At 50.1% G+C, this 115,343-nt stretch carries 99 protein-coding genes, 5 tRNA genes and 1 pseudogene; 61 read left to right on the forward strand and 44 right to left on the reverse strand.

Annotation, left to right across the window (positions count from 1 at the left end; translation table 11 throughout):
- Positions 1-146 precede the first annotated feature (146 nt).
- On the reverse strand, positions 147-902 hold the full coding sequence (locus tag NDI52_RS09190) for a ZIP family zinc transporter (RefSeq protein WP_190770483.1): 756 nt from the start codon (positions 900-902) through the stop codon (positions 147-149).
- A gap of 426 nt (positions 903-1,328) precedes the next feature.
- On the opposite strand from NDI52_RS09190, the gene NDI52_RS09195 reads away from it, so the two are divergent.
- The 3 genes from NDI52_RS09195 to NDI52_RS09205 are packed head-to-tail and all read left to right on the forward strand — an operon-like array spanning position 1,329 to position 6,218.
- Positions 1,329-2,612 carry a hydroxymethylglutaryl-CoA reductase gene (locus tag NDI52_RS09195; RefSeq protein WP_190770484.1) on the forward strand — a complete coding sequence of 428 codons (1,284 nt, stop codon included), beginning with the start codon at positions 1,329-1,331 and terminating at the stop codon, positions 2,610-2,612.
- A 39-nt stretch (positions 2,613-2,651) separates the two neighbouring features.
- Positions 2,652-3,572 (forward strand): UbiA family prenyltransferase, encoded by a 921-nt coding sequence (locus NDI52_RS09200; RefSeq protein WP_190770485.1) that lies wholly within the window; start codon positions 2,652-2,654, stop codon positions 3,570-3,572.
- Positions 3,573-3,611: 39 nt separating this feature from the next.
- Positions 3,612-6,218 (forward strand): PEP/pyruvate-binding domain-containing protein, encoded by a 2,607-nt coding sequence (locus tag NDI52_RS09205; protein WP_190770486.1) that lies wholly within the window; start codon positions 3,612-3,614, stop codon positions 6,216-6,218.
- A gap of 616 nt (positions 6,219-6,834) precedes the next feature.
- Here the strand turns inward: NDI52_RS09205 and NDI52_RS09210 are convergent.
- Positions 6,835-7,158 (reverse strand): hypothetical protein, encoded by a 324-nt coding sequence (locus NDI52_RS09210; RefSeq protein WP_190770487.1) that lies wholly within the window; start codon positions 7,156-7,158, stop codon positions 6,835-6,837.
- A 1,091-nt stretch (positions 7,159-8,249) separates the two neighbouring features.
- Between NDI52_RS09210 and NDI52_RS09215 the strand changes: the two genes are divergently transcribed.
- The 6 genes from NDI52_RS09215 (at position 8,250) to NDI52_RS09240 (ending at position 15,445) form a co-directional block, all read left to right on the forward strand.
- Positions 8,250-9,185, forward strand: a complete 936-nt coding sequence (locus NDI52_RS09215) for an ABC transporter permease subunit (protein ID WP_190770488.1) — start codon at positions 8,250-8,252, stop codon at positions 9,183-9,185.
- Positions 9,186-9,187: 2 nt separating this feature from the next.
- Entirely contained in the window at positions 9,188-9,988 is an 801-nt protein-coding gene (locus NDI52_RS09220) for an ABC transporter permease subunit (RefSeq protein ID WP_190770489.1), read from the forward strand.
- A gap of 10 nt (positions 9,989-9,998) precedes the next feature.
- Positions 9,999-11,069, forward strand: coding sequence for an ABC transporter ATP-binding protein (locus NDI52_RS09225; RefSeq protein ID WP_190770490.1), 1,071 nt, complete (start codon positions 9,999-10,001; stop codon positions 11,067-11,069).
- A 40-nt stretch (positions 11,070-11,109) separates the two neighbouring features.
- Positions 11,110-12,366 carry an ABC transporter substrate-binding protein gene (locus NDI52_RS09230; protein ID WP_190770491.1) on the forward strand — a complete coding sequence of 419 codons (1,257 nt, stop codon included), beginning with the start codon at positions 11,110-11,112 and terminating at the stop codon, positions 12,364-12,366.
- Between the two features lie 55 nt (positions 12,367-12,421).
- The gene (locus tag NDI52_RS09235; RefSeq protein WP_190770492.1) at positions 12,422-13,255 is read left to right on the forward strand and encodes a radical SAM protein; all 834 of its coding nucleotides are present in this window, start codon (positions 12,422-12,424) and stop codon (positions 13,253-13,255) included.
- 288 nt (positions 13,256-13,543) lie between these two features.
- Positions 13,544-15,445 carry a GAF domain-containing protein gene (locus NDI52_RS09240; protein WP_190770493.1) on the forward strand — a complete coding sequence of 634 codons (1,902 nt, stop codon included), beginning with the start codon at positions 13,544-13,546 and terminating at the stop codon, positions 15,443-15,445.
- Between the two features lie 347 nt (positions 15,446-15,792).
- Here the strand turns inward: NDI52_RS09240 and NDI52_RS09245 are convergent, their stop codons facing one another.
- Positions 15,793-16,389, reverse strand: coding sequence for a class II aldolase/adducin family protein (locus tag NDI52_RS09245; RefSeq protein ID WP_347280083.1), 597 nt, complete (start codon positions 16,387-16,389; stop codon positions 15,793-15,795).
- 280 nt (positions 16,390-16,669) lie between these two features.
- Here NDI52_RS09245 and NDI52_RS09250 point away from each other — a divergent pair, with 280 nt between their 5' ends.
- The gene (locus NDI52_RS09250; protein WP_199308044.1) at positions 16,670-17,392 is read left to right on the forward strand and encodes a hypothetical protein; all 723 of its coding nucleotides are present in this window, start codon (positions 16,670-16,672) and stop codon (positions 17,390-17,392) included.
- Between the two features lie 356 nt (positions 17,393-17,748).
- The gene (locus NDI52_RS09255; RefSeq protein WP_190770494.1) at positions 17,749-18,330 is read left to right on the forward strand and encodes a cytochrome b/b6 domain-containing protein; all 582 of its coding nucleotides are present in this window, start codon (positions 17,749-17,751) and stop codon (positions 18,328-18,330) included.
- Positions 18,331-18,701: 371 nt separating this feature from the next.
- Here NDI52_RS09255 and NDI52_RS09260 read toward each other — a convergent pair whose 3' ends face one another.
- From NDI52_RS09260 to NDI52_RS09285, 6 genes are all read right to left on the reverse strand, one after another.
- Complete coding sequence (locus tag NDI52_RS09260) at positions 18,702-18,989, reverse strand: hypothetical protein (protein ID WP_348256388.1); 288 nt, start codon at positions 18,987-18,989, stop codon at positions 18,702-18,704.
- A 363-nt stretch (positions 18,990-19,352) separates the two neighbouring features.
- A complete protein-coding gene (locus NDI52_RS09265; protein ID WP_190770496.1) occupies positions 19,353-19,925 on the reverse strand; it encodes a hypothetical protein in 573 nt (190 codons plus the stop codon).
- Positions 19,926-20,145: 220 nt separating this feature from the next.
- Entirely contained in the window at positions 20,146-20,388 is a 243-nt protein-coding gene (locus tag NDI52_RS09270; protein WP_190770502.1) for a hypothetical protein, read from the reverse strand.
- A gap of 306 nt (positions 20,389-20,694) precedes the next feature.
- Positions 20,695-21,777: a 3-isopropylmalate dehydrogenase gene (leuB, locus tag NDI52_RS09275; protein WP_190770497.1), complete on the reverse strand. Its 1,083-nt coding sequence runs from the start codon at positions 21,775-21,777 to the stop codon at positions 20,695-20,697.
- A gap of 368 nt (positions 21,778-22,145) precedes the next feature.
- Entirely contained in the window at positions 22,146-22,448 is a 303-nt protein-coding gene (locus NDI52_RS09280; protein WP_190770498.1) for a hypothetical protein, read from the reverse strand.
- A gap of 103 nt (positions 22,449-22,551) precedes the next feature.
- Entirely contained in the window at positions 22,552-23,145 is a 594-nt protein-coding gene (locus NDI52_RS09285; protein ID WP_190770499.1) for a metal-binding protein, read from the reverse strand.
- A 262-nt stretch (positions 23,146-23,407) separates the two neighbouring features.
- Here NDI52_RS09285 and NDI52_RS09290 point away from each other — a divergent pair.
- The 5 genes from NDI52_RS09290 (at position 23,408) to NDI52_RS09310 (ending at position 24,489) form a co-directional block, all read left to right on the forward strand.
- Positions 23,408-23,480, forward strand: a tRNA-Val gene (locus NDI52_RS09290).
- Between the two features lie 313 nt (positions 23,481-23,793).
- Positions 23,794-23,866 (forward strand) — tRNA-Val (locus NDI52_RS09295).
- 134 nt (positions 23,867-24,000) lie between these two features.
- Positions 24,001-24,073 (forward strand) — tRNA-Val (locus NDI52_RS09300).
- A gap of 135 nt (positions 24,074-24,208) precedes the next feature.
- A tRNA-Val gene (locus tag NDI52_RS09305) sits at positions 24,209-24,281 on the forward strand.
- Between the two features lie 135 nt (positions 24,282-24,416).
- Positions 24,417-24,489, forward strand: a tRNA-Val gene (locus NDI52_RS09310).
- Positions 24,490-24,849: 360 nt separating this feature from the next.
- Here the strand turns inward: NDI52_RS09310 and NDI52_RS09315 are convergent.
- A complete protein-coding gene (locus tag NDI52_RS09315) occupies positions 24,850-25,158 on the reverse strand; it encodes a hypothetical protein (RefSeq protein WP_190773412.1) in 309 nt (102 codons plus the stop codon).
- A gap of 157 nt (positions 25,159-25,315) precedes the next feature.
- Between NDI52_RS09315 and NDI52_RS09320 the strand changes: the two genes are divergently transcribed.
- Entirely contained in the window at positions 25,316-26,221 is a 906-nt protein-coding gene (locus NDI52_RS09320) for a LysR family transcriptional regulator (RefSeq protein ID WP_242035976.1), read from the forward strand.
- 206 nt (positions 26,222-26,427) lie between these two features.
- Here the strand turns inward: NDI52_RS09320 and NDI52_RS09325 are convergent, their stop codons facing one another.
- The 5 genes from NDI52_RS09325 to NDI52_RS09345 form a co-directional block, all read right to left on the reverse strand.
- The gene (locus NDI52_RS09325) at positions 26,428-27,258 is read right to left on the reverse strand and encodes a protein-glutamate O-methyltransferase CheR (protein WP_190773411.1); all 831 of its coding nucleotides are present in this window, start codon (positions 27,256-27,258) and stop codon (positions 26,428-26,430) included.
- A 4-nt stretch (positions 27,259-27,262) separates the two neighbouring features.
- A complete protein-coding gene (locus NDI52_RS09330; protein WP_190773410.1) occupies positions 27,263-28,330 on the reverse strand; it encodes a chemotaxis response regulator protein-glutamate methylesterase in 1,068 nt (355 codons plus the stop codon).
- Positions 28,331-28,533: 203 nt separating this feature from the next.
- Positions 28,534-30,093, reverse strand: coding sequence for a methyl-accepting chemotaxis protein (locus tag NDI52_RS09335; RefSeq protein WP_190773409.1), 1,560 nt, complete (start codon positions 30,091-30,093; stop codon positions 28,534-28,536).
- Entirely contained in the window at positions 30,093-30,542 is a 450-nt protein-coding gene (locus NDI52_RS09340; RefSeq protein ID WP_190773408.1) for a chemotaxis protein CheW, read from the reverse strand. The genes NDI52_RS09335 and NDI52_RS09340 overlap by 1 nt, the downstream gene beginning before the upstream one ends.
- Before the next feature lie 4 nt (positions 30,543-30,546).
- Positions 30,547-32,712 (reverse strand): chemotaxis protein CheA, encoded by a 2,166-nt coding sequence (locus tag NDI52_RS09345; RefSeq protein WP_190773407.1) that lies wholly within the window; start codon positions 32,710-32,712, stop codon positions 30,547-30,549.
- A 417-nt stretch (positions 32,713-33,129) separates the two neighbouring features.
- On the opposite strand from NDI52_RS09345, the gene NDI52_RS09350 reads away from it, so the two are divergent.
- The 4 genes from NDI52_RS09350 to NDI52_RS09365 all read left to right on the forward strand — a co-directional run bounded on the left by NDI52_RS09350 (position 33,130) and on the right by NDI52_RS09365 (position 37,965).
- Positions 33,130-33,504 (forward strand): response regulator, encoded by a 375-nt coding sequence (locus tag NDI52_RS09350; RefSeq protein WP_190773406.1) that lies wholly within the window; start codon positions 33,130-33,132, stop codon positions 33,502-33,504.
- 14 nt (positions 33,505-33,518) lie between these two features.
- Positions 33,519-34,142, forward strand: a complete 624-nt coding sequence (locus tag NDI52_RS09355; RefSeq protein WP_190773405.1) for a chemotaxis protein CheC — start codon at positions 33,519-33,521, stop codon at positions 34,140-34,142.
- 19 nt (positions 34,143-34,161) lie between these two features.
- Positions 34,162-37,023 carry a PAS domain S-box protein gene (locus tag NDI52_RS09360; protein WP_190773404.1) on the forward strand — a complete coding sequence of 954 codons (2,862 nt, stop codon included), beginning with the start codon at positions 34,162-34,164 and terminating at the stop codon, positions 37,021-37,023.
- Between the two features lie 588 nt (positions 37,024-37,611).
- Complete coding sequence (locus NDI52_RS09365; protein ID WP_190773403.1) at positions 37,612-37,965, forward strand: hypothetical protein; 354 nt, start codon at positions 37,612-37,614, stop codon at positions 37,963-37,965.
- A gap of 238 nt (positions 37,966-38,203) precedes the next feature.
- On the opposite strand, the gene NDI52_RS09370 is transcribed toward NDI52_RS09365, so the two are convergent.
- The 6 genes from NDI52_RS09370 to NDI52_RS09395 form a co-directional block, all read right to left on the reverse strand.
- Positions 38,204-39,574 (reverse strand): MATE family efflux transporter, encoded by a 1,371-nt coding sequence (locus NDI52_RS09370; RefSeq protein WP_199308045.1) that lies wholly within the window; start codon positions 39,572-39,574, stop codon positions 38,204-38,206.
- A gap of 434 nt (positions 39,575-40,008) precedes the next feature.
- Entirely contained in the window at positions 40,009-40,362 is a 354-nt protein-coding gene (locus NDI52_RS09375; RefSeq protein ID WP_190773401.1) for a hypothetical protein, read from the reverse strand.
- A 352-nt stretch (positions 40,363-40,714) separates the two neighbouring features.
- Positions 40,715-41,035 (reverse strand): hypothetical protein, encoded by a 321-nt coding sequence (locus NDI52_RS09380; RefSeq protein WP_190773400.1) that lies wholly within the window; start codon positions 41,033-41,035, stop codon positions 40,715-40,717.
- A gap of 432 nt (positions 41,036-41,467) precedes the next feature.
- Positions 41,468-41,896 (reverse strand): biopolymer transporter ExbD, encoded by a 429-nt coding sequence (locus NDI52_RS09385; protein ID WP_190773399.1) that lies wholly within the window; start codon positions 41,894-41,896, stop codon positions 41,468-41,470.
- A gap of 22 nt (positions 41,897-41,918) precedes the next feature.
- Positions 41,919-42,326 (reverse strand): biopolymer transporter ExbD, encoded by a 408-nt coding sequence (locus NDI52_RS09390; RefSeq protein ID WP_190773398.1) that lies wholly within the window; start codon positions 42,324-42,326, stop codon positions 41,919-41,921.
- A gap of 14 nt (positions 42,327-42,340) precedes the next feature.
- A complete protein-coding gene (locus tag NDI52_RS09395) occupies positions 42,341-43,039 on the reverse strand; it encodes a MotA/TolQ/ExbB proton channel family protein (RefSeq protein ID WP_190773397.1) in 699 nt (232 codons plus the stop codon).
- A gap of 71 nt (positions 43,040-43,110) precedes the next feature.
- Between NDI52_RS09395 and NDI52_RS09400 the strand changes: the two genes are divergently transcribed.
- On the forward strand, positions 43,111-43,323 hold the full coding sequence (locus NDI52_RS09400; RefSeq protein WP_190773396.1) for a hypothetical protein: 213 nt from the start codon (positions 43,111-43,113) through the stop codon (positions 43,321-43,323).
- A 148-nt stretch (positions 43,324-43,471) separates the two neighbouring features.
- Entirely contained in the window at positions 43,472-43,924 is a 453-nt protein-coding gene (locus NDI52_RS09405; RefSeq protein ID WP_190773395.1) for a peptidoglycan-binding protein, read from the forward strand.
- Positions 43,925-44,089: 165 nt separating this feature from the next.
- On the opposite strand, the gene NDI52_RS09410 is transcribed toward NDI52_RS09405, so the two are convergent.
- A complete protein-coding gene (locus NDI52_RS09410) occupies positions 44,090-44,935 on the reverse strand; it encodes an alpha/beta fold hydrolase (protein WP_190773394.1) in 846 nt (281 codons plus the stop codon).
- 289 nt (positions 44,936-45,224) lie between these two features.
- Here NDI52_RS09410 and NDI52_RS09415 point away from each other — a divergent pair, with 289 nt between their 5' ends.
- From NDI52_RS09415 to NDI52_RS09425, 3 genes are all read left to right on the forward strand, one after another.
- Complete coding sequence (locus NDI52_RS09415; RefSeq protein WP_190773393.1) at positions 45,225-45,422, forward strand: hypothetical protein; 198 nt, start codon at positions 45,225-45,227, stop codon at positions 45,420-45,422.
- 221 nt (positions 45,423-45,643) lie between these two features.
- Complete coding sequence (gene argJ / locus NDI52_RS09420) at positions 45,644-46,885, forward strand: bifunctional ornithine acetyltransferase/N-acetylglutamate synthase (protein WP_190773392.1); 1,242 nt, start codon at positions 45,644-45,646, stop codon at positions 46,883-46,885.
- A 223-nt stretch (positions 46,886-47,108) separates the two neighbouring features.
- Entirely contained in the window at positions 47,109-47,909 is an 801-nt protein-coding gene (locus tag NDI52_RS09425) for a glycosyl hydrolase 108 family protein (protein ID WP_190773391.1), read from the forward strand.
- A gap of 375 nt (positions 47,910-48,284) precedes the next feature.
- Here NDI52_RS09425 and NDI52_RS09430 read toward each other — a convergent pair whose 3' ends face one another.
- The 9 genes from NDI52_RS09430 to NDI52_RS09470 all read right to left on the reverse strand — a co-directional run bounded on the left by NDI52_RS09430 (position 48,285) and on the right by NDI52_RS09470 (position 59,087).
- Complete coding sequence (locus tag NDI52_RS09430) at positions 48,285-49,613, reverse strand: NAD(P)-binding domain-containing protein (RefSeq protein WP_347280084.1); 1,329 nt, start codon at positions 49,611-49,613, stop codon at positions 48,285-48,287.
- Between the two features lie 80 nt (positions 49,614-49,693).
- Positions 49,694-50,473: an SDR family NAD(P)-dependent oxidoreductase gene (locus NDI52_RS09435; protein ID WP_190774195.1), complete on the reverse strand. Its 780-nt coding sequence runs from the start codon at positions 50,471-50,473 to the stop codon at positions 49,694-49,696.
- Positions 50,470-51,726, reverse strand: coding sequence for an alpha/beta hydrolase (locus NDI52_RS09440; RefSeq protein WP_190774196.1), 1,257 nt, complete (start codon positions 51,724-51,726; stop codon positions 50,470-50,472). The genes NDI52_RS09435 and NDI52_RS09440 overlap by 4 nt, the downstream gene beginning before the upstream one ends.
- A 357-nt stretch (positions 51,727-52,083) precedes the next feature.
- Positions 52,084-54,060, reverse strand: coding sequence for a hypothetical protein (locus NDI52_RS09445; RefSeq protein WP_190774197.1), 1,977 nt, complete (start codon positions 54,058-54,060; stop codon positions 52,084-52,086).
- Positions 54,061-54,456: 396 nt separating this feature from the next.
- A complete protein-coding gene (locus NDI52_RS09450; protein ID WP_190774198.1) occupies positions 54,457-54,768 on the reverse strand; it encodes a hypothetical protein in 312 nt (103 codons plus the stop codon).
- A 7-nt stretch (positions 54,769-54,775) separates the two neighbouring features.
- Positions 54,776-55,459, reverse strand: a complete 684-nt coding sequence (locus NDI52_RS09455; protein WP_190774199.1) for a glutathione S-transferase family protein — start codon at positions 55,457-55,459, stop codon at positions 54,776-54,778.
- Between the two features lie 455 nt (positions 55,460-55,914).
- Positions 55,915-56,259, reverse strand: coding sequence for a DUF805 domain-containing protein (locus NDI52_RS09460; RefSeq protein WP_190774200.1), 345 nt, complete (start codon positions 56,257-56,259; stop codon positions 55,915-55,917).
- A 173-nt stretch (positions 56,260-56,432) separates the two neighbouring features.
- Complete coding sequence (locus tag NDI52_RS09465) at positions 56,433-57,095, reverse strand: hypothetical protein (RefSeq protein ID WP_190774201.1); 663 nt, start codon at positions 57,093-57,095, stop codon at positions 56,433-56,435.
- A gap of 249 nt (positions 57,096-57,344) precedes the next feature.
- Complete coding sequence (locus NDI52_RS09470; protein WP_190774202.1) at positions 57,345-59,087, reverse strand: ABC-F family ATP-binding cassette domain-containing protein; 1,743 nt, start codon at positions 59,085-59,087, stop codon at positions 57,345-57,347.
- 428 nt (positions 59,088-59,515) lie between these two features.
- Here NDI52_RS09470 and NDI52_RS09475 point away from each other — a divergent pair, with 428 nt between their 5' ends.
- The 3 genes and pseudogenes from NDI52_RS09475 to NDI52_RS09485 all read left to right on the forward strand — a co-directional run.
- Positions 59,516-60,946 carry a hypothetical protein gene (locus NDI52_RS09475; protein WP_190774203.1) on the forward strand — a complete coding sequence of 477 codons (1,431 nt, stop codon included), beginning with the start codon at positions 59,516-59,518 and terminating at the stop codon, positions 60,944-60,946.
- 246 nt (positions 60,947-61,192) lie between these two features.
- Complete coding sequence (locus NDI52_RS09480; protein WP_190774204.1) at positions 61,193-62,416, forward strand: ISAzo13 family transposase; 1,224 nt, start codon at positions 61,193-61,195, stop codon at positions 62,414-62,416.
- A 192-nt stretch (positions 62,417-62,608) separates the two neighbouring features.
- Positions 62,609-62,965: pseudogene (locus tag NDI52_RS09485) on the forward strand (GNAT family N-acetyltransferase); the annotation flags it as partial.
- 218 nt (positions 62,966-63,183) lie between these two features.
- Here NDI52_RS09485 and NDI52_RS09490 read toward each other — a convergent pair.
- Positions 63,184-63,792: a sporulation/spore germination protein gene (locus NDI52_RS09490; protein WP_190774206.1), complete on the reverse strand. Its 609-nt coding sequence runs from the start codon at positions 63,790-63,792 to the stop codon at positions 63,184-63,186.
- Positions 63,793-63,962: 170 nt separating this feature from the next.
- On the opposite strand from NDI52_RS09490, the gene NDI52_RS09495 reads away from it, so the two are divergent.
- From NDI52_RS09495 to NDI52_RS09505, 3 genes are read left to right on the forward strand one after another with little or no spacing between them, the layout of a single operon-like run.
- Complete coding sequence (locus NDI52_RS09495; RefSeq protein WP_190774248.1) at positions 63,963-64,988, forward strand: aspartate carbamoyltransferase catalytic subunit; 1,026 nt, start codon at positions 63,963-63,965, stop codon at positions 64,986-64,988.
- Positions 64,978-65,418, forward strand: coding sequence for a hypothetical protein (locus tag NDI52_RS09500; protein WP_242035978.1), 441 nt, complete (start codon positions 64,978-64,980; stop codon positions 65,416-65,418). The genes NDI52_RS09495 and NDI52_RS09500 overlap by 11 nt, the downstream gene beginning before the upstream one ends.
- 34 nt (positions 65,419-65,452) lie before the next feature.
- The gene (locus NDI52_RS09505) at positions 65,453-65,950 is read left to right on the forward strand and encodes a molybdenum cofactor biosynthesis protein MoaE (RefSeq protein ID WP_190774207.1); all 498 of its coding nucleotides are present in this window, start codon (positions 65,453-65,455) and stop codon (positions 65,948-65,950) included.
- Between the two features lie 16 nt (positions 65,951-65,966).
- On the opposite strand, the gene NDI52_RS09510 is transcribed toward NDI52_RS09505, so the two are convergent.
- Positions 65,967-66,350, reverse strand: coding sequence for a PIN domain-containing protein (locus NDI52_RS09510; RefSeq protein WP_190774208.1), 384 nt, complete (start codon positions 66,348-66,350; stop codon positions 65,967-65,969).
- Entirely contained in the window at positions 66,340-66,567 is a 228-nt protein-coding gene (locus NDI52_RS09515) for a hypothetical protein (protein ID WP_199308047.1), read from the reverse strand. The genes NDI52_RS09510 and NDI52_RS09515 overlap by 11 nt, the downstream gene beginning before the upstream one ends.
- 116 nt (positions 66,568-66,683) lie before the next feature.
- Here NDI52_RS09515 and NDI52_RS09520 point away from each other — a divergent pair, with 116 nt between their 5' ends.
- Positions 66,684-69,260: a COR domain-containing protein gene (locus tag NDI52_RS09520; RefSeq protein ID WP_348256389.1), complete on the forward strand. Its 2,577-nt coding sequence runs from the start codon at positions 66,684-66,686 to the stop codon at positions 69,258-69,260.
- 292 nt (positions 69,261-69,552) lie between these two features.
- A complete protein-coding gene (locus NDI52_RS09525) occupies positions 69,553-70,131 on the forward strand; it encodes a hypothetical protein (RefSeq protein WP_348256390.1) in 579 nt (192 codons plus the stop codon).
- Positions 70,132-70,134: 3 nt separating this feature from the next.
- On the opposite strand, the gene NDI52_RS09530 is transcribed toward NDI52_RS09525, so the two are convergent.
- Positions 70,135-70,374, reverse strand: coding sequence for a hypothetical protein (locus NDI52_RS09530; protein WP_190774210.1), 240 nt, complete (start codon positions 70,372-70,374; stop codon positions 70,135-70,137).
- On the opposite strand from NDI52_RS09530, the gene NDI52_RS09535 reads away from it, so the two are divergent.
- On the forward strand, positions 70,351-71,328 hold the full coding sequence (locus NDI52_RS09535) for a hypothetical protein (RefSeq protein WP_190789538.1): 978 nt from the start codon (positions 70,351-70,353) through the stop codon (positions 71,326-71,328). The genes NDI52_RS09530 and NDI52_RS09535 overlap by 24 nt on opposite strands.
- A gap of 280 nt (positions 71,329-71,608) precedes the next feature.
- Here the strand turns inward: NDI52_RS09535 and NDI52_RS09540 are convergent, their stop codons facing one another.
- Positions 71,609-73,087, reverse strand: a complete 1,479-nt coding sequence (locus tag NDI52_RS09540) for an amidohydrolase family protein (protein ID WP_190774212.1) — start codon at positions 73,085-73,087, stop codon at positions 71,609-71,611.
- Between the two features lie 188 nt (positions 73,088-73,275).
- On the opposite strand from NDI52_RS09540, the gene NDI52_RS09545 reads away from it, so the two are divergent.
- From NDI52_RS09545 to NDI52_RS09560, 4 genes are all read left to right on the forward strand, one after another.
- Positions 73,276-74,076, forward strand: coding sequence for an aspartyl/asparaginyl beta-hydroxylase domain-containing protein (locus NDI52_RS09545; protein WP_190774213.1), 801 nt, complete (start codon positions 73,276-73,278; stop codon positions 74,074-74,076).
- Between the two features lie 7 nt (positions 74,077-74,083).
- Positions 74,084-75,127, forward strand: a complete 1,044-nt coding sequence (locus NDI52_RS09550; protein WP_190774214.1) for a nitrilase-related carbon-nitrogen hydrolase — start codon at positions 74,084-74,086, stop codon at positions 75,125-75,127.
- 46 nt (positions 75,128-75,173) lie between these two features.
- Positions 75,174-76,583: an aldehyde dehydrogenase family protein gene (locus NDI52_RS09555; protein ID WP_190774215.1), complete on the forward strand. Its 1,410-nt coding sequence runs from the start codon at positions 75,174-75,176 to the stop codon at positions 76,581-76,583.
- 99 nt (positions 76,584-76,682) lie between these two features.
- A complete protein-coding gene (locus tag NDI52_RS09560) occupies positions 76,683-77,129 on the forward strand; it encodes a DUF3598 family protein (protein ID WP_190774216.1) in 447 nt (148 codons plus the stop codon).
- A gap of 30 nt (positions 77,130-77,159) precedes the next feature.
- Here NDI52_RS09560 and NDI52_RS09565 read toward each other — a convergent pair whose 3' ends face one another.
- Positions 77,160-78,047: a DUF4437 domain-containing protein gene (locus NDI52_RS09565; RefSeq protein ID WP_190774217.1), complete on the reverse strand. Its 888-nt coding sequence runs from the start codon at positions 78,045-78,047 to the stop codon at positions 77,160-77,162.
- Between the two features lie 281 nt (positions 78,048-78,328).
- On the opposite strand from NDI52_RS09565, the gene NDI52_RS09570 reads away from it, so the two are divergent.
- Complete coding sequence (locus NDI52_RS09570; RefSeq protein ID WP_190774219.1) at positions 78,329-79,342, forward strand: zinc-binding dehydrogenase; 1,014 nt, start codon at positions 78,329-78,331, stop codon at positions 79,340-79,342.
- An 80-nt stretch (positions 79,343-79,422) separates the two neighbouring features.
- Here the strand turns inward: NDI52_RS09570 and NDI52_RS09575 are convergent, their stop codons facing one another.
- Positions 79,423-80,763: a leucine-rich repeat-containing protein kinase family protein gene (locus NDI52_RS09575; RefSeq protein ID WP_242045972.1), complete on the reverse strand. Its 1,341-nt coding sequence runs from the start codon at positions 80,761-80,763 to the stop codon at positions 79,423-79,425.
- A gap of 386 nt (positions 80,764-81,149) precedes the next feature.
- On the opposite strand from NDI52_RS09575, the gene NDI52_RS09580 reads away from it, so the two are divergent.
- Positions 81,150-82,637, forward strand: a complete 1,488-nt coding sequence (locus NDI52_RS09580; RefSeq protein ID WP_190774220.1) for an alpha-amylase — start codon at positions 81,150-81,152, stop codon at positions 82,635-82,637.
- A 142-nt stretch (positions 82,638-82,779) separates the two neighbouring features.
- On the opposite strand, the gene fahA is transcribed toward NDI52_RS09580, so the two are convergent.
- Together fahA and NDI52_RS09590 are read right to left on the reverse strand one after the other, a co-directional pair.
- The gene (fahA, locus tag NDI52_RS09585; RefSeq protein ID WP_190774221.1) at positions 82,780-84,108 is read right to left on the reverse strand and encodes a fumarylacetoacetase; all 1,329 of its coding nucleotides are present in this window, start codon (positions 84,106-84,108) and stop codon (positions 82,780-82,782) included.
- 29 nt (positions 84,109-84,137) lie between these two features.
- Entirely contained in the window at positions 84,138-85,094 is a 957-nt protein-coding gene (locus tag NDI52_RS09590) for a hypothetical protein (protein ID WP_190774222.1), read from the reverse strand.
- A gap of 335 nt (positions 85,095-85,429) precedes the next feature.
- Between NDI52_RS09590 and hppD the strand changes: the two genes are divergently transcribed.
- The 11 genes from hppD to NDI52_RS09645 all read left to right on the forward strand — a co-directional run bounded on the left by hppD (position 85,430) and on the right by NDI52_RS09645 (position 99,283).
- Positions 85,430-86,521 carry a 4-hydroxyphenylpyruvate dioxygenase gene (hppD, locus tag NDI52_RS09595; RefSeq protein WP_190774223.1) on the forward strand — a complete coding sequence of 364 codons (1,092 nt, stop codon included), beginning with the start codon at positions 85,430-85,432 and terminating at the stop codon, positions 86,519-86,521.
- A gap of 10 nt (positions 86,522-86,531) precedes the next feature.
- Entirely contained in the window at positions 86,532-87,692 is a 1,161-nt protein-coding gene (locus NDI52_RS09600) for a homogentisate 1,2-dioxygenase (RefSeq protein ID WP_190774224.1), read from the forward strand.
- A gap of 217 nt (positions 87,693-87,909) precedes the next feature.
- Entirely contained in the window at positions 87,910-88,833 is a 924-nt protein-coding gene (locus tag NDI52_RS09605; RefSeq protein WP_190774225.1) for a hypothetical protein, read from the forward strand.
- A gap of 278 nt (positions 88,834-89,111) precedes the next feature.
- Complete coding sequence (locus NDI52_RS09610) at positions 89,112-90,002, forward strand: geranylgeranylglycerol-phosphate geranylgeranyltransferase (protein ID WP_190774226.1); 891 nt, start codon at positions 89,112-89,114, stop codon at positions 90,000-90,002.
- A gap of 122 nt (positions 90,003-90,124) precedes the next feature.
- Positions 90,125-92,170 carry an AMP-binding protein gene (locus tag NDI52_RS09615; protein ID WP_190774227.1) on the forward strand — a complete coding sequence of 682 codons (2,046 nt, stop codon included), beginning with the start codon at positions 90,125-90,127 and terminating at the stop codon, positions 92,168-92,170.
- A 26-nt stretch (positions 92,171-92,196) separates the two neighbouring features.
- Positions 92,197-93,399 (forward strand): hypothetical protein, encoded by a 1,203-nt coding sequence (locus NDI52_RS09620; protein WP_190774228.1) that lies wholly within the window; start codon positions 92,197-92,199, stop codon positions 93,397-93,399.
- 146 nt (positions 93,400-93,545) lie between these two features.
- Positions 93,546-94,532, forward strand: coding sequence for a D-glycerate dehydrogenase (locus tag NDI52_RS09625; RefSeq protein WP_190774229.1), 987 nt, complete (start codon positions 93,546-93,548; stop codon positions 94,530-94,532).
- A 51-nt stretch (positions 94,533-94,583) separates the two neighbouring features.
- Positions 94,584-95,747, forward strand: a complete 1,164-nt coding sequence (locus NDI52_RS09630; RefSeq protein WP_190774230.1) for a pyridoxal phosphate-dependent aminotransferase — start codon at positions 94,584-94,586, stop codon at positions 95,745-95,747.
- Complete coding sequence (locus NDI52_RS09635; protein ID WP_190774231.1) at positions 95,744-96,226, forward strand: hypothetical protein; 483 nt, start codon at positions 95,744-95,746, stop codon at positions 96,224-96,226. Before NDI52_RS09630 ends, NDI52_RS09635 begins: the two co-directional genes overlap by 4 nt.
- A gap of 175 nt (positions 96,227-96,401) precedes the next feature.
- Positions 96,402-98,060 (forward strand): ATP-dependent DNA ligase, encoded by a 1,659-nt coding sequence (locus NDI52_RS09640; protein ID WP_190774232.1) that lies wholly within the window; start codon positions 96,402-96,404, stop codon positions 98,058-98,060.
- A gap of 716 nt (positions 98,061-98,776) precedes the next feature.
- Positions 98,777-99,283 (forward strand): ureidoglycolate lyase, encoded by a 507-nt coding sequence (locus tag NDI52_RS09645; protein ID WP_190774233.1) that lies wholly within the window; start codon positions 98,777-98,779, stop codon positions 99,281-99,283.
- A 177-nt stretch (positions 99,284-99,460) separates the two neighbouring features.
- Here the strand turns inward: NDI52_RS09645 and NDI52_RS09650 are convergent, their stop codons facing one another.
- Complete coding sequence (locus NDI52_RS09650; protein ID WP_190774234.1) at positions 99,461-99,886, reverse strand: gamma-glutamylcyclotransferase family protein; 426 nt, start codon at positions 99,884-99,886, stop codon at positions 99,461-99,463.
- Between the two features lie 328 nt (positions 99,887-100,214).
- Here NDI52_RS09650 and NDI52_RS09655 point away from each other — a divergent pair, with 328 nt between their 5' ends.
- From NDI52_RS09655 to NDI52_RS09695, 9 genes are all read left to right on the forward strand, one after another.
- The gene (locus tag NDI52_RS09655; RefSeq protein ID WP_190774235.1) at positions 100,215-101,678 is read left to right on the forward strand and encodes a hypothetical protein; all 1,464 of its coding nucleotides are present in this window, start codon (positions 100,215-100,217) and stop codon (positions 101,676-101,678) included.
- A 192-nt stretch (positions 101,679-101,870) separates the two neighbouring features.
- A complete protein-coding gene (locus NDI52_RS09660; RefSeq protein WP_190774236.1) occupies positions 101,871-102,926 on the forward strand; it encodes a caspase family protein in 1,056 nt (351 codons plus the stop codon).
- A 315-nt stretch (positions 102,927-103,241) separates the two neighbouring features.
- Positions 103,242-104,243 (forward strand): hypothetical protein, encoded by a 1,002-nt coding sequence (locus NDI52_RS09665; RefSeq protein WP_190774237.1) that lies wholly within the window; start codon positions 103,242-103,244, stop codon positions 104,241-104,243.
- Entirely contained in the window at positions 104,240-105,223 is a 984-nt protein-coding gene (locus NDI52_RS09670) for a MoxR family ATPase (RefSeq protein WP_190774238.1), read from the forward strand. Before NDI52_RS09665 ends, NDI52_RS09670 begins: the two co-directional genes overlap by 4 nt.
- Positions 105,220-106,311, forward strand: a complete 1,092-nt coding sequence (locus NDI52_RS09675; protein WP_190774239.1) for a VWA containing CoxE family protein — start codon at positions 105,220-105,222, stop codon at positions 106,309-106,311. Before NDI52_RS09670 ends, NDI52_RS09675 begins: the two co-directional genes overlap by 4 nt.
- 119 nt (positions 106,312-106,430) lie before the next feature.
- On the forward strand, positions 106,431-108,749 hold the full coding sequence (locus tag NDI52_RS09680; RefSeq protein ID WP_242035986.1) for a formylglycine-generating enzyme family protein: 2,319 nt from the start codon (positions 106,431-106,433) through the stop codon (positions 108,747-108,749).
- A gap of 56 nt (positions 108,750-108,805) precedes the next feature.
- Entirely contained in the window at positions 108,806-109,609 is an 804-nt protein-coding gene (locus NDI52_RS09685) for a formylglycine-generating enzyme family protein (protein WP_190774240.1), read from the forward strand.
- A gap of 115 nt (positions 109,610-109,724) precedes the next feature.
- Positions 109,725-110,648, forward strand: coding sequence for a nucleoside hydrolase (locus tag NDI52_RS09690; RefSeq protein WP_190774241.1), 924 nt, complete (start codon positions 109,725-109,727; stop codon positions 110,646-110,648).
- Between the two features lie 71 nt (positions 110,649-110,719).
- The gene (locus NDI52_RS09695) at positions 110,720-111,445 is read left to right on the forward strand and encodes a glycerophosphodiester phosphodiesterase (RefSeq protein ID WP_190774242.1); all 726 of its coding nucleotides are present in this window, start codon (positions 110,720-110,722) and stop codon (positions 111,443-111,445) included.
- Positions 111,446-111,518: 73 nt separating this feature from the next.
- Here the strand turns inward: NDI52_RS09695 and NDI52_RS09700 are convergent, their stop codons facing one another.
- From NDI52_RS09700 to NDI52_RS09710, 3 genes are all read right to left on the reverse strand, one after another.
- Positions 111,519-112,850 carry a glutamine synthetase family protein gene (locus NDI52_RS09700; protein ID WP_190774243.1) on the reverse strand — a complete coding sequence of 444 codons (1,332 nt, stop codon included), beginning with the start codon at positions 112,848-112,850 and terminating at the stop codon, positions 111,519-111,521.
- A gap of 280 nt (positions 112,851-113,130) precedes the next feature.
- Entirely contained in the window at positions 113,131-113,748 is a 618-nt protein-coding gene (locus tag NDI52_RS09705) for a pyridoxamine 5'-phosphate oxidase family protein (protein WP_190774244.1), read from the reverse strand.
- Between the two features lie 201 nt (positions 113,749-113,949).
- Positions 113,950-114,810, reverse strand: coding sequence for a cyanophycinase (locus tag NDI52_RS09710; RefSeq protein ID WP_190774245.1), 861 nt, complete (start codon positions 114,808-114,810; stop codon positions 113,950-113,952).
- Between the last annotated feature and the right edge of the window lie 533 nt (positions 114,811-115,343).

The following is a 115,343-nucleotide window of genomic DNA, read 5'->3' on the forward strand; positions in this document are numbered from 1 at the left end:
CTTCAAAGCTGAGAGTTCGTGCCCGAAGGGCACGAACTCTCAGCTTTGAAGCCCGAAAATAGCCCGCCGAAGGTGGGCTATTTTCGGGTTGGATTCCAAAATGAGAATTGCTGCCACATATTTGAGAAACCCAATTTAATCCCCGATCAGCCACCTAGCTTGCTCAAGGCAAATGCAGCCAGAAAACCGCATACGGTGATCAAACCTGTAAACTCATGAGCTTTTTCAAAGGCTTCGGGCATCATCGTATCGGCAATCATTGCCAGGATGCCACCAGCAGCGATCGCAATCGTGGCTGCAATAACTTCTGCTGAAAAATGGCTGAAGACAGCATCCCCCAACAATGCGGCAAGTCCTGACAGAATTGCAATACTGCCCCAAACACCGAAGACGTACTTCAGCGATCGCCCGGCCCGCTTCATCCCTGCTGCACTGGACAGCCCTTCGGGCACATTGGAGAGAAAAACTGCTGCTACCGTTACCCAACTGACCACGCCCCCCTCAATCATGCTGATGCCAATGGCAATCGATTCAGGAATACCGTCGAGAAGGGCGCCTACGGCGATCGCCAGACCACTTCCCTCTTGCTCATCCTCCTGGGCTTGGTGGCCGCCTGAACGCTTGCGGTGCTTTGCCCCGCGCTGCTCCAGGTAAAGGTTTACTGCGGTGTAAATTGCTGCCCCTAAGAGGAACCCGATCGCTGTGGAGTCAAAGCCACCCCGGCTAAAGGCTTCATCCATCAGCTCAAAGGCCAGAGCCGAGATTAATACCCCGGCACCGAAGGCCATAATAGCCGCAATCACTCGTTGGGAAATTCTAGTGTAATACCCTACGGCTGCACCCAGTAGTAGCGCTGATCCGGCCAAGAGCCCCCACAAACCTGCTTGTAACCAAAGTGGCATAACTGTCTTTCCTGCCCATTCACTGATGAGTTGCCTGAAATGGTGCGATCGCAACCCCACTTTGAGTGAATCGCCTTTGCTAGAAAAAACACACTGCCTCAAGCATTAATTCACTTAACCTCAGTTCGGGATAAGCTGAAGTGCCCATTTTGGCGTGCGCAAAGCACACGCCAAAATGAGCGTTTTCGAGTGCCGCGCAGCGCGCGGCACTCGAAAATGCCCTTAACCCGAACTCAGGTTCACTTAGGGCCTACAAATTTTGGTTTTGTTATGGGCAGATACTTTGTGAACTTGTGCAAAGCGCCTGCTGTCAAACCCTAGGTACAGTGTTCAGTTTGAGGAATTGGTACCTGACCCGACCGTATTTCAGTTTGAAGGGAATACCTTAGACATATCTCCTCTCAAACTTTTGTCCTACGCTCGGTTATGTCTACTCACTACCGTCAGGCTGCCCATTATTTAGATGAATTGCTGAAAGTTGGTAACTTTGAGCAACTCGAAGAACGTTTGCAACCCCGAGTTGCAGAAGTCACATCCCGAATACCCGGGGGGGCTCGCATGACTCCCGAGGCGATCGCTAAGCGTTGGCAGGTTTTGAATGCATCAGCGGAGGTGCAGGGGGCGATCGCTGACCCCATCACGATTGGCCACATGGACTGCTATCGCCGCCATATTGAAAATTTCATTGGCACCGTCAAAATCCCTGTTGGTATTGCAGGGCCTTTGCAGGTAAATGGGCTCTATGCGCAGGGGAGTTATTACATTCCTCTCGCTACAACGGAAGCAGCGTTGGTGGCTTCCTACAATCGAGGGGCGCAACTGATGACAGCAGCAGGCGGTTGCTCGTCGCTGTTACTGACAGAAGGGGTGACCCGTGCGCCAGGCTTTGCGTTTCGCAGCTTATCAGAAGCCGGGAAGTTTATGATGTGGGCGATCGCCCAACAACCTACCTTTAAGCAAATTGCTGAGTCCACTACCCGCCACGGCGAACTGGTCGATATACGTTTGACGGTGGAAGGCAACCACGTTTACCTGGAATTCCAGTTCACCACGGGTGATGCGGCCGGGCAAAATATGGTGACGATCGCCACGGAAGCCATCTGTCATTACATCCATGAAAATACTCCCATTCAACCCCAATACAGCTTTGTAGAGGCCAATTTATCTGGAGATAAGAAGGCCAGTGCCCAATCATTCCTATCGGTGCGGGGCAAAAAGGTAACGGCAGAGGTGTTGTTGCCTGGAGCCCTGGTGGAGAAGCACCTGCATACGACGCCTCGGGCGATGGAAAATTATTGGCGGATGTCAGCGATCGGTGGTACTCTTACAGGCACCATTGGGGTGCAGGGGCACTACGCCAACGGTCTGGCGGCGTTGTATCTGGCCTGTGGTCAAGATGTGGCCTGTGTGGCGGAGTCGGCAATTGGGGTGACTCGGTTTGAGGTAACGGCAGCCGACGACCTGTATGCCTGTGTAACCGTGCCTAATTTGATTGTGGGAACGGTTGGCGGTGGCACCAGTCTTCCCAGCCAACAGGCTTGTTTACAATTGATGGGCCTGGCAGGTAGTGGTCATGCCCGCGCCTTTGCAGAAGTGTGTGCAGGCTTGTTGCTGGCTGGGGAACTGTCCATTATTGGTGCGCTGGCTTCGGGAGAGTTTACCCGAGCCCACCAACGGTTAGCCCGTGGACGTGAGCCTGAACAGGAATAGGCATATAAAAAGTATTACATTGCAGGATTGACTGCTCCTATGGCTGAGTCGTCACGCTGGTGGATTTATTTACAAGAGCGATTTCCACCTTTCAAAAATGGATTATTAATTGCGGTGTTTGCAGCTTCAGCGGTTGGGTATACCGCGTTGCTTTTACCGAGCTCTAACACGTCTTTTTCTCTTACAAGCTCTATCCTGATTGCGTTTGTCGTTCTATTTCTATTCTTTTTTCAATTACGGGTTTGCGATGAGTTTAAAGATTATGCCGATGATCTACGGTATCGTCCTTATCGTGCAGTACCTCGGGGTTTGGTGAGTTTACAGGAATTGGGGGTGGCGGCGATCGCTGCAGCGGTCATCCAGTTTGGTTTCGCGATAACGTTGGGGCGATCGCTCGTATTTCTGCTGCTCCTGGTGTGGGGCTACATGCTGCTCATGCGGCAAGAGTTTTTTGTCCCGCACTGGTTGAAAGTACATCCGGTCATCTACATGCTGTCACACATGGTCATTATGCCCTTGATGGCGTTGTTCGCCAGTGCGTGCTATTGGGTGCCGGACAAAATTACACCGTCGTTAGCGTTGGGTGGTTTTTGGGCAGTCAGCTTTTTTAATGGATTGGTAATTGAGCTGGGCCGAAAAATCCGTGCGCCCCAGGATGAGGAAAAGGGAGTCGAGACTTATACGGCCTTGTGGGGAAGGTCTGCGGCGGTATTGGCATGGTTGGGGGCGATGGCAGGAATGGCGATCGCCACTCTAGGAGCTGCCTGGCCCATTCAAGAACTACCGTTGGTGGCATTGGCTTTGTTGTTCTTGTTAACGGCAGCGATGGTCGTGAGTTGGCGGTTTTTGAGTTACCCCGTGAAGGCCTGGGCAAAGGGATTTGAGCTGCTTGCAGGGGTGGGGACGTTAGTCGTGTATGCCGGTTTGGGAATCGTCCCCTGGGTGTTGAGCGTTCGATAATGCTCGTTTGCTGAACTCTATCTTTTAAGTTGAATGGGTATGAAAAATACTATCCCGGGTCTTGATTCTTCAGCATTGATACTTTCGTCTCATCAAGCTTCTGAGGCATTATCCCAATTGGGAGGAAAAGCCCGATCGCTCGCCCTTCTTTCCCAAGCAAACTTGCCTATTCCTGAATGGTTTGTTGTCACAACAGCAGCGTTTGAAGCGTGTTTAACAGAGGCACAAGTATGGGGGCAGGGCGATCGCTCTAAAGTACCGGCTCAGGTAAATTGGCCCGTAGCGATACGGGCAGAGTTGGTAGGAGCATTGGGGCACTTATGCCCCAATGGGGAATTAGTGGCGGTACGTTCATCTGCTCTAGATGAGGATGGATTGGCTCATTCCTTTGCTGGGCAATTGGAGAGTTTCCTAAACGTTGAGCTGGAGGATGTGCCGGAGAAAATTGTGGAGGTGTGGCGTTCGGGGTTTAGCGATCGCCTTCTAGCCTACCGACTGGAGCATGGTTTATCAGAGGTACCACAACCTCCCGCAGTGCTGGTACAGCGGATGGTACAGGCCGAGTGCGCCGGGGTAGCGTTTAGTGCAGATCCGGTGACGGGACGGCGAGGGGTGGCGCTGGTGTCGGCAGTGCGTGGTCTGGGGGATGCTCTGGTGTCCGGGGAGGCTGATGCGGAAACCTGGCAGGTGAGCCGTGATGGAGAAATTCTTTCCCATCAGGCATTAGTGGATGAGCGGGTGTTGACAGCAGAGCAAGCCCAGGCGATCGCAGCCCTTGCCCGTCATACGGCCCAGCATTTTGGCCGTCCTCAGGATGTTGAGTGGGCGATTGATGGCAGCGGTCAACTCTGGCTCCTGCAGTCACGCCCGATCACGACCCTGGCACAGATGGCAGATCCGGATGGCCCACTCCAAATTTGGGATAACAGCAATATTGCCGAGAGCTACGGCGGTATTACGACGCCACTGACATTTTCTTTTGCTCGTCGTGCCTATGAAGCGGTATACCGCGAATTTTGCCGACTGATGCGGGTGCCTGAGGGAGCGATCGCCCGTCATGACACCACGTTTCGTTGTATGTTGGGCCTGGTGCGGGGTCGCATCTATTACAACCTGTTGAATTGGTACCGAGTTTTGGCGCTGCTCCCTGGCTTCCGGGTGAATCGGCGGTTTATGGAGCAGATGATGGGGGTGCGGGAGGAACTTCCGGCAGATGTGTTGCGATCGCTCGAATCCAGCACTTTCCGCGACAAAGTACAGGACAGCATACGGCTCCTCAACACCTTGATGGGTCTGGTGAGCAATTATCGTACTCTACCCCGCCAGATTCAGCAGTTCTACCACCGCCTAAACGACGCCCTGGAGCTACCCCCCAACACCCTTGCCCAATGGCGTCTGGATGAATTAATTGCCTACTACCAGACCCTTGAACAAAAGCTCCTCACCCGCTGGGATGCACCTCTGGTGAATGACTTTTTCGCCATGATTTTCTACGGTGTGCTGCGAAAGCTAACGGTTGCCTGGTGTGGCGATACAGCAGGTACCCTACAGAATGACTTGGTGAGCGGCGAAGGCGGTATGATTAGCGCCGAGCCCGCCCAACGGGTGCGCCAAATGGCAGATCTGGCCGCCCTTCATCCCAACTTTGTCGAAACTCTGCTGTGTGGCTCCCAATTCCAAATTGAGCAAGCCATGACAACTCTACCCGGCTTCCAATCAGCCTATAAGGAATATCTGGAGAAATTTGGCGATCGCTGTCTGGAGGAACTCAAACTCGAAAGCCCTACCCTCCACGACGATCCCCTCATGCTTCTCCGTTCTATCGGCCACCTGGCCCGCCATACCTCTCACTCCTCTGCGCCCCTGCGCCCTCGTCCCCCTGTCTCCCTCCGCGAACAAGCTGAAATTCTCGTTCATCAACATCTGCGCTCCCGCCCCCTCCGACGACGCCTTTTTAATTGGGTGTTGCGAAATGCTCGGGATCGGGTGCGCGATCGCGAAAACCTTCGGTTCGAGCGCACCCGAGTGTTTGGTCGCGTTCGCCGTATCTTTGTAGAAATAGGTCAGCGTCTCTTCGCCCTGGATGTCCTTGATCACCCCCGCGACATCTTCTACCTCAACCTGGAGGAAATTCTCGGCTACAACGACGGTACTGCCACCTGCACCGACCTGAAGGGGATGGTCGCCCTCCGCAAAGCCGAGTTTGACCGTTATCATCAAATGCCATCAGCGGGCGATCGCTTTACGACCTACGGCCCCGTTCACCCGCTGCCCCTGACCCCGTTCACTCAGCCAACCAGCCAGCCAGCTACCTCCTCACTTACTTACCAGGGCCTCGGCTGTTGCCCCGGTATTGTTCGTGCTCCTGTTCAGGTCATCACCGATCCTAAAAATGCGGTGCTACAACCCGGCCGTATTCTGGTCGCCGAACGAACGGATCCGGGCTGGATTCTGCTGTTTCCTGGAGCAGCTGGGTTGCTGGTAGAGCGAGGTAGCCTATTGTCACACTCGGCTATTGTGTCTCGGGAAATGGGAATTCCGGCGATCGTATCGATTCCTGGTTTGATCCAATGGCTGAAGGATGGAGATTGGGTTGAGATGGATGGCAGCACAGGGCACATTAAACGGATTGATGAGCCTGCTTAATTCCCTTTAAGTGACAGGCATCATCCAACATCCAACCCAGATTTTTTCGTTGTAAAGGCTTCGCTTCTACAACGAAAAAATCTGGGTTTTAGAGTTTTTTCTAGTACTGCGCTTGAAGTGAGTTGAGCCGCGTACAAAAATTCCCATAGGGAAGTAGGGCTCAACCCAGAGCGATATCTGGAGCAACCCGCATTCTCTATGGGAAGAGGTGAACATCAGGCATTCTGCTAGGAACTACCGCATAGAAAATAATTATTCCGCACAAGATATAGAATTCTGTTCAGGAGCACTAAAGCCTCCTCCAGGCTTCGGGTTAAGGGCTTTTTCGAGTGCCGCGCGAAGCGCGGCACTCGAAAAAGCCCATTATTGCGTGCGCGTCGCGCACGCAATAATGGGCGGTTCGGCTTATCTCGAACTGACGTTAAAAAAGTCCTTGATACACGATTAAGTGATTGAATTTTGAGTATTTCAATTGCTAAGTTCGCTTTATCAAGCTCAGCTATTTTGCTGCGAAAAACCCAGGATCTTGCCCTTATCCCTCTAGGATAAGTCAGAATTCCTGGGTTCCTAAGTCCGCTTTAAGTGTGTGTTAATCAGCGGATGGGTGCTTGAAAAACTATCGCTGATCGGTATCTGAAACCAGTTTTTCAGCGTGCAGAAGAGATTCTAAATCCTTCTTAGACCACGACTGCATTGGGTAAGCAACGGCTGTAATTTCTGATAGCTTGATGAGCCAAACAGTCCGTGCATAGGGGCTTTCATCTCGTGCATCAGCTTCGCTGACATGTAGATAAACCACTTCAACGAACTCTTCATCGAGATGAATGGGAATTCCTACGAATCCTGTTTCCCGTGTACGAATGCGAATTTCATTACCATTTTGCAGAGATTCGGATAGCCGTTGGTACAACAGATTTGGAATTGATTTCAGTCCCATCATGTGCGTTCCTGTAGAGAAGGGTTTAAATTCTGACGAAAGGCCGGTTCTATTCAGTTGTATATACGACAGGCCCCTTTTCAGAAAGAGTTCCCATAACCCACTCTTTCCCATCAGAAATCCTCGAAGTTGTCTAGAAGGCGTTAGGCAGTCCGGATTTTTTGATGCAAAGGGTATCGAGAGCCTGGAAACGGATGAGCTTGCTTAAGTAGAAGCGGTTAACGGGGTAGACCTTGTATTCTACATGTCATCCCCCCCATGATAGAAGAATTACCGATCAGGTTCATAGGGTGGTATAAATTTTATTCAAGTATTTTTATAACCTTTCCGGTTGGATAAGGTCTGAAAGATAGGAGGACTTTGTCTAACGCCCCTATTTTAGGCCAGCAATTCTCGGTATGGGCATCAAAGCCAAGAGTTCACACCCGTAGGGCGTGAACTCTTGGCTTTGATGCTCGAAAACCGCGCGCCTTTGGCGTGCGGTTTTCGGGCCTAATTTCAAAATGAGAATTGCTGATTTTAGGCTTCACTCACTAGGAAAATACCAGATGATTGTATTCAGTCTGGGTTGGCAAAAGGGGTGTTTAGTGCTTAACTTCACGCGTTACCGCAATAGGATCGAACACAGCAATAACTCATGGGTCAGACTATTAGTTAAACCCTTATCTTGCACCTTTGCAAAACCAAAACTCAGAACCCCTATTTTTTCGTCGTACAGTCACGAAAAATAGAGGTTTTGAGTTCTGATGCAAGGTTTGAGTAAAACGATTGATTTTGTGTGAGTGGGCGTAAAAACAGGAACTTTAGACACGTAGCCTGAGCTGAGCTGAACAATTGTTTTTGCAGCGGTTGATATTTTAAAAGCCTACTGCTCAGCTACAACATCTTCTAATCTGATGAGGTACGAGGAATATAGCCCACTAGCCCATATTCCTCGTACCTCATCAGGCCGGAAAGGGTGATATGCAGCACTGTGTGAGTTGATTAAGTACAGAAGGGAGTGTGTGGTGCCACGTGCCATACACTCCCTTCTGTACTTAATCAACTTGGATACCGCTATAAGTGCTATCGTAAATCGGCAGTTTCCTGGAGGGATGGCCGTACCTGCAATGATCCCGATATTTCGTCAGCCACAGGAGAATCATTGGCTGAGTGCGCTATTGCAGCGATCGCAGCCCTATCTACTCCTCCTTCCGGCTCTAAGCATCATAGGCGTTCTGTTTGGGGGTGGCCTCATCCTGGCTCTGCTTCAGAGCTTGGGGTTCTTTACCCTACTAGGGCCGGGAGAATTGAGCCTGGACGCTTATCAGGCCGCTTTCTCTAACTCCGAATTTTGGCAATCGCTCCTGCAAAGCTTTTACATTGCGATCGTGGCGACTGCACTTTCCACCTTGCTCAGCATTGCCCTGGCGCTACTGTTGCGCTCTGCCGGGCGGTGGGCAACCCTGGCCTGCCAAATTACGCTACCGATCCCCCATTTGGTTGGAGTCGTTGGAATTTTGCTGCTGCTAGCCCCTAGTGGTTTACTGGCCCGTATTTTTCTCGGGCTGGGGTGGATTCAGTCAGATCAAGACTTTCCGCTGCTGGTCAACGATGGAGCCAGTATGGGCGTCCTCATTCATTTTCTCTGGAAGGAAATTCCCTTCATTACGCTAATACTGCTGGCGGTGCTACGCGGACTTAACCCAGCCTATGAACAGCAAGCTCGGGCTTTGGGTGCAACTCCCTGGCAATGCTTCTGGAACATCACATTGCCGCTGATGAAACCGGGGATTTTGTCGGCCAGCCTCATCGTCTTTGGCTTCATATTTTCCTCGTTTGAAGTGCCCTTTTTGCTGGGAGCCATCCAGTCGCGCACCCTGCCTGTATATGTCTATCGGGCCTTCACCGATACCGATTTAGCGCGGCGGCCTGAGGCGATCGCCCTTGGCCTCACCCTCTCGGCTATCTCCATTGCTGTGATTGCCCTATACCTGTGGGTTACAACCGCATCGCGTGCCGCCATTGCCCCTAAACTCCCCAACCGTTGAGTATGCCTCTATCCGTTCGTCAGCCTTTACTGCTGCTTGTGATTCTGGCTCTGCTGCTGCCCTTTTTGCCCCTGCTGTTCTGGTCGGTGGCGAAGGGCTGGTTCTTTCCGCAGATTGTGCCTCAGCAATGGACACTGGAGCACTGGCAGCAGATTTTCGCCACCAGTTCCCGTGTTGGTCAGGGGATTGTGCAAAGCTTGGCGATCGCCCTCATCACGACTCTCCTGGCTCTGCTGGTGGGCCTCCCTGCAGGTCGCGCTATGGGCCTTATGGAGTTTCCCGGTAAACCTATTCTGAAATTGTTTTTATTGACCCCCATTATCGTCTCTCCCCTGGCTACGCTGATGGGCATTCAGTTCGTGTTGATTCGTTTAGGGCTGAGCGGAACTTTGCTGGGGGTTGTGCTGGTGCATCTGATGCCCACAATTCCCTATATGACCCTGGTGCTGTCCAGTGTCTTTGCCAATTTTGATGTGGGCTATGAAATTCAGGCGCGATCGCTCGGCGCTTCCCCCTTCAAGGTCTTCTCCCAGGTCACCCTCCCGCTGATTGCGCCGGGCATCGCGGTAGGGGCGCTATTCGCCTTTCTGATTTCCTGGAATGAATTTCTAATGACTTTTTTTGTGGGAGCAGGGAAAGTTTTTACCCTCCCAATGGTACTGTTCACCTTGCTACAAGGGGGCAACAATGGGTTGATCGCGGCCGTAGCTATTACGTCCGTGATTCCAGGTTTTATATTTCTAGTTGTAGCGAGTAAAACGTTGCAGAACGATGCGACTTTGGGTGGTTTAGGAAGCGTTTGAAACGAGAAGAATGAGTCATCTAGTTCTGCAAAATCTGACGAAGTACTTTCATACGATTGCTGCCGTGCGCGATCTCTGGTTAGAGGTTCGCTCGGGGGAAGTTCTGTCGTTATTGGGGCCATCGGGGTGTGGCAAATCCACCACCTTGCAAATGGTGGCGGGGGTGTTGCGGCCAGACTCTGGCGTCATTCAGTTGGATGGCAAGACGCTCAATGCCATTCCCCCGGAAAAGCGTGACGTGGCGCTGGTGCTGCAACGGGGCCTGCTGTTTCCTCACCTGACCGTTGGGGAAAACGTGGCGTTTGGTTTGAAAATGCGGGGGATAGGCCGAGCTGAGCGCGATGCACAGGCGGCGGAGATGTTGCGACAGGTGCAGTTGGAGGGATTTGGCGATCGCAAATCCTCCGAGCTTTCTGGTGGGCAGGCTCAGCGGGTTGCCCTAGCTCGTTCCCTGGTCATCGCCCCTAAACTCCTGTTGTTGGACGAACCCCTGTCAGCCCTGGATGCAAACCTGCGCGAGGAAATGCAGGATCTAATCCTGCGCTTGCAGGCTCAAACTGGGGTGACTATGCTGGTCGTAACACATGATCAGGCGGAAGCGGTGGTACTTTCGGATCGCATTGCCCTGATGTTTGAGGGCCGTTTGCGCCAGGTGGCTACCCCAGAGCAACTCTATCGCCAACCCTGCGATGAGAGTACAGCTCGGTTTATGGGGGGGGTTAACTTCTTCCCGGCCCAGGCCTACGGCCATCGATGGCAACTGGCCACTGGGGAAACCCTCAGTAGCGCCACGGCCCAGGAAGGGACCGTTCACGTCACGATCCGACCCGAACAGGTGCGTGTGTTGAACCACCCGTCCTCCGGAACCAATACCTTCGCTGCAAAAATTATGGGCCAACGGTTTACTGGGACGCAGCGGCGGCTTACGCTGTCTCTGGCGTCGGAACTCGTAATACAGGCTTGGGTGAACCCGGTGCACGAGTGGGCGATCGCTCAGCAAGTCTGGGTTCACCTTCCTCCCGAAGCCCTCTGGAGTTTCCCGACAGCAGAGCCTGCCGGTACGCCCTTACATGTGTCCTGACCTACCCGTTTTTGACGAATACCCTTCGATTTTCTTTCGTATGACTCTCTATCTACCTCGTCGTCGTTTTTTAACCCTTTCCGCGGGTGCCTGTCTCGCCACGCTGGTTACGAACTGTGCTTCCAATGGCTCGTCTCAATCTCAGGAGTCAGCCTTCGACCCTAAGACGGCTACCTGGGACGAGATTGTCGCCGCTGCCAGGGGAACTACGGTCAACTGGGCCATGTGGGGAGGCAGTGACAACATCAACAAGTTTGCCGATGATTGGGTCGGGTCGAAATTGCAGAGTGAGTACAGTGTCACCCTGAACCGGGTTCCTCTGAATGACACGGTGGAGGCGGTGAACAAGGTTGTCAGCGAGGTGCAGGCGGGCCTCAAATCAGGTGGCAGTATTGACCTGATCTGGATCAATGGCGAAAACTTTCGCACGATGAAGCAGGGCAACTTGCTCTACGGTCCCTTCACGGATAAACTGCCTGCGATGCAGCATTATGACCTGAGCAATCCTGCTGTTCTGTCTGATTTTGGTCTACCTATCGACGGTTACGAAGCGCCCTACACGGGGTCTTATTATGTAATGGCTGTGAATGGCGATCGCGTCCCCCAGCCCCCGCAAAACTTTCAGGAATTGTTAGCCTGGGCTCAGGCCAATCCCGGCCGTTTTGCCTATGTTGCTCCACCCGCTTTTGATGGCAGCCGCTTCCTTCTAACGGCGCTTTATGGCACCACGGGCGGCTATGACCAGTATGCCGGGGCCGAATTTCAGGAAACCCTCTGGAATGAAAAATCACCCCAGCTCGTGGAATATCTGAAACAACTGGAACCCCACCTCTGGCGTAAAGGTGAAACCTACCCACCTACAGCGAATCGCTTAACTGAATTATTTGCCAACGGTGAAATCTGGATGATGCCTATCTTTGTCTCTAGCGTGGCAGAAGGGCTGGCCACGGGGCAACTCCCTCCAAGTACTCGCGCCTTCACGATGCCCGGCATTTCCCTCAATGACCCTTCGTTTACGGCCATTCCAGTTAATGCAAACAATCCGGCCGGAGCCATGATTCTTGCCAATATTCTCGCTAGCCCAGAGGGACAACTGCAAAAATTTAAGCCCGATGTCTGGGGTGACCCGCCATTACTAGATGTCAGCAAAATCTCTCCAGAATTGCAGAAGCAATTTACGGCTACGGAAACCAGTTATGGTATGCCGCTCAAAACCCTAACACAAGACACAGTTCCGGTTGTCAATGCTGAATACACAACCCGTTTGGAACAGATTTGGGAGCAAGAGATCGCCTGACATCTTTCGGCATAAATGGATACCAGTTCCCCCTACTCTAAAGCCCCATTGATCTATGATTTTTAAGGAACGTCCTCCTCGTGATAAAGGCGAAATCCATGAAAACCGCCTGGTGGAGTTACACCTCTATCCTGGCAATCAGTGCAACCGTGACTGTTCATTTTGCACGGTGTTCGGCAGCCCCAAAGGATGGTTAGTGGAATACACCACAGAACACCTGGATGCTGCCTTGCGTACTGTGATGACGAATGCGTTGGGTGCCATCAAGTTTTATGGTGGTGAACCCACGCTGAATCATGAAAATGTCTTATGGGCGATCGCCTATCTCCGTCAGCATGGATACTCTGGAGTGGTCGTGATCTATTCCAATGGTATTCAAGCAGAACGCTTATTACAAATTCTTGAATCCGATCCGCTGCACAAAACTACAGCCTCTCTCAACTATTCCATTACCACGGGAGATGGGGCTCCTCAAATGCCCCGCAAGTCTCTGGAGTTGTTGGAGCAGTATGAGCGGGAACATGAGGGGGCGATCGCGATTGGTCACCCTGATGTGGTTGATTCGGGGCGGGGTGTTGATCCGTTTACAGGAGAGGCCGAGCGAGCGAAAGAAAGCGCTCGCTGTCCCCATTGCTATCCTGTGCTGACCACCGAAGGTAAGTTTCATGCCTGTCCTTTTGCGATCGAAAACCCATCTCCTCACTTTCAACTCGGTACAGTAGAGAGTGATGCGGAAACGATCGCCCACAACTTTCGCGCTTTCTTTGACTGGCTTGACACAGTTCACCAACCCTACGCCGAAGGTCATAACCTCCCGGCTTGCACGGTCTGCTGGAAGCATTTAGCCGAACTGCCTCTGCCCGAGTTCCAGAAGGATCCTGTTGCCTGAGTGGCTTAAAATTGCTCTAAAGCTTGTGCATAACGCAGTGACGAATCGTTAGGCCAGGTTGCAGTGCGTAATGCTATATGGATGTTATAACAAGTAAAGTTAAATGCTTAAGATAAAAAGTGGCGCGGCGCTTTGCACCGCGCCACTTTTTATCTTAATTTAACCCGACATGATATTAGTGAGGAGATGTAAATAAGCCTAACGCTAAGTAAAGATACGCAGCACAAAAAGACGGGCACCTTAAACTAGGATCACAACCCTCTTTGCGATCCGAGTAAGGTCAATTTTATGCAGTTCTCCGCATTGGGCCTGAATCAGGATGATGACCAAAACCAAGAGGAACTTCGAGCTGAGCTTGCGAAACTGCGCCGCCAGGTTAGCCGTCTTAAAAGCTTAAAGACTGCCCACCCGCCGACAAAAGAACAGTGGGAGCGATCGCTTCTCGACATTCAGAATCAAGTTCTAGAGCTAATTGCTACTGCAGCCCCCCTGCCCCAAATCCTATCCCTTCTAGCTCAGGAGGTTGAAGAACTCTCCGACCTGGGCCTATGTTCGATTTTGTTATTAGCCCCTGATGGGCAAATCCTGTTTTTAGGTGCTGCTCCGAGCTTTCCCGAGCACTACCAGCAGGTATTGCGGAATGGTATTCCTGTCGGTGAAGGGGAAGGCTCGTGTGGGTCAGCGGTTTTTCGTCGTCAGTCTGTGATTACGCTTGATGTGCAGACAGATGCGGCCTGGAATCAATACCGTGAATTGGCCCTACAGTATGGCTACCGCTCCTACTGGTCAAACCCCATTTTTTCTAGCCATGGTGATGTATTGGGTTCTTTGGGCATAGCCTGTGCTAAAACCTGTCGTCCCACCTCCCAAGATCTTCGGCTGATTCAACTGTCTACCCACTTGGCTGGAATTGCTATCGAGCGGCAGCAGTCTGATAGAGCCCTGAAAGCGAGTGAGGAGAAGCTGCGCTTACTTAATGCCGACTTGGAAAATCAGGTACGTCAGCGAACGGCAGCTTTGGAGCGATCGCTCATCCATGAAGCCTTGCTCAAGCGCATCACAGATCGAGTTCGCGATAGCCTCGACGAAAATCACATTTTGCAATCAGCTGTTCTGGAACTGGGTACGGTTCTGGCTACATTAGCCTGTGAAGCTGGAATCTATAGCCCTGATCAAGCAAGCCGAACTGTTTGTTACGAGTACTCAATTCTGCCATCCCGCTTAGGACGGGTGGAAGAGGTTCTGGCGTTTCCTGAAGGAAGTGTTTGCATGGTGGAACGGACGCCCAGCGGGGGAGCCGTATTCGCCTGTCCAATTCGCGACCAGCAGGATGTATTGGGTGACTTATGGTTGTTTAAGCCGGTAAGTTCTGGCTTTGATGAGTTAGAAATTCGACTGATTCAGCAGGTGGCTAGCCAGTGTGCGATCGCCCTTCGCCAGGCCCGTCTCTACCAGGCGATCCAGGCCCAGGTCGCGACTCTAGCCGAACTGAATTACCTCAAAGACGACTTCCTTAACACCGTCTCCCACGAACTTCGCACCCCCATCTCCAATATGAAGATGGCTATCCATCTGCTCAAGGTAGCCCCAACACCGGCACGGCAGCAACAATACCTCGAAATTCTACAAAACGAATGTGAGCGGGAAGCCAACCTGATCAATGACCTACTTGATCTGCAACGGTTGGATGCAACGACCGATAACTTACCCCTGGACGATGAAGTAGATCTGATAGCCTGGCTATCTGTCATTACCGAAGCTTTTGAAGGTCGAATTCAATCGCGCCAGCAATGCTTTAGCTTATACCTGCCTGAAAGCCTACCAACCTTACGAACTCACCAAAACAGCCTGGAACGTATTCTGACTGAACTGTTAAATAATGCCTGTAAATATACTCCCGCTTTCGGTCAGATTGAACTCTATGTGTTTCCTTTAATTGAACATCCTGCCAGGATCGGAATTACTATCCGTAATCAAGCCAGCATTCCCACAGATGATTTATCGCGTATTTTTGAAAAGTTTTATCGCATTCCTCAAAGCGACCACTGGAAGCAGGGCGGTACGGGATTGGGCCTCTCCCTTGTGCAGAAATTGGTATATCGCTTACGAGGTAGCATTCAAGTAAGCAGTGATCAGGGCTGGACAGAGTTTCAAATTCAATTAACATTTGGAACAAACCTCGAAAGTTAATTCGTGTACATAATACATACCAATCGACTTTCCAGATTTGGTCAATGAGTCGTGTTCTAGAACGGGCTTTAAACAGGCCCTATTTTATAGCGCTGTGCGGGTTGATTAAGTACGGTGGTGTGGGGCACTTCGTGCCCCACACCACCGTTGCTGTACTCAACGCACTTGCACATTGCTATAGGGGTTGTTTTTTCATGCGCTTCGTGTGAAAAAACAATCCTTCCAGCAAGCTTTACAGCGCTTTTCAAGCGCTTAAAATCTGGTTGTTTTTGTGAGAGCCGTGCAGAGCGCGACTCTCACAAAAACAACCGTGGCTGATTCAAGCGCAAAGCGCTGTAAAATGCGCTTTAGTTTGGAAGAAGACGGTGAAGGCGATCGCCCACTTCCGCCAAGGTTTCCCCAAAGGCGATAATGCCATCCTCATGCCCAGCCATGATCAGGATTTTCTGTTGAGGCAAATCACTGGCTTCCATAAGTCGCCACATTTCATGCGCCATCTCCGGTGTACCGTAGGGAACGGTCGCGTCTGTAGTGGGTAAAACATACTGGTAAGTACGCCAGAGCGCTGAATGATGGATGTGAATAATAGCCTGAATTTCAGGGGAATACTCGTACAGTGCGGCGTGGGTTAGAGACTCCGACGAGGCTTTCACGGGGCCAATGCAGTGGAGAGAATTTTGCTCAATATCCCAGTTATCAACAACGGTGTAATGACTGGAGGAGGTGTGGGCTAAATGTCCTGTTTGAGTACCCGATATGACAAAAGACGTTTCAGTTTGCTTCTGGCTAATGTTGCCGTAACCAATGCCATTGGGATATGTGCCAATGAAATCGAGAGTGAACATGCGATCGCGCCACTCAATCAGGGTTGCCAGTTCCTCGGCTCCCATTGGTGGCCCCTGTTCCCAGTTACAAACAAACTTAATAACCCCCTCATCCAGCACAGTTGTTGTCCTTCATTCGCAAAAAGTTCGCAGAGTTTGGTAGATGAAAACCACAAAATTAACCTAATTTAAGCAGGTATTAGCAGTTGTCTCCAAAATTGATTAGTCCGGCTCTAATTTCAGAGACTAATTTACCCGATGCCTACATCATGCTGTGCTGTTCGCTTTGCTAGTTGCACAGCATTCTGCGCCTCACGTTCAGTTATGCCTGCCTATCTAATAACTCATCCCCATTGATAGAGGTTAAGCATTTCTCTTATTTGGAAGCTTAGGAATGAAGATGAGTTTCTCCAAGACTATGGGTAGACGGGCTGTACTTTGGGTGATTTGGATTGGGTTTGTTGCTTACACATTATGGTTGGCCCCGTTAGATCGGCCTTACACATGGTATGTGGCACGTAAACTCCTAACCTTGCAATGGGGTGACCTCAATGCATATTTGCCTGCCATCTTCAGTTTGATGGGAGTGTGGCCCATGATTTATGCCTGTCTCATGTTTGCCGATGGGCGAATGCAGGGGTTTCGGAGCTGGCCATACTTTTTAGGATCCAACTTCACCGGGGTGATCTGTTTATTGCCGTACTTGTTGTTTCGGAAGCGAAATCAAGAGTTTCAGGGTGAAAAAGATCAATGGTTGAGACTCTTAGAACGAAAGTCTACCGCGATCGCCTTATTAATTTCAACGATTCTGATCATTGCCTATGCGCTCATTTTGGGTGATTGGAATGATTACGTAGAACAGTTTCAAACTCGTAATTTTGTTCATCTAATCTCCTTAGACTTCTGCCTGATGTGTTTGGTTTTTCCCATCACGTCATTGCTGGATGATGATATGGCACGACGGGGGATTAGAAGTTCAGTAGCTTTTTGGGCGATCGCCCTGGTTCCCCTATTTGGGCCGCTTGTGTACCTATGCTTGCGTCCAAAGTTACTCGACAATTCGGTGCAGGGTCATCCTGCTCAAACAGCATCCAACTTTGTTCCTTATCCTGTGCCAAACTAAACCCTCAATCTTGTATTTGGGATACTCTTCTAAGCATTGGGTCGATTTTTCACGCCTAGTACAGTACGGCTTAAGTTTGCCCATGTTTTAAGGTGGAGGTGCGAAGCACTCTCACCTTAAAACATGGATTGATTGCTGCTGCTTAGTCCTGGTTGCCTCTTTTATAGACAGGATTTACGCATTCTTGTTGTGTATAGTGTACTTCGCACGCTACACATAACAAGAATGCGTAAGTCCTATAGAGTTTGATTTGCCGATCATAGAAAAAACTCTATGTGAAATTCACGGCGAATTCATACCCATTGGAGATAGTAGAAGGTGATGAACGGCCTGAAGCATATTCCAGGAGGTTTCTGATGAGTTCTGAGGCAGCACCCCAGGTACCCGTACCCAAAGGACGAATTAATGCAGCCTTCAAACAATTACGGCTCATGCATTGGGTGATGGCAGCCTGTTATGTCGTTGTGTTTATAGTCGGTGTCCTGATGGCTCATGCACCCATTGACCCCGTTAGGGCTAATTTCTACACCTTCCATCGCTCAATGGGGGCATTGACTATAGCTTTACTGACGGCACGCATCTTTTTCCTACAGCAGGTATGGTGGCGTAAGTTTATCCGCCAACGTCCCAAAATGACAGGTGCATGGTTACGTGGCGTGCTGTTACACACAGCTCTCTATGTGTTTATGATAATTGTTCCTTTATCAGGCTTTTTTCTATCCAATTCTTTCCGCAGTGGTGTCGTTTCCTTTTTTTGGCTTGTGACATTACCAGATTTATTCCCACAAAATGCGGAAGTCGTTGGTTTAGCGCGTAGTCTCCACTTCTGGTTAGTCTATACGTTCTTTGCTTTTGTACTCGTGCATCTTTTGGAACAGCGAAAGTTTGTGCAGTCACAATGGCGAAGATTCACAAAAGCCTCGCGCAAAGCGGTTTAACGACCGCATGAATTTTACAGTCCTATTCCAGACAATACTCTGGACAGTTTTTCTGAAACCTTTGATTTTGCGTGCGCGAAGCGCACGCAAAATCAAAGGTTTCAGAAAAACTGTCCAAACTAATGCCAGAGAACTGGCTTACAAAGGCTGATTTCTCACGCCCGAAGGGTACGGAAAATCAACCTTTGCAATCATTTCTCAAATCATTTCTTACAGCGCTTTTCAAGCGCTTAAAATCTGGTTTTTGTGAGAGCCTTGCTCCGCGAGGTTCTCACAAAAACAACCATGGCTAATTCAAGCGCAAAGCGCTGTAAGCGAGACACACCGTACCTAACAAAAATGTATAAGTCCTAACACCTTTTTATCAGCTCTTAGCCTCTGGACGATTTTGGTACTGCCGTCCTTTGTGACTCAACATCTGCCAGAAATTGAGCCCGTTCTAAAAGCTCAAGATCTTCAATTAAATCCTTGCTGGTGTGGAACGTAAATCGACGTTTACCTCCAACCCTATTCCATGTCTGCTGAAGTTGTATATCTGGATAATTTCCTTGGTTGAGCTGAGCCAGAACAGGCTTCCAACGCTGCTCTAGATGATGTACCTCTCCTATATAAAGGCGATATGAGCCAATAGTAACAACGGCAAAGATTCCAGATTGCATAGGCCAAGGGAAGGTGGGGGTCAGTTAGAACAGACATCAAACTTTTCTTTTCTTTTTCCAGATAGAGCAATAATCCTTTTCAGTAACTTTTTAACGATTAGTTGCAAGAAAGTGAATTTCTAGAGGTTTGAATCTTGCCCCTTTCTAAAATCAGAACTCCGAAGGGTAATTTTGCTTAGACTATAGCAAAATTACCCTTCGGAGTTCCAATGCAAGTTTTGAGTAGGCTGAAGCCACGGTAATTGGCTCCTTCCAAATGGTTTTTAAGAATCACAAATAAAGCAACCTGTCATTCTTTCTATGGGAATGGTGGCTTTACCACCATTCCCATAGAAAGAATGACAGGTTGCCAGATGCACGACCCTAAGCCCAAACTGTTAAGACATATACAAAATAAGCCAAGTAACAAACGCCAATCAGCCCGATAGCAATTTTTCCAGGTAATGAACTGTACAAATTGAACAAGATGACGCAGCCAACTATCACAAACACAATTTCCAAGGCTGAGACAAGATGCCCGTAATGTCGGGGATCCCAATAGGAAACTGGGCTCTGAAATCGCCAGTTTGAAAAGGGGAGGAAATGGCGATGGGCATCATCATGGTGCAACGGCAAGTCTCCAGCCATGTGCAACATCATGCTGCCAAACAGTAATGTTCCAAACTGCGAACCGGCCCATAGTGCCAGAACCAACCCTAATAGAATCAGCGGAATTGAGTTGAAAAAATCAATGAAATTTTGCCAATGGGGCTGATAGTAGGCCTGTCTCCAGATGATTGCTTCTGGAGTTTTATACAAGACTTTTTCCACGAAGTAGAACACAAACATTGGCGCGTCGGGCAAGATAGCTCCTATGATTACCGGGGTTAACGTCAGAGCCTGATCTTGTCTTCCCAGGAATAAGAGGCTTGCTACAACATGAGCAGGTGTGTTCATGGGCTTGCTTTTTGAGTCAGGTTCAATATGTCCATTAAAAATGGAAGATAAACATTGTTTGTTGTGAAACCCTCCTTATGAAATGACGGGGAGAAAGTTACACCACCAACGTAGGACGGCTACGACGATCCCCATATACAGAACCCCAGATTTCGCCGCTACAAACTAACGGTAAAATCCGGGGTTTGTTAAAAGAGCCAATTTCAAAGCCTTACACGGCTTAGAAAAGGTCAGATTCAATCTGATTCAAAGGGATGAAGCATTCTTGGGGAAGAAGCACAGGCTTCGTGCCAAAAATGAGCTTGCCGCGATGGGTGTAGCGATCGATCGCCATCCCAATAGGCCGACGCACCTCTTCAGGATGCACTTCATAAAAAGTTCGGTAAATGTTACGGGCAGAATGCAAAAGGGCGGGATCCAGAAGCGCCGAAAAACTCATCGACTCATGATGAGTCGAGTCCATCGGTAGGCCAGTGCTGGGTTGATTCTGTGTGTATTGTGAGGTGTACACCAACGCTTTCTCCAATTGCGATCGCCAATAGTCTATCAACGTACTTCCGAGCTACCCAACGGACTTACCCCGCCAAGTTGCCTAATAGCATAGCGAAAAAGCCAGGGAACGAACCAAATTTATCAGGAGTCTCGATAAATTGATAAAGCAGAGCAGGGGAATAAGGGGGCAGGGGAGCGAATGAGTAGGGGGAGCAAGGAAATCATGACCCAACCAGCGCCCCATCCACTCGCCCACCTATACACTCTACCCTTTGCCTTAGCTCAGCGCCTTCAACAACGCATCACCCATGGCCTGACAACCCACCAGAGTCATCCCCTCTGAGTAGATGTCACCTGTGCGGTAACCCTGATCCAGAACTTTTTGAACCGCTTGTTCTAAACGATTGGCGGCTTCGGGTTCGCTGAGGCCGTAGCGTAGCATCATAGCTGCACTGAGCACTTGCGCAAGGGGATTGGCCTTATCCTGGCCTGCGATGTCGGGGGCGGAACCATGAACAGGCTCGAATACACCAGGGCCGCTGGCACCCAGGCTAGCGGAAGGCAGCATCCCAATACTCCCGGTTAGCATCGCTGCCGCATCGGAAAGGATGTCGCCGAACAGGTTGCCCGTTACGATGGTGTCAAACTGCTTGGGGTTACGCAGCAATTGCATTGCCGCGTTGTCCACGTACATATGGCTCAATTCCACATCGGGGTACTCGGAAGCCAGGAGGGTGATGCGATCGCGCCACAACTGCGACACCTCAAGCACATTAGACTTATCTACCGAGCACAGCCGTTTGCTGCGCTTTTGGGCGGCTTCAAAGGCGACTCGGCCAATCCGGTCAATTTCGGCCTCGGTGTAAACCATGGTATTGACACCACGTTTGGCTCCGTTCTCATCGGTAAAGATCCCGCGTGGCTGTCCGAAGTAAATTCCTCCTGTGAGTTCGCGCACGACCATGATGTCGACCCCTTCCACTACCTCACGCTTGAGGCTGGAAGCATCGATTAACTGGGGCAGAATCGTGGCTGGCCGCAAGTTGGCGAAGGCACCCAAACCAGCTCGCAGACCCAGCAATCCCCGTTCCGGGCGTTGCGCGTTGGGCAGTGTATCCCACTTGTAGCCACCGATCGCCGCTAACAGTACCGCATCGCTATCCTTACAGATCGCCAGGGTTTCATCAGGCAAGGGGTTACCTGTCGCGTCGATGGCGGCTCCACCAATTAGGGCTTCTTTGAAATCAAACTGAATCCCCAATTGCTGGCCCACCTCCTTCAATACGGTCACGGTGACCGCCAAAATCTCAGGGCCGATGCCGTCGCCAGGAAGGAGAGTGATGCGATATTGCTTGGTCATGATGAATAAGGAAACAGAACTGCGGTTAAAGCTAAGGTTATGAACTCAGTCAATTGTGGGGTGGGTGCCCTCACCCGCCCGGACAGGCAAAATGCCCATCCCACAAGAATTGCAGTTGAATAATGCACGCTCCTGCGCAAGCTAGCATTGTATAACGCTAGAGGCGCACTTCTAAGGTGCAATCGTCTTGGGCAGCCAATTCTCATTGTGAGCTTCAAATCCGAGAGTCGTGCCCTATGGGCACGACTCTCGGATTTGAAGCCGGAAAACTGCTCGCCTCAGGCGAGCAGTTTTCCGGTTGGATTCCAAAATGAGAATTGCTGGATTTAGGGGGAGAGAATAGCTTTGCTACTCTCTCCTCCTAACCTTTACTCAATGGTAAGAAATTCCACTGTGGGGATTAGCGGATCTTTCACCACCCCAATGCCTCGATAGCCCCACCGCTTGAGTAATGCCCCCAACTGGCTCCCTGGAATTGTTTCAACGGAGAAGCGATCGCTCGCCTCCGCTGCATGGGTGTTTAAGTAACTCAGGGCGTCTGCATACTCCCCAAATAACAGTAAAAACTGGATAGGAGCCGTATCAGGATCGGCATCTGCCGTACGAGCGCGGGCAACGAGGTACTGGCCATCCTGACGGGAGCGGAGGAGGTGGTGAGTTTGGGAGTACATAGGGGGTGGATAAGTGGATGGGTAGGAAGTACGAGGGCAAGAGAGGATGGTAGAGGTCTTGAGTTCTTTTTGTTCTTTGTTGTCTGTCTTGTGCTCTCTGCCTTTATGGGCGACGGCTACGGGGTGTGGGCGATCGCTTTCGACTACTTTTTCGGCGGGTTTTCTTCTGCTTGGGAAGAACGGCTTTCCATCCTTCAGTTTTGTAGCGACGACGGGTGGTGGTGGCCCAGTCGGCAAGGATATGGCTGAGGGCTCCGAGCTCGATCCCTATGACCAGGGTGAACCAATGGGTGCGGTATTGGGAGAGCGATCGCCCCATTCCTCCAAAAATATCGCCCCAGCTCCAGCCCAGTTGCCCGATCTGGTTCACCATCGCTAGCCCCAAAAATGTGAAGAAGCCCAACAACACCAGCAAGTAGAGAATGCGCAGGGCTGTGCCAGTGATGGGGGAATGGGAAAGGGGCGATCGGTGGGAGAGGCTCCCCTGATACGGAATCCAGATCCAGCGAAACCATCCCCATCGCTTGAACTGGACAGAGTGAATATCCAGGTCAGGCCCAAACATAAGCCCCCCAAATAGATAACCGCCTGCCATCAGCAGAGTAGAGGTACTGCTGGCGGTGGCAAGCAGGGTTCCTATCCCAACCAGGGGAAGTGTCCAGAGAGTGATGCGATCGTGGGTGTGGCCGGAGGGCATGGGGCAGCCCAGTAGAACATTCGTATTTTTAGAATCCTAGCAGGGAGTGAGAATGGGGGAAAGGCAGGAGGCAGACGGCAGACGGCAGAAGCAGGTAATGGGCGAAGGTGAATACGAATGAATCATGAAGTTCGCGTCCGTCGGTTGCGAACTCTCTCAGGTTTAAAGCTCGAGATGAGAATTGCTGGCTTTTCTCAAAAAACTTGCATCTCCCGTAAAGTCTGCTACATTAATAAATCGTGCTCCAGATGAAGTGGAACGCGGGCGGTTAGCTCAGTTGGTAGAGCGCCTGCCTTACAAGCAGGATGTCACTGGTTCGAGTCCAGTACTGCCCATTTTTTAATAACAAGCGAACTGCACCGCTATAGCGGTGCAGTTTCTTTCTGGGTTCCAACCACAATTTTCACAATGAGCTTTATTCCAAAATGAGAATTGCTGTCAGCAATTCTCAGTATGGGCATCAAAGCCAAGAGTTCACGCCCTACGGGCGTGAACTCTTGGCTTTGATGCCCGAAAACCGCGCGCCGTTGGCGCGCGGTTTTCGGGCCTAATTTCAAAATGAGAATTGCTGAATTGCTGTATTTTTTGTTTGCAGTGTTGCGATCATCTGCTACATTAGTAAATCGTGCTCCGGATAAAGCGGAACGCGGGCGGTTAGCTCAGTTGGTAGAGCGCCTGCCTTACAAGCAGGATGTCACTGGTTCGAGTCCAGTACTGCCCATTCATTTCATAAAACATAAATTGCACCGCTACTGCGGTGCAATTTATGTTTCAACCTTTTTTTGCATTTTTTGCACATAAAAGTTGCGATTATCTGCTACATTAGTAAATCGTGCTCCGGATAAAGCGGAACGCGGGCGGTTAGCTCAGTTGGTAGAGCGCCTGCCTTACAAGCAGGATGTCACTGGTTCGAGTCCAGTACTGCCCATTTGTAAGTGAAGAGAATTGTGAATTGCACCGCAGTAGCGGTGCAATTTGCTTTTGGGGTCTTTTAAGCTTTTTGGTTTTAAAGTTGCGATTATCTGCTACATTAGTAAATCGTGCTCCGGATAAAGCGGAACGCGGGCGGTTAGCTCAGTTGGTAGAGCGCCTGCCTTACAAGCAGGATGTCACTGGTTCGAGTCCAGTACTGCCCATTTGTAAGTGAAGAGAATTGTGAATTGCACCGCAGTAGCGGTGCAATTTGCTTTTGGGGTCTTTTAAGCTTTTTGGTTTTAAAGTCGCGATTATCTGCTACATTAGTAAATCGTGCTCCGGATAAAGCGGAACGCGGGCGGTTAGCTCAGTTGGTAGAGCGCCTGCCTTACAAGCAGGATGTCACTGGTTCGAGTCCAGTACTGCCCATTTGTTAGCACCTTAATGGGTTGGCATCATTAAACACAAAACCTGAAACGCTTTAACATCCGTGAAGCGGATACCGCAGCATTTCAGGTTTTGTGTTTAATCGAATTGAGTGGCTTAGATAAAAGTCCTAATTAACGAAAACAAAAAAACTCGTGATCACGTGCATCCACGTAATTGGTTAGCAATGATTCCAATCCCGGTCGATGTGAATTTGGGTAGAATCTTCCATTCTTATCATCGGGATTTCAACATAAATGATGTGTCAGCTAGAGGCTCTGTCTCTTCTAATGAGGCAGAGCCTCGCGATCGCATCTAACCCGAAGTAGCCAACCGGAAGCTATTTCCAATTGAATGATTGGCTTATCGGCAGACTTCCAGGCAAGATTTTGCGCCAGGTTGTCGCTGTTGCAGCTCAACCCACTGACGTACTTCACTTTCCGAGGCATTGTGGATAGCTCGACCTGTGCGAGTGTCGTAGCCATGCCACACGGCCTCGCCGGAGCGATCGCGCGTCAACCAAACTTGCAACGCAGTGTCATCCTCTCTCAAACTCATCACCATGCGGCGCCAAAGATGCTGAATCTTTTCGCGGATTGGGTGATGCTGTAACGGCTTGGAAGCCGCAAGGAAACCTGCCCTGTCTCTAGGGCTTTGTGTCGTAAATCTCATACGGTTGGTTCTATTTTTTGTGTATAGGTCTACTGTATAAACGGCTCAGAATGAAATCAAAATACTCTACCTATCGCCTCCATCGGTTTTACCGATGGATCGGAAGGCTGTTTATGGGAAGGGTTTTCTCCCTCACCCTGCTGTTTCTGGTGCCATCATGAAACGCAAATCGCGTACCTCCATGACCCTATCCCAATTGCAGACGTTGCTGGCTGTTGCAGAGCGCAGTAGCTTCAGCGATGCTGCGTTGCAGTTGGGCCTTTCGCAATCGTCGGTCAGTGGGGCGATCGCGATGCTCGAAGAGCAATTGGGGGTGGTGCTGTTCTCCCGGGGGCGCTACGGGGCCCATCTGACGCCCATTGGTGAACGGATGGTGGCCTATGCCCAGCAGATTGTGAAACTTCAGGAAGATATGTTTACCGAAGCCCGCCTTTCCAATAGTCTGCGGGGCGGTGACCTACGCATTACGTCCTTTCGCAGTGTAACGACGCATATTTTGTCAAATGTATTGGCCCGCTTTCGTCAGCAGTTTCCCAATGTAGCGATTCGCATTTCTGACAACTGGAATAACCAGGTGATTGAAGAGGATTTACGCCGAGGTCGTGCAGATGTTGGCTTTATTGACAGCCCTCTCGGTGATGAGTTCGAAAAGTGGAAAGTGTTCGAGGATGAATATGTCGTGCTGATTCCGATGCCGTTCCAGCACCCAGGAGTAACATTAACTTGGGAGCAGTTGAGTCGTTATCCATTGATCATGTTTGCGGAAGGGGATATGCACGATGAGGAGGTATACGCCCACTGCGAGGCCCACGGCGTAACGCTCAATGTTGACTACTATGTCAACGCAGACTCCAGCATTGTTAGCATGATGGCGCAGGGTTTGGGGGTGACGATTATGCCCCGCCTTGCAGCGGAACCCATTCCAGAGAATGTACAGGTTTACAGTCTTCCTGTACCGCTCTATCGCGAGATCTGGATGGCGGTACTGGCCAGTGCGCTTTTATCACCGCCAGTTTTTGCGTTTCTAGATATGGTTAAAGCGCAGGGAATGTTCAAGAAGTAAGCCTCTTCCGTTTCAAGCAAGCATCCTCCCATGCGGAGTTGGTTCACCGTCTCGTTGGTTCGCTGGGATGTACAGTATTTAACCTCAGTTCGGGATAAGCTGCAGTGCTCATTTTGGCGTGCGCAAAGCGCACGCCAAAATGAGCGTTTTCGAGTGCCGCGCAACGCGCGGCACTCGAAAACGCTCTTAACCCGAACTCAGGTTATTTATTGCGATGAATTGCGTAGTCGATGGTAAAGGCTTGTCTTGCCGTGGACTGCTTCAAATCTAGGATCGAGGTAAAACGTTGTCTCACCACTACCGAGAAACAAAAACCCATCTTCTCGTAAATAGCGTTGCACCTTATTCAAAATGGACTGTTTGGTATCGCTATTGAAATAAATGAGGACGTTCCTGAGAAAGATAACATCGAGTTCAGGGAGCGTATCCCAGGAATGGAGCAGGTTGAGTTGCTGAAATTCAACCATCTGTCGAATGTCATCATTAATTTGCCAGGATTGCCCGGTTTTGTGAAAATAGCGATCGCGCATCACCGGCGTCAGTCCCCGGTTAATTTCCAGATTGCTGTAGATTCCCTGGCGCGCCCGGTCAAGCGATCGGGTTGATAAATCACTGGCAATCAAACGAACTGTCCAGTTTGCTAACTCTGGAAACGATTCGCGGATGAGCATGGCAATACTGTAAGGCTCCTGTCCAGTCGAACAACCAGCACTCCAAATATTGAGCATTCGATTGCTGGAACGTGACTGAATGAGAGGGGGGAGAATCGAGGTGCAGAGGGCTTCGAAGGGGTAGTGATCGCGGAAGAAGGAGGTTTCGCTAATCAGTAGCGCTTCGACGGCTTGAGTATGCAGGGTACTCAATGGAATGGTTTTAAGATGTTCGGTAAAGGCGGCGATCGACTCAAATCCAGTCTGAGTAGCCAGTTTATCCAGGTGCAGTTCCGCAAGGTAATCCTTGTGAGCTTCCAAAACAACTCCAGACTGCTCAAACACCAGGGTTCGGAGATAGTTAAAATCTAGGGCTCGTTGTGTCATCCCCTCATCCCCCAACGAAAGAGGCGCGGCTGACCCGCCGCAAAATCTCTGGCATGATCTGGTCGAGAGGCAACACGGCATCGGCTAAGCCTGCATTTGCCACAAATCCTGGCATTCCCCAAACGACACTGCTGTCCTCATCCTGAGCCAAAATTTGCCCATTGCGATCGCGAATCTGCTCACATCCCCGCAGCCCATCCTGCCCCATGCCCGTCAGGATAACGCCGAGGGTGCGATCGCCATAAACCTGGGCTACCGATTCGAATAGCACATCGACGGAGGGGCGGCAGGAATTTTTGGGAGGGGTTTGCTCGGTAGCAAGTTGCACAACAGAATTAACCTGTTTTACGGTGAGATGGTAATCACCGGGAGCAATCCAGATGGTGCCAGGACTGAGGGTGGCTCCGGCGATCGCCTCTCGAACGGGTAGTGCGCATTTGGTTGTCAGACGCTCTGCCAGCAGTCGGGTAAACATGGGTGGCATGTGCTGCACAATGGCGATCGGCACAGGAAAATCGGGTGGTACATCTGCTAGTAAGGTTCCCAGTGCATTGGGACCACCGGTAGAAACTCCAATTGCAACGATCTCTACCATTTCTTTCGGCCGATTGAACTGGCGAAGAGGAACGGAGGTAAGGGGTGAGGTTTCCGCTTTGTGAGTAGCTTTTCTGCTCAGGGCTTTGATTTTCGAAATCAGGGTGTCTTTCAGGTATTGAGTAACGTCGTCTACGTTTCCGAGATGGCTGGGTTTCGTTACATAGTCAGAGGCCCCTAAGGTCAGGGCATCGAGGGTGACCGTTGCTCCCCTGGTTGTCATAGAGCTGAACATGATCACAGGCAGATGGGTATTATTCTGACGAATATGCGCCAGAATTTGTAAGCCATCCATATCGGGCATTTCCATATCCAGGATGACCACATCCGGATTGAGTTGCGCCAATTTTGCTAAAGCAATCTGTCCTGTTGCGGCAACTCCCGCAATTTCAATAGCAGGATCGGTAGCCAGGACTTTGCTGAGACGGCTTCGCACCATCACCGCATCATCCACAATTAAAACCCGAATGGTTGGCATAATTTTGAGAGCATAATTTTTGGAGCCTGCCTCGATTAACTTTCTAGTGACCAGAAGTCACAGTCCCTTAAGAACTGCGGCTTCTGCGGCTGATATTGCCCACCTATTGAAGGTAAACACGATAGAGCGTGCTTTCAATCTGGTCGAAAAGGTTATTTTTCCGTGTAAAGGGCAGGAAAAATAACCGTTGAGATGAGCAAGTTTCAAACACGAAATTGCCTGACGATCGTTTGTAAGTTGGCAGCCATGTGGGCAAGTTCTGCCGCGGCCTCAGAGGTGTTGCTGGCTCCTGTGGTAGTTGTTTGAGCATTGAGCGCTACCACGCTAATATTCTTGGCAATGTCTGAGCTGCCTTTAGCGGCTTCCGAGACATTACGAGCAATTTCATTGGTTGTGGCTGTTTGTTCTTCAACGGAACTAGCAATTGTATTTTGAATATCGTTAATTTGATTGATCACGGTTGTAATTTGAGTGATAGCCTCGATCGCACTCTTGGTATCCGTCTGAATGGCTTCAATCCGTTGGCTAATATCTTCCGTTGCGGCTGCGGTTTGTTTCGCTAATTCTTTGACTTCGTTGGCAACCACGGCAAATCCTCGGCCCGCATCCCCTGCGCGTGCGGCTTCGATTGTGGCATTCAACGCCAGCAGGTTCGTTTGTTGGGCGATCGAGGTAATGACTTTAATCACTTTACCAATTTCAATACTGCTCTGCCCCAGTTTTGTAATGTTCACGTTCGTTTCGTCAGAGGTTTTAACGGCATCTGCGGCCACTCTGGCCGCATCAGCGGCACTTTTTGCAATCTCTCGAATGCTGACGTTCATCTCCTCAATCGCGGTTGCAACGGTTGTAGCATTCTGGCTAACCTGTTCTGCCGATGCCGATGCAGAAGAGGCCTGCTCAGCAGTTTGACCCGCATTGTTGGTCATTTCACCACTGACGGCGGTTAGTTCTTCGGACGCCGTTGCAACAGTGGTTGCAATGTCTGCCATTTGGCGCATCGTGTTTTGCAGGTTTTTAATCATTTGGTTCACGTTGCCTGTGAGCGCGCGGAACTCTCCAACGTTATCGGCCTCGATCTGGTTTGCCAGATCACCCTGGGCAACGGCAAGCACAATATCGGCAATGCTCCGGACTTGTGCCGTTATCTGAGATGCCATGGCATTGACGCTATCAATGAGCTCTTGCCAGGTGCCGGCTGCACCTTCAACGGCTGCGGTCGTGCCTAAATGCCCCTCAGTGCCAATCTCTCTGGCAACGTGTATGACCTGATTCGTAAGGAGATGGAGCCGATTCGCCAGGTCGTTGACGATGGTGCCAAGGTGCTGCAGATCCCCTGCAAGGGGCTGTCCATCCATCTCCAGAGGCATGCGTTGCGTTAGATCACCCTGAGCGATCGCACTCAAAACCCTTTGGACTTCTGTTGTTGGCGTCACCAAATGGTGGATGAGGTGATTGATAGATTCGACACTGCTAGCCCAGGTTTCTGTTGCTCCGTCCAAGATTAACCGCTCTGTTAAATTTCCTTCAACGCCAACCCGCTGGCTAACTTCACTGATGCCCTGAGCAAAGGCTTGGTTACGGCTGACCCATTGATTAAACTCTCGAGCCACCTCACCCCAGCCATTCGTCTCATCTAAACGAACGGAAAAGTCACCAGCATTGGCTGTTTGGAGCGCTGCAAGCAATTCTTGGAAGGATGCCTGGGTGATGGGTGTTGATTCCAACGGTTGTTCCGCAGTCTGTGTAGAATCAGAAGGCATTAGGATCTCCTGGTTAATGCTGGATCTAGAATCTTTTGAGTATTTAACAAGAGCAGAAAATCATGTTCAAGTTTATAAGCACCTGTTAAAGACGATCGAATATAGGTATCAAGCGTGGCTGGAGGTGGCTCTAAGGTTTCTGTCGAGCACTCCAAAATATCTCCAATATCATCAACAATAAAACTGACAACATCATCCTCAGCACTCACAATGATGTTGTAAACGGTTTCTTTTTCACTTCCACAGGGTGCTGATCGTAGGCCTAAACGGCAGGGTAAATCCACCACCGGAATGACTTGTCCGCGAAGGTTCATCAAGCCGCAAACATCTGGAGCTGCAAGGGGAACTTGAGTGAGGGGTTGTTGTCGAATAATTTCCTGGACATGTTCAACCCCAATGCCAAACCGAGTGTTGTTGAGAAAGAAGGTACAAATTTGCTGGATTGCCATGGTATTACCCCCCAACTCCAGTCATCAACTCCTGGGACACCCGATAGGGATTGGCTAAATCGATCAGTGCCTCCAAATCCAACATTTCGGTGATCTGGCCCTGCACGGTTGCATAGCACTGAACCCCCGGACGATTCGCCGCACCGGTTACTGTGAGAGATTCTTCGGCAATGTCGAGAATTTGATGCACCACCAGCCCGACCGTACGGTTGTCTTCTAACGAGATGACAACAACGGGGATAACGTCATCAAACTCCGGCAAAGGGCGCGCTACCCCGGTAAAGAGGGCTTCTAAATCAATCAATGAGGCAATGCGATCGCGATATTGCATGACATACTGACCCGCAATCTGCTCAATCTTTTCGGCTGGGATCATCTCTAATCGAGTTGCATGAGAAAGACAAATTCCCAGGCGCGAATTTTGCGGTCCAAGCACTGTCAAGATCAATTGGCGATCGCTCTGTTCCACCTCAGAGGTAGTGAGGTTGATGTCAGACTGCCGTTGCACACCTGCATGTTGCGCTAACCCTGCCACATCTAAAATGAGTGCTGCTTTACCATCGCCTAAAACCGTCACTCCTGCAAACATCACGAGCGACTTTAACTGTTTGCTCAGAGGCTTTACGACGATATCTTGGGTATCAATAATTTGATCCACAATGAGTCCAAATCGGTATCCATCGATCGCCATGACCACAAAGTAAAGAACATCATGTTCTATGTCAGAGGGTGTTAACTGTAGTACTGACGTGAGATTGACTAAAGGTAAAATTTGCCCTCGCAGTCGATATACAGGAACGTTCAGTAGGGTTTCGATACTCTTCTCAATCTGTTCGGTGCCTTCGATGCGAACTAACTCCTGCACACTGGCCTGGGGGATCGTAAATCGCTCGCCTCCAGCACAGACCAGCAGCGCTGGAAGAATAGCCAGGGTGAGGGGAATTTTCAGGCGAAAGGTCGTTCCACATCCCAGTTGGCTATCGATTTCAATGGTGCCATTTACCGACTCAAGATTGCGCCGTACCACATCCATACCGACCCCACGACCCGATAGGCGGGTCACTTCATCAGAGGTCGAAAATCCAGGCAAAAAGATTAGATCTAAGGTTTCGCGATCGCTCAATGATTCAGCTTGCGTCGCAGTGATGAGCCCGATTTGTTGCGATCGCGCTTTAACCTGAGCCGCGTCAATACCGGCCCCATCATCTCGAATTTCCAGGATGATCTGGCCGTTCTCCTGCAAGGCTCTAAGGGTTAAGGTGCCTGCTGCTGGTTTGCTATGGGCAACTCTTACGTGCGGTGCTTCAATGCCATGGTCTATGCAATTGCGAACAAGATGGATAATCGGGTCTTTAATCGCGGCGATGAGACTCCGATCCAATTCTGTCTCGCTACCCTCTAGCTCCAGAATTACTTCTTTATGGCAGGCGATCGCTGTTTCCCGCACAAGGCGCGGTAAATTGCGCCAGAGGACGCTGATGGGCTGCATTCGCGTCTGCATAACGCTATCTTGCAACTCATTTGTAATGAGATTAATTTGCTGACAAGTCGAGATCAGAGCCGGATTGTTGCTACCCGGCATTAATTGCAGCACTCGGTTACGAACGAGAACCAGCTCACTGACCAGATTCATCACGTGGTCCAGGAGATCAACGTGAACGCGAATCGTTGAATCGGGGGTGGAATCAGAGAATGTTTGGATTTGGGTACTGAATGCTTCTGTAGAGGTCGGGGGGGCAGGGGAGTGGGGAAGCAGGGGAGAATGACCTGTAGTTGGGGTGCAGAGGGTGGTTAGGGTTGTGATTAGGGCGGCATAATCCTGATCTCCTTCGGTTGCCGTGGCTTCGATCGTGTGTAGCGTTTGTCGAATGGCGTCCGTTAATTGGAGTAACGCTGTTGCAACACCTGGAGAAATGTTTTGCTGAGTTGTTCGAAGGGTATCTAAGAGGGTTTCTCCAGCGTGGGCGATCGCTTCCAATTTGGGTAAAGGAAGAAATCCACAATTTCCTTTTATTGTGTGTAATGCCCGATAGAGCTGGTTTAACCTTTGCTGGTCAAAAGAACCTTTTTCAAGGTTTAAAACATCCTGCTCAAACTGAGTCAAAATTTCGTGGCCTTCTACTATGAAGGCCATTAAATCTTCAGCATCAATTTCATTCAAAGACTCCATACCCCCAAACGTACCCGGTCCTTTATCGTGGCTATATATACCAGCCTAAGAAGGATGCGCACGCTACACAATCTATCTTAGAGTAGAAGTTTGTCTGGAAGGAATGCTGAACACTAATGATAACTTAGTGTCATTAGGTGTATGGAATGTCCTACTTGCAGTTCAACTCAGTTGCAGCGCAATGGGTATCGCAACAAGGTTCAGTGCTACAAATGCAAACGCTGTGGTCGGCAATTCCTAGAGTCCTACAAGCAGGTTCGTTACTCAGAGGACATCAAGCAGCTTTGCATTCGAATGTATCAAAAGGGTATGAGTACACGAACGATCGAAAAAATGACCGATATCCACCACACAACAATCTTGTCCTGGATTCGAGAGTGAATATAGATACTTTATATTTCTTCATAAAGGAAGCTCATGAGCGATTTACATACGAATTCCGTCTTGATTGTGGACGATGCGGCTTTCTCGCGGCGAATGCTGCGTAAGTATCTGGAATCTGAAGGATGTAGCGTTCTGGAAGCAACAAATGGGCAAGAAGCTTTAGAAATGGTGCAAAAGCATCAGCCAGACTGCGTTTTAACAGATTTGCTTATGCCAGATGTGGATGGTTTCCAGTTATTGAAGACTCTACGGGAGCAGGGCTGGACAATGCCGATCGCGATTATTACAGCAGATATTCAAGAAACATCCCGCCAACGAGGGACAGAGCTTGGAGCTGCGAGATTTATTAACAAGCCTGTTAAAGAAAACGAAGTTCGTCAAACCGTTCGACAGCTCTTACAGAAATAAGGAAGCGATCGCTCATGCCATTAATTACCGAGGAGCAGCTTGATGCACTTCAGGAGTTTATTAACATCGGAGTTGGACGTGCTGCTGGAATGCTGAATGAGATGGTCGAATCTCCTATTTTTCTGAATGTTCCAGTTCTAAAGGTTTTTACTACTGAGGCGCTGAAACGAGAAGTTGTAGCCCGGTTCAGTAATCATTGCCTTTCCATCGTCAGGCTAAACTTTTCGGGTGTTTTTAGTGGTAGTGCAGAGCTTGTTTTTCCGACAGAAAGTGCTTCTGCCCTGGTGTCTCTTTTAACGGGTGAAGATCGGAATTCTCCTGATTTAGATGAGGTCAAAATTGGAACCCTCACGGAAGTGGGAAATATTGTGATTAATGGTGTTTTGGGTTCGATCAGCAATTTACTGAAGCAACAGATGGATTACATGCTGCCTATCTATTTTGAAGATACGATTGAAGGGTTATTGAACTCAAGTTATTCATTTGACGCCGATACCGTTTTTCTATTAGCACAAACTAAATTTGAAATTAAGCAGCTTGAGATTATGGGTGAAATTATTCTAATTTTCGAAATGTCTTCCTTCGGTGAGTTGCTTGGACGTATTGATGAGGAACTTAGCCTGCTCTCTCAATCTTGAGGGAAAGGAATGATTTGATATGATGCCTGATAGTCAAAATCGCTTCAGCTTGCTCGATCAAATTCCGCTCGGTATCTGCGTTCTGCAATCAGATTACAGCGTTATATTTTGGAATCGTTGTTTAGAGGATTGGACGAAGATTTCGCGCGATCGCATTCTCGGACGATCCATCCGTGAATTTTTCCCGCATCTCAGCCAGCCCCTATATGTCCACCGGCTTGCGCCTATTTTCGCAGGTGGCCCCCCTACTATTTTTTCTTCGCAGCTCCACAAACATTTAATTCCTGCCACGCTTGCGAACGGCCAGAACCGTATCCAGCACACAACGGTCACAGCAGTTCCGGCGGATGATGATGACAGCTTTTATGCGATGCTTTCGATTCAAGATGTGACAGACGTAACGTCGCTGGTGCAAAGCTATCGGCAGATGCGCGATCAGGCGGTTGCCAACGCTGAGGAAATTAAACGTTCAGCTGCCGCTTTACAAGATAGCGAAAAACGCTTCCGCACATCCGTTGAGAATATGTTGGATTGCTTTGCCATCTACCGTGCTCTGCGGAATGAAGCGGGAGAAATTGTCGATTTTCAGGCCGAATATGTAAACGATGCCGTTTGCCTCACCACTCAACTGACGCGGGAACAGCATCTCAGCCAGGGGCTATGTGAGTTATTGCCAGCCCATCAGAGCAATGGCTTATTTGCAGAGTACTGTCAGGTGGTAGAAACTGGGAAACCCCTGGTTAAAGATAGCCTGAACTATGAGGATCAGTTTGGGCACCAACACTTAACCAAAGCATTTGATATTCGAGTGGCTAAATTTGATGATGGCTATGTTGCGACCTGGCGAGATATTACCGATCGCAAACAGACCGAACAATCTCTGCGCGAAAGTGAAGAACGGCTGCAAATGGCTCTGGAAGGTTCCGGTGGAGGCTTTTGGGATTGGAACATTGTCAATAATGAAAATTACTTGAGCCCACGATGGTTGGAAATGTTGGGATATGAGAAGGGAGAACTGCCAGAAACCTTTAGCACCTGGAAGCAGCTGATTCACCCTGACGAGAAAGCCGAGGTGATCGATTGGCTGAATACCCACCTGCAAAACGATTCTGCACCTTACAGATTTGAATACCGGATGTTGACCAAATCTGGAGAATGGAAATGGATCGCCAACTATGCAAAGGTGGTTACGCGGGATGAGCGAGGCAATCCGTTACGCATGGCCGGAATTCATCACGATATTAGCGATCGCAAACAAATCGAAGAAGCACTTCAGCAACGAGAAGAACAGTTTCGATTCATTACCAATACCATTCCTCAAATTGTTTGGACAACGGATGCCCACGGTGTGACCGATTATGTCAATCAGCGGTGGATTGATTATACCGGATTACCTCTGGAGTCGGCTCTGACAGTTGGCTGGAGAGATCTGATTCATCCTGATGACCTTCTCCCAGTGCAGGAGTTTTGGACAAAAGGCTGCGAAACGGCCTCGGATTACCGAATTGAATATCGATTGCGCCGCTATGACGGCATGTATCGCTGGCATTTGGTTCAAGGTCTACCCATGTGCCAGAAGGGAAGGGTGGTCAAATGGTTTGGGACCTGCACCGATATTCACGATGACAAGGAATTGGAGATTAAACGACGTACTCTGCTAGAACGCGAGCAGGCGGCCCGAGAAGCCGCTGAACGTGCCAATCGCATCAAAGATGAATTTTTGGCGATTCTTTCCCATGAGTTGCGATCGCCTCTCAACCCCATCCTGGGTTGGACGAAGCTGATGCAGAACCGTAAATTCGACCCGGCAAAAACGACTGAAGCTTTAGCTACCATTGAGCGCAACGCGAAACTCCAGACCCAATTGATTGATGATCTGCTAGATGTTGCCAAAATCCTCCGGGGCAAGCTCAGCATGGAGTCTACCCCCATTGATCTGGTGTTTGTGATTGAGTCGGCTATTGATACCGTCAGGTCAGCGGCCGTCGCTAAATCGATCCTTCTGCATCCTGTTTTACCTCAGGTTGGCCTGGTCTCGGGAGATGCAGCCCGCCTTCAGCAGATTGTGTGGAACTTGCTATCCAATGCCATCAAATTCACTCCCAATAACGGGCGGGTTGATATTCGTTTGGAGCGGGTGACGGGTCATGGAACGTCCTTCATGGGTGAGAAACCCACACAAAATTCTAGAACCCATAGTTCACTGCCCATGACTTCCTACGCCCAAATTACGGTCACCGACACGGGCAAAGGGATCAATCCTACCTTTTTACCCCATATTTTTGAGTCTTTCCGGCAGGAAGATGCCTCAACAACACGCAAGTTTGGAGGTCTGGGGTTGGGATTGGCGATTGTGTATTCGTTGGTTGAGGCTCATGGGGGAACTATTTGGGCTGATAGTCCGGGGGAAGGCATGGGTTCTACATTTACCATTCGTTTACCCCTGTTAAATCTAGAGCCGGGAAAGACTGAGCCGAGCCGGTCATCTACGCAGGAACTTAATTTAAGCGGGGTACGAGTTCTTGCGGTGGATGATGACCCTGATGCCCGGGACTTACTAACTACCCTGTTAACCCAGTACGGAGCCGAGGTGTTAACGGTTGTTTCGGCGGGAGATGTATTAGCCAATTTAGAAACCTTCCAACCTCATGTGTTAGTGAGTGACGTTGGTATGCCTGAAGTGGATGGTTACTCTTTAATAGACAAAATTCGGACGTTACCACCTGTGCAGGGCGGAAAGATTCCGGCGATCGCTCTCACTGCCTATGCGAGGGAGGATGATCGGGAGCAAGCAATAACCCGAGGCTTTCAATGCCACATTACAAAACCCCTCGATCCGGAACAGCTTGTTCAAGCCGTCATAGCACTTGTACAGCGTTAATGTCTTTTTGATGCAGGTTTTGCAAAACTGCACTCCATTCTGCTTCTCAAAAATAATCTATTTTCACTGTCCTAAGTATTTGAAATCAATCTAAGCCTAGTGTTGCAAACACCAAATTTTGCAACATGGGGGTTTGGGGGCTGTCCCCCCAAGAAGGGGTTCTACCCCTTCACTCCCTACAAAACTTTCGTTTTGCTGTACTAGATTGATTTCAAATACTTAGGATAGTTTGCAATTTTGTTCTTTTCTAATTCTCATATTTACTAAAAGATAGTTGTTTTTACGATATTTAGAATAGTTGTTTTAGTTTGCTCAATCACCTCTTTTTGTTTTCTAGATACCATAAAATTTAAATACTTCAATTTGCCGAAATCATGAAACATAGCAATATTTTCCTAGTCGTCCTGCTACCCTTGATTTCCCATTGCTGAATGGAGCTTTGGGATGGTATGTGTTGCAGTTCTACATCCCATCTCAGAGCTCCATTCAATAACACCCTTGATTCTGTTGCCGCTTTAAGGTGGAGAAATGATGGTTTTCAGTTTTGGTGCAAGATGTAAGTAGATTCGATTTATAGAAGTGCTGGCTATGCAACTGAACGAGTATCCAGAGGCGATCGCCCAAGCTCAACGCTCTCTTCTCCTACAGACGCAGCAAGTGCGCGAACTCAGAGTGGCACTCGCTGATATGGACGCTAACATCAAATACACCGTTGCGTTTGATATGGATTTGAAAAACGATCGCCAGCGAGAAGCCCAAATTCTGGAGCTGAAAGGCTCACCTGGATATTTGTCGTTAGTGCAAGAATTGCAAGAAGCCCAGGACAAACAAAGCAATCTGGAAATTGAATTAGAACGATTACGAAATCATTTTGCCGTCGCCAAATTAGAAATCCGCGAACGGATTGCCCACATGGAAGTGGGGGAGCGATCGCTAGATTAATTCCACAAGGCTTATATACACTTACCTCACCTTGCTCAAACCACAACCCTCAATTTTGCGTGCGCGAAGTGTACGCAATAATGGGTTTTTTCGAGTGCCGCGCGAAGCGCGGCACTCGAAAAAAACCTTAACCCGAACTGAGGCTACGCAAAATTGAGGGTTGTGCTGCAAGATATGAGTAGCGACAGGGCCTTTCTACAGAACGGCCCTGTCGCTTTTGGGAGATGCAGATAAAGACTTAGGATTGGGCGATCGCCTGCCGCTCATGGTGGCGACTGATCCGCCAAAACCGCCAGGTTAAAAATAATGCAGCCCCGGCCAATCCGATCGCCAATCCCCACCAGAGCCCGACACTACCCATATGTTGGTGAAAACCGAGCCAGTAACCGCTGCTCAGACCGATGCCCCAGTAGCACAGAATGCCAACGAGCATGGGAACCCGAGTATCTTGAAGTCCTCGCAACGCGCCTGTGGCAGCAACCTGGATACCGTCGACCAGTTGGAACATAGCGGCAACGGCTAGCAAGCCTTCTGCCTGCATAACAACAGGAGTATTGCTCACCTCGTAAATGTCGAGATACAGGTCAACAATAGTGGTGGGTATCGTCCAGATGGTAATGGCCATCACGAGCATGAACGCCATGCTGAGGCCAATGCCAACAAAGCCACTGATGCGAGCACCCCGGAAATCTCGCTGGCCCAGCCTTTGACCTACCTGCACAGTCGTTGCCAGGGAGATGCCCATGGGCACAGTAAAGGTAATGGCAGCGGTTTGAATGGCGACTTGATGGGCAGCCAGGGCGACCGTTCCTAATTGCCCCACCAGGAACGTGGTGATGGTAAATAAACCTGCTTCCACCATAGCCAGCACGCCAATGGGAATGCCAATTTTCACGAGGCTGCCAAAAATCGCAGGTTCCCACTGCCCTAAGCGATGGAATATCCGATAGGGTTGGAAAACTGGATTCGTCAGGATAAAGATCACCAGAGCGACTAGCATGCCCCAGAAGGAAGCGGCACTGGCATAACCAATTCCCGCCAGCCCTAATTTCGGAAAGCCAAACTTACCAAACATGAGGATGTAGTTGCCCACAACATTCAGCGCTGTACCCAAAATGACGATGACCATGACAGGACGCGTCTGAGATAGGGCTGAGACGAAACTACGTAATACCCCAACCAGTAGACCGGGAACTATACCCCAGGCGATCGCCCGCAAATAAACCTGAGCCAAAACTGCGACGGATTCTTCTTGACCCAAAACTCGCAAAATGGGGGCCATGTTCCATAACAGCAAAGTGACAGGGATGCCTAACAACAGCGCTAACCATAATCCCTGCCGCACGACAGATTGTACGGTAGCGTTGCGACCTGATCCAAAGGCTTCTGCTACCAGGGGGCTGACGGCAGAGACGATGGCTGTTGAAATGAGGAGTAGACAGATAAATACGGTTGCACCTAATCCCCCGGCAGCAATAACTTCACTGCCCAGCATCCCCATCATGACCGTATCAACAAATCCGGTGGCAGATTGGGCGAGCTGGGCTGCAGCCAGAGGGAGCGCAAGCCGGAAACAGCTTTCAAGTTCAGACATCCACTTGGATTTCATGGATTCGGGGTTGTTTAAAGGATGCGATGGTAACGTCATAACCAGGGTTAAGGATCAACGGGTAGGCAGTCGATGTACTGGGTCGCAGTGAGAAAATTTCTTTAAGAAACGCCCCAGCCGTGCAGGTGTTGTGCCCAACGGACAGGACACTTTTGAGCGAGAAATTTTCTGGAAACACAGGTTTTTCGTGAACAATGCTCACGAAAAATCACTGCTAGGGGGGTGCTAGCCCTCCTAAGGCAGGCCGTTTTCTAGCATGACAGGGATATTGTTACTTGGACACCTGCTATAGCAGGGTTGCCTAGGAAGGAAAGATTTGTTATGCGTAAAGTGCATAACCTATTAACTGTGCAAGCAGAGTCAGAATAAAGTTGCGCTGGAGCGTCGATAATTCGTGCAGGAAGCGCACGAATTATCAACATTTTGAGCCATGGCTAATGCCAGAGGCGATCGCTACCCAACCGAGACGCTGCTGTATTTGGCAGGGGTACTGTTGCGTTGCGACGGTTATGGTAACGTTCTTCCAACCAGCTCCGTACTTCGCTTTCGTCATAAAAGCGGGCCGAGCTGCGAGTGACGGGGTCATGGACGCGCCAATATAACACTCCGGCGTCATCTATACCGCGGAAGATGCGGGGTTCTCTGCTGTTGAGGGTGACGTCGGCAATCCATCGGGCGATCGCTCGAATTACACTCCAGCTTTTCCAACCATAGGAGTCCGGGTACAACTCAGCCGGAATCAGTTCTAATTCCCGATAGCGTTCAAGTTTGGAGGGTTTGGTAAACATGACAGTAAGTCCTTGGCAATGTTGTAGGGCATGCAAAACAAAACGCAATGCGCTGATAAAAAAGTGATGGCGGCCTCAACACGGGCACAGCGAAGTCCCAGAGCAATCCGAGCTGTTGCTGGAATGCTCAGACGGTGAGGCCAAACCCTGTGGTTGCCTGCCCGGGCGGGGTATGCCCAAGTCAATGGCTCAACATAAACGGGGGCAACCGGCACAGGGGTTACGAAACGGAACGGAAACTTCCTGAACGTCCCGACCCCATTGGTGAGGACGTTGCTCCGTCAGACGAATCGCATCGGCGGTTGCCCCCTAGAGGGCTATGCAGTTCAGCAGGAATGTCTCAAACGTTGAGCTATCCCAACCTGCACGATGGATTTAGAATGCTGACCGAAGCAAAAAAGTTCAACCCACAGCATCGGGGGAACCGTTGGAAAAAATCGGGGGTCAGGGCTCGGGCTGCTGGAGGTGCTACTACAGCGGGAATTGGCGCGGCCCCTGGGCTTTTAAAAGTAAAAGCTAGTTTTAGTTGCCGCCAAACGTTACCCATATAAATTGCGACAGGGGGTGGGGTAATGTCATATTGGCGCACCTGCTGGGAAGCACCTTTCATGCCACGGCTCGCGCCCTGAGCGGGTGCGGTCAGAATGGTGGAGATGCCGTCTTGCTTGAGCATGTTTTTTGCCTCCCTTTGGCAAATATTGCAGGCTTGGCACCATGCTACAGGGATACTTCAAGCCTCCCTTCACCCGATTGGGTGAATGTCTCATTTTGGAGAGCGAATCAACTCATCACGGCCAATTACACATTAGACCTCCTGTGTGAACCGTTGCGTAGCTTCTTTGCGCAACGATTCACACCCCCAAAGCCAATTCACGGAGGAGGTCTATTAGCCTTTCTGTATAAATTACCTGAGTTCGGGTTAAGGGCCTTTTCGAGTGCCGCGCAACGCGCGGCACTCGAAAAGGCTCATTTTGGCGTCACATAGTGCACGCCAAAATGAGCACTTCAGCTTATCCCGAACCGAGGTTAAATTGTTGCGTAGCTTCTTTGCGCAACGGTTCATGCGTCTATCTGATATAGGCTGGAATGGGCATAATAGCCGCTATTACGATCCTTCCTTGCCAATCGCTAGCGAAACGCGATCGCCCCCAATATCTCGCATCATTTTCAGGGTTTGCGACACCTGCCGAAAATCTAATGTGCGATCGGCCTTCAACAGAACTACTCCATCTGGATATTGGGTGTAGTGGTCAGTCATGGCCTGGGCTAACTGTTCCACGGAAGCCGGTTTTTCTGCTAGTAAAAGCTGGCCGTTAGCATCTAAGCCCACGACCAGAGCCGGGGCTGTAGTATCCACATTTTCCACGAATTCATTTTCAGACTTGACCCCGGGTAAGTTGATGCTCGTCATTTGCTGGCTGCGTAGGGTCATGGACACGATGATGAAAAAAGTGAGAACCGTCATCAACACGTCCATCATGGGCACCAGATTCAGCTCGGGCATGGGGGCACGCTGGCGTTTGCGAAATGCCATAGGGCTGGCCTCGTTACGAGAATTATTCGATGGCGAGGGAGATGCGATCGCCCCCCACTTGCTTGAGTTCGGTCAGGGTTTGCAAGACCTGCTCGTAGGGGAGAGAGGGATTGGCCTGAAAGACCACCTGAGCTTTCTCATCCTGTTGTAAGAAAAAGCGCAATCGCCCTAATAACTGTGCTTTCTCCAAGGTCTCCCCTTCCATAGAGAACTGCCCTTCACTATCCATCTCAACGATCAGCACCGAGGGAGGTGGCTCCTCTACGGCTGGCTGTGGTTGGTTGCTGGGTAGCGTCACCTCAACTCCCTGATCAAGACTTAAGGTCATAGATACGATAATGAAAAAGGTGAGAACCGTCATCAACACGTCCATCATGGGCACCAGATTCAGCTCTGGCATGGTGGCACGTCGTCGTTTGCGAAAACCCATGGAAGTGCCCTGTCCTAAAATCGTGTAAGGGTTTCCCGTTCCATGGGTTGGTCAGGAGTGCCGCGATCGTCAGCAATCAGTGAGGGTTCATACCACACCTGCCGGTAAATCAGTTCCAACTCGTTGCCCACTTCCGAAAAATAATCCATCTGGCTGGACTGGAGACCTACCAAAACCCGGAAGATGAGCAGGGCAATAATGGCAATGATCATTCCTGCAGCGGTCGTAATCAGGGCTTCCCCAATGCCCGCTGCAGCTTTGGTGGCCTGATCTGTAGTACCAGTGCCACCAATGTTTAAGCTGCCAAAAGTGGCAATAAGCCCAGTGACGGTTCCTAACAGACCCAGCAGTGGCGCAACTCCAATCGTGGTTTCTAGAAACTTATCCCCTTTCTGCATCTTGACAAATTCCTTGTCTCCGGCTGCTTCCATTGCTAGCCGAAAGGTTTCGGGGGTGGGCTGACGCAGGCTCAGGGGGGCCAGAAGGAAGCGACCAATGGGCAAGTCGCGGGCTTGTTCAGCAATCTCCCGAGCTGTGGTGAGGTTGGTACGGGCTGCTTCTAGAACATCATGGACAATCCGATCTTCCTGGCGTAAGAGACGACACCAAAACCAGGCTCGCTCCAAGCCCGTAGAAATGGTAAAGACTGAAAACCCCATCAGGGGGATCATTACCGGGCCACCTTTCACGAGCAGATCGAACATAGTTGACATAGGACCAAATTCAGGCGTCAGTAAGGGTAAAGCGCGAGGCAAAGGTGGTATTGGCAGAAGTGGCTGAATCTATGCCTCAGGCATATATTGAGCGATGGTGTAAGCATATCGGATGTTGGGCGATCGCCGACTACCCATATCCCCACTTTATGCGAAGCAAACGCGAATACAACCCAAAGGTATGTGGTCTACAGTACGGCCGATCGCAATTCCAGGAAGAATTTTCAGAATCATACTGTCGGGTGAGACGTTTGCATGAGGCAGGAGCCGCATCAGATTCGTAACGTAGGGATATAGCAATTCACCTGTCCTTGGGTCCTGTGGGCCGATTGGCCTGATTAACCTCGGCTAGAAACGATGACATCCCCCATTGCACATATCTCAGTCAATACGTTCTTAAAAACGGCACCGAAAAGGCCGGGGAGACAAGGTATGGGAACGGCCTACTCGCTACATCAGTTTCGCGCTGTGTTACAGGGTTTAGGATATTTACCCGCTGCACCGATATCCGAGCTGGCTTGTAATACAGAGGATCTACCTGATCAGGTTTTCACCAACGCAATTCAGTTATTTCAACAAGATTATCAACTGGTTCCGAGTGGGCAACTCGATCGCGCGACGCAAGAACGCGCCCGTCAATTGATTCGTAATTTGCAACACAGCTTAAATCTGGTGGTGCAAACGCAACTTCCCCTGAACGGCTTTTACAATGCTGCAACGGCTCATGCTGTTGAGTTATTTCAGAAACAGCACAGCCTGGCTGGTACAGGCATAGCTCACGGTGAGCTACGCCACGCCCTAGAGCAGCAGGTGAAGCAACGGCTGCGCTCGCAAACATCCTGTGGGTGTGAAGCGTTAAGCACTCTAAAATCCATTGCTATTTAACCCAGGTAATTGGCTGGGGTGTGGTTTTTGTCAGAATCACAACCCCAGCCAATTACGACCAAACCACATAAAGCTGCACAGGATGTGGGGCGTAGCGCCTCTCCTGTGCAGCTTTACAGCAGCCATGATGCACGTATCGGGTGTTCTCGCCTGAGGATGTGTCGCTTAAGCCTGCCGCCGCAAGAAGTTAATCAGAGTTTCGCTGACCTTTTCGGGCCAGTCCTCCTGGGGATAGTGACCGACCTCTTCCCAAGTCACGAGATCTACTCCTGAAAGACGTTGAGCTAGCGCCTTTGCCTGGGCGACTGGAAGCCAGGGATCGCGATCGCCCCATCCCAACAACAAGGGTTGCTTCCACTGGGCCAAGCCCGCTTCGATTTCAGCGGTCACATCCTTGAGTTTCAAATTCTGCACGGTGGCAAATAGAGCACGGCCTGCATCCGAGCTTTTCAGGAAGGGCCGACGGTACACGTCCAGGTCGGCATCCTCGACGCGATAACCGCCGCCACCCTCCAGGGTGCGATCCACCAGTAGGGGGTCCTGGGTCATCATGTCTCCCATCAGGGGGACGCCCAGTTGTTTCATCTTCCAGGGAAGTTTATCGGTGGATTGCAGCGGTGTGTTGAGAATTGCCAGACGATCCACCCGTTCGGGATGACGCAGGGCGTACTGCACCCCAACCGACCCCAAAAAGCCCTGAGCTACCAGAGAAATCTGAGAAAGGTTTAGAGAATTTAAAAAATCATCAAGGGCGCTGATAAAAGCGTCGGGGGTGTAAGCAAAATCGCGGCGATCGGGTTTGATAGAGAAACCGGAGCCGATCCAGTCGGGGGCGATCGCCCGGAACCCCTGATCTTCCAGAGCTTTCAACACCTCACGCCAGCTATAGCTCTGGGCCACTAATCCATGCAGCAACAGTACGGGAGGCTTATCGCGAGGACTGTCAGGCTCAGCCTCCCGGTAAAACCAGGTTAACTTGCCGACTTCCGCGTTTTTTTCCTGAACTGCCACAGCGTCACGCTCCTAAATCTGTATAAAAGAGGGTTTCAAAAAAGCATGTTTTGTGGGCAAAACCCACAGAAAATCAGCCTTTTGGCCTTTTGGATTGTCTAAACGTCTGAAGCTGAGCTTACTCATTAGCGGGGACGGGAGGCAAGAGATTATTCATTTTTACCCAAATGTAAATAATTATTAAAAATACTCATAATAAAGAGTTTTGTAGTCGTCTATACAGAAAATCATTGTTATAGTGATAGAGCAAAGCAAATTCAGCAAGACCATCACTCAAGGAGAGAGCGTTATGTCGACCCACGATCAGGCCCGTGCCCTGCTGTCCCGCCATCACCATATGGTGAAGAACCGCCAGCAGTCCATGCTGAATCGTGCCGCTGCAGAAATCGGCATTGATGACACCCACGATTACTGGAACAGCATTCAAGGTAAGCCCCATCCCACCTTTAGCAAGAACTACGACCGCAGCAGCTCCACGATGAGCTAAGGGTTTTAGGGTTTTAACCGCAGAAAGCGCCCGGCATTGCCGGGCGCTTTCTGCTTTTTCCGGGCATTCCTCAGAGGTTATGTGTGTTATGCATACAACCCCTGAGGAGTGCTCTTTTTTGTCAATTGCTTAAGGACAGCGTTGCGGTTCCCAAGATTGGCTAAACTAGGCTTCACATTTGGAACTGAGCTATCGCGCATCAGCAAACGCTGGAGGACTGCATGACAGAGTGGTACGCCATTGAGGGGAGTGTAACGGCTCCTAAAGGATTTAAAGCAGGGGGGATCGCCGCCGGATTGAAGCCATCGGGAGCACCAGATCTGGCCCTGATCTGGTCAGAGGCGGAGGCGATCGCCGCCGGAGTCTTCACCACCAGCCATGTGCGCGCAGCCTGTGTGGACTATTGTCAGCAACGCCTGGAACAAAAACCTGCCGCCCATGCCATCCTTTGCAACGCAGGTCAGGCTAATGCGGCTACCGGGGCTCAGGGTTGGGCCAATGCTCTGGAAAGTGCTCAGCTTGTGGCATCAGCGATCGGGGTTCCATCGGAGTCGGTGCTGGTGGCCTCAACGGGGGTGATTGGTCAGCAGATTAAGATGGATGCGCTGCGGGCTGGCGTTCCCAAATTAGTGGGGGCCTGTTCGGATCAGGGGGGCGAGGATGCTGCCCGTGCCATTACTACCACAGACCTGGTAACCAAATCCATTGCCCTCGAAACCACGCTGGAAGGCCGCCCTGTACGGATTGGTGGCATTTCGAAGGGGTCGGGAATGATTCACCCGAACATGGCAACAATGTTAGCCTTCGTGACCTGCGACGCAGCCGTTTCGCCCCCCCTATGGCAACAGATGGTGAGCCGTGCTGCCGATCGCAGCTTCAACCAGATCACCGTGGATGGGGACACCAGCACCAACGATACCCTACTGGCTCTGGCCAATGGCGAGTCACGCACCTCGGCCATCACGGAAATGAGCCCAGAAGCAGAAAAGCTGGAAGCAATGCTGACGGAGGTGTGTACTCATTTGGCCAAGGCGATCGCCCGTGACGGCGAAGGGGCCACCTGCCTGATCGAGATCCGTGTCGAAGGGGCTCCCGATGATGCCGCTGCTCGCCAGGTTGCTCGGACTGTAGCTGGGTCTTCCTTACTCAAATCTGCCGTGTTTGGCCGTGACCCTAACTGGGGCCGGATTGCCGCTGCTGCTGGGCGGGCCGGGGTGCCGTTTGACCAGAGTAACCTGCGGATTAAACTGGGCGATTTTCTGATGATGGAGCATGGTCAACCGCTGTCCTTCGATCGCCCTGCCGCCAGTGCGTATCTGAAACAGGCGGCTACTGGTGCGTATTTAAAAGACGACACGGTTCTCATCTCCATTCACCTGGGGGGTGGGCCGGGGCAGGGCGTTGCCTGGGGATGTGATCTCAGCTACGATTACGTTCGCATCAATGCGGAGTACACCACCTGATCTGGAGTTGATGGTTTGTGGGTTTCCTCCAAACCATCAACTCCTTCCTGGGGGATAAACTGACTTTGTATGACAGTCTAGGATGTCGTGTTTTATTGGCTGGGCTTTGTTCACGCAATATAAATACCTAATGCTGGATCTCAGGATGGGGTGTCTGTATTGATTGAGGCTTGCCCGTGCACTATAACCCTAATAACGATCAGTCAACTTCGTGTTGTGACCTATGCCGGAACTGAGTTTGGCGGCGATCGCCCGCGACACCATCAGTTATCCTCTTTCCAGCCTGCGGGATGAGCGTTCCGTGGTGCAGTCAATTCAGTCAGCGTTACGGCGGTTAGGGTTTCTGCTGGGTAACGCTGACGGGATCTGGCGGGCTGATACAGCATCGGCCTACACGGCCTTCTGCTATCGTTTTGGGCTTCTCGCTGACGAACTTTCTCCCCGAGCGGCGGGCCTGCTCCTGAAGGCAATTCCATCTTCCCCGCCTCTGCCCCCACCATCTCGCTCTCTGTTTGAAGAAGCCCTTCGCTTTACCCTCAGGTGGGAGGGAGGGTATGTGAATCACCCCGCTGATCATGGGGGTGAAACGAATAAGGGCATTACCACAGCGACCTATCGGGATTATCGCGCGCGGAAAGGCCTACCCCGGCAGAGTGTGCGGTTCATCACAGATGCCGAAGTGCGCGAGATTTACGAGAATATGTATTGGAAGCCTGCTCGTTGTGAGGCGATGGCGCGACCGTTGGCGATCGCCCATTTCGATACGGCTGTGAACTTTGGTGTTGGTGGAGCCACACTGTTCCTGCAAGAATTATTGCGCGTCCCGGTCGATCGCGTTTTTGGCCCCCGCACTCAAACAGCTTTGGGTCAATGCAACCATGCTGATTTGGGTCTTCGCTACCCACAACTCCGGATCGACTATCGCTACCGTCGAGTCAACCGGGACCCCAGTCAACGAGTGTTTTTACAAGGCTGGCTCAACCGGGATAACGATCTGATGCGCTATATTCAACAATTAAGCTAAGCCAAATATTGGATTTCTCAATGGGATGGGATACGAGAGTCTTTCTATCTCATCCCATTGGAAGTGGTGCATGACTTATTGTGAAATTGGATTTCATATAGCAATAGCACTTTGGTTAGGAGAAGAGAGTACAAAGCACTTTCTTCTCCTAACTAAGGAGGTTTCCAGATAAGAGCTTCCCCATTATTTGGAAAAAAGGCGCGGCGAAGCCGCGCCTTTTTTCCAAATAATGGGGATATTGTTTCTCAGAAATCTCCTAAAATGGCGAAGAGTATATTAGATCAATACTCTGGACAGTTTTTCTGAAACCCTTGATTTTGCGTGCGCTTCGCGCACGCAAAATCAAGGGTTTCAGAAAAACTGTCCGAACTAATGTTAGATCGTGTTTTGAAAATTGGGGTACTGGCGATCGACCTGATGTGCTTTATAAGTGAGCCAGCCAAACCCCAGGCTGGCAAGCTTCAGCTGGCGAAAAGCAGCATGTGGATCGGAAAGGTGTGTTTTGGGAAGCTGCATGCCCATTTCCTTGAAAACCAGACCCAGCGGTACCTGAATTTCATCCTGGAGTTTGAGACAGCGGGCAAAAAAGGGCCCATAGGCTGCGATCAGAGAGCCAACACCGCCCCGTGCCTGACCCCAGCCGATGTAATAAATTCCCTTGTAGTCGTCTAAAAAGCAGCTGCCATAACATTGAACGATCGCCCCCTCAGTACGCTGCAGGGCAGGCGGTAGAAAGGGATAGGAAACATGAAACCCGGTAGCACAGACAATTAAATCAAAGGCTTCGCAGCTCCCATCAACGAATTCAACAATGTCCCCTTTGAGTTCTCGTACCGCTGGTTTCGGGTGGATGCGCCCATGTTGAATGTAATAGGGCACTTCGTTGTTCAGGGTGGGGTGTTTTTCAAAGATGCGGTAAGTGGGTTTGGCTAAACCATAGTCCTCATGTTTACCAAAGGTGAGACGAATAATGCCGTAGGCAATCAGGCGTTGCAGCGATTCTGGCATCCACCCCTGAATCAAATCGGTGATTGGGTTTCCGGCAAAGGTTTTGGGCAAAAACCAGACAGATTCGCGCAGACTTAAGACCGACTTTGCCCCAACACGACCGGCTTCTGCCGCAATATCACAGGCAGAGTTACCTCCACCAATTACCAGTACCCGTTTTTCTCGGAGTTGGTCTGGATGTTTGTAATCTTTGGAGTGAATAATTTCGCCATTAAATTTGCCTTGAAATTGTGGAAAGCGTTTATCCCAATGATGCCCGTTGCAGAGTAATACACCTTTGTAAATTCGCTGTTCTCCGTTCGCAAATGTGACGTGCCAGTAATTGTTCTCGACGGGTTGCACCGCTTGAACGGCACAGTTTAATTCAATGGAGGGACGTAAATTAAAGTGATCCGCAAAGGCATTCAGATAATCCCGCATTTGTGTAGCACTGGGAAAATCAGGATAATCGGCGGGCATAGGAAAGTGCGTAAATTGAGTCACCTTCCGCGATGAAATAATATGTGCGGTTTGATAAACGCCGTGATACCAGTTACCACCAATTTGATCGCTGGCATCGACCTGATCATAAGCAATTCCAGCCGCTTGAAGTGCCTGAGCCATGCCCAGCCCCACAAATCCGGCTCCCAGGATAAGGTGTCGATCGGTTCGGTCAACGGCCTGGGGCGTTACCCTGGGGCGATCGCTCTGCAACACAACGTATCCTCCGATGATGTCTGCTATTCATCCAGTCTAGGGCTTGTTTTGAAAGTTGTTTTTCGTGCGCTTCGCGAAGCCTACAACGATTTGAGCAGCCAGGGAGCAAAACGTTTGAGTAGATGAAGGATGTATGCCGTGCGATCGGGAAAGACGTGCAGTTGATTGCGTTCAATTGCCCGAATTGTATGACGTATCACGACAGCCGGATCTGTAATTAAGTTATCTGGAATGCCCTTAGCTTTTTCTTGTAAGCTGCCATAACGCTTGGATTGCAGAATAGGAGTACGACTAAAAAATGGATAAACGGCTGTTACCCGAACGTTGTAAGGTTTCACTTCAGCCTGCAGTCCTTCACTAAAGCCCCGTAGTCCAAACTTGCTGGTGGCATAGTGTGTGAGACCTGCGATCGCCACCCAACCCGCCGCTGATGAAATGTTGACAATATGCCCCGATCGCCGCGCAATCATCTCTGGAACAAATAAGCTGCTCAGTCGCATGGGAGCCAGAAGATTAATCTGCATCAGCCGTTCCCATTGGTCACGGGGTACTTCGTCCATGCGACCAAACACCGCAATCCCCGCATTGTTAATCAAAATATCAATTGATGTGTTAAGTGCTTGAACCTGTTTGTAGAGCAGCTCACAGCCCTCAACTGTGGAGAGCTCTGCTGCTACACAAGCCAGCACTTTTCCCGCCGAAATACTGGACTGCATGGCGGCTAGCTGCTCCAGCTTTGCCCCATCCAGATCCGCCAAAATGAGCCGACTTCCTGCCATAAGTAACTGTCGAGTAATCTCCTGCCCAAAGCCACCCGTCGCTCCTGTAATCAGCACAACGGCATCTTTTAGCTGCGTCATGGCAGTTCCCTTAATGCCCAGGCAAGAAATCGCTCTGTGTAGTATAGGGCAAGCTGATTGCTCACACCATTGAAAACGGCGTCAAAGGCATGTTCTGCCCAGGGGATTTCGAGCAGAGCAGCCTGGTTTCCCGATGCTTGCAGTTTCTCATGGAGCTGCCGTCCAAACCTGGGAAGAACGATGTGATCGCGGCTTGGGTAGACGAGCAGCGAGGGAGGCAGGTTGGGTGAAATGTGATTGACGGGAGAGGCCTCCTGATAAATTTGTGGCACTTGATCGGGGTTGCCCCCCAAAAACGCTTCCAAGATGGCGCAAGTGTTGATTGGGTCCGGCACCGGTGGGTCAGTATAGCCCTCGATCAGGTTTGTTGGCCCGTAGTAGTTGACGATCGCTCGAATCGGTAGAGGACTTTGCCCATAAGCTAGCAGAGAGGCCAGATGTGCACCTGCCGATCGCCCCAACAGGGCAATGCGCTGGCGATCGATTTCAAATGCTTCTGCCTGGGTCTGAATGAATGACAATGCCGTTCGCACATCTTCGAGCTGTGCTGGATAGCGGAATTGTGGCGCATGGCGGTAATCCAGAGCCACCACTGTATAACCCTGAGCGGCCATATAACGGCTAAAGGTTTCGTCATTGGCAGGTGTGCCAGCTTGCCAGGCTCCTCCGTAAATGACAGCGATCGCCGGGTGCAGCCCCACTGTCGAAGGGCGATAGAGATTAAGGGTTAATTTAACCCCATCCACAGTGGCAAACGGAATACCTCGATCTACGCGAACTTCTGGCACCCGAATCCCCCGAAACGCATCGATCCAGACGAACGGATGGGAGCGCAACACCTGAGAAATGGGAGGTGTCAGCACCGCTGCCCCAAATTCGGCTTCCATCGCTGTCGCAATGCGAGCATTGGCGGCTGGGAACTGGATTAGAGGCAATAGGCTGAGCAGCAGACCCAGCAGGCTTACTCCTAGGGCGACGCCATATATCCAGCTCGATTGGAGCCGCAGTGCTACGAGCAGCAGGGCGATCGCATTCACAACAACTAACCAGGGGCTGACTTCTGGCGTTCCCACTCCTAGGGGCAGCAAGGAAAATGTGGGAGCCGGAATGACAATCCACAGGCTGAGAAAGCAGCTCACAAGACTCAAGAGCCAGGGAACCCAAAGGGAAGCTAGAAATGTTGCCAGAAGGGCTAACGTCCCTTTGCCTCGGATGCCAGATTGCGGTTTGTCTGGGGGGGCAGATTGAGCCATTGGTGGGAAGGTTGGAAAAAGTAGAATTTCAGTTGTTTCTAACGCTTTAATTTACAGCCAGTACTGTGATTCGTGAGCGGCAAAGCGGACGCAACTGAGAAAGCTGACGAGCTGCAAAAGGCTCTCGTCAAGAACCTTTTGCAGCTCGTCCAACAAAAGTCACTCAACTCAGTTAACCCAGGACTTACGCAAGCCCGCTATCTGTAGTGTATTTGTGTTGTAGGTGGGGTGCTTCGCACCCCACCTACAACACAAATGCGTAAGTCCTGTAACCATAAACCCCAAAGTGCTGCGCCACTCGCATTGGGGGTGGCGCAGCACTTTGGGGTTAATTACGCCTACGTACTTGAGCGATGGTTAGGGCGTCGTTCCTCGCACCAAGTCTAAGGGACAAACATCTGAGCCCTTTAATTCAGGATTGCCATAGCCCATGTACCGAAGTGGGCCTGTAGGGCCATCGGAGGCTACAGGGTCATCTTCGGGTTTATCCAGAGGCGTCAGGTAATCGTGAGCAGCGGTACAGGCCGCCTCCAGAGAAGACCCGTTATTCCACAGCTCGGCCGCTTGACGAGCAGCTTCGGTGATGGGAGCGTCGGGGTAGGTGAGCCACAGCCAGCCCTGCCAGGTATCGACTTCATGGCGATCGCCCGCCATCATCCCCATCATCATTAAGCGGAAGGCAGCAAACTGACGACTGCTATCGTAAACACTCCCGGATGTATTCCACCAGAGGTCATTGCGCAACGACTCGTCATCAATCACCTGGCGGTAGAGGGCGCTCGCTCGCTCACGCCCACCTTGAGCCATACGGTAGTTTGCCTCATACAGCAAATGGAACCGATAGTCGCTGTAGTCCCAGTAGGTGTCGTAATGGGTCATGCCAGTACCATTCCAGGACCAAACTTCCATGCGAGGGCGCTGCAATCCCGCTCCTGCACTGCTGATCACCCCGCCATGAAGCACCAGGTCAGGGCGACCATCTCCGTTCTCATCTCGGGAAGGGCGCACTTCAGAAGCGGGCATGACAACGGAAAGACCTTCTGTTTCCAACGAAGGCGCTTGGGAGATCAAGGAGTGAATGGCTCCATCTCGGTAGCTCAAGACGGTGTAGCTCTGAGTACAGGTGTGAGCCCCGCACATCTGGCGTTGTAGCAGAATTTCGGGGGCTCCATCCCCGGTGTAGTCTTGAAGCGCGACGATTTGAGGCGCACTCAAGGAGAACTCCCGTGAGAGGGGAATGGGGTTTTCCTCTGAGCTAGCCCGGAAGTAATCTTCGGGCTCAAAGAAGCGGTGGAGGAGGCGATCGCTATCACCAATGATCCAGAAATCTCCTGACCGTCCCCAGGGCAACGGATTGGGGTCAAGACGAATGGTCAAGAGCCACTCATCCCGACCATCCCCATTCAAATCCATGACCTGAAAATCTTCGGGACCGCTTTGCCAATCTGCCGCTTGCAGGGCAGCCTGTACCTCAGCGGGGTCACTGCCCTGCTGCCAGTGTTCCCGCAGCCATGTGACTAGCGCTTCTGTGGGAATTCGCTCCTGTACCGCCCCAGTGTTGATGTTACGGCGATCCTGGGTATCTAACCAGACTTGCAACTCAGCACTGTTCATCTTGGTCGGAATGGCTCTGGTGCTTGGGTCTTCAGGTCGTGGATTTAATCGCACATCGGTGCCATCGCTGTTGAGATGGAAGACCCAGGTGGGGGCTGTTGCGGTGGCTTCACCCCGTTGAACCTGAGCACGCCACCCTAAAATGCCCATGTCCTGGCACACCTGCGCGGCTGAAATAACGATGCCCATACAACCATCCCAGGTACGGGGCTCTGAAGAGAGCACGCCCAGCTCCGATACGGGAACGTTGAGTTGGCGGGCAGCTTCAGCGAGAAGGCGATCGCGCACCGAAGGCGGCAATACATCAGGCCGCTCAACCCGGCGGATGGTCTGGCCGCTTGCATCGGTGCGATAGAACCAGCTCCGTTCGCCGTTGGTGACTTCCATCTGCCAACCTTCTACCGTCGCTGCCAGGCATAGTTCTGCTGGGCCACCTAAACCCAAACATCCATCCGTCCAGGTTTCCCGGCTAAAGCGCTGAATTTGTAGGTTTCGGCGCGCTAATCCAATGTCGCGGGAAGCGGTGCGTAGTACCCGGTTTACGAGCATTTGGGGAGGAATGTGGGACGTGTCACCGATAGCTGGAGGTGAAGAGGTTGTGAGGTTAGGGTTGGCAAAAGCTTCTGGGGCTTCGGCAACACCCCCTACCAGCAGGGTTAGCGACAACAACAGAGCAGAAGCTTGGGGCCAGCGAGCAACAGGAAGTCCACGGCGTACCATCGTTTCAATTCCTTTTGATGAATGCGTTAGATCGACTAAGGGGCAGGAGTGATGTACTCCGATTTCACCTTAACCAGTCATTTGAGCTGCATGGCTCTCGTTACACATTCAGATACATGCAATCAATAGAGCAGTATGCAAGCACGTCAAGTACACAGGGGATAGGATGTGCAATACCACACCCCCCATTCCTGGGTACTTACAGTGCTTTTTAAGTGCTTAAAATCTGGTTGTTTTTGCGAGAGCTGCGCTCCGCGTGGCTCTCACAAAAGCAACCGTGACTGATTCGAGCGCAAAGCGTTGTAAAGAATTTGCACCGCGCTATAGACGCATCGTTGGTTGTGGAAAGGGAGCTAGCAACTGCTTCACAACCACATATTGGAAACACGGCCTGTTTTAGGGAATGATTGGCAACACGAATCGCAATGCTTTACGAATACGCAGCAGCGTGACGAGTTGTGCAATCTGCCCGGTAACAATGCCGGGAGCATTGAGGTTAGCATCTGTTGCCGCATCCTGTTCGGCGTACTCACGGGCGGAGAGCAATTCGCCATCTTCAGGCGATCGCCCCTCCAGCACAATTTGTGTCCGTAACACTTCTTCGGGAATATCGTCTGGGGGTGGCAGGGCCACTGCTGGCGTGAGGGGAAGGGCAATCGATAAACCGAGGAGGGATAGGCAAAGGCGAGAAGCAGTGGCTTTAGACATAGCGCAATTAGACGGATAGAGAATCGGTTTCTAATCCAGGGGGAAGGGGTTCATGGCAGCGTTCATGCACTTCGATGATACGCGCAAACAGCCAAGGGTAGTTCTGACGATAGTAAGGTAATCGGGCCAAAGGGCTGAGTAGAGCGGCTGCGGTGAGGTCGGCTGCGGTGAAGCGATCGCCTACTAGATACGCTTTCTCCCACCGTTGGAGTGCGTCGAGGGCGTTGGCAAGGCGATCGCTCGCCAACGTGACCCGCGCTGGGGTCATGCCATACTGCTTGCGCACTATCTGAATAACGGCCTGGCTCGCCAGGGATGGATCGAGTGCTTTACCTTCTCCAGATCGGTAGTCGTAGTACACAAACCGCGTGGCCACTCCAATACTTTCGTCGAGCCAATCTTCTAGCAAATTGACTTCATTGCGCAGGTTTGGTTCCGTTGGGAATAGCGGTGGGTCAGGTTGGTAGCGATCGAGGAAGGTGAGGATGTGGGTGGAGTCGGCGATCGCCTCGACCTCTCCCGGCACTTCGGGGAGCAGTACTGGCGTTGTGGTTAATCCCGTGAGGGGTCGTAGCTTCAAGGCATGGATGCCTGGAGTTAAGTTCTCAACCCGGTAGGAGATACCCTTATAACCCAAGGCCAAACGAGCTTTACGACAGTAATGAGAGGTGCTGAATTGAAGCAACAACATGTAGCGATCCTTTGTAGTATCTAAAGGGTTTCCACCCCTGCATAGAGCAATTTTGCATGCCGCGAAGGTTTAGACAGATCGTTTTTTCCGTTGTTTGTCCACTGTTGCTCCTGATGAAACTTGCATAACTTATGTCTCCCGAAGCACAAGAATTTCTAGGTGCATTCGTATCAGAGTCCTTCTATTATTGGGCTTCCGTCTTCATGTTAAGTATCGACGGGTGAAGCGATCGCGTCCCTAGTTTAAACTATCCAGGGCGTAAGCTTTGTTCTCATTGGGTACTTCTATTGGATCTGTGGTGTTATACACGTTTATTAAGCGTGTAACACCACTTTCAACCGAATTTGATATAAGTTCTGACATCTCAAAGTTGACCAAAAAAAGTTGCGTACACCAAGCGTACGCAACTTTTTTAAGCGACTATATCGCGATATAGGCCAAACGTGACAATATTGTTAGCCGTACTGATTGGTTCCAGGTTGGCTATCACCGACCAGAAAAAACAGCACAACCAAAGGGCCAATGAGAGGGACTAAGACCAGAAGAAGCCACCATCCACTACGACCTGTATCGTGAAGTCGTCTAACTGTAACAGCAGTGCCTGGAATAAATACAGCCAGTGAATAAAGGCCACCCAGGACCCCCAACCCCCCCTCAATGGTCAAGCCTAAGACCCCATCAATAATACCCAGTCCAAGGGAAATCAGAAAGTTAAATAGAACAAAGTACCAATACTCTCTACGTCGGGCTCGTCCACTTATAACGGCGTACTTTTGGAGAGCTGTCAAATACCACTCCATATAGAAATCCTCGTCAAGTTATGTAGATGAGCGTGTAGCTAGCTCATCAATTTAGTAGTCACTTGCTAAGACTACAAAGGAGATATAGGTCATTCCAGATTGATCCGTTTCACAGGCTTGTGTAGTTTTTTTAATGGTGCAGATTTAACCGCGCACCCATTCATGCAGGCAGTCTATAGATCTAAGCCCTGCTTGGGTTTATTGACTCGTAACCATTCAACTAATCTGTCCAATATTTCTAAGTCTTGTTCCTTTTTTAGGGGAGGTGGGGTGGAGGCGATCGCCCTCACATTCTCCTCAACCGTTGAGGACTGAACAAACTGAACCCTCTCCGGAAAAAGCTGTTGAAATGCTTTGAAATATTGAAGTTGTGGGCTCGCGAATTGTTCGTATCGTTGAACCTTTGCCTCAATTTTGGCATCATCCTGGTTTAAAGCCCGCCCTCGTTCATATTCCCGTTGTCGCCGTTCTTCAGGGCTTGTCCATAAGATAAAATACACATCCGGAAAGCCAAGTCTGCCAGCTACGATTTGTTCTTGGTAAAAAGCTTCTGCTGCTTCAAGAGGTGTCCACGGCTCGTCGGGATAAATCCAGCTAAACCAGAGAGGTTGGAACAAATCCCCGTCAAAGAGAATGCGGTCACAGTTTTTGACTTGTCGCAAACCCACTTCCCATCGGGCAACTTGTCGATTCAAATACCACTGTTCAGGCTCATTCTGAGGACGGGCAAAGAGCTTGTTCACCTCAGGCACCACAAAGACTTGATGTTGCTTCACCAAAGCCTGGGATGTTGTGGATTTGCCAACGGCAGGCGCACCTTCGAGAGCTATGAGCATTGGGAGCCGTCCTTATGGAAGGTTTGAATCTCTAAGTTCTTCAATGCAGTATGAGCCATTTCCGAACGGCAAGGTTTCGGTCCATAGCGGTTTAAGGACAGAAACGGTGTTGTGGGGGGCTACGCGCCCCACAACACCATAAACCCGCACAGCGCTATATGCATTAGCTAAATTCGCTGACTTAGAAAAACCTAAAAACCCGGTGTTTTTAAAGCACCGGGTTTCTATCATCCAGTTACTCAAACAGGGTTACTTACCCTTTTTTTCAGCTTTAGCCGCCGTTTTAGCTTCCTTCTTTTCCTTTTCCTTTTGCTTTTGTTTTTCGCGTTTGGCAGCAGCTTTAGCGGCTTCTTCGGCGGCGATCGCTGCCAACTTCACCGCTTCTTTCTCCTCAGCAATCTTGTCGAGGTAGTAGTGATAGTCGCCCCGGAACAGCTTCAATTCTCCATCCCGAATTTCAACAATTTTGTTGGCAACCTGGGAGATGAAATAACGGTCGTGGGACACAATCAACACGGTGCCATCGTAGTTGCAAATAGCCTCTTCCAACATTTCCTTGGCTGGAATATCCAGGTGGTTGGTAGGCTCGTCCAGAATGAGCAGGTTGGCGGGTTGCAGCAGCATTTTGGCTAAAGCCAAACGTGCCTTTTCCCCTCCACTCAAGGCTTTCACCTGCTTGAATACCGAATCGCTGCTGAACAGAAATCGTCCCAATAGGGTACGAACTTCCTCGTTCTTCCAGTCGGGCACTTCGTCGTGGATAGTGTCCAGCACCGTCTTTTCCAGATCCAGCGCTTCGGCCTGGTTCTGCTCAAAGTAGCCAGGGATGATGTTGTGGGTGCCCTGTTTTACTGCGCCTTCAGTGGGTTGCTCCATGCCCATAATCAGACGGAGCAGAGTGGATTTGCCTGCACCGTTGGGGCCGAGGAAGGCGATGCGATCGCCCCGCTCAATTAATAAATTCGTGCCTAAAAACAGGATTTTGTCGTCGTAGGTGTGGGTCATGTCCTCAATCATGACCACCTCGCGCCCGCCACGGGGTGCCGGAGGAAAGCGGAAATGTAGTGTCCGCACATCTCCGACAGGAGCCTCGATCCGTTCGATTTTATCCAGTTGCTTCTCGCGGCTCTTGGCCTGGGTGCTACGGGTGGCACTGGCTCGGAACTTGTCTACGAATGCCTGTTGTTTTTCGAGTTCCTTTTGCTGTCCTTCGTAGGCAGCTAGTTGAGCCTGACGATTCTCTTCTTTTTGCTGAAGGTAGGAGCTATAGTTGCCCAGGTAGGTCGTGGAAACACCGCGCTCGGTTTCCACAATCTGCGTGCAGAGGCGATCGAGGAATTCCCGGTCGTGGGAGACGATCACCATGGGGGTGTCAATTCCCTTCAGATAAACTTCCAGCCACTCAATAGTTTCCAGATCCAGGTGGTTTGTCGGCTCGTCCAGTAGCAGAATGTCGGGAGTTTGCAGCAGGATTTTGCCCAAGCTCATCCGCATTTGCCATCCGCCACTGAAGGCACTGACGAGGCGATCGCCATCCTCTGACTCAAAGCCCAGCTCGGGCATGATCTTCTCAATCTCGGCATCCAGCGCATAGCCGTTCAATGCTTCAAACTGCCGCTGTAGCTTATCCAGTTTGTGAATCAGCTTGTCCAATGTGTCGGGGTCGGCGGTTTCCATATCCCGCTGCACCTGCATCAGAGATTCATGGACATCGTTGGCTTCCGCAAAGGCCCGCCAAAATTCTTCCCGCACGGTACGGCAGGGATCGACCTCAAACTCCTGGGTCAGGTGAGCAATCTTCAGGCTGGCGGGACGGATGATTTCGCCACTCGTCGGTTCCTCTTCCCCAGCAATAATCCGCAGTTGAGTGGATTTGCCTGCACCGTTGACCCCGACCAGGCCGATGCGATCGCCCGGTTTCACTTCCCAGTTGACGTCCTTGAGCACTTCGCCCGTCGGGTAAATTTTGCTGATATGTTCCAGTCGCAGCATGAAGGCTCCAGGGTGGGAATTTGTAGATTTGTGAACGGAGATCTTTCCTATTATATAGGGGTGTGTGGGTAGATGAGTAGATGGGTGCTGCCTGGCTTACAGAAGGGCTACTGCTTCGTAAGAGCGCCTACGTGAGAGGAGGGTTAGGGCGATCGGAGCGGTTGTCAATACTCGTCGAAAAATATAAGGAAGGTTTTTCGCTATCTTATGATCACGGAATAAAAAGTTTCTTACGATTTAACCAAATCGGGATAATAGGCAGAAGTTTTGTTCCCGATCTCTCTAAATAAAGTAGCTCGGCGGGAAGTTTCTCACGATCGCCCCAATCTGGTTAATATGCATAAGCCTCCCCTCGATCCCTTAAATTTTGATGATAGGCCGAAAGCTTTAGCCTACTCAATTGTTAGGTGTAATAAACACGTTGTTTCATGTTAACCAAATTCCTCACTAAGGTTGAAGAAATTGGCTTTAAAGCTACTATTCAGGAGAATGGTAACATTAGTATTTTTTTGGAGTGTTGTCCTTCATGGCGAATTTCGCTATACCTTATGGATGATGGCACTTACTTTCCACTAATCTACTTGAGACAAATACGCATTGAAGAGGTTACTGACCTACACGAAATTATTCCGACAGTTTTTGCAGGGATAGTGAAAAGCAAAGGCTATTGTTCCTTTAGATTTCTAGGTGAGCACAACGATTTTAGTGGAATAGAGGACGAATTATATGGGATGTATCTCTTTCCTGCGCAACCCTTTAATGAGCGAATACGCCCAGGCTATAAGCAAGACTTAGAAGTCTTTTTAGGGATTCTTGACCTTCTGTTTGTCTATCATCTATTTCAAGGAGATGTCCTTGGTTGTCTTGAGAGCGCAGAAGAAGACTTTTCTTTTGAATCACCGGAGCTCAATGAATGGGTAGATAAAATTACATCTGTTTTAGGGAACAAAATTTCTTATGTAGCCAATGTTCGCAAAAACCCTGACTGGTTTTATTTTAGAAGCTTTTCTGAGGAGTTGTCTGTTTGTCAAAGTCCACACATAGCGAAGCTTCTGAAGCAACTTTACTCTAATAATGAAAGTAATATTAAACGTTTAAATGGAGTTTGTGCGAAAATAGAATTATTTAGAAATCTAAGTAATGCAATTTCATATCAGCATGAAGACCTAGCCCATAAAATTTTTATTTCTCTTAACGATGCAACAGAAACGATTGCGATATCACAAGAAAACCAGCTATTGTTTGTTTCTGATTTGCATTTAGTAATTAAACACGCAAATAGTGGTTTCCTCGGTGTTGCAGAGGAAAAAGAGCTCATATGGAAGCGGCAGCAGCAAGAAATAGAACTCTTGTTTGGTGATAGAAAAATCGAGTGGAGGATAAAAACAAGGGAAGATAGCGCTGTATTTGAAGATCTTGTTCTAGAGTTGCTAAACCGTGAACCCTATATCTTCTCAGTTAAGAAAGTAGCTCCTACCAATCAGAGTGATAACGGTCGAGACCTGATATGTGAGTACAATATGCGCTACGACGAACGTCAGGTTGAGAAAGGCGAGAGTTCAATTCAAATTGGAAAGATGATTGTTCAATGTAAAACTAATTTAAATAGCTCTAAACGTAGCTCAATTGGAAAAGCAGACGTAGATATAGCCAACACAATCTTTGACTATAGACCCGATGGCTATATGTTAGTTGTAAATACTCAAATTACAAGAGACCTAACAGAAATGCTAGAAAGGCAAAAGGACAGGAAGGAACAAAATAGAATTCTTTGGTGGAACTCGTTTGATTTGGAGGAAAGGCTAAGAAAAAACCCTGATATTCTTGCCAGGTACAAGAACATAGTTAGGTATTCGTAGATGGTTAAATGCTAGAGCGCTCGTTATCTGGTTGCTTAGTTTGGTGCCATGCAATTATTGACAGAGAGATGAAACTCTTGATGAAGACTTTATTTTAAGTTTAGGGGTTCAGCAGCAACCTAACAACCGCACTGTACCGGAACGTTTCGTTATGCTTAGGATTCTTAAATTAATAAGTTGCGTAACTACTTTGTTCAAGCAGGCATTGAATGATTAGGCTGAGGAAAGCGATGTTCAGCCTTTCCTATGATTTCCGATTCTGTAGTCAAGCAGATTGAGGAAAAGTATCATAACCTCAGTCTTTACCTCAACGAGCGCAGTCGTCGATTATGGGCGGCAACGGAAGCACGGGCTTTGGGCTATGGCGGTATCCTTGCTGTTCACCGAGCCACGGGTATCAGCCAAAACACTATTCGCGCTGGCCTGAAGGAGTTGGAACGAGAAGCAGAGGATTTACCCCCTAAGGAGCGCATTCGCCAGGTGGGGGGTGGACGCAAACGAGTAGAGGAACACACGCCGTCGATTTTAGAGGCCTTAGACCGATTGGTGGAACCCACCAGCCGAGGAGAACCCGAATCTCCCTTACGGTGGACGTGCAAAAGCGTCAATCACCTGGCAGACGCATTGCAGCAGCAAGGCTATCAGATTAGTGCCATGACGGTTTATACCCTACTGATTGAGATGGGCTACAGCTTGCAGAACAATCGCAAAACTCAAGAAGGCAAGCAACATCCGGATCGAGATGCGCAGTTTCACCACATTGCCCAACAAGTGGAAGCATTTCAAGGTCGGCACCGACCGGTGATCTCAATTGATACCAAGAAGAAGGAGAACCTGGGTCAATTCAAAAATGGTGGACAAGAATGGCAACCCAAAGGGGAACCCATTGCGGTTAAGACCCATGATTTTCCGAGTCAAAGCGAGGGTAAAGCGATTCCCTATGGCATTTATGACCTGACTCAGAACCAGGGATGGGTGAATGTCGGCATTGATCATGACACCGCAGAGTTTGCAGTTGAATCGATTCGACGTTGGTGGCAGCAACTTGGACAAACTCAATATGGCCGCAGTCGGCATCTATTGATTACGGCGGATTGTGGCGGGAGTAACGGCTATCGCAATCGATTGTGGAAGTTGAAGCTGCAGGAATTTGCGGATGAAACGGGCTTAACGCTGCATGTCTGTCATTTTCCACCGGGTACCAGCAAGTGGAACAAGATTGAGCACCGTTTATTTTGTCAGATCACGACGAACTGGAGAGGACAGCCATTAACCAGTTTAGAAACTGTGATTAACTTGATTAGCAATACCACGACTGGAACCGGCTTAGAAGTTCACGCTCAATTGGATGACAATCTCTATCCCACGGGTATTCAAGTGACGGATGAACAGTTCAATGCAATAGCCATTGAGCGGTGTCGATTTCATGGAGAATGGAACTACCGGATTGTGCCGCGAAAGACAGCTTAGTTAATTAAGTTATTTTTGTAAGGATCCTTAGCTAAGCTGCGAGGCTTATTTGCGTCCGATGAGCGCGGCCGTTAACACGGCTTAAGTTTGTGCGGTAGCAATCGGTTTCAGAGAATTTGTAAAAGTCAAAGTGATTTGGAGAATTGGGTAGGAGCAGCATCATTTGAATTGTTGGTCAGGTTTAAACCAAAAATGATGAAAATTGCTGAAATGGCCATTAATCATTACGATGATGTTCTAGACTTAATGCAACAAGTTCCAGGGGTGTCAGTTCGTTCGGCTGATTCAAAAGAAGCGACAGCCCGCTACCTTGAACGTAATCGGGGATTAAGCTTTGTAGCTCTAGACGGCGATCGCATAATTGCCTGTGCAATGTGTGGGCACGATGGTCGGCGTGGATATTTACAACACGTGATCGTTTTACCTGAGTATCGGAACCGTGGAATTGCATCAGCTCTCGTTGAACGCTGTCTATCAGAGCTGGAGTCTATCGGTATCTTTAAGACCCATATTGATGTTTTTGTTGATAATGACCTGGCAAATGAGTATTGAGTGCGACGGGGTTGGGTGAAGCGCGATGACATCAACCGTTATTCTTTCAACCGTAGTTTAAACCCAAGCGTGTAAAGTCAGTAATCCTCAAACCAGTTCCCCGTCTTTCAGAAAAACGGGGAACTGGTTTGAGGATTACAAGGGCTAGATCCCCGTTCTTTCCAGAAAAAACTGGGGATCTAGTCTTTGACATGCATCAATCTTCCAAAATCGATCTACAAAGCAATTTCCTCGCCCCGTTCGGTAAAGCGAACATCGGTAATGTTCCAGTCAGGGTTTTTGACGAGCGTTTCCCTCAGGCTACCGAAGAGAGCGAACTGCTCGCAGGCGGAGAGAGACACTAGCTTGCGCTGGGAGTTGGGGTTCATACGTAAATCCACCGTGGCGACGCGGGTATTGGGATCAACGGTCACTCGGTAGCCCGAGAGGTCGAAGTCACCACTGCCCTGATTTTCGAGAACTTTGCCCACCGCCCCTTCTAAGGGGCGATCGCCCGCCACCTGTACCTGCTGGGGCTCAAAATTCACACACTGGTCATCGGACTTGTAGACCGTCACTGTCACCGAGTTGGCCGAGTTGGTGGATTGCCCCGTAGCGGGAGTCTCGCTCGAAGACCCAGGGCTGGCGGCAGGGCTGGCAGCACTACCTGGAGCATTGGGAGAAGGACTGGCACTGCGGGAACCATTGGGAGCGAGGGTCAAATTGTCTGTCGGTGACCCGGTTCTGGGAGTTTCAGCGGTATTGTTGCGGCAACTGGCGAGGCTGATGCAGAGACTCAAAGCCACCATCAGTGCAGAAAGAGATTTATAGTTGATCCGGTTCATGGCACAATCCTGTGGGCTTGCGGTAGCCCTGAAGTTGGAATTAAGCGAAGACAAACCCCATCGGGTGTTCTCAAGATCGTTCGGATGGGGTGGGTAGTCGTCCGGATTCTAATCATGGCGAAGTAAGAAAAGGATTGCAAGTTGTGCCAGTTATTTCTCCTGAAGCAGATATGGTAACGACAACCTGGAATCGGCGGCACGTCTTGTCTCTTGAAGATTTTACCCCCGAAGAATACGACACAGTTCTACAAACGGCTGCCAGTTTCCAGGAAGTCCTGTCCCGCCGTACCAAAAAGGTGCCGGCCTTACAGGGGCAGGTGATTACGAATATGTTCTTTGAGTCCTCTACCCGCACCCGCAGCAGCTTTGAGCTAGCAGCCAAGCGGCTTTCAGCAGACGTACTCAACTTTGCCCCAGGTAGCTCCTCCCTGTCCAAGGGCGAAACTATTCTGGATACAGCCAAGACCTATCTGGCGATGGGCACCGACATGATGGTGATTCGCCACAAGGAGTCGGGCGTGCCTCAGGCGATCGCCGAGGAAATGGATCGCCTCAAAACCAACGTCGGCGTCCTCAACGCTGGGGATGGCCAGCACGAACACCCCTCTCAGGCGTTGCTGGATCTGTTCACCCTCTGCACCCTGATCAACCCCAAATCTCCGCGCCTCTCCATGCTGGCCGGGAAAAAGATTGCGATCGTGGGCGACATCCTCCACTCCCGCGTAGCCCGCTCGAATATCTGGAGCCTCACAGCAGCGGGAGCCGAGGTACACCTGGCGGGGCCACCTACCCTGCTGCCGGAGTGGTTCAAGGGTTTTGTGGAGAATGCCAATACAGTTCATCCAGAAGTGCCGCGATCGCTCCATTTCCACTGGCACCTGGAACCGGCCCTGCGCGATGCTGATTACGTCATGACCCTGCGCCTCCAACGGGAGCGGATGACGAGCCATCTACTGCCCAGCCTGCGAGAGTATCACTTGCAGTTTGGGATCACGGGCGATCGCCTCAAACTCTGCAAACCCGACGTGAAAGTTCTCCACCCCGGCCCGGTCAATCGCGGCGTAGAAATCAGCTCCGAGTTGATGGATGACCCAGCTTTCAGCCTGATCTCCCAGCAGGTAACCAGTGGCGTTGCGGTGCGAATGGCGCTGCTGTACCTTATGGGAAGTGGGCGCACGGTGAAGGATGAAGGCTGACGAAGTAAGGCAGGAGGCCGAGGGCACAGGGCAGAAGATGGAGGATGAGGCTACTTCATCCACATCTTTGTCGCGCTGGCTCAAACGCCTGCGGGGTGGATTTTGGGTCGGATTGGGGTTTATGCTGTCACCTCTGTCCTGGTGGAACGACCTGTTCTTTAATTTGCCGATCGCTTATGGGTTTGGCTACCTGGTGCGGTTCTTCGCGCCTGAGTGGTTTTTGCCTGCTACCGTGGTAGGGTACTGGCTCTCAAATGTGCTGGGCATACTGATGATGCAGTTCGGCGCGACAGATGTTTTGTTTGAGAATCGGGAGCGTAACCTGAAGAAGGATGTGCTGATGGGGGTTGGAACATCAACCCTTTATACTCTGGCGGTGGTGGCATTGGTTTACTTCCATGTTCTAGAAACGCCTCAGCTTTTCCCCTAGATCCTCAATCCCTATTCACGCGAATTTTAGAACCATGAATCTGGCTGCAACCCTCTCGTCCGCCTTTCCTGACTCTAATCAAGGAAATCCAAATTTCTTGATGACCTCGGAGCCGTTGTCGCTGGACGCCATTTATCAGTTAGCCGATGACCCAGCGAATGGAGCTGTGGTGATAATGAGTGGGATGGTTCGCAACAATACCGATGGGCGATCGGTCGTTTGTTTGGAGTACCAGGCTTACGAGCCGATGGCGTTGCGAGTGTTTGAGCAAATTGCCGCCGAAATTCAACAGAAGTGGACGGATGTAACTCACGTGGCGATTCATCACCGGACTGGACGTTTAGGCATTGGCGAAATTAGTGTGCTGGTAGCGGTTGGGTGTCCTCATCGCTCAGAGGCGTTTGCGGCCTGCCAGTATGCAATCGATACCCTCAAGCACAATGCCCCTATCTGGAAAAAAGAACACTGGGAAGATGGGTCTTCCAGTTGGGTCAGTATTGGTGCTTGTGAGCAGCCTGGGGAGAGTTGTTAGGGAGGGCGATCGCCCTTTAAGGCAAAAAATCTACAACCGTTATCTCTTGAATCGTCTTTAACTGTTTATCAGCGGTAATCAAGCTAGCATTTGCCTGAATAGCCGTAGCTGCAATAATGACATCGGGCAAAGGAAGACGATAGGTTTGTCGCAGTTGGATGATCAAATCTATTAGATCAGGTTGTGCAGGATCTAATCCGAGCGTTTCAATCTGCTGAAGAAACTGGTTGAAAAGTTGGCGATCGCTCTCGGTTAACCCTGAAAACGACAGGAATTCAAGCTGACTGATAATTGATATCCCAATCCAATCACTACTTTGAAGCTGTTGCAGCACTTGCTGATTGCCCTGAAGTAAAGCAATCACCGCATTTGTATCGAGCAAGTACCGATTACCAGTCATCTCTCGATGCCCGTTGAGTGGCGATCGCATCCCCCTGCCATTGCAGTTTGCCAGCCAAGTTGGAAAAATCGTATTTGGGAGACGGAGCAGTTTGAGGTGCGGCAGGATTAATAACCAAAACCAACTCAACCTCACCGGGAGGTAAGGCGGTTGGTACATCTAGCCGAAGATGACCATTGGTGTCGATCTGTCCGATCAGAGTTAAGGTCTGCATCATGATTTTGGGGTTAGCGTGACGGGCGATCGCTCTCATACTGCCTTTATTCTATGCCTTGACCGAATTAGCAGAACAAGAGGCTATAACAGAGTCAGCAGAAAGCATAGTGAGAGAATATGGCGCGAGACGAAGCCTATCAGGAAGCAGAACGGCGAATTGAAGCAGCCTTTCAGGAAGGAGCTACGGAACTTGATTTGAGTGGACTGGGTTTGACGGAGGTGCCAGAGGCGATTGCCTCTCTCACCCAATTGCAATCGCTTAACCTCTCCAACAACGAATTGACGGAATTGAAGGCGATTGTATCTCTCACTCAGTTGCAAGAGCTTAACCTCTCGAACAACGAATTGACGGAATTGCCAGAGGCGATCGCATCCTTCACCCAGTTGCAAGAGCTTTACCTTATTGACAATCAATTGACGGAGCTACCGGAGGCGATCGTATCCCTCACCCAGTTGCAACTTCTTGAGCTCTCTGATAATCAATTTGTAGAATTACCAAACGTAATTGCTTCTCTCACCCAGCTAAAGACTCTTGTCCTTAATGCGAATAACCTGACCAGCCTACCAGAATGGATTTGCATACTTATACAATTAAAGCATTTAGCAGTTGGCGGCAACAAGCTTTCGTCGTTGCCAAATTCATTAAAAGAGCTTACAGAAATTGAACGGCTCTATATTTGGGGAAATCAGTTCAAGGTCGTACCGAAAGAGTTTAGTTATTTAAGTAAATTAAAAATTCTGAATCTTAGCTCTCTGGAGTTAATAAAGGTTCCTGAGCAAGTTGAAGAACTAGCAGAATTAAAGGTTCTTTTACTTAACGAAAATTATATTGTAGACCTGCCTATTTTTTTACATCAGCTCAAGCACTTAAACGAAGTTAAGCTTGATAATAATCCTCTGAATCCTGATATTGCTGCCGCTTACGAGCAAGGTACTGAAGCCGTCATGCAATATCTGAGGGCAAGGGCAGAGGGAGAGGTAATGCTGAATGAGGCAAAACTGATTTTGGTGGGTGAGGGTGAAGTCGGTAAGAGTTGCTTGTTGGGGGCGCTGCGGGGAGATGAATGGGTCGATGGTCGTCCTACGACTCATGGAATTGAAATTAAGCCTGTCATTGTCACTGCTTCTAGTAATGGAGCAGAAATTACACTGAATGGTTGGGATTTTGGGGGACAGCGGGTTTATCGTCCCACGCATCAGCTATTTTTTAGTTCCTCTGCGGTTTATCTGGTGGTGTGGAAGCCACGGGAGGGGCCACAGCAGGGGTTTGTCAAAGAGTGGATTATACTGATCAAGCATCGGGAGCCTGATGCAAAAGTGCTGGTGGTAGCAACTCATGGTGGCCCTGGACAGCGACAGCCGGATATTGATCGTCAGGAATTGGCTGACCTATTCGGCAGCGATACCATCGCGGGATTCTTTCATGTTGATAGCAAGCTGAATACAGGCATTGATGAATTGCAAGACGCAATTGCAAATGTTGCCGCTACCCTACCCGGCATGGGTCGCAAGGTTCCCACAAAATGGCAACACATTCGGGAATTGTTGGGAGAATCTGGCAAAACCCACTTGCCTTACAAAGACGTGATTGCCCTTTGTGAAGAACAGGGTCTTGAGGGCTTTGCTGCCGAACTGTTTGTTCGCGTATCTCATACTCTGGGATATTTGATCCATTACCACTACGACCCCATCCTGCAAGATATTGTCATCCTCAAGCCTGCTTGGTTAGCCAAAGCCATCAGCTTTGTCTTGGATGATGAAACGACTCGGTGCCGTAACGGATTGGTCGAGTTTGAGTATCTCAGCCAGTTGTGGAGCCATCCTCCCTTTGCAGGAGAAGAGGGTTATCCCAAAGCACTCCATCCGGTATTTCTGCGGCTAATGGAACGCTTCGATCTGTCCTATAAAGTTATCTTCGATCCAGCTTCTAGAGAAGAAAGCACTACCAGTCTGATTGCCCAACTGGTTCCTGACAATCGCCCTGAGCAATTGCTCAATTGGGGTGAACAACCAGACGAGGGAGACAGACAGCAGGTACAAATATGCCGCATCGTTGATGATCGCGGTCAGAGTGCCAATGCAGAAGGACTGTTTTACCAACTCATCGTTCGCTTACATAAATACTCGCTAGGACGTACTAACTATGAAAACAGCGTTCACTGGCAACGAGGCCTAATGCTCGATAACGATTACAACGGTCGAGCCTTGCTCGAACATATCAGCAACGATATTAGAATTACAGTCCGAGCTGCCTATCCGGAGTTCTTTCTCTATGAGCTGACTAAAGAAGTGAAGTGGCTCGTTGAGCATTTTTGGGAAGGACTACGGTGTGAGGTGATGGTGCCATGCATCGAACCTTGTGGAAAGGATCAACCAGGCATTGGACTATTTGAAGTGCAGAAATTAATTGAGAGCAGACGTCAGGGGATGCCGAAGTTTCCTTGCATGGTTTCTGGCTGTAATCAATGGCTGAATATTGATGATTTGATGCGAAATGCACCTACCTCCCGAAAGACTTCTACTGAACAAATGCTTGTTGAAGAACTAGGAACTGTCAGAAATAGGCTGGATAGTATTCGTAGAGACATACGTACTCTAGATAACAGGGAGCAACAACGATTTCAGGTACTTAATCCAGCCCTTTCAAGGTCGATTGAGCTATTTTTAACAATTCATAAAATCCTTCCCAGATGAGAATTACAGTCTTTTGAGTATGAGAATCTACCGTCTACAAGCTAGAGCCATTCTGATAGAAACTGACGAAAACTTTGGACAAGAATATTCAAAACGCTCTTAAACAGGGCAATTTCTCTCAGTTTTTAGTACTTTTGCCCTCCTGTCAAGGATAGGTGAACATGATTAAAGCTCTTGCTGGGTGCTGATCTCAGCCAATTATAAAGCTCTTTGGCAGTACACCTTGAAAGAGCTGGTACTTAATCAAAATGATCGTCAGCTCTTAAGCCAAGCAGATGAGAGATTTGCAATATTGATGCAGATGCTTACGGATGAAGCCAAAGATGGCCCGCGCCTGTTCAGCTTCAAGCCCATTGATCCAGGATTTTTCGATCGCCCCACATGGGTTAGCGAAAAATTTCAACTCACCCTGTGGTGTGAACATTCGCGCAAACCTCTTCCGGTTCTCAATCCTTCAGGTAGCAAACAGGGAGTTTATGAGTTGGAACTCAATCGTGAGTGGTTTACAAAAGCAGTTCCCTACTTCAAACTGCTAACTGGAACCTTAAGCCTGGTTCTACCCGTTGCCGCTTCAACAACTCAATTCATGCTAGATGATGCCACCTACAAAGGCATTCAAGAGGAATTAGACCTGGGTCAAAAAAGCCTTGAATTTGGCATCAAAAGCAGTGATATAGCGATCGATTGGCAAAACAAACGTGATTCCCTTGAATTTGAACAGGGCGAAGCCGTTCGTGCCCAAGGCTCCATGCTACGAGAACTACACGCAATGCTGAAGGACAAAGATCCAGGTTTTGGTGGGTTGGTGCGAGTACAGAACAAGCGGCGCGAGTTTCTCTGGGTTCATTCAGATTTTGTAGGCGAGTACTGATGCTTAACCTGTATAGTCAGCCTTCCCAAAGAAGATGCCCTCGTTTGCGATCGCTCGCCCCTTGCAAGGGCAGGTTTGAAAAATAATCTCGGATGTGTCGCTTGGATAATGGCAAAACCTGCCCCTACGAGCGATCGCCATTTTTTGTTGTAGCTTGGTTATAGCGATCGCGTTCACCTGCTTCTCCACAACCCATCCATAGGAGTTGTTCTGCAAACTATGATCAGTGGCATCTTCGAGCATTGTATTGGTTCTCAGCAAGAGCAGCAGACGCTCCGGTACTGGGCAGAGCTAGGGTATCGGGAAATTCAGCGGGGGGAGTTGTCGGCGGAAGCGGCTCATGCGCTTTATGGGCACGCCTCTAACCTGACATCGATCCGTTTGCAAAATGGGAATTCGGCGGATCATGGCCTGGTTCGCGTCATGATTTGGGAGCAACCTCGCAATGAAGGGCTGCAAAAATCACACCCGTTTGTGATTGGTAGCCGATGGTTTGCTTCGTTGGTGCAGGATATCTATGCCGTTGCGGATGCCTTTAATGATGACAAGGCTAATGGCGGTGATTGGGTTGTGACGGAACCGATTCGAGGCATTGAATTTGTTGGTCAACCCGGTACTAACTTTTATGAACGATTTACGGGTGTGCGCGAGTTTTTTGTTATTGGCGCAGAAACGCGGCAGGCTTTCTTTCAACGCTACAACTACACACGTCCCGGTTATGGGGTGATTGATCCAAGTTCCCCCCTGGGTGTCAGTGAGGGAACGCACTCCAGTATTGTCACAACGGATCATGACACCGTTAGTTTTTACACCGATGTTTTTGGGTTAGTTTCGGCTAACAATACGAAGAAGCGATCGGGGTATCAAAATCCTGCAACGCGGGAAATTCTAATGTTAGAAGAGGGACAGGAGTTTCTTTTATCGTCATTCATGTCACCCAAAACGGATGTAGGGGTTTTACAAGTTTACACACCGCTGTACTCGACACCGAATAAGCTTGAGTTTGCTCAGCCTGGATCACTGGGAATTTCTCTTTTTACCTATCAAGTTGATGATATTGAGGAGTTTCGCGATCGCATCACCCACAGCAATGCAAAGTCAGTAACACCAATCCTATCGAATGAGTTTAATGAACCCTCGTTTGGCTTAGTTGCACCGGATGAGATGACCTGGGTGATTGTTGGACGCAGGGTATGATGCCGTTGAGGATGTAGGGGCGGGTTTAGCCGACCATTTCTGCCTGTGTTATTAACCGTTCGGCAAAACCTGCCCTGGTTTGCGATCGCATTCTCATGATGCCGTTGAGGATGTAAGGGCGGGTTTAGCCGACCATTTCTGCCTGTGTTGTTAACCGCTTGGCAAAACCCGCCCTCGTTGGCAATCGCATTCCACAGAAAGAGCGGGTTTGAGCAACATCCCCAGTTTTGTTGTTTAGATAACGGTAAACCCCCCCCCTACAATCGATGATGGTCTCCGGCTAGAGGTTTTGCGATCGCCTCAGATAACGTCCTTGTGGCGAACCCAGTATCTCTCCGCGATCGTAAATCAGATTCCCGCGCAGAAATGTGTGCTTGACTCGGCCGGTTAACTCCATCCCTTCAAAAGGCGTATAGCCCTGCTGTGAAGGAGATTCGGCCGCACGTACCACAAAACTTTCAGTGGGATCTAGCAGTACCAGGTCGGCATCGTAGCCGATCGCAATATCACCCTTTTGAAACAGTCCAAACCGCTGAGCCGGATTCCAACTGAGGAGCCTGGCCATGTGATTGTAGGACATACCCCGCTTGCTGCCTTCGCTGACAATGCCGGAGAGCAAGTATTCTGTCCCTCCAAAACCAGACTTTGCCAACCAAATATTGTCTGGATCGTTAAGGCTGGCTTTTTGCTCTGCTGAACAGCAGGCATGGTCGCTGACAATCCAATCCACCTGATCTTGCAAAACGGCATTCCATAAGTACTCGACGTCGGCTCGGGGGCGAATGGGAGGATTGACCTTGGCCCATTTCCCGGTGGGCGCATTCACGTCTAGCAGGAGGTGACCCACCGTGACTTCTCGCCGGAAGTTGATGTGGGGAAAGGTGGTTTGCATCATCAGGGCCGCTTCGACAGCTTTGCGGGAACTGAGATGGAGTAAGTTAATATTGGCGCAATTCGTTTCATGGGCGAGATAGGAGGCAATGCAAATGGCGAGTCCTTCTGAATGGGGTGGACGAGCTGCGCTGTAGGCATTTAGACCCGTTAGGGACGAATCTTGCTGCACGATTTTGGTGTAGGCATTGAGAATATCCGCCACTTCACAGTGAAGGCTGAGGCTGATGGAGTCTTGCAGGTTGGGGTAGCGCTCCCTTAGCCGAGTCAGCCCTCGCATAATGAATTCAAAATGGGCAAAGTCGTAGCGATCGCCCTCCTGAATCATCAAAAACAAATTTTGTTGATTGGATAGCCCATGCAACCCATACCCACCATAAAACATAAAGATTTTGAATGAAGCGACCCCATGTTCTTCATACAGCCACTCTATCTCGTCGATGTGTTGAGGGGCGATCGGTGCAATGTGATAGCCATAATCCACAAAAAAGTTGCCGTCGGATAAGGCCAGCACTTCTGGGAAGAAATCTTTGTAGGAACCGCCTTTATTCAAGTAATACTGGCCGGTGCGGATATAGTTGAGGCTGGTGGTGACTCCGCCCATGGCGGCAGCTTTGGTTTCGGCGATCGCATCCTGTCTTAGCTCTTGATAAATGCCAATATGCATGTGAGCATCAACAACCCCTGGAAAGCCCAGGAGATTTTGAGCATCAAATACCTCCTTAGCCTGGTCTGGGCTAATTTCTGGTGCGATTTGACTGAATTTACCGTCCTTAATGCCCACATCCAGGCGATCGACGGATGATTTATGGGGTCGAACCACCCGCACGTTTTTGATCAATCTATCTAGAGTGGGGGTTGTAGACATAACACCTCTTGCCGGAAGCCGTTGTAAATTCACGTCAATTGTGAAACCCTACTTCTACCCCTTTAATGTGGAATTAGGGTTCACATTGACACAAAGCTAGACATCATTTTTTCTTACGTTGCTCAAAATAAAACTTTTAGAATGAAATTATAACGGCTTCATTTCACACAGATTCAGGAGAAAAGATTATGGAAGAATTTAACGAGTATCATTTAGACCCCCAGCAGTTTCCTTTCCTCAACACGTTGCAGGAAAACTGGCAGACGATTCGAGATGAATTTACATTTTTTAAGAACAAAGCATCTGAGGAAGAGCTGAGATTTGCCCATGAGGTGATGGGACCAAAAAGTAAAACGGTGAAAACGAAAGGCACTGCAAAATACAGCGCGTTTGGTGTTCTATTTCAAGGGTTGCTGATTGAGGATTATATCCGAGTACATCAAATTAAACACCCTGAATACGATGGGGAAAATGTTGCAGAAAAAGTTTTTCAGTTAAGAGAAAGATATTTTCCGAAACTGAGCGAAATCATCGAAAAAACAAATTCAACTAACGATAACATTCTCAGGAATGTGTATTATGGAACCTTTCATCCAGGGCTAGATGTGAAGCTACATGTGAACTATAACCTGCACACAAATCGTGGCTATTTGGGGCTGATTGTGCCTGAGGGAGATATTGCCATGAAAATTTGCCATGACACGTTTTATTGGCATGAAGGCGAATTTATGGTGTTAGACCACAGCTATCCCCACTGTCCCCATAACTACACGGAGCACGAGAGAACGGTTTTGGTTGTAGATTTCTTCAAACCCGATAAACCTAGAGAAGATGTGATCCGAATGGAACAGGAATTCGTTGAGGAGCGGATGCAAGAGAACCCTTACAGCCTGGGTGTTTTTGGTAAGAATGATAAAGCTCAAGTGGAAGACTTTGTTAAATATGGTTTGAGCCACCAATTGGAATGGGATAAAGCATTAAACACGTGAATTGAATATGGAACACGTTGCTACTACTGAGGCATACCGAGCGTTGGCGCTTCAGTTGACCTGTCATGCCATTAATCAGGCAAGCGATCGCCAGGAAGCCCGCACTCTAATGCAGCAGGCGATCGCCCGCATCGGCTCTCAAATCGCGGCCAGTATTGCGTTTATCGGGGCTGATTGTCGCTTGGTTGTGCTGCCAGAGTATTTCCTGACTGGCTTTCCATTGGGCGAACCATTCGCGGTTTGGGCTGATAAGGCCTGCTTGGAGATAGGAGGAGCCGAGTATGAAGCCCTCGGGCAGATTGCTCAAAAGCATCGCATCTTCTTAGCAGGGAATGCTTACGAACTCGATCCACACTTTCCAAAGCTGTACTTTCAAACCTGCTTTGTGATCGATCCGAGCGGCAACGTCGTCCTGCGCTACCGACGCTTAAACTCCATGTTTGCGCCCACTCCCCATGATGTGTGGGATGAGTATCTGGAGCATTACGGCCTGGAAGGGGTTTTCCCTGTAGTGAAGACGGAGATTGGGAATTTGGCCGCGATCGCCTCCGATGAAATCCTGTTCCCAGAAGTTGCTCGCTGTTTGATGATGCGGGGTGCGGAGGTGTTTCTGCACATGACCTCAGAGGTTTATGGGAGTAAGGAGCGATCGCCCAAAGACGTTGCCAAAATCAGCCGTGCGATTGAAAACATGGCTTACGTCGTTTCCGCCAATACGGCAGGTATTGCCCAAATTCCCATCCCGATCGCCTCGGCTGATGGAGGTTCTAAAATCATTGATTATCGCGGGCTGGTGTTAGCCGAAACCGCTACCGGCGAAAGCATGGCTGCCTTTGCGGAAATTGATCTGGCCGCCCTACGCCGTTACCGTCGTCGCCCCGGATTAACCAACTTGCTTTCTCGACAACGCTTTGAACTGTATGCTGAGAGCTACCGTCAGGCACAGTTTTATCCGGCTAATACGATGCTTGATGGGGAGGGCGATCGCAAGCACTTCATGCAAACCCAGCAGCAGACGATCGAACATTTAGCCAACTCAGATGTGATTTAAGGGATGGGTGCGAAGCCTCATTCCTCCAAATAGGGAGCTATCAGCTATGGATACCTCAATAGGTGTTCGCAACCCCCGCACAGGCCAGGTTGATTACCACATCACACCACCTATCCCAGACGAGCTGACAGAGCTGTGTGGTGGCTTACGCAACGCTCAAGTGGACTGGCAGCAGAAGGGATTGGATGCCCGAATTGAAGCATTACAGCAATGGAAACAGGCTGTTCAGGCACAACGGGATGAGCTGATTGAGGCATTGGTCGCAGATACGGGTCGGCTCGGTGTTTCTGTACTAGAAGTTGATTCCTTTTTAGGAAGCCTCGATCGCTGGTGCCATATAGCTCCTGAGCTATTGCAGGGCGAGGAACGGAACACGGCCATTCCCTTTATTCGATTACAGCAGACCGCTGTTCCCTATCCTCTGGTGGGGGTCATTAGTCCCTGGAACTTTCCACTCTTACTCTCCACAATCGATACGATTCCGGCTCTGTTAGCAGGCTGTGCGGTTGTGGTGAAGCCTAGTGAAATTGCGCCGCGTTTCTTGAAGCCGTTAATGGAGGCGATCGCCTCAGTTCCCGCACTCCAATCCGTCCTCACCTACATTGAGGGGGCTGGAGAAACGGGCGCTGATTTAATCGAACAGGTAGACTTAATTTGCTTCACAGGCAGTGTAGCAACGGGGCGTAAGGTAGCCAGTGCAGCGGCTCAAAAATTCATTCCCGCGTTTCTGGAGTTAGGCGGCAAAGATCCCGCGATTGTTCTTGACTCGGCGGATTTAGAATTAGCCACCTCCGCGCTTTTATGGGGGTCGGTGGTCAACACGGGGCAATCCTGCTTGTCGATTGAGCGAATTTATGTGGCTGATTCAATCGTTGAACCCTTTGTTGATCGGCTGGTGAACAAGGCCAAAGAACTTCAGCTCGCCTACCCTACGGTGAAGGACGGGCCGATTGGCCCCATTATTGCCGAACGACAGGCCACCATTATTTCTGAGCATTTAGAAGATGCGTTTGCGAAAGGGGCGATCGCTCACTGCGGCGGCAGAGTAGAAACCTTAGAAGGCGGCTTATGGTGTCGTCCAACCGTACTCACGAATGTTAATCACTCGATGAAGGTGATGACCGAAGAGACGTTTGCGCCTATCATGCCCGTGATGCCCTTCTCTTCTGTTGAAGAAGCGATCGCGCTAGCAAATGACACGATTTATGGGCTGAGTGCTGCTGTCTTTGCAGGGACAGAGGGGGAGGCGATCGCGATCGCAGAACAGTTGGATGCTGGAGCCATCAGCATCAATGATGCCGCACTTACAGCCATCATGCATGAGGGTGAGAAAAATGCTTTTAAATTCTCAGGTATGGGCGGTTCCCGTATGGGCGCGGCAGCCTTGAGGCGGTTTATGCGTAGGAAGGCGTTGTTGATTAAGACGGGGGCGATCGCGGACCCCTGGTGGTTTTAATTCTAAATATCACCGGAATGGGTTAAATCTTGTAACAACTGATTACTGCCATGCAGTTTGGAGCTATCCAGTGATTAATCCTGTATAAAAAACACAACAATGTCTAACATCCGCGAAGAAATGCCTGTTCTTGCCCGCCATGAAGGGGAGTGGTTTGGCACCTATACTCTGATTGATGCAACGGCGAAAATCCTTGACCAGCACGAAGCCCGCTTATCCTGTCAGTTTCCTCAGGAAGGCGAGTATGATTACTATCAAATCAATCGCTATACCTGGACAAATGGTAAGCAGGAGGAACACCAGTTTCCTGGCATCTACCGCGACAAAAAACTGTGGTTTGACACCGATCGGATTCAGGGACAGGCATGGGAAGCTGATGATACAACGGTTATCCTCAAGTTCTCCTACAAAACCATTCCAGACTTTTACCTCTATGAAATGATTCAAATTAGTCCTTGCAACAATCACCGCACCCGCACCTGGCACTGGTTTAAGAATCATCAACTGTTTCAGCGCACGCTAATTCAGGAAGAACGGCACCATTAATCAACGATTCTATCTTTTAGTACCAACCCATCAATCTGCATAGGACAAGACGGTTCCCGATTGGGATAAATCTCTGTCCACTCGAATGAAGAATAAACAGCCGTCTTCGGAAATGTGTCTGAGAGACGTGGTGAAGCTGGGGACATAGCCATAGTGGCCCTTGAGGAATCGATAGTTGCCAATATCGCAATATCCTGCCAGACAATATGCTTCTTCGTTATAGGACTGAATCATCGCCTGCCTCCCGTCATAATGGGGCAGGATAGCGAGTAACCACGTTCCTCCACCATTCGCGGCTTTTCTCAGCCACTTCTTGCTCGATTCGAAAAACTGCGTCGTGTCAGTTCTTCCCCAGGAGAGCAATTTACTGTCTAATGCGGGAATAAAATCACGCATCCTGGCATTTGGATGATTTTCCGCATCCTGATACTGCAAGTTACCGTTTGCCATCCATAAAATTTCTGCTGCTTCACCATTTAAGGTCTTCCATGGCCCGACTCTGACGCCTGCTGGAATGAAGGAGTAGCTGTCTTTGCCCAGTTTCCAATCTCCCATCTGGATAGCGCCACTGAGCACAAAAATTTCCAGATCTGCGGTAAATCTGCCTGCAGGTATTTCAAATTGAGAAGGCAGTAAAACCTTGACGGTAGATGCGCCATTGTCATGCCAGGAAAGCACCCGGCCAGTAGCTGTGACAGTTTTGGGTACACCATGAACCTGCCATGGTTGTTTGGGAACCGGATCGCTGTCGAAATACTGATATTGACGAGGGAGATATTTTGACGTGATAGCTGTACATCGCCCAGATAAATGCATCCGGCTCTGACCATCACCACCCCAATCCTCTGGGACTAAATTTGTATTTAAATCGTCTGCTAATGGAGATATAGATGAAGATGGTTGGTTTTGTTCACCCATGACGTTGCGGCCTCTCGACGAATTTGAAGCGCATCATTTAACGAATCTGAGCCTGTAAATTTAATGCTATACCCTTGCTGGCAAACAGACTCATGGAATACATCCCACTTTTGTAGATTTGGGAAGCCACGTTTGTGAGTGAGGAATGCTTTGCCTGCCTCATTCACAAACGTGAGATGCATCTGACTCATGTTTGAATGAAATAAGTACGATAAACATTCCGGCTTTGGGAATGCGATCGCCCTCCAATTCACCGTCCCATTAAAAATGGATGCGCTGCAATGCAATCCGGCACCTATAAAAAGCTTGTTGTTAAACAGTTCAGCTCGGATTTTCAATCGGCGATCGCCATTGAAGAACTCCCCATCCCCACCCCAAACTCTGACGAGCTTCTGATTCGCAACAAATTTGCTGGCGTTAATGCCGGATTTGATACCCTTCTTTGCCAGGGGAACGTACCCTATGTGAACCTCACCCCCCCCTTCGATCTGGGTGTTGAAGCGGTAGGTGAGATCGTGGCAATCGGTGATGCTGTAGACGGTTTTGACGTTGGAAATGCGGTTGCAACCATAGCGCGAGGGGGAGGTTATCGAGAGTATCAAGTTGTGCCGGCCCACCTTGCGGTCAAGATTTCTGAGGCCATTCCAGAAATCCTGACATTAATGCCGACAGGAATATCGGCTCTCGTGGCGTTAGAGCAGGCGGGGGAAATGCGCAGTCAGGAAACCGTATTAGTGACCGCTGCTGCTGGGGGAACCGGACACATTGCCGTACAACTAGCAAAGCTGGCCGGAAATCATGTGATTGGCACTTGCGGGTCAGAGGCCAAAGCTCAACTTTTGCAGGAATTAGGGTGCGATCGCATCATCAACTACCACCAGGAAGATCTACATGGCGTTTTGCAAAATGAATATCCTAACGGCATAAATTTGGTGTTCGATTGTGTAGGCAGCACCGTCTTTGATACCTGTGTTGAGAATTTAGCCGTGCGAGGACGGTTAGTAAGTATTGGTTTTATCTCAGAATATGCCAAAGCTCCTCAACCCATTCTTCAGCCTCGTATTTATCACAAGCTTTTTTGGAAAGCAGCTTCAGTGCGGGCGTTTCTCATGCCGCATTATGCAGAGTATATGGTTGAGGCGCGCGATCGCCTCCTCGATCTGTTCTATTCCCAAAAAATTCGTGTTGCCATCAACCCAACCCCGTTTTATGGGATTGAATCCATTCCAACTGCCGTTAATTACCTCCTAACTGGGAAAAACGTAGGCAAGGTGGTAGTTCAGTTTTATAGGTAGTTTCACCTTTCCAGGCTTCAAAGAATTGATACTGCCGTCGCTTAGCGACGGCAGTATCAATTCTTTGAAGCCTGGAAAGGTCAGCTGATCGCCCCCAAAACATCACAGATTTTTGTAAACGTAGGGCGCATAGGTGGAACAGGGTTCATGCAGGCTTGCTGTAAGGTGCGCAGGCGATCGCACACCCCCACATCTCCATCACCCACAACACAGCGATCCAGCAAATCCTCAAGCAAACATCCAAAGGCTCTGACCTCGATATATTCCAGCGATGAGGCAATGTCTGAAATGCTGGATGGATAGAAGGATGCGGCTCCAAAATCCCCCAGTAGACTTTCTCCCTGGGAGTTGACCAGAATGTTGTGGGCGTACAGATCGCCGTGAGTAATGCCTCTGGCGTGAAGGTGGGCAGCTACAGCCGCTATGCCCTGGGCAATCTGGAGAATAACTGGCACTGAAAAAGAGGCGTCAGAGGGATAAGTATCTCGGGTGCAGGTGTCGAAGCTGGGAGGGTTACCAAGGACTTTGTAGGTGGGGGGAACGAATGTAAAGAGCAGCCCTGCCTTCTGTTCAGGATGATTTTTCACCTTGCCCAATAGCCTGACCAAATTGGGGTGAGTGCCAGCGGCAATGCACGATCGCATCTCATCCAGCGGAAGCCCATCACTTGTGACTTTTCCTTTGAATACTTTGATGGCAACATCTACATTTTGCGTGGATTTAGTGGCCCAGGCTCCCTTGGAAATAACACCAGAGGCTCCTTCTCCTAAGGTACTTTCGATGCTTAGGTCAGCCCAATCCACTTCCTCCAGAGGTGCTTCCGATGAGGATTGCTCACAAAATGGATTTCCGGAGAACGCGAGCCAGGATAGACGGGGTAGGCTGAACAACCAGGAGGGAAGTGTTGTGAGTTGATTGGCTGAGATGCGAACCAGTTCCAGGTTTTGGCAGGCGGCCATTTCTTCGGGGAGCGATCGCAACTGATTTCCCGCCAGCATGAGTTTTTGCAATTGGCTTAACTGCCCGAAGGATGTGGGGAGTTGCTCAATTTGATTGTCGGTGAGAATGAGCCAGCGGACAGAGGAAGGGAGAGAGTTTTCGGCGATCGCTCTAATTTTGTTTGACTTGAAGCCCACCATGGAAAGATTGGGGCATTGAGATAGCACAGCGGGCAATTCTTCAAAGTTGTTGTTACTGAAGAAAGCGATTCTGAGCTTCTGTAATTGACCAAAGTTATCTGGCAACGATTTCAGGTGATTGTGGGTGAGATTTAAGATCTCCAGGGAATCTGCGAGGTCAAAAATCTCTGCTGGAAACTCGGTTAGGTTAGCTGCCAAATCCAGTCTTTTACTTCCCTTTAGTTGCCCAGATTGTAATGCTTTTAGTGTTTCCATGTGCACGGAATGAATAGAGGACAACATTAGGTTTTCTCTCAGACATCTCCTGAGACCAGTGAGTAAGCAGTAACCATCGCCATTTATAACGTTTCTCCATGATTTGTGAAATGTTTTTTGAGACGTAAGTTGAGCTAAAAGATGGCATAGCCTTTTGGGTTTTATGTTGAATGGCAACTGCTCACTTACAACTTCAATAACTCAATACTCTGGACAGTTTTCTGAAACCCTTGATTTTGCGTGCGCTTCGCGCACGCAAAATCAAGGGTTTCAGAAAAACTGTCCGAACTAATGTAACTGTAACTACAGGTATCTTGTATTTCTATCTGGTGATGGACAAACATAAATGAAGGCTTTCGTTATAGTTCTTATAGTTGAGTTTGATTATCCAAAATTTTAATAGGGGAATATCAGTGGGTCAGTTTAATGGCGTGATGATGCAGTATTTCCATTGGTATATTCCATCCGATGGTACTTTATGGAATGAGTTTGCAGAGCGTGTTCAGGGATTGGCGGAAGCAGGTATAACTTCAGTTTGGCTACCTCCAGCTTATAAAGGTGTGGGCGGTGCCCAGGAAGTTGGATATGGGGTCTACGATATGTTCGATCTAGGGGAGTTTGATCAGAAGGGCACTGTTCGTACCAAATATGGAACGAAAGAGGAGTATGTCGCGGCTATCAAAGCTGCCAAGGCTGCGGGTGTTCGGGTTTATGCTGATGTCGTTCTCAACCACAAACTAGGGGCTGATGAACTGGAAGAAGTAGAAGCAACACCGTACGATCCAGAAGATCGCCATCGCCCCATTGGTGACATGCAAACGATTAAGGTGTGGACACATTTTACGTTCCCAGGTCGCCACGGAAAATATTCTGAAATGGAATGGCATTGGTGGCATTTTGATGCGGTTGATTACAACGTTTATAACGAATCTGAGGATGCTGTTTACCTCTTTAAAGGAAAGAAATTTGATGAACAAGTTGATTTAGAAAAAGGCGCTTTTGACTACCTCATGGGCTGTGATCTGGATATGGAAGATCCAGAAGTTCGTGATGAACTAAAGCGCTGGGGTGAATGGTTTATTGATACAACGGATGTGGATGGTTTTCGCTTTGATGCCGTGAAGCATGTCAAAGCAGGCTTTTTTCCCGAATGGCTGAACCACTGCCGTCGGTATGCGGGCCGCGATCTATTTGCGGTTGGCGAGTACTGGTCTTACGACATTGAAGCATTACACCATTTCATTGCTCTTACGGGTGGTGATGTGCTGTTGTTTGATGCTCCATTGCATCACAATTTCAGCGTTGCCAGCACTCGGGGCAACCATTACGACATGCGGCAAATTTTTGATAACACTTTGGTGCAACAGCAACCCGCTTTAGCCGTTACCCTGGTAGACAATCACGATTCTCAGCCCTTGCAAGCATTGGAATCTGTGGTAGAAGGTTGGTTTAAGCCGTTAGCTTATGCATTAATCCTGTTGCGGCGTGAGGGTTATCCCTGCATCTTCTATGCCGATTATTACGGTGCCCATTACAAAGATAAGGGCAGGGATGGTAACGAGCATGAGATTTGGCTCGATAGCCATCAATGGATTATTGACAAATTCTTGTATGCCCGTCAAACCTATGCCTATGGTGATCAGTACGACTATTTTGACCACCCCAATACTCTCGGCTGGACCCGTTTAGGGGATGAAGAACATCCCGGTGGCATGGCTGTAGTGCTGAGTAACGGGGAAGCGGGCATAAAATGGATGGAGGTTGGACAACCCAATTGTACCTACATTGATATCACTGAACATATCGACGAGCTGATCACCACGAATGATGAAGGATGGGCCAATTTTCGATGCGATGCTGGTTCTGTTTCGGTATGGGTGCCTGCGGACTCTAGCGTTTAGGGCGATCGCCCTAAAGTAGCTCTCCAACTTACAGCGCTTCTCAAGCGCTTAAAATCTGGTTGTTTTTGTAAGAGCCGCGCTCTCACAGAAACAACCGTAGCCAATTCAAGCACAAAGCACTGTAAATTAGGAAGCTGGCCACTCAAACTTCATCAATTGAAGGCTGCACAATGCCCCGGCATTCTCCAAACCCCACCCTGGCGTAACCCTGCTTCTGACAAAATCCGCGCAGAATAACTTCATCCCCATCCTGCAAAAACGATCGCTCCTCTCCAGTCGGCAGTGAAATCGGCTGTGCACCCCGTTGTGTAATCTCTATCAGCGATCCCAGGGAGCCTGCTTCTGGACCTGATACCGTACCACTTGCCATCAGGTCACCGGGTTGAAGGTTACACCCGTTGCTGGTGTGGTGGGTAACCATCTGGGCCAGGGTCCAATACATGTATTGGAAAGAGGTTTGGCTCAAGCGGATGGGTTCTATGCTCTGCTCTCGCATCTGTGCTGACTGGAGCCAGGCTTCAACCGTAATATCGATGCCGCTGGTCTGAGCATCGCTGGACAGCGTCAGATAGGGCAGCGGTTGTGGGTCGCTCTCGGGTCGTTGAAATGCAGCGCAGCGGAAGGGGGCCAGAGCGTCTAAGGTGACAACCCAGGGGGAGAGAGTCGTCGCAAAGTTTTTAGCCAGAAACGGCCCTAAAGGCTGGTATTCCCATGCCTGAATATCTCGGGCTGACCAGTCGTTGACCAAACACAGTCCGAAAATGTGTTCTTCTGCCTGGTCAATGGCGATCGCCCTTCCTAACTCATTGGCCGCCCCAATAAACCACCCAACCTCCAATTCGTAATCTAGCAAGCGGCAGGGGCCAAAGTTGGGTGCCGTTTCATCAGGAGCTTTGCGTTGTCCCTTAGGCCGCTGAATACTCGTGCCGCTGGGCCGTATGGAGGAAGCTCGCCCATGATAGGCGATCGGAACATATTTGTAATTTGGCAGTAGAGGGTTATCTGGGCGAAACAGTTTGCCTACATTGGTGGCGTGGAAGATGGAGGCGTAAAAATCGGTGTAATCGCCAATGTGGGCTGGTACTAGCAATTCGGCCTCAGCCATTGATATGAGGAGAGATGGATTGGGAGGTGAGGAAGGCTCGTCAGCCTGTAGTAACCGGCTCAAGCAGGTCCTTAGAGCAGAAGTAGCCTTCTGCCCTTGTGCCATTAGTGGATTTAAGGTAGGTGCGGTACAAGCCATTTGCACAGCTTCAGGAAGCTCTTGGAATAGGCCCAGTTGAGAGCATTGAGAGAGATCTAGAATGTAGTTCCCAATTGCGACGCCAATACGAGGAGATGCGGTGCTGCCGAGCGGTTGAAATAGGCCGAAGGGAAGGTTTTGAATAGGAAAATCGGTATCTGGAGTATTGGCGGATTCAACCCAACTTTTCAAGTTGGGATTGTGGGTTTCATTGATTGAGTAATGCATAGATATTCAAAAATAAATTTACTTTGACATCATTTTGTTGCTAGTTTTTGTGGCGTGAGTGACGTCTCCAATAACTGTAATTCCATCAAATCATGAATGGGTTCTTGAAATGAACAGGAACCAAAACCATGAAAGAAATGCTGGCGGGTTGCTTGAATTGATGTGGAAGAAATATGGTGAGCACCCCATCTTATACCGCCGCTCTCAAACACAAAACCACTTTCCTTTTCGGAGGAATCTCCTCGGACCGCCAGAGTTTCTCTCAGAATTTTGGATAGGTCTTCCAGTGTTGCTGCTTGCGAGTAGGCAAAGGTGGCGGCGATCGCCACATTCAAAAATCCGTGCATAGGTGCTGTAGGGCTCTCAGGCTCATAAGTAAGGCGATGGTCGCCGGGTAGCGCATGATGTAACCCCGCTGTTGCTTTGAACGCCACTTCAGCGTCTGCACAGGCCAAAATAAACTGGCTGAGCTGAGTAACCGTTGGAAATGCCTCAGCTTTAATGCCACCAGTGCGAATCTTGGCAAAGGCACCCGTTCCCTTGAGAGCCTTCAGATGGGGAAGCGGATCGGTAAAAGGAACTTCAAAGAACGCATCAATCCCGTTTGGCATTTGAGGCAGTAAGGATTGAAGGGCGCTTGGAGGCAGGGGCGGAAATTCTAAGGCGGCAAGAGCCAGAGGGGAAGAACTGGGAGTAGCCTGGGGTGGGACCGATTGGAGCGATCGCATTTGCTCCAAAATCGCTTCCAAACCCCCAGATAGAACTACACTCAAAGGCCATGGTTCAGAGCCGGAAGATTGAGTCAGGAATGCTAACTCGGGTACTCGCCCAGCAGGTAATACAAAACGGCCCAGCATCCAGGCCTGAGAACTCGTCCGGTCCTGTTCATAATTCCCGATAGCTTCTGGCAGGCTCAACTGGGCCGGGGGAAAAAGCCCGGCATAGTCCACAACGGCTGACAGCAAGGTCTGCACCGATGAGGTCATAGAACGGTATGTCCTAATGAAATTGGAATACCTGTATCCTACTGCGAAAGCTTTGTTTGACTAATCGTTCTGGAGAGACAGCGGGGATCAGTCTCCTGACAGAGGTTGCTCTACCGGGGATCAGTACCACAATGGAACTAGGCCTAACTCGTTAGGATGGGATTAACCGAACTCGGTAGTAACGTGTGCTTCGAAGGCAACGGTCGGTATCCTGGTTCGATCAAGCTTGCTTGATCGTGGAAGAGGCTGTAACTGTTTGCATCATGTTTCTTCACTGTCTGCTAGATCAGGTCTGGCGGGAGCTTTGGCAGTGGGAAACTTAAGGAGAGGCTTGTATGGGCGATCGTTTTCCAATTCAACAATTTGATCATCTCGAGTTTTACGTTGGTAATGCCAAACAGGCAGCCCTCTTTTATTCCAAATGTTTTGGTTTTACTAATACAGCCTATCGGGGGCTAGAGACCGGAGAGCGGGATGTCGCTTCCTACGTTCTGGAGCAGGGAAATATCCGCTTTGTCGTCAGTAGTGGCCTCAATCCGCAACACCCCATTGCCAAACTTGCCTGGGATCATGGTGATCACGTTGCTGTCATTGCGCTTGCTGTACCAGATGCAGAGAAAGCTTACCTGGAAGCTACCGATCGGGGGGCATTAGAAGCGATTCCACCCACAAAGACGCAAGATGACTCTGGAGTGCTGTGTTATTCAGCGATTCACCTATATGGAAATGTGTTGCTGAAATTTGTCGATCGCAGTCATTACTCGGGTGCGTTTGCTCCTGGATTTAAACCTTGTACGCTCACAGAAAACCACCATACGTCTGGTTTAACAGCCATTGATCATGTGGTCGCCAATGTGGAATTGGGAGCTATGGAGCGATGGGTTCAGTTTTTTGCTGAAACGATGGGCTTTGAGGTGCTGGTGCACTTTGATGAGCAGGCGATTTCAACTGAATACTCGGCTTTAATGTCTAAGGTGATGCAGGACAAGACTGGCACCATCAAATTACCCATCAACGAGCCGGCCTCCGGCAAACGCAAATCTCAAATTGAGGAATATCTGGAGTACAACGGGGGGCCCGGTGTACAACATATCGCCTTAGCAACCGACAATATCATCGAAACGGTGAGCTGTTTGAAAGCCGCAGGGTTAGAGTTCTTACAAGTTCCAAGCACCTACTATCAGGATTTGACAGAACGAGTTGGGCCTATTAATCTAGCGGTAGAAAAACTGGCAGAATTAGGCATTCTCGTCGATCGCGACTCAGACGGTTATTTGCTGCAAATTTTTACCCAAACAGTTCAGGATCGACCGACCCTCTTTTTTGAAGTGATTCAACGATGTGGGGCGAAAGGCTTTGGAGAGGGGAATTTCAAAGCATTGTTTGAGGCGATCGAACGGGAGCAGGCAGTACGCGGTAATTTGTGAAGGTGCAGCCATGACTTACTATTACAAGCTCGGCACGATTCCCCACAAGCGACACACGCAGTTTCGCCAACCCAATGGTTCGCTGTACCACGAAGAATTGATTGGAATTCATGGGTTTTCAGGGATTCAAGCTCTGCTTTATCATCTGCACCCGCCGACTCAAATTTACAAAGTTCTGCTGCAACAAAAAGTGGACATTCCCTACGAAGAGGATTGGCCCTTGCGGCACCATCATCTGCGAACGGCAGTGGTTAGAGGGAGCGGGGATGCGATCGCCTCCCGAGTTCCCCTTATGGGCAATGCAGATGTTTGTATTGCGATCGCCCGTCCCACGGTTCCCATGACCTACTGGTATCGCTTTGGAGATGGCGATGAGGTGCTGTTTATTCACGATGGCACAGGGGCTTTAGAAACTCAGTTTGGCATTTTGCCCTATCGCCCCGGAGATTATCTGGTCATTCCGGCAGGGGTACTTTGGCGGCTGATTCCGGATGCGGATGTAGAACAGCGGATGTTGGTGATTGAAGCTCACGGGCACATTACCCCGCCGGAACGGTATCTGAACCGTTCCGGTCAATTTCTGGAGCAAGCCCCCTACAACGAACGGGATATTCGCCCTCCCCAAAGCCTGGTTGCCCACGACGAGGAGGGCGAATTTGAGGTACGGGTTAAGGCCCGGAATTACATCACCCGTTACCTGTATCACCGCCACCCTCTCGATGTGGTGGGCTGGGACGGGTATCTCTGGCCCTATGCCTTCAATATTGAGGATTTTGAACCGATTACCGGACGGGTGCACCAGCCCCCTCCCGTGCATCAAACCTTTGCGGGACCGGGCTTTGTCCTTTGCTCCTTTGTGCCCCGCTTAATTGATTATCACCCTCTGGCGATTCCGGCCCCTTACAACCACTCCAACGTCGACTCAGATGAGGTGCTGTACTACGTCGAAGGAAACTTTATTTCCCGTAAGGGCATAGAGCGAGGGTCGATTACGTTGCATTGCAGCGGTATTCCCCATGGTCCCCATCCGGGAACCTATGAGCAATCCATTGGTCAAGCCCGAACCGATGAGTTTGCCGTTATGGTTGATACGTTTCGGCCATTAAAGTTAACCCGCTATGCTTATGACCTGGAAGACAAAGATTATCCCTATAGCTGGATCGCTGAATAATTCAAACTCATGGCAAAACTACATTGGACCGTTTTGTTAAAGCCCTTGGTGTTACAAACACTTTGTATTTGTAACACCAAGGGCTTTAGCAATATAACTCTCAATGTCTGTTTTAAGAGCTATTTTTTCGTCTGTAAAGTGCATGCAAACATAATCCTTCCAGCCAATTCTAAAACACGCCCTGATGTGACAAAAATGATAGGTAGAGGATGCCATTATGAATTACACCATTACAAAATCCCCAGAGGGCCTGACTATTTCGTCTCGTATTCAGGAGCGTTTACAACGGGGGGAATTGGTTCAGGCGCAAGTGGATGAATTTGCAGAATTTTTGACCCAGGTCGATCGCCAACTTCTTCACCATCCCATCATTACCGACAACGTCTATACCCGTTGGTTTAGCGAAGGCCAGATTTCCGATACAGAACTGCGTCACTTCATTAAGCAGTTCTCGGTCTTTTCAAATCAATTCTTGATTGCAGCGCTGCAAAAAATTATTAATGCACCCAACCTGCAACAATCACGAGCGGGCCGAGAAATTTTGTTGAATGAGTTAGGAGTGATCTACCGCAAACCGGAGCAGGCGATCGCTCCTTCCACAGGCCTGAGTGAGGATGAAAAAGATCGGCAGGGTGACCCTGAATTGGTCAGTACGGAGGGCACCGTAGACGGTGGAATTTGTCGCTTCCGGGCCGCGCATTTTGAGTGGTTGGCGGATGTGGCAAACGGTTTAGGACTGGACTTTGGGGAGATTGGGAAGCGGCAGCATGGCCGACCCACAACTCTACATTTCTGTGATGAATTGATTCGTCTGTATGGCAGTGCTGACCCGGCGATCGCCGAGGGAGCCAGCTTTGCTGTTGAAAACTGGGCAGCGGCTGGTTTCTGGCAAGAGTTAGAAGACGGCCTGGGGATACTGAAGCAAACCCGTTACCCCCATCTACGTCTCGCCTTTTTTACCTGGCATAACCGGGTTGAGGGTCAACACGCTGGGCATACCCTGGAAGAACTGGAGGAGGTGTATTTCCATCCTGACTTTGATCGGGAGAAGTTTATGCAAGGGGGGCGGGAAATCTTGGAGGCGATCGCTGTCTTTTGGAATGGGTTGGAGCGCGATCGCCTGGAGCATGTCTACCTATAAAACATCCGTTAAAAATCGCCGTAGGGGCGGGTTTAGCAAACAACCCATAACTGTGATAGTTAACCTTCCGGCAAAACCTGCCCTGTTTACCAAAAGTCATCTACTCCCAGGGCGGGTTTAAAAACAATCTCGGTTGTGTCGTTAAAGATTGTGGTAAAACCCGTTCCTACGTGGCACCTATTCAATTCCTGCCGCTTTATCTAACCGTACTTTGCTGAAACTGGCCCCCTACAGTTAAATGCCTATTCAAACTTAAATTTGATTCTGGAGAACTTGCTATGGATACCCCTCACACTTCTCCCAATGCTTCAAATCCGGGTCAACGCCTGCGAGATTTTGCACAACTCTTTCGTCTGCCTGTAGGGATTATGGCTGGGATAGCTGGTTGTGCCACGATCGTTGCCCTAAATCATACTGTTCCAGTTCATCATTACTGGCTGACGGCGCTCATTCTGTTTTGCATGATGTCTGCGGCCTGCGCGATCAACGATTATTGGGATGTTGAAAAAGATCGGGTTGATCATCCAGAACGGCCGTTGCCATCGGGTCGCCTAATGCCTCAGCAAGTCTGGTACACCGCGGCTATTCTGTTTGGATGTGCTCTGGTGGCGTCTATTCCCTTAGGAATTTACCCCTTTCTTCTAGTGGCTGTGAGTACGGCGGTGTTGTGGGAGTATTCGCACCTGCTGACGCTCAACGGGATTTTAGGCAATTTAATTGTGGCTACCGTTATCTCCGGGCTGATTTTTCTGGGAAGTTTAGTCGCGGGGCGTCCTTTTGCCATGCTGTATCCTATTGGATTTTTGTTCTGCCTTGCTTTTGCAAAGGAGGTTGTTTGGGATATTCATGATGCGGAGGGCGATCGCCGTCAGGGCATTGTCACGATTGCAAACAGGTTAGGAGACCAAACGGCATTTACCATTGCCTGGGGCTTGTTGATACTTTTGCTGGGGTCTATTCCCCTCGCGGTGACTTTGCTGCCCATGGCGCATCCCTGGGTATTTACGGTTTTCGCGCTGATTACAGTGATCAGTTTGGGAATTGCATTAGCGCGGTTTCAGACTCAACGGAGCTCTCAAACCTATGAGGCGTTTGTTCTGTGGGATCGGTTGAGTATGGTGTTTGGTGTGGTGGCTTTATTGGGAACGGCCGCGCCGTTGTCTGTTTAGATGTCCAGGTTTTGTTGAGGGGTTACAACCCCTCAACAAAACCTAAGAATTAGTTTTTATAGATTTGAGGGATCCCTCAAATTTATCTCGACGGACTACTAGGTTGTGGAGGGGGATAGAGGATGAAACAACTCACTCTAGAGCAGTTGCTTGAAACGGGGATTACTCCTGGCGATGCCGCTGAGATGTTGCCGTCAATTAATCGGTGGTTGGCTTTTCTACCGGCGGCTGAGTGCTGGCAGTGGTTGAGTCGAAAGCTGCTCAAGCCCGAGCATCCTTTTGCCCTACATGAACTGTTGTACCAAACGGCCTATCGTGATTGGAATAGTGACCAGGGGCCACCTCCAGCCTGGTTTCCCACAGAGGATGAGATACGGGAGACGAATATTGCTGAGCTGATGCGATCGCTGAATCTCACCTCCTATGCTGAGCTGCATGCCTGGTCTGTGCAGCATCGACAGGAGTTTTGGGAGCAGATGGTTCAACGATTGCGGATTCGCTTTCGCCAACCCTACACCCAGGTGATGAATATATCGCAAGGTGTCGAAGCGCCAGAGTGGTTTGTGGATGCCCGATTGAACATTGCGGAAAGCTGTTTTCAAGCTCCAGGGGATGCGATCGCCATTATCTTCCAGGCTGAATCAGAACCGTTACGAACCTGGACCTATGCCGAGTTAAACGCCTTGAGTAACCGTATTGCTAATGGCCTGGTAGAGGCAGGGTTTCAAGCTGGAGATGCGATTGCCATTGCGATGCCCATGACGGCAGAGGCGATCGCCGTTTACCTGGGCATTGTCAAAGCGGGATGTGTAGTGGTCGGCATTGCCGATAGCTTTGCAGCCGATGAGATTGCGGCGCGTTTGCGCATTTCCAAAGCGAAAGCTATTGTCACCCAGGATTATATTCTGCGGGGCGGTAAACAGTTACCCCTCTATCACAAAGTGGTAGAGGCAGAGGCCCCTCGTGCGATCGTGCTGTCCCTGGAGGCGATCTCGGCCGTGCAACTGCGATCGGAGGATTGCCTCTGGAAGGAATTTCTAAGCTCAAACGATCAGTTCGAGGCCATCGCAGTCGAGCCATCTGCCCACACTAATATCCTGTTCTCCTCGGGCACCACAGGAGATCCGAAAGCCATTCCCTGGACACAAACTACACCCCTAAAGTGCGCCGTAGATGGTCATCTACATCAAGATATTCATGCAGGGCAGATTGTTGCGTGGCCGACAAATTTGGGGTGGATGATGGGGCCATGGTTAATCTATGCCACGTTAATCAATCAAGGAACGATCGCCCTCTATTACGGAGCCCCTACGGGTCGGGAGTTTGGGCAGTTTCTTCAGGATGCTCGGGTCAATGTCCTGGGGGTTGTTCCCAGTTTGGTCAACTGCTGGCGAACCAATCAGTGTATGCAGGGTTTAGATTGGAGTGCCATTCAAGCCTTTAGCTCTACAGGGGAATGTTCTAATCCCCAAGACATGCTATTTCTAATGGCGATCGCAGGCTATAAACCCGTAATTGAATATTGCGGTGGAACTGAAATCGGAGGTGCCTATGTTACGGGAACTTGCGTTCAGCCCTGTGCCCCTGCAACATTCACGACTCCGGCGTTGGGAATGGATCTGGTGATTGTGGATGATGGCGATCGCCTCTCCTCTAAAGGTGAAGCCTTCATCATTCCGCCATCGATTGGGTTATCTACAGAGTTGCTCAATAAGAATCATCATCAGGTCTATTTTGCTTATACACCCCATTGGAATTCCATTCCTCTTCGCCGTCATGGTGATCAACTTGAGCGGTTGCCGGGGGGCTATTACCGGGCTTTAGGGCGGGTCGATGACACGATGAATTTGGGAGGTATTAAAGTTAGTGCAGCGGAAATCGAGCGGACTTTAAACACGGTTCCGGAGATTTGTGAGACGGCAGCGATCGCCGTTTCTCCGCCCGAAGGTGGTCCCAGCCAGCTGGTCGTTTTTGCGGTTGTAGCCCCCGAGACTCAGCTTCAACCAGAGCAACTGACGACAGCTTTACAGCATGCCATCCGACATCATCTCAATCCTCTCTTCAAAATTCATCGGGTGATGATTGTGGAATCTTTGCCTCGCACGGCTTCTAATAAAGTGATGCGACGAATTTTGCGCGATCGCGAACTTTCCTATTCCTCCTCATAGTTATAACGTTACACATTGGTTTTGATATGAACGCCACATTAGAACAGTCTGTTTTCCCTCCACTCAAGCTGGAAGATTACGACATCCATCAGGACTGTGGTTTTTTACCATCTCAAACTCCAGCTTATGTCTCTCTACCATCAGCATTTCAGCCGATTGAGCAGATAGCGACGCAGTTACCAAAATGGATGACGACGGGTAAGCTGCGGCAGGCGATCGCAAACTTACCTGAAGTGACCCCTGAGCGGGAGCTGAATGATCTGCAATGGCGACGAGCCATGTTGATGTATTCCTACTTAACCCATGCTTTTGTTTGGGGCCAACCGCCTCCTGTATCGACGCTGCCCCGAAACCTGGCCGTCCCCTTTTACACGATTGCTCAGAACTTGGGGCGACCTCCAGTGCTGTCCTATGCATCCTACGCTCTGGATAACTGGGTACGTATTGATGAGGCAGAACCCATTGAAATTGGTAATATTCTGATCTTCCAAAACTTTCTGGGGGGCTTAGATGAAGACTGGTTCATTCTCATCCACATTGATATTGAAGCAAAAGCGGCTCCGGCTCTGGCAATCATTCCCACCTTATTGAATAGCGTGGTTCGAGATGATTCGGAGGCGGTCATTCAGGCTCTGGACGTGATTAAGACTGCTTGGATGGCAATTAATACCACCATGGAGCGCATGCCCGAAGCCTGTGATCCCTACGTCTATTACAATCGGGTTCGACCCTACATCCACGGCTGGAAGAATAATTCATCCCTGCCCAACGGTCTGATTTATGAAGGCGTGGATGAGTACAATGGCGAACCCCAACAACTGCGGGGGGAAACGGGAGCGCAAAGCGCGATTGTCCCTACAATGGATGCATTGTTCAATATCTCTCACAGCAATGACCCACTCCGAGAGTTTTTGATGGAGATGCGGGAATATATGCCACCCAGTCATCGTGCTTTCATCGAGCAGGTAGAGCAGCAATCCACTCTGCGGAACTTTGTGAAGGAGCGAATGGGACAGATGCCTGAGTTGGGCGATCGCTACAATGACTGTGTTTCTCTAATTGAGCAGTTCCGGACGCAACACCTGGAATTTGCAGCTCGCTACATTCATTCCCAGGCAGGGCGGGCGAATAATGACACCCACATCGGTACGGGAGGCACGCCTTTTATGCAGTACTTGAAAAAGCACCGAGATGAAAGTACCCAACATCTTTTAAGAAGTACCGATTAAAAGAAGTGTGAGATGGGCATCCGGTTATTGATTTTGGTGAAAGATACCCATTTCACAAAGAGCGCAACTCATTTACGTTATGTTCTTCAGCCCAAACCGCATTTCAGGATTAATTTCAAGATGGACATAATCGAGCAATTTCTCCCATGACTCAATTCAACGTGTTTGTGACTCGCCAGCTTCCGACCGCTCTGGATGCGTTGCAAGAGGTTGCCCAGGTTGAGGTATGGCCTGAGCGCACTCCCCCCCCTTATGACGTGTTATTGGAGAAGGTGAAGACCATCGATGGCCTGTTGTGTCTGCTAACCGACCGCGTTGACCCGCCCCTCTTAGAACAGGCACCTACCCTCAAGGTAATTAGTCAGATGGCAGTCGGTTATGACAACATCAATGTTCCCGCTGTGACTGCCCGCAACATACCCATTGGGAATACCCCCGGTGTGCTCACCGATGCCACCGCAGATTTGACGTGGGCGTTACTGATGGCCGCAGCACGACGGGTGGTGGAGGGCGATCGCTTCACCCGCGCGGGGCAATGGCAAACCTGGGAACCAGACTTGTTGCTGGGTCCTAATGTCGCTGGAGCAACCCTCGGCATTCTGGGTCTGGGCCGTATTGGTCAGGCCGTTGCCCGTCGCGCCAGGGGATTCGACATGCGAATTCTCTACGCCAATCAACGGCAGGCCCCATCCGAGGTAGAACAGGCTCTAGGTGTTGAGTTCGTCCCCTTCGATCGCCTGTTGCAGGAATCCGATTTTGTGACCATTCATACGCCGTTGACGCCGCAAACAAATCAGTTATTCAGTGATCCACAATTTGAGCAGATGAAACGGACTGCTATTTTAATCAATACGGCACGCGGCTCGATTGTGAATCAGGAGGCGCTTCATCGCGCACTAACCCAGGAGCTTATTGCAGGGGCCGCATTGGATGTGACAGACCCAGAACCGATTCCTCCCGATAGCCCGCTGCTGCTGCTCCAAAATCTCATTATTACGCCTCACATCGGCAGTGCCAGCCAGCAAACCCGAGAAAAAATGGCAAACATGGCGATCGCCAACCTGATCGCTGGGTTGAAGGGCGATCGCCTGCCCCATTGTGTTAACCCTGAAATTTACGATCGCCGCGAATAAATTTGATTGCTTTTTTGTTTTAGGCCAATCCATACCAGTGAGCGCATCATCATGGATATTGCAGAACGCATGAGTCGGTTAGGAACAGAATCCGCCTTTGAGGTCTTTGCAAAAGCCAAAAAACTCGAAGCTCAAGGAAAAAGTGTTATCCACCTGGAAATTGGTCAGCCTGATTTTCCAACTCCTGCAAATATCTGCGAAGCGGCCTGTCAAGCTATGCGAGAGGGTTATACGGGTTATGCTCCAGCCGCAGGGCTCTTGGAATTCCGGCAAGTCATTGCCGAATACATTCAGCAAACCCGAGGCATTGAGGTTCATCCCGATGAAGTGGTGGTGACGCCGGGAGCAAAACCGATTATCTTTTTCACACTACTGGCATTGGTTAACGATGGGGATGAAGTGATTTATCCCAATCCAGGTTTTCCTGTTTACGAATCGGTCATTAATTTTATTGGTGCTAAACCCGTTCCTCTGGAATTACGTGAAGAGGTAGATTTCCGTTTCCGCATTGATGATCTGATTCATGCCATTTCTGATCGAACCAAGCTGCTCATCCTTAATTCCCCCCAAAATCCAACAGGCGGAATTTTGACCGTTGAAGAATTGGAGGCGATCGCCTACCTCGCCAAGAAACACGATTTCTATGTCCTTTCCGATGAGATTTACTCCCGCATCATCTACGAGGCGGAGCACCAGAGTATCATCCAATTTCCGGGCATGAAAGACCGCACGATTCTGCTAGATGGGCATTCCAAAACCTACGCCATGACAGGCTGGCGGCTCGGGTATGGCATCGCTCCTAAACCTCTGGCAGAACGGTTGGTGCAACTGATGATCAATTCCAACTCCTGCACCTGTTCTTTTACCCAAATGGCCGGAATAGAGGCCCTCACTGGCCCCCAAACCGCTGTTGACGACATGGTGGCCGAATTTCGCCAACGGCGAGATGTCATGGTAGACGGATTGAATGCGATCGCCGGAATCCAATGCCGTCAACCGGCCGGAGCCTTTTATGTGTTCCCAAATGTCAAACAGCTTCCCCTTCCCTGTGATGTTCTGGCTGACCATCTGTTAGAAAACGCAGGCGTATCCGTTTTATCGGGAACCGCCTTTGGTAAATTGGGGGATGGGTATTTGCGGCTTTCCTATGCCAACTCGTTGGCGAATATTCGGGAGGCGATCGCCCGTATACAAGCTGCTGTCAGTCATTTATGAACCCACCGGACAACGAAACGCTGGACCTCCAGAGGGATATTCTTTCAGGTCGCACCTTCTCCATGGCAGAAGTCATTGGTCGGGAGGGGACATCCTTTATGAAAGGTGAGTCGCCTGTTCCCAGATTGGTGCAGGTGTTGACGGAGATTAACCTGTTTATTCAACAACATCTGGTCGATATATCAGGTATTGTCCAGGCTATATTATTTGCCTGGGTTAAATCTGATGAGGCCCGTGTGAGCCGATATGTCAAATCCCCATTAGTCGCTCTTCAAGAGATTGTTGAGAATATTACGACCGATGCCGATACGCTCTATGAGTTTGTGCGCCAGGTGGATTGCAAATGGGGCCAGATGAACAATGAACGGCCTTACTTTCAAAAGCCTGGGCAACCTCCCCACCCGGACGATGAATTTACCCATGAATCGGTACAGATTCAGTTAAGCCAGTTTTTGTCTGTTCTAAAATGCCATTTGTAAGGGGCTGCACATTTAAATGCCATGCTCAGTAGATCGCTAATTTGCTCTAAACCTTCAATCCCTTCGGGGTTTAAAGCGTTTTGGGTATGCGAAGCACGCCCAAAACGCTCTTTTGCGATACTGGTGCTAGGGTCAAAAGGTAGCCATCTGGCTTATAACGGTCTCGGAGCATGGCATGAAGCGCTTTACCCAACTGTTTCAGGAAATTGACGCCACCACCTCCACCAACGAGAAGGTGCAGGCAATCCAAAACTATTTCACTGAGGAAGAGCCTGCCAATGCCGTTTGGGCGCTTTATCTACTGTTGGGCAAAACTCGTAAACGGCTGATTACATCTCGGGTACTGCGAGATGTGTTCCTAAGTATTTCAGATATTCCCGAATGGCTGTTTGAAGATTGCTATGCCCATGTGGGTGACTCGGCTGAGGTTATTTCCCTGCTGATGCAAGATACCCCCATTGCAGAGGCATCTGGCTCTGACATTGCCCTATCCACCTGGATGGAAACCATTCTTCCCCAGGCCAAAAAGGTTGAGTCCGAAGCTGAGTTGTATCAACTGGTAATTTCCTGGTGGTCGGCTCTCACGCCATTCGAGGTTTTTATCCTCAACAAGTTGCTGACGGGTGCCTTTCGTGTGGGAGCTTCGGCTAAGCTCGTAATTAAAGGCCTCTCTGCAGCGTGTGGCGTCTCCGAACCAGAGCTGGCTCATCGGCTCATGGGAGATTTTGAACCAACGGCCGCTTTTTATGAACACCTGATTGGTCATGATCAGGCCCAAATCGTGCCCAGCCGCCCGTATCCCTTCTTTCTGGCATCGCCACTGGAAGAAGAGCGCTTTCAAACAGAAGACTTGTCGCGCTGGCAGGCAGAATGGAAATGGGATGGCATTCGGGCACAGGTCATTCGCCGGGCCGATGAAGTGTTCATCTGGTCACGGGGCGAAGATTTGATTACGCCACAATTTCCCGAGATTGCAACAGCATTTCAGACAATGCCCAATGGAACGGTGCTGGATGGCGAGATCGTTTGTTGGGAGGGCGGTTCTCCGGAAAGCGGCACCGAACGCCCGATGAGCTTTAATGCCTTGCAAAAACGCCTGGGGCGTAAGCGTGTGACGCAGAAGGTGATGGATGAAAATCCTGCTCACTTTATTGCCTATGACATGCTAGAGCAAAATGGGCAGGATATTCGGGACAAGACTTTGAGCGATCGCCGCCAATGTCTTCTCAGTTTGCTGGAACAACATTCCAGTACGCGCATTACCCCTTCAACGGTGCTCACGTTTAACACGTGGGAAGACTTGAAAGCGTTGCGGGAGCGATCGCGAGATTATGATGCTGAAGGACTGGTCTTGAAAGCTTTGGATAGCCCCTACCTGGTTGGGCGGAAGCGGGGATCCTGGTGGAAATTCAAAGTTGATCCAATGACCCTGGATGCCGTGTTGATTTACGCTCAGGCAGGCAGCGGCAAGCGAGCCAACCTTTTTACAGATTATACCTTCGCACTCTGGAAAGGAGATGAGCTTGTGCCCTTTGCTAAAGCCTATTCAGGGTTAGACAATGCTGAAATTGATGCGCTCGATCGGTGGATTCGCAAACACACGATAGAAAAATTTGGTCCGGTTCGTTCGGTAGAACCCATTCATGTGTTTGAAATTGGGTTTGAAGGAATTTCCCTCTCGAAGCGACACAAGTCGGGGATTGCGGTACGGTTCCCACGTATTCTGCGGTGGCGAACAGACAAACCTGCTCAGGAAGCCGATACTGTCGAAACTGCCATGACGTTACTCGATAACGCCGTGGAGGAGAAACTAGAGCAAGATAATGAGCAGTAAGAAGCCAACGATGGCACCGCTAGATTGAATGAAGAGAGGAAGCGGTGAATCTTTCAGGGAGTCTTGCATGGGAACCTCCGGAAGGGGACTTAGGTTTGGGGCTAGAACTGAACTGAGAGGTAACAGAGCATTTGTGCAGGGGAGATGTTTTCGGTTGGCCTAACACACGGCCTGAAGTGAAGTACTGAGTTAGAGCAAGCAAACTAGAAGTAAGAAACTAACAATGGCGAAGCTAGATTGCATGAAGAGAGGAAGTGGCGAGTCTTGCGGAGACTGTTGTACTTGCAGGGAACGTTGCATAGAAACCTCGTGAAGCGGATGTAGGTTGGACTTGATGCGAACAATGAGATAACAGACAGTTTGTGGAGGGGAGATGTCTTTTGTTGATCTAACACTACCTACAATCGACCGGAATGTAATTCCGTAAGTTCCTCTAACTTTTCTTGATTTCCTCAGAGGGTCTAGTAATATTGCTGAAAGATATGGATGAGTTGAGGCCCAAATGCTTTATTCATAGGGATATGCCCACCGTTGTAATACTTATTGCTCCTGTATTCTTTCTGGATATTTTATTCAGAATCCATAGGGCTTTTCCAGTTAACATCTACCCTGCTTAAACCGCCAAGATTTGATCAGAATTGTGTGTAGCGCTACACCCATAGTTGGGTTCGCTAGCCAGATTTAGTATAAAAATGAACACTGCTATCCCTACTACTATGAACTTCACATCGACCATTCGACCCATTCAGGCTCAATGGATTACAGCTGAGAATTTCCGTCCCTATGGCCAGATGATTGAAGCCAGTGAAGATGGGGCACTGTACGACGCCGAAGATGCCCAGTTGCAACTGGATCAAGGAACTCCCCGGTTTTACATCATGCGGCTTCAATCCCGTGGGCGTCGCTTTTCGCGCATTACCCGGCATGTGAAATGTACTCAGTGTTTGGGTTCTCTGGGGGGGCAGGAATGGTGGTTGGGAGTGGCTGCACCAACTGAATCTGCCTGTCCATCTGTGGAGGATATTGTAGTGTTCCGTATCCCTGGAACCTGCTTTATTAAACTGAATCTGGGAACCTGGCATGCAGGGCCTTATTTTGATCAACCCAGTGTCGATTTTTATAATCTTGAGCTTGCCGATACCAATATCACAGACCACGAAACCTGTGATCTTTTAGAAGCCTATGGTTTGACCTTTGAGATTGATGTTGCCGATGTGGCATAACGCCAAATTAGGGTCTGCTTAAAAGGTTGTTTTTTGTATGCGAAATGCATGAAAAAAACAATTTTGCGAGCAAGCTTTAAAACACGCCCTGAAGAGTTGTTTTACGTACGCAAAGCGCACGTAAAACAACGTTCTCAGCAGTCTCAAACACGCTTAATTAGAGCAATTTTTGTTGCCCTACACGGCGTCTGGGAAAAAAGCTTGCCGAGAGGCCCATTTGCCAGAAGCGACCTGAACCCCACGGAGCGTGAGAATTTTGTCCGGGTGCATCAGATAGCACCAAGCTTGGCCCAGAGGCTGGCGATCGCACCCTTCCACTTCAATTATCTCCCGATAATACTCGTTCTCCTCTACAGGTCGGTGAGGGTCATATTCCTCCAACCAATCCAGGGATTGCAGGAGAGTAGGGTCATCAAAGCTTAGAACGTAGCCGTAGACCAGGCTAGAACCCCCAGTCATGGCCGGGTATCCCAGATGGGGAAAGTCATAGAGGTCGCCTCGGGCGATCGCCTCTTCTTCAGACGTCACTCGCCCCTGACAATAGCGTTTATAGTTGACTTCCCCTGGTTTCAAAGAACCGTAAACAAAGACGCGAATCACCATATCTCCTAAGAAGACTATGGAACCCCCAAATCTTATACCCGATCTTGTACCAAAACGCTTCTGAGTTTTGGCTTTAGAAAAGTGCAAGAGGGTATATCGAGTTTTACCCGCCCTACTCAACAACACTGTGTAGGGCGATTACGTTTCAAACCTCTGGATGGGATGAGGTGAAAGAGGCGCGAAGTGCCCCTTCCACCTCATCCCATCCAGAGGCTCAGAACACTCACTGTAGGTCCTTAAATTTTTGAATATATGGGGCTTTAACCCCGACTCCACTTTTTGTAAAAGTCGCTATAGTGAGGTGCTCTGGTACTCTTTTCCCGCTGTCATGAAACGACGTTCTGTGCTTTTTCTCCTCGGTTTGGGTTGCTGGCTGCTCAGTGCTCCGGCTTATGCAGCTATTACAGTTGAACCTGATGCCCTGGTGATCAGCACAACGGAGAATCGGGGTGTGACCCGCACCCTTAACCTGAGCAGCGATGTAGACGTACGGCGATTGGCGATCGCGACTTCAGATTTAGAGCGCACCGATAACAGGGCGGTTCTGCCGGCCAGAGCTATTCAACTGCAACAACCGCCAACCTCACTACAAGCAGGCGAGCTTGTTCAAGTTCCCATTACCTTGGAACCCTCTGAAGCCAGGGTAAGTGGGGAATTTACAGGGGTCGTATGGGTGACCTATGACGGGACTCGCCAAACTATTCCCATTACCCTGCGAACAAAAGATCCAATTGGACTACCTCTGCTGGTGCTGCTAGCGGGAGTGGCTCTGGGAAGTACCTTAGCCTGGTACCGGACACGGGGCTTACCGCAAGATGAACTGGTGGTGCGGATGGGGCAACTGCGAACCCAGATGCGTACGGATGCTGAACTAGAAACTGTTGGGCAGCGCTTTCGGCAGCGAATTGAGGGAGATCTGATGGATGTGGAGTCGATGCTGGGGGTGCGCAACTGGGAAGCCGCCACAACCCATCTGGAGTTAGCAGAATCCACCTGGAAGCGGTGGCGTAAGGGGCGGGAAGATTGGCTCCGCCAAATTCAATATTTGCAGATGTTACAACAACAGGTGAAGCAGTCCGCTATGGTGCAGACGGACTATGGCAATCAAGTGCAGGCTGGGCTAGAAGACATAGAACGCCGCATGGCAGAGTTTGATACACCGCAAGTATTACGAGAAACCTTAATTCCGCTACGGGATGGCATCAATCGTTTCCAATCAGGGGAAACGTTGATGATGCATATGGCGCAGTTGGAAACCCGTATAAAGGATGAGGAGCGCCGTCGCTATTGGGCCGCTGAACGTGATCTGTTGGAAGCGGGACTCAACGAGTTGAATCCCCAGAATCCGGATGCTTATGAGCAGTGGAAAAACAGCTTTAAAGAGAAACAACAGGCAATGCAGCAGGATCTCTACGGACAAGAGAATGCAGAATTACGAGGGGGAGAATTGGAGGTGGTAGCGCGAGGAGATTTGGCTCGGATGCAATCCCTGGGATTGCCCCTTGTGCCGGGGGTAGGTTCCTACTCGGGTGAAGGGGCTGCGCGTTCAGCGCGATCGCGTCTTCGCATTTTTCGCCTGGTGAGTCAGGGGGTGGCGATCGCTTTCCTTTCCTGGGCCGGTCTAAATGAGCTATACGAAGGGAATCCCATCTTTGGGGCGTCCCCCGTGGGAGATTACCTGGCTCTGGCCGCCTGGGGCTTTGGGGCAGAAGTTACCCGTGATTCTATTGTGAAGGCGGTGCAAGAGCTGAACGGCAGTGCTAAAAGTCGAGATCAAATGCCAATGACTTAAATGGAGATGATCTGTTGATGTTATAAATAGTAGGTTTTGTCGCTAATTGAGGATCTACATCCCTCAGGTTGTAGGCCTGAAAAAGTCTCGATGAATTCTCAAAAACGGTAATTTTTGGGAATGCTCATAAATAGATTTTGGAAGGATTGCACAGGTTTCCCCTGCACAATTCTCCCAAACTCCTCTACATCGATGTTGAATTGGAAGGGTGCAATGGTAGAAGCGATCGAGAATCGTTGGGCATTTTTAGTTGGCATTAATCATTACCGGGAACGGCAACAGTTTCCCCCATTAAATTTTTGCGTGAGTGATGTGGAAGCAGTGCAAACGCTGCTCCAACAGGTGGGTTACACAACCGTTTGCTTACACGATGGGTTGGACTACTCGGAACCCCGCTTTCCTGAAGCGAAAAACATCCGGGCAGAGTTGCAATCTCTATGCAGTAAGGTTGGCCCTAATGATTTGCTGTTGGTCTACTTTGCCTGCCACGGTACGCGCCAGGGGGACGGCCAGCCTCGCTTGATTGCCTGGGATACTCGCTCGATCAATTTGGATGAAACCGCTATTAAGGTTCGAGATGTGGAAGATTGGCTGCGGGCCAGTGCTGCGAAACGCTTGGTACTACTGATTGATGCCTGCCACATTGGTACAGGGAAGGGTGGCCGCAGCCTGGCTGACCAGGAGTTTGTTCGACAGGTGTATGAGTTGGCGGAGGGATTCCACTTACTGGCAGCGAGTACGGACCAGCAGCAAGCGTGGGAGAAGAGTGGGCATGGAGTGTTTAGCTATCACCTTCTACAGGGGTTAAGTGGGGCCGCAGATCTGGAGGGCAAGAACTTTGTCAGTGTGAATGATCTGAAGCGCTATGTACAGGGTGGAATCGCCCGTTGGAGCGTGGAGTCAGGCTATGAGCAACGCCCGGCAGGTCAGTCAGATGGCGATTTAGGGGATATGATTCTAGTCGATTATCGCCAGCGATCGCGCCCTGATGTTTCTTCTCTGCTAGGTGTAACTTCTCAGGTGGCAGAGGTGGCGCGTGGTGCTGAAAAGGTTGCTGCAGTAGAGCGACCCATCTCATCCTCCCAGCGACGGTTCTATCAAAACAGCCTTACCCGTAAACAAGAAGAGCTGGCGGCATTAGAAGGTCAGTTGGGAGCGGAGATCAACGCTATGGATGAATTGAAACTAACTCGTCAGATTGAAATTCTTTTACAACAGATTGAGAAATTGGAACAGCAATTGAGATAGCCAGCTCAATTTTGTAGGCCAATTGTATATAGGATAACGCCATATTTTTATGGCGTTAATTTTGCATGCGCGGTAGTTATTAAAATCCCCCCAATAACTGCTGAGAAGTAGTTGAAGCATGAATCCAAAAAGTGGCTATGAATACTAGAGAAGGAGTCAGACCCCCTGTCCTATTAGCAAGAAGGCACATTAAGCTAAAAGATGAGGAGAATATTTGAAAATCTTTAGAGTATTTTTCCGCTTTCTAAGAACTATTTAGAGGGTTTACTACTTCCACTTATCTTCTGACTTCTATTCTTTTAATACCTTGTGGTAGTGACCAAGAACCGCAGAGAATTTTATATCCAGCAGCGAGCTAGAAAGGAGGAAGAGCTCGCCGCCATTGAGTCTCAGTTGGAGGGGACTCTCAGTTCTGTGCATGAAATTAAGCTCAATCGGGAAGCAGAAAATATTCTCAAGAAAATTGAGGAGCTGGATGAGAAATTACGAGAATTGGATGCGGGATGCAACAGCAGTGCCAACGTGCGGGAATTGAATATTGAACGTACGTTTTCAAAAATAGACTTTCATCGAGCTCGAAAGATTGCATCGAATCTTCATTACAACTTGAAGAACGATGGTGGTGCTGTTCTCTTTTTCATTCAAAAATCTAAGAAGCAGATGGGGCATTATTGTGTTGATGAAGTATTAAATATCATCATGGGAGATCAGGTTATTGATGGACAAATCTACGGAGATTACCGACGATTTTCTATTGATCTCGGATCAGCTATCTCGGAATACAACGAAGTAGAATTATTGACCCGTTTGGCAAGCTATTTTAATTTGGAGCCCGTAGCAGATTTAAGTCAGTTAACGGAAGCGCTGCGGCGAGAAATTTGTGCATCCCTGTCGGTGGGATGTACATTATTCTTCGAGATTCGTAGCCTGGACGACTTGATTGAGCGAGAAAGTTTTCTTCGGTGGTTTCTAAAGGAGTTCTGGCAGCCTCTAGTCAGTACGCTGGATGCTCTTAAAAGTAAATATCGGAGTAAGGTAATCGTGGCGGTAATGGCCGATAGTCAAATTCTGTCGGATTGTCCAATGGCTTATTTTTGTGATGAGCAAGACTTTGACCCTGGCAAATTTTTGGAGTTGCCTGTACCCGATTGGACGATGCAAGATATTCGCGATTGGTTAATTCGATTTGGTAGCGTATTCGATCGCACACGCTCTCTAACAGAGCAGGATATTGAGCAGATCGCGCGGCGCATTCATCGAGACAGTGAAGGGACGCCAGAAAGTGTTTGTCTAAGATTACGGGAGCGTTTTCTATGACTGTGGTGCAAAAACTACTGTTTGAGGGGGATCCGGGGCGACGGCCAACCGATGCCCATCCCCATTCCCCTCAACAACCCGAACCCTATGTGGTTTCACCGGAGTTGAAGGTGGCTGTGAATCTGGCCATTTACTTACGGCGGCCCTTGTTATTAGAGGGGGATGCAGGCTGCGGCAAGACTCGGTTGGCTTCAGCGATCGCCTACGAACTCGGCTTGCCGCTCTACCGCTGGGATGTGCGCTCCACTACCAAGGCCCAGGAGGGGTTGTACGAATACGATGCCATTCTGCGGTTGCATGATGTGCAAACTCAAAAGGTCGTTTCCGAACTTTCCCCTCAATCTCTTCCCGACAACGATGAGGGGCTAGAAATTCCGCACTATCGTGATCCCAGCAATCCCACTCATTACCGTTTATTTGGGCCATTAGGGAAAGCTTTCAAGATGCGCGATCGCCCTGCTGTCGTGCTGATTGATGAAATTGACAAGGCAGATCTCGATTTTCCTAATGATTTGCTGGCTGTTTTGGATGAGCCCTGGCGCTTCACGATTAAAGAGACAGGGGAGACGATCGCCGCTAACCCCGAACATAAACCCATTGTCATCATCACGAGTAACAAAGAAAAAGGTAATCTTCCAGCCCCCTTCCTACGTCGTTGCTTATACCATTATGTGGAATTCCCCAACGACCCCAACCGCCTGAAGGAAATTGTGCAGCAACACTACGCCGTTACCCGAGAAGACCCACCTCCTGACCCATTGACCCATGCCGCTGTAGAGGAGTTTCTTACGGTATGGAATGAGGGGGGGCTGTTCAAGAAACCGGGCACGAGCGAGTTTTTGGATTGGCTCAAGGCGTTGCATACCTTTGGAGCGGAGCCCTACCCGGCTAAAGTACTGCAACAATCGCCTGTATTGCCTTATCGGGAATTACTGTTTAAGCTTCAGCAAGATTGGAAGAAATACGCTCGCGCCTCATGAGTGAAGTGGATGCCCAGGAACTTGTTACCCGTGCCTTCATGCGGCTCCGCCGTAGCGGCTTCCAACTGGGCATTGGCGAGTATCAGGCAGCGTTGCAGGCACTAGAGGGGGGCTTTGGTGACACGACAGAATCTTTAATGGAAGTGTTAAAGATTCTCTGGTGTCACTCGCCCGGAGAGCAAAATCAGTTCGAGCCGATCTGGCGATCGCTGCTAACCAGCTTGCCCCAAGCGAAAGCTGAGATATCGCACCCGACAGCATCCTCTCGCCCCGACATCCGCTCCGAACGCCCGGATGTCCCCTCAGAAGCGGTATCCCCAACACCCAAGCTTCCTCTAATGGAGCAGCCACCCGATCCTGAACTGGGCTCTGTGCCGGTTCAGGCTCCCTTCCTCCCCAGCAGTGACGATACGACCGCTCTTTATCGCTATTCCCCCATTAGCCGGCGCTCGATGGTCTACCTGTGGCGTTATCTGCGTCGCCCAGTAGCAGATGGTCCGCAGGATGTGCTGGATATTGATGCTACGGTCACGCAGGTTACCCACCAGGGATTCTATCTGGCTCCCGTGTATCGCCGTCGAGAACGCAATCGGGCGCACTTGTTGTTACTGATTGATCAAAACGGCTCTATGATGCCGTTCCATCGTTTTACGCGGGATCTGGCTGAAACTGCGCTGAGGGAAAGCACGCTGCAACCGGAAAACGTGAACACGTTTTATTTCCAAAATGTTCCAGCTAGCACCCTATATGTCGACCCCTACTTGAAAGAACCTATTCCACGCCAGGAGGTGTTGTCTCTCTGTACCAGCGATACCAGTGTGCTAATCGTCAGTGATGCGGGGGCTGCCCGTGGCCATCGTACCCAGGAGCGTATCCGGGCGATGACCCGGTTTTTGTTTCAGCTCAAGCGATACACCAGTCTAATCGCCTGGTTGAACCCAATGCCCGAAGACCGTTGGTTAGGTAGCTCTGCAGAAATTATTGCCCAGATGGTGCCCATGTACCAGATGGACAATATCGGTCTGAGCAACGCCGTGGATATTGTTCGGGGGCAACCCCTGCGCCATCTGCACTCGCCTTTTACATAATGGTCTTTCAAGAATGATGTGGGGTGAAACACCACCTACTATTCTTAAATCAAGTTTCTAAGTGTCAGGTGCTCAGCACTTAAAAACTGACAAGACACCCGTGAGATTTAGTGAACTGTATGAATGCGATCGCCCATTCTCACCGCTGGCAGGAACAACGAAACCAGGTGGAGCGCTTTGTCGGTCGCTTTGAAACGTCCTATCGGCTCTTGCTCTACCACGCGGCATTACCCTTGCTGCTGACGCCGGAGCTACTCAACTACCTGCGAACCCAGTTTTTGCCCCGCGAACAGGTTCCCTGGATTGCAGAAGTTGATCTGTTGCTATCAGACTTGTGCCGTCCTGTTGGCTATGAGCTGTACGCCATGGATACTGATGTTCGAGCCTATTTGCTGGCCGAGATTCAAAATGATTCTTTCTGGCAGCAACGCATGCGGGAAGTGGCTCAGGTATTAATCAGCTATGTCAATTACCTCAGTCAAATGCATCCGGGGCAGCGTCAGGCAGAGCTTCAGGCTCAACGTTGGGCTGCCATGGTGTATATGGGCGATGAATCTTGTCGGGTGGTAGCACGCGAGATGGCCGAGCGCCTCCAGCAGAGCAACCAGGTGGCCGTGCAGGATGTAGGGCGTGAATCCCACATGCGCGCCGAACTAGCCCGCCTGACGCGAATTGCCAGCGAACTGGAACCCCAACTGCGCCACAACGAGAGCCTGGTGGAATATGCCCATTTAGTACAGCGGGTCCTGCGAAATCCTGAAAGCGTTAGTGCTGCAGAACTACGGCGCTCTTTTGAGGTAGAAGGAATTGAGTTAAACATTGCCGAACCTTTCTGGCCGGATCTTCTCCGAACAGACCAGGCTCCCGAAGCGGTAGAGGCGATCGCCGGCTTCCCGCCCCTGAGCACCCTGGAGTTTGAAAGTGCGGCCATTTTAGTGCTCCCTCATTGGAAACAGGAAATTTTAGATCACCTGCGCAACTGGGGAAACGTCTTCAACCAGCTCAAGAAAACACCTTCTATGCCCCGGCGCATTGCTGCCTATCAAGCACAATTTCAGACGTTAATGGCAAGTTTGCAAGATCCGGAAGTGTGCGAATTTTTGGAGGCAGGGCTGTTGGTGCGATCGCGCATTGTGGCCCAACATGCAGCTAACCTGCAACCGGAGGACTTTCAGCGCACGGGTCAACTGTTGAGTGCGTTTCTGCGGCGGCAGGCGGTTACGATTTTGCCGGCAGAATTATCTCTGTTTAATCTAGCGATGCCAACGGACGCGCGAGATGGAGCACATCTGCGCGAACAATTACTGACCTTTGCCACGGCGATTGTTGAGCAGCTAGAAGTCACTAAAAACCTGCCCCGACAAATCAAAACTCAAGCTCGCCATGCCATTGAGCGAGGCTTTTTGCAAACGGTTGGGGGCTTGGCCCTGGTGATTGTCAGTGATTCTCTTTCGCCTCAAGATGCAACCAAAGCGCTAATTCTAGGTTACTTCCTGGTGTTCCACGGAATGCAGGAGTCGCTGCACCTGGAACTCAATCCGATGGCTGCACCTCTCACGGCCATTTCCACCTGGGATGAGTCCATTCTGACGAAACTGCAACTGGTTTCCTTTGAAGTCGCCACCCTTCACCGTTTGGGCAACGATTGGCAGATTCAGCGATCGCCCCACCAGGTGCACCAGTTTTTTGAAGACTTAGGTCAAGGGGTTTCCCTGGCCATGACAGCTATTCCAGCGGGCGAGTTTCTCATGGGCTCCCCGGAAGAGGAACCCGAATTGGCAGGTCATGAAGGGCCACAGCATTGGGTGGCCGTACCTGCATTTTTGATGGGCCAGTACCCTGTCAGCCAGGCTCAATGGCGCAAAGTCTCTCAATTACCTGCTGTGAAACGGGTTCTGCGGCCAAACCCGGCCCCCTTTCAGGGGGATGATTACCCGGTGCGGGAGGTGACCTGGTATGAAGCGGTGGAGTTTTGCGATCGCCTTGCTCAGGCCACGGGTCGCCCTTACCGCCTGCCCACAGAAGCGGAGTGGGAATATGCCTGCCGCGCTGGGACGTCAACTCCGTTTCACTTTGGCAATACCATTTCCCCTCAACTCGCGAACTACAATGGCAATCATCCCTATGCGGATGGGCCCGTCGGGGAGTATCGTCGGGACACTACACCGAACGGGTATTTTGGGGTTGCCAATGCCTTTGGGTTATATGACATGCATGGCAATGTGCTGGAGTGGTGTCTTGACCACTGGCACAGCAACTATGAGGGTGCCCCCGAGGATGGCAGCCCCTGGTTTAACGCGCAGGAGCGGCGGCGTATTGTGCGGGGTGGTTGCTGGTTTAGCCCACCTCAGGCTTGTCTTTCCTACTTTCGTAGCACATTGATGGATGCAGACGAAAGCAACCTCGACGTTGGCTTTCGAGTGGTTTGCGCCCCTTAAGTTGCATCCTCCTCGGCTCTATAACCAACTCGCTCCCAACCCAGCAAGGTGCAGTCATGCCAGAACTGATTATTCATCGCCTCAAACGGCAGACCCATTACTACGCTGAAGACCTGGGAAATGGGGTGGCGCTGGATATGGTGCTGATTCCGGCAGGCACCTTTTCTATGGGTTCTCCGGAAAGTGAGCTGGAGCGAGGGCGATCGGAGGGACCCTTGCATCCAGTAACAGTGCCCCAATTCTTTATGGGGCGCTATCCCATCACACAGGCACAATGGCTAGCGATCGCTGGCCGGGAAACGATTCACTGGGATCTTGATCCAGATCCCTCCGGGTTTAGTGGAGACGATCGCCCTGTCGAGCAAATCAACTGGCATGAGGCCGTGGAATTTTGCGATCGCCTCTCCCAGGCGACAGGCCGTTCTTATCGCTTGCCCTCGGAAGCGGAGTGGGAATATGCTTGCCGCGCCGGAACCACGACCCCTTTTCACTTTGGCGATACGATTGCCACCAGTCTCGCCAACTACAACGGTCGCTACGTCTATGGGGACGGCCAGCCTGGCGACTATCGTGAGGAAACCAACGTCGTTACCCTCTTCAACATCGCCAACAGCTTTGGCCTCTGCGAAATGCACGGCAACGTGTGGGAGTGGTGTCTTGACCATTGGCACGATAGCTACGAAGGTGCCCCCGCAGACGGTAGCCCCTGGCTTAAACCCAATGACAGTGCTCCTCGGGTTCAACGAGGCGGCTCCTGGATTGACTACCCGCGCCTTTGCCGCTCGGCCTACCGCCGCTTTGCCGATGCAGGAAATTACGATTTGGATATTGGCTTCCGAGTGGTGTGTGCGATTGGATAGAGAGTGGATCGCGTTGCGGGAGGGATAAAACGGAGCGTTTTACCCCTTCCGCAACGCTGGGCAATGGGCAGACTGCTATACTGCACCCATTTAGTGCCCTTTTGCAGCCTGCCCCATGAAGAAGCCTCTCGTGCTGATGGATCACGATGGTGCCGTGGATGATTACCTCGCCATGCTGTTGTTGATGACTATGGAGGAGGTAGAACCCTTAGGGGTGGTGGTGACTCCGGCAGATTGCTACATTCAGCCAGCGCTCAGCATTACCCGAAAAATGCTGGATCTGGTGGGGCGATCGCACCTCCCCGTTGCCGAAAGCACAGTGCGAGGCATTAATCCATTTCCGCCACTTTACCGACGCGATTCCCTGGTCATTGACCATCTTCCCATCCTGAATCAGGCGGATGAGATCCAAACTCCTCTGCTGGAGGAGCCAGGGCAAAACTTCATGGTGCGGGTACTGCGCGATGCTTCAGAGCCCATTACTTTGATGATGACAGGGCCACTCACAACCCTGGCAGTCGCTCTGGATATTGATCCCAGCATTGAGGCGAAGATTGAGCAGCTGGTTTGGATGGGAGGTGCTCTGGAGGTGCCGGGCAACGTGGCGACTGACCTGGAACCAGGCCAGGATGGGACAGCGGAGTGGAATGCCTATTGGGATCCTATTGCTGTGGGTCGCGTTTGGCAAACCTCTATCCCTATCGTGATGTGCCCGCTAGATATTACGAATATGGTGCCTGTGACACCGGAATTTATCCGCCGCCTCAGTCGCCAGCGTCAGTTTCCTCTCTCAGATCTGGCCGGGCAATGTTATGCCCTGGTCATCCCACAGGATTACTACTTTTGGGATGTGTTAGCGACGGCCTATTTGGCTCATCCTGAGTTTTATCAAGTGGTTGAGTGTGAAACTTCGGTTGTTACTCGGGGATTGAGCCAGGGTAGAACCCAGGTTACAGCGGGAGGTCGTCCTGTGAAGGTATTGCAGAAAGTAGACACGGAGCGTTTTTATGCCTACATTCTGCATCAGTGGGCAAAGTAGCCCCGGGCACAATTAACCTGGACACTATGACATGACGTCGCACCGCGTCGGTTCTATGAGGAGTGAACGGTATGAGTCCTAAAATCATCGCCCATCGTGGGGCGTCGGCCTACGCGAGGGAGAATACCCTGGAGGCTTTTGAGCGGGCGATCGCTCTGGGAGCTGATATGGTGGAGTTTGATGTACGACGGACACGGGATCGACAGCTCATTGTTTACCATGACCCTGAAATTTGTCGTCGTCCGATTCGTAAGCTGACCGTTGCCGAGATTCGTCAACTGGATCCGGCGGTTCCTCTGCTCGAAGAGGTTCTTGAACTGTGTCAACACCGCATTCAGCTCGATGTGGAGTTGAAGGAGATGGGCTATGAGCCTCAACTGATGCGATTGCTGCTGCGCTATTTTGATCCCGATCGCTTTGTGGTGACGTCGTTTCATCCTTTTACCCTGAAGCGCGTGAAGCGCTGCTTCCCCGACACCACAACCGGGTTCTTATTCAGCGAGGTGACAGCGGATGTTTGCCGCTCGTTGCGTTGGGGGGCTAAAACTGTGCGCGATCGCATCCGCCGGATGAAGGTGGATTTTGTTGCCCCGGACTGGCAATTGTTGGATGCCAACGTGCTGGCTCAAGCGTTGGGGGACGATCGCCCCGTCTGGGTGTGGACCGTCAATGATGAAGTTGTGATGCAGTCGTTGATGCAGGATTTACGGATCGAAGGCATTATTACTGATCGCCCCGATGTGGGCATGCAAATCCGCAATCAAACTCCTGCGCTTCGGGGTAGCATTGCCTGTTAGAACGGGTTGAACAACCAAAAATGAAGTGACACGGTGCGCCTATACCGTGCCACTTCATAGAATCAGAACTGTCCTAATACTTGTCTACCAGGAGCTTGACCTCCTCTTCGAGAGAGGCCTCCTTTAAAGTTTGCCATTCTGCCTGGCGTACAGCCAGAAATGCCTGGGCTAATGGGGCTCCCAGGGCTTCCAGGAGCAATGTGTTTTGTTGGAGATGCGCGATCGCCTCTCCCAAACTCTGTGGCAATGGGTCAATTCCCCGTTGTTCTCGTTCGGCATCTGACCAGAGGCCTGGGTCCTGGGCGATCGCCTCCCCCGGTTCCCATTGATGAATGATGCCATCCAATCCAGCGGCAATAACGGCCCCGAGGGCGAGGTAGGGATTAGCCGAAGCATCCACCGTTTTCAATTCCAGGTGCGTGGGGCTAGGTGGGACTGGGTTGCCTGGAATTCGTACAGCGGCTTCGCGGTTGTCATAGCCCCAGCAGCGGAAGGCACCGCTCCAGTAGTGCGGTTTGAGGCGACGATAGGAGTTCGTTGTAGGCGTGGTAATGGCCATTAAAGCGGGGAGGTGATGCAAAATGCCTGCCACAAATTGGCGTGCCAGAGGGGATACTCGGCCCTGAGAGGTGGGAAATAAGTTTTCGTCCTGTCGCCAAAGACTCAGGTGCAGGTGACAGCCACTACCCGCAGCATCCGCGAAAATTTTGGGCAAAAATGAGGCAACGATCCCGTGACGTAAGGCGATCCCGCGCACCGTTTCCCGATACACAATGTGGCGATCGGCAGCCTGCATTGCGGTGCCATAGCGTACGGTAATCTCTTGCTGGCCTGGCCCCGATTCAGGATAATAACGTTCGACGGGTACACCTTGATTGATCAGGGCTTCGGCGATTTCATCAATGACAAGATAGTGCAAATCCATGGCCTGAGTTGTGGCAAAGGCCGTGGTGTCACCGGGAACGATATTTCCTTCGGGGTTACGACGGAGCAGGTAAAACTCGCTTTCAAAGGCGGCCTTGACCTGTAAATTCATGGCCTCTGCTCGGGCTACCATCCGTCGCAGAAATGCACGAGGGCAGAGGGGCCAGGGTTCGTTATTGAGGGTCAGGTCTGCCAAAACTCGGGCATGCCCTGGGGTATAGGGTAGAGCAGCAAGGGTGCTCCAGTCAGGCTTCAGCCAGACCTCACCGACTGGGCCTAATCCCGAATCAGGAGTTACGGCATCGACGGTGGCGGGAATTCCCTGTTGTCCCATAGAGATGCCAATGCCATGTTCCTGGTGCTCTTCGAACATCCCGGTGTGAAATGCTTTGCCACGAATTATGTTGCCGTTGTCGCACCAGAGTAGACGAACGAAGCGAATGTGGCGATCGCTCAAATATTTCACGACTGAATCTGTCATGCTTGATCCCCAGGAAACCCTATTTTCAGAACCAATCTTTCAAATTATGGTGGTATGTGTGCAAGACACAACACCATTTTTCCGTTCTGTTTTACAACAGGGTATCCTAAATTGCCAGCATGAATATTTTCTCTAAAACCCTTGTTTTTGGGTATCGCTAAGGATCCCCTACAGAATCCAACTGGATTTTTGTGGGAGGTGCGACTTAGCCGCACCTCCCACAAAAATCCAGTTGGATTCTATTTGCAGTCCTAAACGGAGCTAGGCAATAGGTGATCGGCTAGGATTGGCGGGTGGAAGGGAGGCGATCGCCTAATAGGGCCTCTAGTTCGGTAATGCGATTTTGTAGTGGTTTAATGATTGATTCTACTTCCTGTGCCGAATAACGGATGGGAATATGTTGGGGACAGTTTTCACTCGTCGCTTCAACATGGAAGAGAATGGCTCGTTCAATATTTGCAGAATAGCCGGGAACACGCAAGCATTCAATTAATTCGGTATCCCCTTCAATGCATTCGGCACGGCCCCAGATCTTGATACGTTTACGATGGCGATAATCCATGAGGAATAGGAATGCTTTGTCATTACCAAAGAGGTTGCCGACGGTTAAATACTGCACATTTCCTGAAAAGTCAGTAAATCCTAAGGTCTTTTCATCTAATACCTTGAGGAACCCAGGGGGACCACCGCGAAATTGGATGTAGGGATAGTGATTGGAACTGACAGTACCCAAATAAAAACCATCCAACTGTGCAATAAATTCTGCAATGTTTGCTGTGATGGTGTCGTTGGCTGGACCGTTAGCAATGTAGCGTTCGTAGGTTTGTCGTGAACCTCGTTGTTCCTGGGCTGCCAGCACCTCAGGGGTAAAAGCGATTTCTCCAAACTTGCGTGACATAGAACACTCCTGGGTTAAATGGCTGACGTTTCATGTCTATTGCATAAGAAATTCAGCATTTTATGGAACTTTAATTTTGGCTCAAGGATTAGATGACCCAAAATTTTTCAGCGTGTGATGCAGCAACTTCCAGCAACGCTTTGTCGATAGGCAAAAAAGAGAGGGGGTGCTTTGCACCCCCTCTCTTTTTATCAAGTGTATCTACTGGCTACAAACGCAGGAGCGACTGTTTAAGTCAAACCGATAACCATTGGGGAGGATGTGCAACATTACACCACAAAGGGCCAGAGGCTCATCCTTCAACAATTCCTCAACGTTGTTGTGGGTCAGGTTACTGACATCAACAATCGTGACAGAGCCTTCACCAACTACTTCAATTTCACTGCCGTTAACAATGATCGCGGTATTCTCATCAATGCCAAAACCCAGGTTAACAGGCTGTTGGGCTACAGCGGACAGAAGCCTTCCCAAACGACCACGCTGAGCAAAGTGCTGGTCAATCACCACACCAGGCAAGAAGCCCATACCCCGATCCATGTTGACAATTTCGGGACGGGGATTGGTTTCTGATTCCCCTTCCACAATCATATTGTCTGGCATCATGGCGGCCCCAGCGCTGGTTCCGGCAATCACGATAGCCCCTTGTGAAAATTGTTCATGAAGGGCCGCATCTAATTCAGTATCTTTTATATATTCCGTAATCCGTGCCTGGTTACCACCTGTAAAGAACACTCCGGTAGCCTGACGGATATTTTCGATCGCCTTCGGATCACTGGCATCTTCTCGACGCGCATTGTCTACAACCCGAACATCTTCCACCCCTAAGCGATGAAAAATATCGGTGTATTGTTCGCCAACTTCTCCAGGTAACCCGGTTGCTACAGTCATCACTACGATCCGGGCCTGCAAACCTCCTGCACGGCGTACAAATTCCCGGAGGATTTTGCATTCCCCTTCTTTATCTTCGGCTCCGCCGATAATCACAAGTTGTCCATGAGTTTCAGGCAGAGCTACACTTTGGCTCTCTTCACCTTCCACTGCCCTTTCTTGATTGGCAACCATACAGGCTCCTGCAAATTTCTGATGCTAGTTAGCGATAAAATCTCGACGCTATATATCAATCATTCCTGACATCAGGTCGTTCCAAATCCGTCTGCTGATGGATCTCATCCGAGTCGGAGGATGGCTTTTAACGCGCCTTAAGAAAGATGTGAGCGATCGCCGACCTGTGACTACAGCTCGTCGCTACAGCAAGCTATATTCAAATTTTATGAGGGCGACAACGCAGCCATATTTGCAGATGGAACGTACTACATGACCCATTTACAGCGCTCCGCGCTTGAATCAGCCACAGTTGTTTTTGTGAGAGTCGTATGGAGCGTGGCTTTCATAAAAACAACCAGATTTTAAGCGTTTGAAAAGCCCTATAGAAGTAGAAGAATCAGCCTTAAGAAGCTTGATTTTATGCCCTTAGAGTACAAAAAATAAACTTTTTGGATGGATTCTTATAGTAGGTCAATAATACCTTTTCTGTAATGAAAATAGGAATCCTCAATGGTTTTCAGAATCAGAATTGAGAATGAATATAACTACAA

It is taken from the genome of Leptolyngbya sp. PL-A3 (genome assembly GCF_039962325.1).
Taxonomy (GTDB): domain Bacteria; phylum Cyanobacteriota; class Cyanobacteriia; order Elainellales; family Elainellaceae; genus Vacuolonema.

Coding starts and splice junctions, on each gene's coding strand:
- NDI52_RS09195 (WP_190770484.1), top strand. CDS start 1,329: ATGTCTACTCACTACCGTCAGGCTGCCCATTATTTAGATGAATTGCTG.
- NDI52_RS09370 (WP_199308045.1), bottom strand. CDS start 39,574: ATGAAATCCAAGTGGATGTCTGAACTTGAAAGCTGTTTCCGGCTTGCG.
- NDI52_RS09505 (WP_190774207.1), top strand. CDS start 65,453: ATGAATCTGGCTGCAACCCTCTCGTCCGCCTTTCCTGACTCTAATCAA.
- NDI52_RS09575 (WP_242045972.1), bottom strand. CDS start 80,763: ATGTTGTCCTCTATTCATTCCGTGCACATGGAAACACTAAAAGCATTA.
- NDI52_RS09610 (WP_190774226.1), top strand. CDS start 89,112: ATGGATACCCCTCACACTTCTCCCAATGCTTCAAATCCGGGTCAACGC.
- NDI52_RS09380 (WP_190773400.1), bottom strand. CDS start 41,035: ATGCTCAAGCAAGACGGCATCTCCACCATTCTGACCGCACCCGCTCAG.
- NDI52_RS09330 (WP_190773410.1), bottom strand. CDS start 28,330: ATGCCAACCATTCGGGTTTTAATTGTGGATGATGCGGTGATGGTGCGA.
- NDI52_RS09625 (WP_190774229.1), top strand. CDS start 93,546: ATGACTCAATTCAACGTGTTTGTGACTCGCCAGCTTCCGACCGCTCTG.
- NDI52_RS09655 (WP_190774235.1), top strand. CDS start 100,215: ATGAAACGACGTTCTGTGCTTTTTCTCCTCGGTTTGGGTTGCTGGCTG.
- NDI52_RS09620 (WP_190774228.1), top strand. CDS start 92,197: ATGAACGCCACATTAGAACAGTCTGTTTTCCCTCCACTCAAGCTGGAA.
- NDI52_RS09365 (WP_190773403.1), top strand. CDS start 37,612: ATGCAACTGAACGAGTATCCAGAGGCGATCGCCCAAGCTCAACGCTCT.
- NDI52_RS09375 (WP_190773401.1), bottom strand. CDS start 40,362: ATGTTTACCAAACCCTCCAAACTTGAACGCTATCGGGAATTAGAACTG.
- NDI52_RS09450 (WP_190774198.1), bottom strand. CDS start 54,768: ATGTCTAAAGCCACTGCTTCTCGCCTTTGCCTATCCCTCCTCGGTTTA.
- NDI52_RS09325 (WP_190773411.1), bottom strand. CDS start 27,258: ATGACACAACGAGCCCTAGATTTTAACTATCTCCGAACCCTGGTGTTT.
- NDI52_RS09230 (WP_190770491.1), top strand. CDS start 11,110: ATGACTCTCTATCTACCTCGTCGTCGTTTTTTAACCCTTTCCGCGGGT.
- NDI52_RS09440 (WP_190774196.1), bottom strand. CDS start 51,726: ATGGCTCAATCTGCCCCCCCAGACAAACCGCAATCTGGCATCCGAGGC.
- NDI52_RS09205 (WP_190770486.1), top strand. CDS start 3,612: ATGAAAAATACTATCCCGGGTCTTGATTCTTCAGCATTGATACTTTCG.
- NDI52_RS09680 (WP_242035986.1), top strand. CDS start 106,431: ATGAATGCGATCGCCCATTCTCACCGCTGGCAGGAACAACGAAACCAG.
- NDI52_RS09700 (WP_190774243.1), bottom strand. CDS start 112,850: ATGACAGATTCAGTCGTGAAATATTTGAGCGATCGCCACATTCGCTTC.
- NDI52_RS09355 (WP_190773405.1), top strand. CDS start 33,519: ATGCCATTAATTACCGAGGAGCAGCTTGATGCACTTCAGGAGTTTATT.
- NDI52_RS09395 (WP_190773397.1), bottom strand. CDS start 43,039: ATGTCAACTATGTTCGATCTGCTCGTGAAAGGTGGCCCGGTAATGATC.
- NDI52_RS09550 (WP_190774214.1), top strand. CDS start 74,084: ATGGAACACGTTGCTACTACTGAGGCATACCGAGCGTTGGCGCTTCAG.
- NDI52_RS09475 (WP_190774203.1), top strand. CDS start 59,516: ATGTTAACCAAATTCCTCACTAAGGTTGAAGAAATTGGCTTTAAAGCT.
- NDI52_RS09455 (WP_190774199.1), bottom strand. CDS start 55,459: ATGTTGTTGCTTCAATTCAGCACCTCTCATTACTGTCGTAAAGCTCGT.
- hppD (WP_190774223.1), top strand. CDS start 85,430: ATGGGCGATCGTTTTCCAATTCAACAATTTGATCATCTCGAGTTTTAC.
- NDI52_RS09490 (WP_190774206.1), bottom strand. CDS start 63,792: ATGAACCGGATCAACTATAAATCTCTTTCTGCACTGATGGTGGCTTTG.
- NDI52_RS09705 (WP_190774244.1), bottom strand. CDS start 113,748: ATGTCACGCAAGTTTGGAGAAATCGCTTTTACCCCTGAGGTGCTGGCA.
- NDI52_RS09200 (WP_190770485.1), top strand. CDS start 2,652: ATGGCTGAGTCGTCACGCTGGTGGATTTATTTACAAGAGCGATTTCCA.
- NDI52_RS09635 (WP_190774231.1), top strand. CDS start 95,744: ATGAACCCACCGGACAACGAAACGCTGGACCTCCAGAGGGATATTCTT.
- NDI52_RS09660 (WP_190774236.1), top strand. CDS start 101,871: ATGTTGAATTGGAAGGGTGCAATGGTAGAAGCGATCGAGAATCGTTGG.
- NDI52_RS09260 (WP_348256388.1), bottom strand. CDS start 18,989: ATGCAATCTGGAATCTTTGCCGTTGTTACTATTGGCTCATATCGCCTT.
- NDI52_RS09500 (WP_242035978.1), top strand. CDS start 64,978: ATGAAGGCTGACGAAGTAAGGCAGGAGGCCGAGGGCACAGGGCAGAAG.
- NDI52_RS09690 (WP_190774241.1), top strand. CDS start 109,725: ATGAAGAAGCCTCTCGTGCTGATGGATCACGATGGTGCCGTGGATGAT.
- NDI52_RS09670 (WP_190774238.1), top strand. CDS start 104,240: ATGACTGTGGTGCAAAAACTACTGTTTGAGGGGGATCCGGGGCGACGG.
- NDI52_RS09400 (WP_190773396.1), top strand. CDS start 43,111: ATGCCTCAGGCATATATTGAGCGATGGTGTAAGCATATCGGATGTTGG.
- NDI52_RS09250 (WP_199308044.1), top strand. CDS start 16,670: ATGAGTTTCTCCAAGACTATGGGTAGACGGGCTGTACTTTGGGTGATT.
- NDI52_RS09350 (WP_190773406.1), top strand. CDS start 33,130: ATGAGCGATTTACATACGAATTCCGTCTTGATTGTGGACGATGCGGCT.
- NDI52_RS09555 (WP_190774215.1), top strand. CDS start 75,174: ATGGATACCTCAATAGGTGTTCGCAACCCCCGCACAGGCCAGGTTGAT.
- NDI52_RS09270 (WP_190770502.1), bottom strand. CDS start 20,388: ATGGACTCGACTCATCATGAGTCGATGAGTTTTTCGGCGCTTCTGGAT.
- NDI52_RS09255 (WP_190770494.1), top strand. CDS start 17,749: ATGAGTTCTGAGGCAGCACCCCAGGTACCCGTACCCAAAGGACGAATT.
- NDI52_RS09415 (WP_190773393.1), top strand. CDS start 45,225: ATGTCGACCCACGATCAGGCCCGTGCCCTGCTGTCCCGCCATCACCAT.
- NDI52_RS09405 (WP_190773395.1), top strand. CDS start 43,472: ATGGGAACGGCCTACTCGCTACATCAGTTTCGCGCTGTGTTACAGGGT.
- NDI52_RS09520 (WP_348256389.1), top strand. CDS start 66,684: ATGGCGCGAGACGAAGCCTATCAGGAAGCAGAACGGCGAATTGAAGCA.
- NDI52_RS09460 (WP_190774200.1), bottom strand. CDS start 56,259: ATGGAGTGGTATTTGACAGCTCTCCAAAAGTACGCCGTTATAAGTGGA.
- NDI52_RS09390 (WP_190773398.1), bottom strand. CDS start 42,326: ATGGGTTTTCGCAAACGACGACGTGCCACCATGCCAGAGCTGAATCTG.
- NDI52_RS09265 (WP_190770496.1), bottom strand. CDS start 19,925: ATGAACACACCTGCTCATGTTGTAGCAAGCCTCTTATTCCTGGGAAGA.
- NDI52_RS09360 (WP_190773404.1), top strand. CDS start 34,162: ATGATGCCTGATAGTCAAAATCGCTTCAGCTTGCTCGATCAAATTCCG.
- NDI52_RS09675 (WP_190774239.1), top strand. CDS start 105,220: ATGAGTGAAGTGGATGCCCAGGAACTTGTTACCCGTGCCTTCATGCGG.
- NDI52_RS09385 (WP_190773399.1), bottom strand. CDS start 41,896: ATGGCATTTCGCAAACGCCAGCGTGCCCCCATGCCCGAGCTGAATCTG.
- NDI52_RS09435 (WP_190774195.1), bottom strand. CDS start 50,473: ATGACGCAGCTAAAAGATGCCGTTGTGCTGATTACAGGAGCGACGGGT.
- NDI52_RS09190 (WP_190770483.1), bottom strand. CDS start 902: ATGCCACTTTGGTTACAAGCAGGTTTGTGGGGGCTCTTGGCCGGATCA.
- NDI52_RS09220 (WP_190770489.1), top strand. CDS start 9,188: ATGCCTCTATCCGTTCGTCAGCCTTTACTGCTGCTTGTGATTCTGGCT.
- fahA (WP_190774221.1), bottom strand. CDS start 84,108: ATGCATTACTCAATCAATGAAACCCACAATCCCAACTTGAAAAGTTGG.
- NDI52_RS09480 (WP_190774204.1), top strand. CDS start 61,193: ATGATTTCCGATTCTGTAGTCAAGCAGATTGAGGAAAAGTATCATAAC.
- NDI52_RS09640 (WP_190774232.1), top strand. CDS start 96,402: ATGAAGCGCTTTACCCAACTGTTTCAGGAAATTGACGCCACCACCTCC.
- NDI52_RS09240 (WP_190770493.1), top strand. CDS start 13,544: ATGCAGTTCTCCGCATTGGGCCTGAATCAGGATGATGACCAAAACCAA.
- NDI52_RS09615 (WP_190774227.1), top strand. CDS start 90,125: ATGAAACAACTCACTCTAGAGCAGTTGCTTGAAACGGGGATTACTCCT.
- NDI52_RS09215 (WP_190770488.1), top strand. CDS start 8,250: ATGGCCGTACCTGCAATGATCCCGATATTTCGTCAGCCACAGGAGAAT.
- NDI52_RS09565 (WP_190774217.1), bottom strand. CDS start 78,047: ATGGGTGAACAAAACCAACCATCTTCATCTATATCTCCATTAGCAGAC.
- NDI52_RS09235 (WP_190770492.1), top strand. CDS start 12,422: ATGATTTTTAAGGAACGTCCTCCTCGTGATAAAGGCGAAATCCATGAA.
- NDI52_RS09530 (WP_190774210.1), bottom strand. CDS start 70,374: ATGCTCGAAGATGCCACTGATCATAGTTTGCAGAACAACTCCTATGGA.
- NDI52_RS09645 (WP_190774233.1), top strand. CDS start 98,777: ATGAACTTCACATCGACCATTCGACCCATTCAGGCTCAATGGATTACA.
- NDI52_RS09545 (WP_190774213.1), top strand. CDS start 73,276: ATGGAAGAATTTAACGAGTATCATTTAGACCCCCAGCAGTTTCCTTTC.
- NDI52_RS09515 (WP_199308047.1), bottom strand. CDS start 66,567: ATGATGCAGACCTTAACTCTGATCGGACAGATCGACACCAATGGTCAT.
- NDI52_RS09650 (WP_190774234.1), bottom strand. CDS start 99,886: ATGGTGATTCGCGTCTTTGTTTACGGTTCTTTGAAACCAGGGGAAGTC.
- NDI52_RS09495 (WP_190774248.1), top strand. CDS start 63,963: ATGGTAACGACAACCTGGAATCGGCGGCACGTCTTGTCTCTTGAAGAT.
- argJ (WP_190773392.1), top strand. CDS start 45,644: ATGACAGAGTGGTACGCCATTGAGGGGAGTGTAACGGCTCCTAAAGGA.
- NDI52_RS09605 (WP_190774225.1), top strand. CDS start 87,910: ATGAATTACACCATTACAAAATCCCCAGAGGGCCTGACTATTTCGTCT.
- NDI52_RS09590 (WP_190774222.1), bottom strand. CDS start 85,094: ATGACCTCATCGGTGCAGACCTTGCTGTCAGCCGTTGTGGACTATGCC.
- NDI52_RS09340 (WP_190773408.1), bottom strand. CDS start 30,542: ATGGCAATCCAGCAAATTTGTACCTTCTTTCTCAACAACACTCGGTTT.
- NDI52_RS09225 (WP_190770490.1), top strand. CDS start 9,999: ATGAGTCATCTAGTTCTGCAAAATCTGACGAAGTACTTTCATACGATT.
- NDI52_RS09335 (WP_190773409.1), bottom strand. CDS start 30,093: ATGCCTTCTGATTCTACACAGACTGCGGAACAACCGTTGGAATCAACA.
- NDI52_RS09470 (WP_190774202.1), bottom strand. CDS start 59,087: ATGCTGCGACTGGAACATATCAGCAAAATTTACCCGACGGGCGAAGTG.
- NDI52_RS09510 (WP_190774208.1), bottom strand. CDS start 66,350: ATGACTGGTAATCGGTACTTGCTCGATACAAATGCGGTGATTGCTTTA.
- NDI52_RS09535 (WP_190789538.1), top strand. CDS start 70,351: ATGATCAGTGGCATCTTCGAGCATTGTATTGGTTCTCAGCAAGAGCAG.
- leuB (WP_190770497.1), bottom strand. CDS start 21,777: ATGACCAAGCAATATCGCATCACTCTCCTTCCTGGCGACGGCATCGGC.
- NDI52_RS09695 (WP_190774242.1), top strand. CDS start 110,720: ATGAGTCCTAAAATCATCGCCCATCGTGGGGCGTCGGCCTACGCGAGG.
- NDI52_RS09630 (WP_190774230.1), top strand. CDS start 94,584: ATGGATATTGCAGAACGCATGAGTCGGTTAGGAACAGAATCCGCCTTT.
- NDI52_RS09600 (WP_190774224.1), top strand. CDS start 86,532: ATGACTTACTATTACAAGCTCGGCACGATTCCCCACAAGCGACACACG.
- NDI52_RS09210 (WP_190770487.1), bottom strand. CDS start 7,158: ATGATGGGACTGAAATCAATTCCAAATCTGTTGTACCAACGGCTATCC.
- NDI52_RS09425 (WP_190773391.1), top strand. CDS start 47,109: ATGCCGGAACTGAGTTTGGCGGCGATCGCCCGCGACACCATCAGTTAT.
- NDI52_RS09315 (WP_190773412.1), bottom strand. CDS start 25,158: ATGAGATTTACGACACAAAGCCCTAGAGACAGGGCAGGTTTCCTTGCG.
- NDI52_RS09570 (WP_190774219.1), top strand. CDS start 78,329: ATGCAATCCGGCACCTATAAAAAGCTTGTTGTTAAACAGTTCAGCTCG.
- NDI52_RS09710 (WP_190774245.1), bottom strand. CDS start 114,810: ATGGTTGCCAATCAAGAAAGGGCAGTGGAAGGTGAAGAGAGCCAAAGT.
- NDI52_RS09685 (WP_190774240.1), top strand. CDS start 108,806: ATGCCAGAACTGATTATTCATCGCCTCAAACGGCAGACCCATTACTAC.
- NDI52_RS09345 (WP_190773407.1), bottom strand. CDS start 32,712: ATGGAGTCTTTGAATGAAATTGATGCTGAAGATTTAATGGCCTTCATA.
- NDI52_RS09285 (WP_190770499.1), bottom strand. CDS start 23,145: ATGCCCTCCGGCCACACCCACGATCGCATCACTCTCTGGACACTTCCC.
- NDI52_RS09445 (WP_190774197.1), bottom strand. CDS start 54,060: ATGGTACGCCGTGGACTTCCTGTTGCTCGCTGGCCCCAAGCTTCTGCT.
- NDI52_RS09560 (WP_190774216.1), top strand. CDS start 76,683: ATGTCTAACATCCGCGAAGAAATGCCTGTTCTTGCCCGCCATGAAGGG.
- NDI52_RS09540 (WP_190774212.1), bottom strand. CDS start 73,087: ATGTCTACAACCCCCACTCTAGATAGATTGATCAAAAACGTGCGGGTG.
- NDI52_RS09320 (WP_242035976.1), top strand. CDS start 25,316: ATGAAACGCAAATCGCGTACCTCCATGACCCTATCCCAATTGCAGACG.
- NDI52_RS09280 (WP_190770498.1), bottom strand. CDS start 22,448: ATGTACTCCCAAACTCACCACCTCCTCCGCTCCCGTCAGGATGGCCAG.
- NDI52_RS09465 (WP_190774201.1), bottom strand. CDS start 57,095: ATGCTCATAGCTCTCGAAGGTGCGCCTGCCGTTGGCAAATCCACAACA.